This is a genomic window from Streptomyces sp. NPDC093252 (assembly GCF_040683675.1).
In the GTDB taxonomy this organism is placed as follows: Bacteria; Actinomycetota; Actinomycetes; order Streptomycetales; family Streptomycetaceae; genus Streptomyces.
Genome location: NZ_JBFBEM010000022.1, coordinates 1 through 112,522 on the forward strand (window position 1 = coordinate 1; position 112,522 = coordinate 112,522).

The 112,522-nt window shown below is 72.6% G+C and carries 100 protein-coding genes and 1 pseudogene (1 of these 101 cut by a window edge); 49 read left to right on the plus strand and 52 right to left on the minus strand.

The features are described from left to right. Positions 1 to 12: 12 nt before the first annotated feature. The 4 genes from AB0O01_RS34000 (at position 13) to AB0O01_RS34015 (ending at position 15,466) form a co-directional block, all read left to right on the plus strand. Positions 13 to 9,765 carry a toxin glutamine deamidase domain-containing protein gene (locus tag AB0O01_RS34000; RefSeq protein ID WP_365319607.1) on the plus strand — a complete coding sequence of 3,251 codons (9,753 nt, stop codon included), beginning with the start codon at positions 13 to 15 and terminating at the stop codon, positions 9,763 to 9,765. A 149-nt stretch (positions 9,766 to 9,914) separates the two neighbouring features. Continuing rightward, a complete protein-coding gene (locus AB0O01_RS34005) occupies positions 9,915 to 13,244 on the plus strand; it encodes a right-handed parallel beta-helix repeat-containing protein (protein WP_365319609.1) in 3,330 nt (1,109 codons plus the stop codon). 187 nt (positions 13,245 to 13,431) lie between these two features. Further along, positions 13,432 to 14,310 carry a hypothetical protein gene (locus AB0O01_RS34010; protein WP_365319610.1) on the plus strand — a complete coding sequence of 293 codons (879 nt, stop codon included), beginning with the start codon at positions 13,432 to 13,434 and terminating at the stop codon, positions 14,308 to 14,310. A gap of 115 nt (positions 14,311 to 14,425) precedes the next feature. Beyond that, on the plus strand, positions 14,426 to 15,466 hold the full coding sequence (locus tag AB0O01_RS34015; protein ID WP_365319612.1) for a hypothetical protein: 1,041 nt from the start codon (positions 14,426 to 14,428) through the stop codon (positions 15,464 to 15,466). A gap of 159 nt (positions 15,467 to 15,625) precedes the next feature. On the opposite strand, the gene AB0O01_RS34020 is transcribed toward AB0O01_RS34015, so the two are convergent. Further along, positions 15,626 to 16,924 carry an MFS transporter gene (locus tag AB0O01_RS34020; protein ID WP_365319614.1) on the minus strand — a complete coding sequence of 433 codons (1,299 nt, stop codon included), beginning with the start codon at positions 16,922 to 16,924 and terminating at the stop codon, positions 15,626 to 15,628. A 345-nt stretch (positions 16,925 to 17,269) separates the two neighbouring features. Between AB0O01_RS34020 and AB0O01_RS34025 the strand changes: the two genes are divergently transcribed. Together AB0O01_RS34025 and AB0O01_RS34030 are read left to right on the plus strand one after the other, a co-directional pair. Further along, on the plus strand, positions 17,270 to 18,049 hold the full coding sequence (locus AB0O01_RS34025) for a GntR family transcriptional regulator (RefSeq protein ID WP_365319616.1): 780 nt from the start codon (positions 17,270 to 17,272) through the stop codon (positions 18,047 to 18,049). A gap of 58 nt (positions 18,050 to 18,107) precedes the next feature. After that, positions 18,108 to 18,794: a TetR/AcrR family transcriptional regulator gene (locus tag AB0O01_RS34030; RefSeq protein WP_365319618.1), complete on the plus strand. Its 687-nt coding sequence runs from the start codon at positions 18,108 to 18,110 to the stop codon at positions 18,792 to 18,794. Between the two features lie 7 nt (positions 18,795 to 18,801). Here the strand turns inward: AB0O01_RS34030 and paaE are convergent, their stop codons facing one another. The 6 genes from paaE to AB0O01_RS34060 all read right to left on the minus strand — a co-directional run bounded on the left by paaE (position 18,802) and on the right by AB0O01_RS34060 (position 23,177). Continuing rightward, complete coding sequence (gene paaE, locus AB0O01_RS34035) at positions 18,802 to 19,935, minus strand: 1,2-phenylacetyl-CoA epoxidase subunit PaaE (RefSeq protein WP_365319619.1); 1,134 nt, start codon at positions 19,933 to 19,935, stop codon at positions 18,802 to 18,804. Beyond that, positions 19,935 to 20,453, minus strand: a complete 519-nt coding sequence (paaD, locus tag AB0O01_RS34040; protein WP_365319621.1) for a 1,2-phenylacetyl-CoA epoxidase subunit PaaD — start codon at positions 20,451 to 20,453, stop codon at positions 19,935 to 19,937. The genes paaE and paaD overlap by 1 nt, the downstream gene beginning before the upstream one ends. Next, positions 20,447 to 21,307: a 1,2-phenylacetyl-CoA epoxidase subunit PaaC gene (gene paaC / locus AB0O01_RS34045; protein ID WP_365319623.1), complete on the minus strand. Its 861-nt coding sequence runs from the start codon at positions 21,305 to 21,307 to the stop codon at positions 20,447 to 20,449. Before paaC ends, paaD begins: the two co-directional genes overlap by 7 nt. 47 nt (positions 21,308 to 21,354) lie before the next feature. After that, positions 21,355 to 21,666 carry a 1,2-phenylacetyl-CoA epoxidase subunit PaaB gene (gene paaB / locus AB0O01_RS34050; RefSeq protein WP_365319625.1) on the minus strand — a complete coding sequence of 104 codons (312 nt, stop codon included), beginning with the start codon at positions 21,664 to 21,666 and terminating at the stop codon, positions 21,355 to 21,357. Continuing rightward, positions 21,663 to 22,622: a 1,2-phenylacetyl-CoA epoxidase subunit PaaA gene (gene paaA / locus AB0O01_RS34055; protein ID WP_365319627.1), complete on the minus strand. Its 960-nt coding sequence runs from the start codon at positions 22,620 to 22,622 to the stop codon at positions 21,663 to 21,665. Before paaA ends, paaB begins: the two co-directional genes overlap by 4 nt. Before the next feature lie 237 nt (positions 22,623 to 22,859). Then, complete coding sequence (locus AB0O01_RS34060) at positions 22,860 to 23,177, minus strand: DUF6087 family protein (protein ID WP_365319629.1); 318 nt, start codon at positions 23,175 to 23,177, stop codon at positions 22,860 to 22,862. Positions 23,178 to 23,509: 332 nt separating this feature from the next. Here AB0O01_RS34060 and AB0O01_RS34065 point away from each other — a divergent pair, with 332 nt between their 5' ends. Then, entirely contained in the window at positions 23,510 to 24,094 is a 585-nt protein-coding gene (locus tag AB0O01_RS34065) for an HD domain-containing protein (RefSeq protein ID WP_365319631.1), read from the plus strand. Between the two features lie 64 nt (positions 24,095 to 24,158). Here AB0O01_RS34065 and AB0O01_RS34070 read toward each other — a convergent pair whose 3' ends face one another. Next, positions 24,159 to 24,629: a hypothetical protein gene (locus tag AB0O01_RS34070; protein ID WP_365319633.1), complete on the minus strand. Its 471-nt coding sequence runs from the start codon at positions 24,627 to 24,629 to the stop codon at positions 24,159 to 24,161. A gap of 107 nt (positions 24,630 to 24,736) precedes the next feature. On the opposite strand from AB0O01_RS34070, the gene AB0O01_RS34075 reads away from it, so the two are divergent. Next, complete coding sequence (locus AB0O01_RS34075) at positions 24,737 to 25,147, plus strand: hypothetical protein (RefSeq protein ID WP_365319634.1); 411 nt, start codon at positions 24,737 to 24,739, stop codon at positions 25,145 to 25,147. An 81-nt stretch (positions 25,148 to 25,228) separates the two neighbouring features. Here AB0O01_RS34075 and AB0O01_RS34080 read toward each other — a convergent pair whose 3' ends face one another. Then, the gene (locus tag AB0O01_RS34080; protein WP_365319635.1) at positions 25,229 to 25,453 is read right to left on the minus strand and encodes a DUF397 domain-containing protein; all 225 of its coding nucleotides are present in this window, start codon (positions 25,451 to 25,453) and stop codon (positions 25,229 to 25,231) included. Next, positions 25,450 to 26,352, minus strand: coding sequence for a helix-turn-helix transcriptional regulator (locus AB0O01_RS34085; RefSeq protein WP_365319637.1), 903 nt, complete (start codon positions 26,350 to 26,352; stop codon positions 25,450 to 25,452). The genes AB0O01_RS34080 and AB0O01_RS34085 overlap by 4 nt, the downstream gene beginning before the upstream one ends. A gap of 176 nt (positions 26,353 to 26,528) precedes the next feature. Here AB0O01_RS34085 and AB0O01_RS34090 point away from each other — a divergent pair, with 176 nt between their 5' ends. Continuing rightward, entirely contained in the window at positions 26,529 to 27,011 is a 483-nt protein-coding gene (locus tag AB0O01_RS34090) for an ATP-binding protein (RefSeq protein WP_365319639.1), read from the plus strand. A 61-nt stretch (positions 27,012 to 27,072) separates the two neighbouring features. Here AB0O01_RS34090 and AB0O01_RS34095 read toward each other — a convergent pair whose 3' ends face one another. From AB0O01_RS34095 to AB0O01_RS34105, 3 genes are read right to left on the minus strand one after another with little or no spacing between them, the layout of a single operon-like run. Beyond that, on the minus strand, positions 27,073 to 27,924 hold the full coding sequence (locus AB0O01_RS34095) for a 3-hydroxyacyl-CoA dehydrogenase family protein (protein ID WP_365319641.1): 852 nt from the start codon (positions 27,922 to 27,924) through the stop codon (positions 27,073 to 27,075). Further along, entirely contained in the window at positions 27,921 to 28,697 is a 777-nt protein-coding gene (locus tag AB0O01_RS34100) for an enoyl-CoA hydratase/isomerase family protein (RefSeq protein ID WP_365319643.1), read from the minus strand. Before AB0O01_RS34100 ends, AB0O01_RS34095 begins: the two co-directional genes overlap by 4 nt. Further along, positions 28,694 to 29,950 carry a thiolase family protein gene (locus AB0O01_RS34105; protein WP_365319762.1) on the minus strand — a complete coding sequence of 419 codons (1,257 nt, stop codon included), beginning with the start codon at positions 29,948 to 29,950 and terminating at the stop codon, positions 28,694 to 28,696. The genes AB0O01_RS34100 and AB0O01_RS34105 overlap by 4 nt, the downstream gene beginning before the upstream one ends. 301 nt (positions 29,951 to 30,251) lie before the next feature. On the opposite strand from AB0O01_RS34105, the gene paaI reads away from it, so the two are divergent. The 4 genes from paaI (at position 30,252) to AB0O01_RS34125 (ending at position 34,100) form a co-directional block, all read left to right on the plus strand. After that, positions 30,252 to 30,644: a hydroxyphenylacetyl-CoA thioesterase PaaI gene (paaI, locus tag AB0O01_RS34110; RefSeq protein ID WP_365319645.1), complete on the plus strand. Its 393-nt coding sequence runs from the start codon at positions 30,252 to 30,254 to the stop codon at positions 30,642 to 30,644. A gap of 122 nt (positions 30,645 to 30,766) precedes the next feature. Beyond that, positions 30,767 to 32,029 carry a phenylacetate--CoA ligase PaaK gene (paaK, locus tag AB0O01_RS34115; RefSeq protein WP_365319764.1) on the plus strand — a complete coding sequence of 421 codons (1,263 nt, stop codon included), beginning with the start codon at positions 30,767 to 30,769 and terminating at the stop codon, positions 32,027 to 32,029. A 167-nt stretch (positions 32,030 to 32,196) separates the two neighbouring features. Next, on the plus strand, positions 32,197 to 32,646 hold the full coding sequence (locus AB0O01_RS34120; RefSeq protein WP_365319647.1) for a hypothetical protein: 450 nt from the start codon (positions 32,197 to 32,199) through the stop codon (positions 32,644 to 32,646). A 104-nt stretch (positions 32,647 to 32,750) separates the two neighbouring features. Beyond that, on the plus strand, positions 32,751 to 34,100 hold the full coding sequence (locus AB0O01_RS34125) for an amidohydrolase (protein ID WP_365319648.1): 1,350 nt from the start codon (positions 32,751 to 32,753) through the stop codon (positions 34,098 to 34,100). Between the two features lie 103 nt (positions 34,101 to 34,203). Here the strand turns inward: AB0O01_RS34125 and AB0O01_RS34130 are convergent, their stop codons facing one another. From AB0O01_RS34130 to AB0O01_RS34145, 4 genes are all read right to left on the minus strand, one after another. Next, positions 34,204 to 34,896, minus strand: a complete 693-nt coding sequence (locus AB0O01_RS34130; RefSeq protein ID WP_365319649.1) for an alpha/beta hydrolase — start codon at positions 34,894 to 34,896, stop codon at positions 34,204 to 34,206. 165 nt (positions 34,897 to 35,061) lie between these two features. Continuing rightward, positions 35,062 to 35,889: a sigma-70 family RNA polymerase sigma factor gene (locus tag AB0O01_RS34135; protein WP_365319650.1), complete on the minus strand. Its 828-nt coding sequence runs from the start codon at positions 35,887 to 35,889 to the stop codon at positions 35,062 to 35,064. A 51-nt stretch (positions 35,890 to 35,940) separates the two neighbouring features. Then, the gene (locus AB0O01_RS34140; RefSeq protein WP_365319652.1) at positions 35,941 to 37,305 is read right to left on the minus strand and encodes a carotenoid oxygenase family protein; all 1,365 of its coding nucleotides are present in this window, start codon (positions 37,303 to 37,305) and stop codon (positions 35,941 to 35,943) included. A 25-nt stretch (positions 37,306 to 37,330) separates the two neighbouring features. Then, positions 37,331 to 37,903 (minus strand): hypothetical protein, encoded by a 573-nt coding sequence (locus tag AB0O01_RS34145; RefSeq protein WP_365319653.1) that lies wholly within the window; start codon positions 37,901 to 37,903, stop codon positions 37,331 to 37,333. A gap of 217 nt (positions 37,904 to 38,120) precedes the next feature. Between AB0O01_RS34145 and AB0O01_RS34150 the strand changes: the two genes are divergently transcribed. Beyond that, entirely contained in the window at positions 38,121 to 38,663 is a 543-nt protein-coding gene (locus tag AB0O01_RS34150; protein WP_365319654.1) for a PadR family transcriptional regulator, read from the plus strand. Between the two features lie 814 nt (positions 38,664 to 39,477). Here AB0O01_RS34150 and AB0O01_RS34155 read toward each other — a convergent pair. Then, complete coding sequence (locus AB0O01_RS34155; RefSeq protein WP_365319656.1) at positions 39,478 to 40,371, minus strand: alpha/beta hydrolase; 894 nt, start codon at positions 40,369 to 40,371, stop codon at positions 39,478 to 39,480. Positions 40,372 to 40,556: 185 nt separating this feature from the next. Here AB0O01_RS34155 and AB0O01_RS34160 point away from each other — a divergent pair, with 185 nt between their 5' ends. Both AB0O01_RS34160 and AB0O01_RS34165 read left to right on the plus strand, forming a co-directional pair. After that, positions 40,557 to 41,516, plus strand: a complete 960-nt coding sequence (locus AB0O01_RS34160) for a D-2-hydroxyacid dehydrogenase family protein (RefSeq protein ID WP_365319658.1) — start codon at positions 40,557 to 40,559, stop codon at positions 41,514 to 41,516. Between the two features lie 249 nt (positions 41,517 to 41,765). Next, positions 41,766 to 42,065 carry a chaplin gene (locus AB0O01_RS34165; RefSeq protein WP_365319659.1) on the plus strand — a complete coding sequence of 100 codons (300 nt, stop codon included), beginning with the start codon at positions 41,766 to 41,768 and terminating at the stop codon, positions 42,063 to 42,065. A 92-nt stretch (positions 42,066 to 42,157) separates the two neighbouring features. Here the strand turns inward: AB0O01_RS34165 and AB0O01_RS34170 are convergent, their stop codons facing one another. The 3 genes from AB0O01_RS34170 to AB0O01_RS34180 all read right to left on the minus strand — a co-directional run bounded on the left by AB0O01_RS34170 (position 42,158) and on the right by AB0O01_RS34180 (position 44,041). Next, positions 42,158 to 43,024 carry a tyrosinase family protein gene (locus tag AB0O01_RS34170; protein WP_365319661.1) on the minus strand — a complete coding sequence of 289 codons (867 nt, stop codon included), beginning with the start codon at positions 43,022 to 43,024 and terminating at the stop codon, positions 42,158 to 42,160. Then, a complete protein-coding gene (locus AB0O01_RS34175) occupies positions 43,008 to 43,478 on the minus strand; it encodes a tyrosinase cofactor (protein WP_365319662.1) in 471 nt (156 codons plus the stop codon). The genes AB0O01_RS34170 and AB0O01_RS34175 overlap by 17 nt, the downstream gene beginning before the upstream one ends. A gap of 119 nt (positions 43,479 to 43,597) precedes the next feature. Next, positions 43,598 to 44,041: an Lrp/AsnC family transcriptional regulator gene (locus AB0O01_RS34180; RefSeq protein WP_365319664.1), complete on the minus strand. Its 444-nt coding sequence runs from the start codon at positions 44,039 to 44,041 to the stop codon at positions 43,598 to 43,600. A gap of 167 nt (positions 44,042 to 44,208) precedes the next feature. Here AB0O01_RS34180 and AB0O01_RS34185 point away from each other — a divergent pair, with 167 nt between their 5' ends. The 3 genes from AB0O01_RS34185 to AB0O01_RS34195 all read left to right on the plus strand — a co-directional run bounded on the left by AB0O01_RS34185 (position 44,209) and on the right by AB0O01_RS34195 (position 47,646). Next, entirely contained in the window at positions 44,209 to 45,429 is a 1,221-nt protein-coding gene (locus tag AB0O01_RS34185; protein WP_365319665.1) for an aminotransferase class I/II-fold pyridoxal phosphate-dependent enzyme, read from the plus strand. A gap of 79 nt (positions 45,430 to 45,508) precedes the next feature. Next, positions 45,509 to 46,801: an amidohydrolase family protein gene (locus tag AB0O01_RS34190; RefSeq protein ID WP_365319666.1), complete on the plus strand. Its 1,293-nt coding sequence runs from the start codon at positions 45,509 to 45,511 to the stop codon at positions 46,799 to 46,801. Further along, positions 46,798 to 47,646 (plus strand): PhzF family phenazine biosynthesis protein, encoded by an 849-nt coding sequence (locus tag AB0O01_RS34195; protein ID WP_365319668.1) that lies wholly within the window; start codon positions 46,798 to 46,800, stop codon positions 47,644 to 47,646. Before AB0O01_RS34190 ends, AB0O01_RS34195 begins: the two co-directional genes overlap by 4 nt. A 109-nt stretch (positions 47,647 to 47,755) precedes the next feature. On the opposite strand, the gene AB0O01_RS34200 is transcribed toward AB0O01_RS34195, so the two are convergent. The 5 genes from AB0O01_RS34200 to chpG all read right to left on the minus strand — a co-directional run bounded on the left by AB0O01_RS34200 (position 47,756) and on the right by chpG (position 51,047). Further along, entirely contained in the window at positions 47,756 to 48,271 is a 516-nt protein-coding gene (locus tag AB0O01_RS34200) for a hypothetical protein (protein ID WP_365319670.1), read from the minus strand. A 209-nt stretch (positions 48,272 to 48,480) separates the two neighbouring features. Then, on the minus strand, positions 48,481 to 48,978 hold the full coding sequence (locus tag AB0O01_RS34205; protein WP_365319671.1) for a DUF5949 family protein: 498 nt from the start codon (positions 48,976 to 48,978) through the stop codon (positions 48,481 to 48,483). Between the two features lie 284 nt (positions 48,979 to 49,262). Continuing rightward, entirely contained in the window at positions 49,263 to 49,550 is a 288-nt protein-coding gene (locus AB0O01_RS34210; protein WP_365319672.1) for a hypothetical protein, read from the minus strand. Positions 49,551 to 49,723: 173 nt separating this feature from the next. Beyond that, positions 49,724 to 50,506 (minus strand): hypothetical protein, encoded by a 783-nt coding sequence (locus AB0O01_RS34215; protein ID WP_365319674.1) that lies wholly within the window; start codon positions 50,504 to 50,506, stop codon positions 49,724 to 49,726. Between the two features lie 301 nt (positions 50,507 to 50,807). Further along, a complete protein-coding gene (chpG, locus tag AB0O01_RS34220; RefSeq protein ID WP_365319675.1) occupies positions 50,808 to 51,047 on the minus strand; it encodes a chaplin ChpG in 240 nt (79 codons plus the stop codon). A 255-nt stretch (positions 51,048 to 51,302) separates the two neighbouring features. Here chpG and AB0O01_RS34225 point away from each other — a divergent pair, with 255 nt between their 5' ends. The 9 genes from AB0O01_RS34225 (at position 51,303) to AB0O01_RS34265 (ending at position 62,353) form a co-directional block, all read left to right on the plus strand. Beyond that, positions 51,303 to 52,391, plus strand: coding sequence for a DUF3344 domain-containing protein (locus tag AB0O01_RS34225; protein ID WP_365319677.1), 1,089 nt, complete (start codon positions 51,303 to 51,305; stop codon positions 52,389 to 52,391). Between the two features lie 51 nt (positions 52,392 to 52,442). Beyond that, positions 52,443 to 53,615 carry a glycosyltransferase gene (locus AB0O01_RS34230; RefSeq protein WP_365319679.1) on the plus strand — a complete coding sequence of 391 codons (1,173 nt, stop codon included), beginning with the start codon at positions 52,443 to 52,445 and terminating at the stop codon, positions 53,613 to 53,615. A gap of 275 nt (positions 53,616 to 53,890) precedes the next feature. Then, positions 53,891 to 55,210: an exopolysaccharide biosynthesis polyprenyl glycosylphosphotransferase gene (locus AB0O01_RS34235; protein WP_365319766.1), complete on the plus strand. Its 1,320-nt coding sequence runs from the start codon at positions 53,891 to 53,893 to the stop codon at positions 55,208 to 55,210. Positions 55,211 to 55,392: 182 nt separating this feature from the next. Next, positions 55,393 to 56,760, plus strand: coding sequence for an O-antigen ligase family protein (locus AB0O01_RS34240; protein WP_365319680.1), 1,368 nt, complete (start codon positions 55,393 to 55,395; stop codon positions 56,758 to 56,760). Beyond that, positions 56,747 to 58,405, plus strand: coding sequence for a lipid II flippase MurJ (locus AB0O01_RS34245; protein WP_365319682.1), 1,659 nt, complete (start codon positions 56,747 to 56,749; stop codon positions 58,403 to 58,405). The genes AB0O01_RS34240 and AB0O01_RS34245 overlap by 14 nt, the downstream gene beginning before the upstream one ends. 85 nt (positions 58,406 to 58,490) lie before the next feature. Further along, a complete protein-coding gene (locus AB0O01_RS34250) occupies positions 58,491 to 59,180 on the plus strand; it encodes a polysaccharide deacetylase family protein (protein ID WP_365319768.1) in 690 nt (229 codons plus the stop codon). Position 59,181: 1 nt separating this feature from the next. Next, complete coding sequence (locus tag AB0O01_RS34255) at positions 59,182 to 60,417, plus strand: glycosyltransferase (protein WP_365319684.1); 1,236 nt, start codon at positions 59,182 to 59,184, stop codon at positions 60,415 to 60,417. Positions 60,418 to 60,509: 92 nt separating this feature from the next. Continuing rightward, entirely contained in the window at positions 60,510 to 61,151 is a 642-nt protein-coding gene (locus AB0O01_RS34260) for a lipopolysaccharide biosynthesis protein (protein WP_365319770.1), read from the plus strand. A 71-nt stretch (positions 61,152 to 61,222) separates the two neighbouring features. After that, complete coding sequence (locus AB0O01_RS34265; RefSeq protein ID WP_365319772.1) at positions 61,223 to 62,353, plus strand: GNAT family N-acetyltransferase; 1,131 nt, start codon at positions 61,223 to 61,225, stop codon at positions 62,351 to 62,353. 34 nt (positions 62,354 to 62,387) lie between these two features. Here the strand turns inward: AB0O01_RS34265 and AB0O01_RS34270 are convergent, their stop codons facing one another. Continuing rightward, complete coding sequence (locus AB0O01_RS34270; protein WP_365319686.1) at positions 62,388 to 63,794, minus strand: glycosyl hydrolase; 1,407 nt, start codon at positions 63,792 to 63,794, stop codon at positions 62,388 to 62,390. A gap of 174 nt (positions 63,795 to 63,968) precedes the next feature. On the opposite strand from AB0O01_RS34270, the gene AB0O01_RS34275 reads away from it, so the two are divergent. Continuing rightward, a complete protein-coding gene (locus AB0O01_RS34275; RefSeq protein ID WP_365319687.1) occupies positions 63,969 to 65,228 on the plus strand; it encodes an ATP-grasp domain-containing protein in 1,260 nt (419 codons plus the stop codon). Positions 65,229 to 65,300: 72 nt separating this feature from the next. On the opposite strand, the gene AB0O01_RS34280 is transcribed toward AB0O01_RS34275, so the two are convergent. From AB0O01_RS34280 to AB0O01_RS34290, 3 genes are all read right to left on the minus strand, one after another. Next, the gene (locus tag AB0O01_RS34280; RefSeq protein ID WP_365319689.1) at positions 65,301 to 66,224 is read right to left on the minus strand and encodes a chaplin; all 924 of its coding nucleotides are present in this window, start codon (positions 66,222 to 66,224) and stop codon (positions 65,301 to 65,303) included. 79 nt (positions 66,225 to 66,303) lie between these two features. Continuing rightward, positions 66,304 to 66,531, minus strand: a complete 228-nt coding sequence (gene chpD, locus AB0O01_RS34285; RefSeq protein ID WP_355745411.1) for a chaplin ChpD — start codon at positions 66,529 to 66,531, stop codon at positions 66,304 to 66,306. A gap of 326 nt (positions 66,532 to 66,857) precedes the next feature. Further along, positions 66,858 to 67,271: a rodlin gene (locus AB0O01_RS34290; protein WP_355745409.1), complete on the minus strand. Its 414-nt coding sequence runs from the start codon at positions 67,269 to 67,271 to the stop codon at positions 66,858 to 66,860. A 290-nt stretch (positions 67,272 to 67,561) separates the two neighbouring features. Here AB0O01_RS34290 and AB0O01_RS34295 point away from each other — a divergent pair, with 290 nt between their 5' ends. Both AB0O01_RS34295 and AB0O01_RS34300 read left to right on the plus strand, forming a co-directional pair. Then, complete coding sequence (locus AB0O01_RS34295; protein ID WP_365319691.1) at positions 67,562 to 67,972, plus strand: rodlin; 411 nt, start codon at positions 67,562 to 67,564, stop codon at positions 67,970 to 67,972. A gap of 277 nt (positions 67,973 to 68,249) precedes the next feature. Then, complete coding sequence (locus AB0O01_RS34300; RefSeq protein ID WP_365319693.1) at positions 68,250 to 68,657, plus strand: rodlin; 408 nt, start codon at positions 68,250 to 68,252, stop codon at positions 68,655 to 68,657. 79 nt (positions 68,658 to 68,736) lie between these two features. On the opposite strand, the gene AB0O01_RS34305 is transcribed toward AB0O01_RS34300, so the two are convergent. Continuing rightward, on the minus strand, positions 68,737 to 70,293 hold the full coding sequence (locus AB0O01_RS34305; protein ID WP_365319696.1) for a von Willebrand factor type A domain-containing protein: 1,557 nt from the start codon (positions 70,291 to 70,293) through the stop codon (positions 68,737 to 68,739). Between the two features lie 142 nt (positions 70,294 to 70,435). Next, a complete protein-coding gene (locus tag AB0O01_RS34310; protein WP_365319698.1) occupies positions 70,436 to 70,843 on the minus strand; it encodes an ATP-binding protein in 408 nt (135 codons plus the stop codon). A 190-nt stretch (positions 70,844 to 71,033) separates the two neighbouring features. On the opposite strand from AB0O01_RS34310, the gene AB0O01_RS34315 reads away from it, so the two are divergent. Further along, on the plus strand, positions 71,034 to 72,263 hold the full coding sequence (locus AB0O01_RS34315) for an XRE family transcriptional regulator (RefSeq protein ID WP_365319700.1): 1,230 nt from the start codon (positions 71,034 to 71,036) through the stop codon (positions 72,261 to 72,263). Then, entirely contained in the window at positions 72,248 to 72,775 is a 528-nt protein-coding gene (locus AB0O01_RS34320) for a GNAT family N-acetyltransferase (RefSeq protein WP_365319702.1), read from the plus strand. Before AB0O01_RS34315 ends, AB0O01_RS34320 begins: the two co-directional genes overlap by 16 nt. A gap of 78 nt (positions 72,776 to 72,853) precedes the next feature. On the opposite strand, the gene AB0O01_RS34325 is transcribed toward AB0O01_RS34320, so the two are convergent. Both AB0O01_RS34325 and AB0O01_RS34330 read right to left on the minus strand, forming a co-directional pair. Then, positions 72,854 to 73,759, minus strand: coding sequence for an ABC transporter permease (locus tag AB0O01_RS34325; protein WP_365319704.1), 906 nt, complete (start codon positions 73,757 to 73,759; stop codon positions 72,854 to 72,856). Then, a complete protein-coding gene (locus tag AB0O01_RS34330) occupies positions 73,756 to 76,419 on the minus strand; it encodes an alpha/beta fold hydrolase (RefSeq protein ID WP_365319706.1) in 2,664 nt (887 codons plus the stop codon). Before AB0O01_RS34330 ends, AB0O01_RS34325 begins: the two co-directional genes overlap by 4 nt. A gap of 218 nt (positions 76,420 to 76,637) precedes the next feature. On the opposite strand from AB0O01_RS34330, the gene AB0O01_RS34335 reads away from it, so the two are divergent. Next, on the plus strand, positions 76,638 to 78,131 hold the full coding sequence (locus tag AB0O01_RS34335) for a condensation domain-containing protein (RefSeq protein ID WP_365319708.1): 1,494 nt from the start codon (positions 76,638 to 76,640) through the stop codon (positions 78,129 to 78,131). A 99-nt stretch (positions 78,132 to 78,230) separates the two neighbouring features. Here AB0O01_RS34335 and mmsA read toward each other — a convergent pair whose 3' ends face one another. From mmsA to iolC, 5 genes are all read right to left on the minus strand, one after another. Continuing rightward, positions 78,231 to 79,733, minus strand: a complete 1,503-nt coding sequence (gene mmsA, locus AB0O01_RS34340) for a CoA-acylating methylmalonate-semialdehyde dehydrogenase (RefSeq protein WP_365319710.1) — start codon at positions 79,731 to 79,733, stop codon at positions 78,231 to 78,233. Between the two features lie 14 nt (positions 79,734 to 79,747). Next, the gene (gene iolD / locus AB0O01_RS34345; RefSeq protein ID WP_365319712.1) at positions 79,748 to 81,652 is read right to left on the minus strand and encodes a 3D-(3,5/4)-trihydroxycyclohexane-1,2-dione acylhydrolase (decyclizing); all 1,905 of its coding nucleotides are present in this window, start codon (positions 81,650 to 81,652) and stop codon (positions 79,748 to 79,750) included. After that, positions 81,649 to 82,458 (minus strand): 5-deoxy-glucuronate isomerase, encoded by an 810-nt coding sequence (gene iolB, locus AB0O01_RS34350; protein WP_365319774.1) that lies wholly within the window; start codon positions 82,456 to 82,458, stop codon positions 81,649 to 81,651. The genes iolD and iolB overlap by 4 nt, the downstream gene beginning before the upstream one ends. A 122-nt stretch (positions 82,459 to 82,580) precedes the next feature. After that, on the minus strand, positions 82,581 to 83,465 hold the full coding sequence (locus tag AB0O01_RS34355; protein WP_365319776.1) for a deoxyribose-phosphate aldolase: 885 nt from the start codon (positions 83,463 to 83,465) through the stop codon (positions 82,581 to 82,583). Between the two features lie 122 nt (positions 83,466 to 83,587). Then, complete coding sequence (gene iolC / locus AB0O01_RS34360; protein WP_365319714.1) at positions 83,588 to 84,571, minus strand: 5-dehydro-2-deoxygluconokinase; 984 nt, start codon at positions 84,569 to 84,571, stop codon at positions 83,588 to 83,590. Between the two features lie 434 nt (positions 84,572 to 85,005). Between iolC and AB0O01_RS34365 the strand changes: the two genes are divergently transcribed. Both AB0O01_RS34365 and AB0O01_RS34370 read left to right on the plus strand, forming a co-directional pair. Continuing rightward, positions 85,006 to 85,203, plus strand: a complete 198-nt coding sequence (locus tag AB0O01_RS34365) for a MerR family transcriptional regulator (RefSeq protein WP_365319716.1) — start codon at positions 85,006 to 85,008, stop codon at positions 85,201 to 85,203. 72 nt (positions 85,204 to 85,275) lie between these two features. Continuing rightward, positions 85,276 to 85,977 (plus strand): GNAT family protein, encoded by a 702-nt coding sequence (locus tag AB0O01_RS34370; protein ID WP_365319718.1) that lies wholly within the window; start codon positions 85,276 to 85,278, stop codon positions 85,975 to 85,977. Positions 85,978 to 85,992: 15 nt separating this feature from the next. Here AB0O01_RS34370 and AB0O01_RS34375 read toward each other — a convergent pair whose 3' ends face one another. Next, positions 85,993 to 87,036, minus strand: a complete 1,044-nt coding sequence (locus AB0O01_RS34375; RefSeq protein WP_365319777.1) for a zinc-dependent alcohol dehydrogenase family protein — start codon at positions 87,034 to 87,036, stop codon at positions 85,993 to 85,995. Positions 87,037 to 87,759: 723 nt separating this feature from the next. Then, a complete protein-coding gene (locus AB0O01_RS34380) occupies positions 87,760 to 90,039 on the minus strand; it encodes an MMPL family transporter (RefSeq protein WP_365319720.1) in 2,280 nt (759 codons plus the stop codon). Positions 90,040 to 90,312: 273 nt separating this feature from the next. On the opposite strand from AB0O01_RS34380, the gene AB0O01_RS34385 reads away from it, so the two are divergent. From AB0O01_RS34385 to AB0O01_RS34395, 3 genes are all read left to right on the plus strand, one after another. Beyond that, positions 90,313 to 91,101, plus strand: a complete 789-nt coding sequence (locus tag AB0O01_RS34385; RefSeq protein ID WP_365319723.1) for a TetR family transcriptional regulator — start codon at positions 90,313 to 90,315, stop codon at positions 91,099 to 91,101. A 130-nt stretch (positions 91,102 to 91,231) separates the two neighbouring features. Further along, positions 91,232 to 92,185: a PrsW family intramembrane metalloprotease gene (locus tag AB0O01_RS34390; RefSeq protein ID WP_365319724.1), complete on the plus strand. Its 954-nt coding sequence runs from the start codon at positions 91,232 to 91,234 to the stop codon at positions 92,183 to 92,185. Positions 92,186 to 92,284: 99 nt separating this feature from the next. After that, complete coding sequence (locus AB0O01_RS34395) at positions 92,285 to 92,524, plus strand: heavy-metal-associated domain-containing protein (protein WP_365319725.1); 240 nt, start codon at positions 92,285 to 92,287, stop codon at positions 92,522 to 92,524. Positions 92,525 to 93,693: 1,169 nt separating this feature from the next. Here AB0O01_RS34395 and AB0O01_RS34400 read toward each other — a convergent pair. Then, positions 93,694 to 94,983: a citrate synthase gene (locus tag AB0O01_RS34400; RefSeq protein WP_365319727.1), complete on the minus strand. Its 1,290-nt coding sequence runs from the start codon at positions 94,981 to 94,983 to the stop codon at positions 93,694 to 93,696. Positions 94,984 to 95,303: 320 nt separating this feature from the next. Next, positions 95,304 to 97,556: an ATP-dependent RecD-like DNA helicase gene (locus AB0O01_RS34405; RefSeq protein ID WP_365319729.1), complete on the minus strand. Its 2,253-nt coding sequence runs from the start codon at positions 97,554 to 97,556 to the stop codon at positions 95,304 to 95,306. Between the two features lie 155 nt (positions 97,557 to 97,711). Between AB0O01_RS34405 and AB0O01_RS34410 the strand changes: the two genes are divergently transcribed. Beyond that, positions 97,712 to 98,605 (plus strand): metalloregulator ArsR/SmtB family transcription factor, encoded by an 894-nt coding sequence (locus AB0O01_RS34410; RefSeq protein WP_365319731.1) that lies wholly within the window; start codon positions 97,712 to 97,714, stop codon positions 98,603 to 98,605. Further along, entirely contained in the window at positions 98,602 to 99,207 is a 606-nt protein-coding gene (locus tag AB0O01_RS34415; RefSeq protein WP_365319734.1) for a dihydrofolate reductase family protein, read from the plus strand. Before AB0O01_RS34410 ends, AB0O01_RS34415 begins: the two co-directional genes overlap by 4 nt. Before the next feature lie 25 nt (positions 99,208 to 99,232). Here the strand turns inward: AB0O01_RS34415 and AB0O01_RS34420 are convergent. From AB0O01_RS34420 to AB0O01_RS34430, 3 genes and pseudogenes are all read right to left on the minus strand, one after another. Continuing rightward, positions 99,233 to 99,412: pseudogene (locus AB0O01_RS34420) on the minus strand (DUF397 domain-containing protein); the annotation flags it as partial. Between the two features lie 28 nt (positions 99,413 to 99,440). Then, positions 99,441 to 99,644 (minus strand): DUF397 domain-containing protein, encoded by a 204-nt coding sequence (locus tag AB0O01_RS34425; protein ID WP_365319736.1) that lies wholly within the window; start codon positions 99,642 to 99,644, stop codon positions 99,441 to 99,443. An 8-nt stretch (positions 99,645 to 99,652) separates the two neighbouring features. Beyond that, positions 99,653 to 100,489 carry a helix-turn-helix transcriptional regulator gene (locus tag AB0O01_RS34430; RefSeq protein ID WP_365319738.1) on the minus strand — a complete coding sequence of 279 codons (837 nt, stop codon included), beginning with the start codon at positions 100,487 to 100,489 and terminating at the stop codon, positions 99,653 to 99,655. A 179-nt stretch (positions 100,490 to 100,668) separates the two neighbouring features. Here AB0O01_RS34430 and AB0O01_RS34435 point away from each other — a divergent pair, with 179 nt between their 5' ends. The 4 genes from AB0O01_RS34435 (at position 100,669) to AB0O01_RS34450 (ending at position 102,630) form a co-directional block, all read left to right on the plus strand. Continuing rightward, positions 100,669 to 101,076 carry an ATP-binding protein gene (locus AB0O01_RS34435; protein ID WP_365319740.1) on the plus strand — a complete coding sequence of 136 codons (408 nt, stop codon included), beginning with the start codon at positions 100,669 to 100,671 and terminating at the stop codon, positions 101,074 to 101,076. Positions 101,077 to 101,234: 158 nt separating this feature from the next. Next, positions 101,235 to 101,720 carry a DUF4260 family protein gene (locus tag AB0O01_RS34440; RefSeq protein WP_365319742.1) on the plus strand — a complete coding sequence of 162 codons (486 nt, stop codon included), beginning with the start codon at positions 101,235 to 101,237 and terminating at the stop codon, positions 101,718 to 101,720. Between the two features lie 97 nt (positions 101,721 to 101,817). Next, positions 101,818 to 102,324, plus strand: coding sequence for a TetR/AcrR family transcriptional regulator (locus AB0O01_RS34445; RefSeq protein WP_365319778.1), 507 nt, complete (start codon positions 101,818 to 101,820; stop codon positions 102,322 to 102,324). A 33-nt stretch (positions 102,325 to 102,357) separates the two neighbouring features. Beyond that, positions 102,358 to 102,630, plus strand: coding sequence for a hypothetical protein (locus AB0O01_RS34450; RefSeq protein WP_365319743.1), 273 nt, complete (start codon positions 102,358 to 102,360; stop codon positions 102,628 to 102,630). Positions 102,631 to 102,650: 20 nt separating this feature from the next. On the opposite strand, the gene AB0O01_RS34455 is transcribed toward AB0O01_RS34450, so the two are convergent. Both AB0O01_RS34455 and AB0O01_RS34460 read right to left on the minus strand, forming a co-directional pair. After that, positions 102,651 to 103,430, minus strand: a complete 780-nt coding sequence (locus AB0O01_RS34455) for a hypothetical protein (protein WP_365319745.1) — start codon at positions 103,428 to 103,430, stop codon at positions 102,651 to 102,653. Next, positions 103,427 to 104,239 carry a hypothetical protein gene (locus AB0O01_RS34460; protein WP_365319747.1) on the minus strand — a complete coding sequence of 271 codons (813 nt, stop codon included), beginning with the start codon at positions 104,237 to 104,239 and terminating at the stop codon, positions 103,427 to 103,429. Before AB0O01_RS34460 ends, AB0O01_RS34455 begins: the two co-directional genes overlap by 4 nt. Before the next feature lie 304 nt (positions 104,240 to 104,543). On the opposite strand from AB0O01_RS34460, the gene AB0O01_RS34465 reads away from it, so the two are divergent. Then, on the plus strand, positions 104,544 to 105,530 hold the full coding sequence (locus tag AB0O01_RS34465) for a hypothetical protein (protein WP_365319749.1): 987 nt from the start codon (positions 104,544 to 104,546) through the stop codon (positions 105,528 to 105,530). A gap of 45 nt (positions 105,531 to 105,575) precedes the next feature. Here AB0O01_RS34465 and AB0O01_RS34470 read toward each other — a convergent pair whose 3' ends face one another. Next, positions 105,576 to 106,172, minus strand: coding sequence for a GNAT family N-acetyltransferase (locus tag AB0O01_RS34470; protein WP_365319752.1), 597 nt, complete (start codon positions 106,170 to 106,172; stop codon positions 105,576 to 105,578). Positions 106,173 to 106,556: 384 nt separating this feature from the next. On the opposite strand from AB0O01_RS34470, the gene AB0O01_RS34475 reads away from it, so the two are divergent. Together AB0O01_RS34475 and AB0O01_RS34480 are read left to right on the plus strand one after the other, a co-directional pair. Next, positions 106,557 to 107,582 (plus strand): LacI family DNA-binding transcriptional regulator, encoded by a 1,026-nt coding sequence (locus AB0O01_RS34475; RefSeq protein WP_365319754.1) that lies wholly within the window; start codon positions 106,557 to 106,559, stop codon positions 107,580 to 107,582. Positions 107,583 to 107,666: 84 nt separating this feature from the next. Then, a complete protein-coding gene (locus AB0O01_RS34480; protein ID WP_365319755.1) occupies positions 107,667 to 108,569 on the plus strand; it encodes a ribokinase in 903 nt (300 codons plus the stop codon). A gap of 292 nt (positions 108,570 to 108,861) precedes the next feature. Here AB0O01_RS34480 and AB0O01_RS34485 read toward each other — a convergent pair whose 3' ends face one another. From AB0O01_RS34485 to AB0O01_RS34495, 3 genes are all read right to left on the minus strand, one after another. Then, complete coding sequence (locus AB0O01_RS34485) at positions 108,862 to 109,698, minus strand: sugar phosphate isomerase/epimerase family protein (protein WP_365319780.1); 837 nt, start codon at positions 109,696 to 109,698, stop codon at positions 108,862 to 108,864. Between the two features lie 107 nt (positions 109,699 to 109,805). Then, the gene (locus AB0O01_RS34490) at positions 109,806 to 110,993 is read right to left on the minus strand and encodes a dihydrodipicolinate synthase family protein (RefSeq protein ID WP_365319757.1); all 1,188 of its coding nucleotides are present in this window, start codon (positions 110,991 to 110,993) and stop codon (positions 109,806 to 109,808) included. After that, positions 110,990 to 112,141 carry a Gfo/Idh/MocA family oxidoreductase gene (locus AB0O01_RS34495; protein ID WP_365319759.1) on the minus strand — a complete coding sequence of 384 codons (1,152 nt, stop codon included), beginning with the start codon at positions 112,139 to 112,141 and terminating at the stop codon, positions 110,990 to 110,992. The genes AB0O01_RS34490 and AB0O01_RS34495 overlap by 4 nt, the downstream gene beginning before the upstream one ends. A 178-nt stretch (positions 112,142 to 112,319) precedes the next feature. Between AB0O01_RS34495 and AB0O01_RS34500 the strand changes: the two genes are divergently transcribed. Further along, on the plus strand, positions 112,320 to 112,522 hold the beginning of the coding sequence (locus tag AB0O01_RS34500; protein ID WP_365319761.1) for a LacI family DNA-binding transcriptional regulator. 901 nt of this gene lie beyond the right edge of the window; only the first 203 of its 1,104 coding nucleotides appear in the window; it begins with the start codon at positions 112,320 to 112,322; its stop codon lies beyond the right edge, outside the window.

The following is a 112,522-nucleotide window of genomic DNA, read 5'->3' on the forward strand; positions in this document are numbered from 1 at the left end:
ATGTCGATCCTGGTGCAGCAGGTCATCAACATCGGTCTCGCGGTGGCGATGGACCGCCTGGCGCAGTGGATGCTGGCGAAGCAGGGCAAGACCACGCCGAACGGAATGAACTATCTGATCCAGGCGGTGGGTTTCGGTGCGGTGCAGGGCGGTCTGGCGGTGCCGATGCAGTTCGCCACGGCCTGGCTCGCGAAGAAACTGACCAATCTGGTCGGATCGGGTGCGAACAACAAGCTCTTCAACGACCTCGACCGCGCCCTGCGCGAACGCCCGACGCCACCCCCTCGCAACCTCACCAAGCAGGACGAGGGCGGCGGCGGCACCCCGTCACCGGTACCGCGACCACTCCCGCGGGGCGACGCGGGGCCGCCGCTCACCCGTGCTCTCCCCACCTTCACCGGCGGCGCGGACCGGGCCTTCGCCCAGGACTTCACCACCTCGCTGACCTCGGTCGCGAACGGCCTCGGGCGGGGCGGCGACGTTCCGGCCCGATTCATGACGGACATGGGCGACCTCTTCGCCCGGCGGTTCGGCGACGACCTGGGCGAGGAGGGCGCCCAGTACCTCGGCCAGGTGTTCGCGCGCACCTATGTCGACCAACTGACTCGTGACACTCTCGGCGACTCCCTCCAGCGGGTGCTGCGCGGCAGCCGCCTGCCCGACACCTACGGCGACGAGGTGATCCGGGTGATGTCGACCGGGGTGGGCGGGCTCTTCGACCAGAAGGGGCTGGGCTCCAAGTTCCTGCAATTCGCGGTGGAGGGGATCGGGGAGGGCGTTCTCGGGTTCGGCGCCGAGATGGTCTACAACGGCCTCGCGTTCAGGGAGTTCACGGCGAGCGCCTCGGGCTTCTACTCGGCGATGTTCAGCGAACGCCTCACCGCCGCCCTGGACATCAACGCCACGCATCTGGGCTCCGGCCTCAAGGACCTCCTCAACGATCTCACCGCCAAGCTCGGCATCGGCCCGCTCCTCCACGTCGCCACCCCCACGCCCCCCGCCCAGGGAGCGACAACCACCACGACAGCCACCACGACGACCACCACAGCAACGGCGACCCCGCAGACACGTGGCACCGGCGGCACCCCACGCCCCCTCACCACAACCGGCACCGTCCCACCCGCCCCACTGACCACCCTGCCGGAGCCCATCGCCACGCCCATCTGGACCGCCCCACCGCAGTCCATCGCCACCACCTGGGACACCACCCCGGAATCCCGCCCCTCCCCCCTCCCCGACGTCAGGAACCTCCCCGAAGCCACCGACCGCCCCGAAGCCAGCCGCCTCCCCGACCCGACCGCCTCCACCACCCCCACCGCCCCCACCAACCCGACCGCCTCCACCACATCCACCACCCCCACCGACCTCACCCCCACACCCCCGCCCTCCCTCCCCACCCCCACACCCACCTCCACCCTCACCCCCGACCTCGAACTTGCCCAACAGACCCAGCGCCTCCACACCGCAGTCGAGGACGCCGCCGCAGGCGCCCGTGCGGAGTACCTCGCCGCACACCGGCTCCCGCCCGGCACCCCCATACCCCTCACCTGGATCAACTGCGTCATCCTGATCCACCAGTTCACCCAGCGCCTCTACGCCGAGTCCGGCCTCCTCCCCCCGGACCTCCTCCCCCAGGCCCTGTTCCCCCCGACCCTCTTCCCCGACCTCCTGCCCGGCGGCAGCGGGGTGCGCCCGGCCGTCACCCAGGACGACACCCACGTCGGCACCGGGCGGGCCGCGCAGCGGCTCGCCCCCGGGCCCGGCTGGGCCACCATCACCTCCTGGGACACCGTCGAGAACGCCCTCACCCGGACCGGCCCCGGCTCCACCGCGCTGATCCTCAGCGAGAGCCGGAACCCGGACCAGGAGGGCCACGCCCAGGCGGCCCACCGCGTCGGCACCGTCACCCAGTGGGTCGAGATGCAGGGCGACGGCGAACCCGTGGTCGGCCCCGAGCGGCCCGGCCGTGAACCCACCGACACCCGGGCCGTCATCGTCGGCCCCGACGGCCAGGTCCGGCCCCATGCCCTCACCGAGTCCGCGCCCGGCGCCCCCGACCCCGTCGTCACCGACGCGCTGACCGACCCGACCCCCGCCACCGGTCACGGCGCGCTCGGCTTCGAGGCCGAGCTGATGTACGAACTCGTCTCGGCCCAGCCGCTGCCCCTCAAGCAGGTGCTGGCCGAGCACCTCACCGCGCGCTCACTGATCGTCGTGGAGAGGGCGCCGTTCTACCGGGGCGGCGACAACCGGCTGTACGCGTCGTACCAGGCGGCGGCAGCGGCGCTGCCCCACCGCGCGCCCGAGACCCTGGAGTTCATCGTCCCCGAGCTGGTCAGCGCGCCGCTGGCGGTGCTGCCGGACGAGGGGGGCCGGTCCCTGGAGGACGGGCTCCGCACCCATCTGCGCACCCGGCGGCTGCTGGAGGGCGCCGACCTGGCGGGCACCGACGTCCCGCTGGCCAGGCTCCTGTCCGGCGACCCGGACTGGCAGGTGCGGCCCGAGGCGGCGTCCGTACTGCTGCGGCCCTCGCCGGTCGGCGCCCACCACGCCACGTCCGACCAGTTCACCGTCGGGGTCCCGCCCGCCGGACTGACCTCCGTCCTGGATGTCGTACGGGACCGGGTGGACGATCCCCGGCTGCGGGTGCTGCTCGCGGAGGGGCGGGCGTTCGCCGACGTGGTCACCGCGCGGTTCGCCCGGGAGGTGCTCCGGCAGGACCTGACCTGGCCCTACTATCCCTTCCTGCCGTATCTGCCGGGGCTGGCCGAGGTGCACGGGCACGCCTGGCTGCTGTTCAACCATGTCGCCGCGCCGCCGCTGGCCGAGCGGTTCTTCCCCCGGCGGCTGCGCAAGAATCTGCTCCCGGCCGCGTCCCGGAACTCCTTCGCCGATCTGCACGCCGCCCTGAGTCCCGAGGTGCGGGACTTCCTGCGGGCCAACCAGACCTCCATCACCGGCCAGTTCGAGGGCCGGCTGCGCACCCTCATCCGTGACCTCAGCGGCCGTGCGGACGCCCGTGACCTCGATCTGTACGGACTGCTGGACGAACGGCTCGGCAGCGACGAGAGGCGCCCCGCCAGCACCCGGGAGTATCTGATGACGGCCCTGCTGGGCGCCCCGCAGCACGGTGCCCCGGTCAGCCAGTGGGAGATGGTCGGCATGGACGACCAGCCCATGGACACCGTCAACCGGCACTTCCCCTACCCGCTCGCCCTGCTCGAACTGCGCCACTACTGGGCCCGCGCCGATCTCCGCGACCCGCTCGCCCCCGACCTCCACTCGGACGGGGCGCTGGAGACCTCCCTCCGGGAGATCGGCGACGCCGCCCGCCAGGCCCATCAGCAGGCCGGACGGCATGCCCGGATGCCGCTGCCCGCGCGGCCCGGGACCTGGACCCGGCAGTTGTCCGACCCCGTCGTGACCCGGCTCGCCCGGCTCTTCGAGGCCGCCGAGGGCCTGGCCGAACCGATGGGCGGGGGGCGGGCGCGGGCCGTCCTCTCCCTGGGCGACCGCACCGCGCTGGCCTCCGCCGTGTCCACCGCACGGGAGAGGGGTGCCCCGCTGTCGCCCGAGGCGGGCAACCGGCTGCTCGCCATCACCGGTGACCTCCAGCGGGCCGCCTCCGCCGGCGTGCCCGGCGCCGAGGGGGCTCTGAGGGAGGCCCACAGGGTGCTGGAGTCCCTCGGGTGGGGCGGGCCCCCGACGAAGGCCGCCGGTCCGTCCCGGGCGACCCGGCTGCGCGGCGGCTCGGACCTGCACGCCGACGACAGCGACAGCGACAGCGACAGCAGCACCGGCAACGACAACGGCAGCGACACGGACAGGGACCGCGACAGCGACAGCGACAGCGACAGCGACTCGGCCATGGACGTGGACACCGACGGCCCGCAGGACCTCACCGATGCCCCGGACCGCGGCACCCCCGCCTACGACGACCACCGGCTGCGCGCCGTCGTGCGGGACGCCTCCGCCGCCGCCGAGCGGGAGTTCCCCCCGGACACCAGAACCAGGTCCGACGGCACGCTCTCCCCCGTCAACTGCGTGATCCTGCTCCGGCAGTTCACCCGCCACCTCTACCCCGGCGACACCTCCGGCCACCTCCCCGGCCGCTCCCCCGGGCACCTCCCCGGCCGCTCCCCCGGCCACCTCCCCGACCTGTTCCGGCCCACCCGCGCCCGTGACGACCTCGCCCTCGGCACCTCCCGCGCCGACTGGCTGCTCGCCCCGGACGCCCACTGGCGGCCCGTCGGCTCCTGGCAGGACCTGATCGGTGCCGTGCGCGACGCGCCCCCCGGCACCACCGCCCTGATCCTGACCCGGCGCACCTCGCGGATCGGCCACGCCTACGCCGTCACCCGGACCGCCGAGGGACTGCGCTGGATCGAGATGCAGGCCGGCGGCGGCAGCCGGATCACCGACCGGCCCCCCGCCGGACTCCCCCATCTGCTCGACCCGGACGTCTTCGGCGCCGACCCCCTCGACACCCGCCCCCTGAACACCCGGGCCGTCGTCCTCGGCCCCGGCGGCGGGATCGTCCCCGACGCGCTGCCCGCCCTGCCCGCCCACCGTCTGGTGGACGCCCTCACCGATCCGCCCGCCCGGCGCGACTACGGCGGTACGGGCGTGGAGGCCGAGTTCCCGCTCCCGCTCGGCAACCTCCCCAAGAACGCCGACTTCGGGACCGTCCTCGCCGGTCACACCTCCGGCGCCACCGTCGTCGTCGACCAGGACAAGTACTACCGGGCCGGGGGAAAGCTCTACCAGGACCGCAGGCGGGCGCGCGAGGCCGGGCGCGGACGCTTCGAGGAGGTGCTGCGGCCCATCCCGGAACTGGTCACCCCGGCCCTCGCGGTGCTGGACCGGGAACGCGCGGCGGGCCGGATGTCCGCCGACGACGGCATCGCCCTCTACACCCGTACCCGCGCGGCCCTGCGGCAGGTCACCGCGGCCCGGGGACCGGTCCCGCTGACCCGCCTGCTGACCACGGACGACGGCTGGACGGTGGAGCCCGCGGCCCGCGCGGTGGTGGTGAACCCGCCCCCGGCCGACCTCACCGACCTCGACTACATCCAGTTCACCGCCGGGGTCCCCGCCGAGGCCCTGACCCCGCTGCTCGATCTGGCGCTCGCCCACACCGGCACCGACCGCCACCACCGGATGCTGGAGGCGGGACGGGACTTCGCGGACGATCTCGCCGTCCGCTACGCGAGCGCGTTCACCGGGCTCGACGTGCGGACCGCGCAACTGCCCTTCCTGTCCGGCGTCCCCGGGCTGGCCATGCTGCACGGCTACGCCTGGCTGGGCTTCCTCCAGGTGGCCGTCCTGCCCGTGCAGCACCGGCTCCACCCCGGGACCCTCCTCAAGGGCCATCTGCCCGCCGCGTCCCGCACCTCCTTCGCGGACCTGCTCGCCGCCCTGGACCCCCTCGTCCGTACGTTCCTCGGCGGCGACCGGGACTTCATCACCGCCCGGTTCGAGACCCGGGTGTCCCAACTGCTGCTGGACCTGCGGGACCCGGCGTCCGGCCGGTCCGACGACCGCTTCGCCGACCATCCCCTCCGGGACCGCAACGAGGACGGCGTCTCGACGAGGGCCTATCTCGACACCATGCTGCTCGGCAGCGCCCGGCCGGGCGGTCCGGTCGGCCAGGACGCCGCCCTCGGCCTCAAGGACATGCCCCTCGACACCTTCGGCCGGACCTTCGCCCCGGGGCTGCCCCTGGTCGAACTGCGGTACTTCGCCCCCGATCCGGCGCTGCGCGCCCATCAGCGCCCCTGGCGGATGACGGAGGACGCGTTCGCCGTCTCGTTCGGGCAGGTCCGGCAGGCCGCGGCCGAGGCCCACGCGCTCGCCCGGCGGATCGGGGACCCGGCCTCCTCACTCACCCCGGACGCCGTCCGGGACCTGCTGGCGAGGCATCCCCTGATACGGCGGCTGGAGCGGGTCTTCCACCGGCTGGACGGGCTCCAGGCGCCGGAGGACGGCGGGGCCGTGCCGCTGCTGTCCGTGCGGGACCGGGACCTGCTCGCCCGGAACGCGGTGGACCACGCCCTGGGCGCCCCGCTCGCCCCGGGCACCCGCACCGCCCTGACGCGCCTCCACTCCGCGACCGCCAGGGCCCTGACCCTGATCCCGCCCGGCAACTCCCCGTCGCTCAACTCCGCGCGCACGGCGTACCGCAGGGCGACGGAGTCCCTCCGCGTGGCCACCGAGACGGCCGACACCCTCCTCAGCCCTCCCGAGCCCACCCCCACCACCACCCGCCGCGTCCGCTTCGCCCCCACCCCCACCCTCATCCCCGAGCCCGCCCCCACACCCACACCCACGCCCGAAACCGCCCCCACACCCACACCCACGCCGGAATCCGCCCCCACGCCCGAATCCGCCCCCGAACCCACTCCCACGCCCGCCCCCGAACCCACCCCCCAACCCGACCCCCACCCCACCCCCTACCCCCCCGTGAACACCGCCCTCCTCCCCCGCTGGCAGTCCCGGCTCCAGGCGGCCCGCGACTGGCTCGGGCAGCTCCTGCCCGACACCGGACAGAACTGGACCGCGCGGGCCATGCACGTGATGGCCGGCACCCACCGGCCGCCCCCGCCCGACCGCACCGGCGGCCCGGCCCCCGGCGAAGAGGCGTACCGGAGCCTCTACGACGGTTTCGCCGCCCTCGTCGCCCATGAGCTGTACCAGTCCCCCTACGACCCCCGTCCGCCCCTGCTGCGCGCCCAGGAGCTGTCCCTGCGGCTGCGCGAGGAGTTCGGGACCGGCACCCCCGCGTACCTCGACGAGAGCGACACCTCGGGCACCCCGGCGCGAACCCCCGCACAAACCCCCACGCAAACCCCCACACCAACCCCCGGACAACCCTCCGTCCAAACCCCCGCACCATCCCTCCTACTGACCCCCGATCCAACGCCGTTCAGCCCGGAGGCGCTCGCGCGGTCGGTGGCGCGGGCCGCGGCGACCGCCGTACGGGAGGCGGGCGGCGAGGTCCGTACCACGGGCGAGGTGAACTGCGTCGTGCTGGTGCGGCATCTGCTGTATCAGCTCTACCCCGCCCCGCCCGGCTCCCCGCTGCCCGGCGGGGCCCGCGCCGGAGTCACCCGCGACGATCTCTCCGTCGGCACCGCCAACCCGGAACAGGAGCTGGCCCCCGGCCCCGGCTGGGCGGCGGTGACCTCCTGGCGGGCGCTGACCGAGCGGCTGGAGCGGGCCGCGCCCGGCACCACCGCGGTGGTGCTCACCCGCCGCACCACCGAGGTCGGCCACGCCTACGCCGCCCAGTGGACCACCGGAGGGCTGCGCTGGGTCGAGATGCAGGCCGGTGCGGACAGCCGGGTCACCGAGGGGCCGCCGGTCTCCCGGCCGCACCGCCCCGACCCGGCGCTCATCGGCGTCGGCCCGCTCGATGTCCGCCCCCTCGCCACCCGGGCCGTCCTCATCGACCCGCAGGGCAGGGTGATCCTCCCGGAGGGCCACGGCCGGGAGAGCGCCGTCGGGTACGCCGAGGCCCTGGTGGACCCGCCCGCCCGGCACGACTACGGGGCGACCTCCTGGGAGGCCGAACTGCGCTTCCCGCTGCACCGGATCCCGGAGGACGCGGGCTACGGCAGGACCGTCGCCACACACGACAGCGGGGCGAAGATCACCCTCGACAAGGAGGGCTTCTACCGGGCCGGCGGCAGACACTACGAGAGCGAGGCGCTGGCCCGGCGGGCGGCGGGCGACCGGAGCGTCCATCGGGAGCCCGTCTGGATCCCCGAACTGGTGATGCCGCCGCTGGCCACCCTGCCCGGGGACCGGGGCCGGCTGGACCCGGAGCGGGGCCTGGAGATCTACCGGCACGCCCGGCAGCGGCTGTCGCTGGTGAGCGAGCACCGCGATCCGGTGCTCCTGAGCACCCTCCTGGTCCCGCGCGACGGCTGGACGGTGACGGAGGCGTTCCGGGACACCACGGTGGGCAAACCTCCCGTGGACAACACCGACGCCGCCTATGTCCAGTTCACGGTCGGGGTGCCCACCGCCGCGCTCACCTCCCTGCTCGATCTGACCCTCGTCCACCACAGCTCCGACTACGACCCCGAACTGTTCGCCGCCGGGCGCGCCTTCGCCGACCGGATCACGGCCGGGTACGCCGCCACCCTGGTGGGCCGCGAGGTGGTGCCCGCCTTCCTGCCCTATCTGCGGACCCTGCCCGGGGTGGCCGCCCTGCACGGCTATCTGTGGCTGGCCCACTCGCATCTGATCGCGTACCCCATGAACAACGCGTTCTTCGACCAGCTCACCAAGAACCGGCTGCCCGCCGCGTCCCGGGTGTCGTTCGCCGACCTCCTCGACACGCTCCCCCTGGCGGCCCAGCACTTCCTGGACGACAACCGGCACGACATCGCCGAGCAGTTCACCGGCAACCTGAAGCGCATCGCCAGGGACTACGCGCACAAGACGGGCCAGCACCGGGTGCGCACCCGCAAGCTGCTGCGGGCCACCACCGCCGGCGGGGTCACCCCGGACATGTATCTCAGGACCGTGCTGCTGGGGAGCCTGCGCAGGGGCGGCCCGGTCACCCAGGACAACGCGGTCGGCATGCGCGAGTACCCCCTCGACACCCACGGGGGACGCTACGACCCCGGCCTCGCCCTGCTCGAACTGCGCTACTACGACGTGGATCCGGAGCTGCGCCATCCCGGCGGCGACGCGATGATGACGGACCGGGCGCTGGAGACCTCGTTCCGCCAGATCAGCGCGGTCGCGAGCAGCGGGTACGACTGGGCCGCGCACCTCGCCGACCCGGCGACGGTCCTCCCGGTCCCGGCGGCCCGCATGATCCTCGCCAACCCGTTCGCGGACCTGGTCGCGTCGGTCCTGGACCGCACCGACACCCTGACCGCCGAGCGGCCGGACGGCGCCCGGCTGGTCATCCTGGCCGAGGACGCCCGGGAGGCGCTGGTGCGGCAGGTGGCCGCGCACGCCACCGGGGGCGCCCTGGATCCGGCGGTGCGGGTGGCGCTGGAGGCGCTGCGGGACCGGCTGGCGGACGCCGACCGGTCGCGGGCGAGGGGAATCCGGCGCGGGCTGCCCACCGACCGGAAGGTCTTCCGCCGGGCGGCCGAGGCCGTGTCCGGCGCCCTGGCGTCCGCCGAGGAGCTGACCCGCCCCCCGGTACCCGCCCCGGCCCCCGGGACCGTCCGGCGGACCACCGAGGCCCTCGCCCGGCTCACTCTCGACCCCCGGTCCCACCCGGGGCCGTCCCGGCAGCCGGCCCCCACCGCCCGGGACCGCGCGATCGAGGGGCGCGGTCCCGACTTCGCGCGGGCCCGGGAGTTCCTGGACAAGCTGCCCGCGGACGATGTCGCGGCCTGGCGGAGGCTCGCCCTCGGAGCGATGGGCGACACCCACCCGGCGTCCGCCCCCGGCCCGGCCGACCCGCGCACGGCGGAGGGCCGGTACCAGCGGCTCCACACCGACGTGGTGAACCTGGTCGCCCACCGCCTCGCCGTCACCTACCGGAGCTATCTGGACACGGCCGGGCAGCGCGGCGAGGACCCCGGGCGGCGCGCGACGCCGAAACTCGCCAAGGAGTGGGCCATGCAGCAGGGGCGTGACCTGTCCCTGCGGCTGGCCGCCGAACTGCGCCCGCCCGGCGCCGATCCCGGCGTCCAGTCCGATGTGTCCCGGCGGGTACAGGCCATGCTCACCGCCGGAGAGCCGCCCCCCACCGCGCTGTTGTTCGCACAAGACCCCACATCGAGGACCGACTGACCCGTCCAGGCCGTATCCTGCACAACAACCCACCAACACCTGACCGATCCCGACCACCGGCCGACTACCAGCCGACCACCGGCCGACCATCGGCCGACCACCCCCGACAACCCATCGGCGCAGCACCCAGAATTGAGGAGGACGGGCCCGTGGCACGCCAGCTTCTGACCGTAGGCCAGGACGGCGCGGGCGAGTTCCGGACGATCGGAGACGCACTGAACCGGGCCCAGTCCGGTGCGGTGATCAGCATCCAGCCCGGGAGTTACGCCGAGGCGCTGACCGTTCGTACCAGGGTGACCCTCGTCGCCGAGGGGCCGCGCGGCTCGGTGCGGGTGGAACCCGTGCGGGGCAGTGCCGTCACCCTCGCCGCGGACGCCGTGATGCTGACCGATCTGGTGCTGCGGGCGGGTGAGAGCGATCTGCCGGTGGTGGACGCGGTCCGCGGCCAGGTCGCGCTCGACGGCTGCGAGGTGATCGGCGGCGGCTGGGCGGCGGTCCTGAGCCGGGGCACCGGCTCGCTCGCCATGCGCAACTGCCGGGTGACCAACCCGATCGGCGCGGGCATCGTGGAGACCGGCCCGACCGGCTCGATCATCGAGGACTGCCTGGTGGAGCATCTGGGCACCTCGGCCGTCGTGATCGGCGAGCAGGGCCGGGCCACCGTGCGCGGCTGCACCCTGCGCGACGCGCGCGGCAACGGGCTGCTGGCCAACGGCAACTCCCGGGGCTCGGTGGAGGACTGCGAGATCTCCGCGACGGACAAGCCGGCCATCGCCCTGGAGGGCGCCACCTCGGTGTCGGTGACCCGCACCGAGGTGCACGGCGGGGCGGTGGGCGCGTATCTCGCCTCGTCCAGCCGGGTCGCGCTCCAGGACGTGCGGATCACCAAGACGACCGGGCACGGCTTCGTGGTGGCGGGCGGCTCCGATCCGCAGTTGCGGACCTGCGGCACGGCCCGCACGGGCGGCAGCGGTCTGATCGTCACCGAGCGCTCCCGGGGCACCTACGCCGACTGCGAGTTCACCGGGGCCGCCCAGCCCGCCGTCCATGTCGACGAGAACAGCGCGCCGACCCTGACCGGGGCGCGGGTCGCCGACTGCGAGGGCATCGGCATCCAGCTCGTCAATGAGTCGGCGGCGGAGTTCGACCGGCTGACGGTCGCCGACACCGGGGGCATCGGGGTGTCCATCCGGTCCGGGGCCAACCCCCTGCTGCGGCGGGCCCTGATCACCGGGGCCAAGGGTCCCGGCATCCAGGTCGCCGAGGACGGCCGGGGCCGGATCGAGGACTGCACGATCGAGTCGGCCTCCGGCCACGGGCTGCGCACCGAGGGCCACGGCAACCCGCAGATCGGCAACTCGGTGATCCGGGGCGCCGGCAAGGCGGGCGTGTCGGTGGGTCCGCGCGGACTGGGCCAGCTCCGCGACACCGAGGTGACCGGCGCCGGTGAGACCGGGGTGATCGTGGAGGACGGCGGCGAGGTGACCCTGCTGCGGCTGCGGATCTCGGGATCGGGCAAGCACGGGGTGCTGATCGCGGGCGGCGGCCGGGCCACCCTCAGCGGCTGCGAGAGCGCCGAGAACGGCGGCGACGGCATCCGGATCGACAGCGCCGAGCAGGTGTCGGTGACCGGCTGCGCGACCCGGGGCAACAAGGGCGCGGGGCTGCGCGCGGGCAAGCCGGGCCCCAAGCTGACGGTGTCCGATCTGACCAGCGCCGACAATCACGCCCCGGACGCCTGGCCCGGCGCCGACCCGGCCGCGCAGACCACGGCCCCCGGGGTGACCGGTGAGGACGGCAGCCCGGCGGAGCCGCAGGGCCCGTTCGCCGATCTGGAGGCGCTGGTCGGTCTGGCCGGGGTCAAGCACCAGGTGAGCACGCTGGTCAATCTGGCCCGGCTCTCCCAGCGCCGCGCCCAGTTGGGCATCCCGGCCCCGCCGATGAGCCGCCATCTGGTCTTCGCGGGCCCGCCCGGCACCGGCAAGACCACGGTGGCCCGGCTCTACGGCAGCATCCTCGCCGACCTCGGCATGCTGTCCTCCGGCCACATCGTGGAGGTGTCCCGCTCCGACCTCGTCGCGCAGGTCATCGGCGGTACGGCGATCAAGACCACCGAGGTCTTCGAACGGGCGCTGGGCGGGGTGCTGTTCGTGGACGAGGCGTACACGCTGCTGTCGGACAGCAAGGGCTCCGGCGCGGACTTCGGGCGGGAGGCCATCGACACCCTGGTGAAGCTGGTCGAGGACTACCGCGACGAGGTCGTGGTGATCGTGGCGGGCTACTCCAAGGAGATGCAGGACTTCCTGGCCGCCAACCCCGGTCTGGCGTCCCGGTTCACCCGGACCATCGAGTTCACCAACTACTCGGTGGAAGAGCTGGTCACCATCACCGAGAACATGTGCGCCGCGCACAGCTATGTCCTGGACCCGCTCGCCGTGCAGGCGCTGCATGTGCACTTCGCGGCGATGCCCCGGGACGCCACCTTCGGCAACGGCCGGGCGGCCCGCCGGGTGTTCGAGGAGATGGTGGACCGCCAGTCGTTCCGGCTGGCGTCGGTGCCCGACCCGGACGAGTCCGATCTGCTGCTGATCCTGCCGGAGGACGTGGGTGAGGCGGAGGCGGCCGAGGTGCGCGGCGAGGGCTCGTCCGTGCCGGGTGACTCGGACGTCCTGGCGCGGCTCAACAACATGATCGGGCTGGGCGCGGTCAAGCGCGAGGTGCGGGGCATCCTGGATCTGCTGACCACCACCCAGCAGCGGCAGGCAGTGGGTCTGCCCACCCCGAAGGTCAGTCACCATCTGGTCTTCTCCGGCCCGCCCGGTACCGGCAAGACCACGGTGGCCCGGCTCTACGCCGATCTGCTGCGCTCGTTCGGCATCCTCCAGCGCGGCCAGCTCATCGAGGTGGCCCGCGCGGACCTGGTGGGCCGGTACATCGGGCACACCGCGCAGCTCACCACGGAGGCGTTCGAGCGGGCCAAGGGCGGGGTGCTGTTCATCGACGAGGCGTACACCCTCACCCCGGAGAACTCCCCGCAGGACTTCGGCCGGGAGGCCGTCGACACCCTGCTGAAGCTAATGGAGGACCACCGCGACGAGACCATCGTCATCGTCGCCGGGTACACCGCCGAGATGGGCCGCTTCCTGGAGTCCAACCCGGGTCTGGCGTCCCGCTTCACCCGGCATGTGGGCTTCGAGGACTACAGCACGGACGAGCTGGTCGCCATCGTGGAGGAGATGACGTCCACCGCGGGCTACAAGTGCGCCCCGGAGACCCTGGAGACCCTGCGCGCCCATCTCGCTTCCCTGCCGCGCACCCGCTCCTTCGGCAACGCGCGGCTGGCCCGGCAGTTGGTGGAGACGATGATGACCCGTCAGGCGGGCCGTCTCGGCCAGGTCGCCAGCCCCGATCTGGAGGCCCTGACCCTGCTCCTCCCGGAGGACCTCCCGCACACGGAGGCCGCCCGGCAGGTGTCGTAGGCGGCTCATCGCAGTCGGGTGCCGGGGCTGCCGGTCCGTGTCGTGGCACGGACGGGCAGCCCCGGTTCCCTTTCGCGCCGACCGCCCGCCGAATCGTCGTCGCCGGGTCGCGCTGCTGTCATGGTCTGAGGAATCTGCCGGCTGAGTCCGCAGCCCCGTGCTGTGCCGCCACCTACCGGGAGCAGCCATGAAGGTGACCCAGACACCCCACGCACCGGACGCCGGGCTGCCCGCGCCGCCCCCGCCGCACCCCGCCCGCCAGGCCGCCGCGCCCCGGGTGCAGCCGGTCCCGGCGGCGGTGGCCGGTACGGCGACCCGGGGTGCGGGCGGACTGGCCCGGGACCGGATGCGGCTGTGGAGTCAGTACGGTGCCCGCTACCGCGCCGCGATGGCCGAGGCCGCCGCCGTCCTCGCGGGCGCCGGGCGGGACGGGGAGGGCCCGGCGGGGCTCGATGAGCGGGTGGGTGCGCGCGCCGACCTGGCCGCGCTGCGGCTGTATCTGGCCGAGGAGTGGGCCTGGGCCGAACCGGCGCTGCTGGACGGCGGCCTGGGCGCCCATCTCCCGCTCACCCGCTGTGCCGCCGCCGGGGTGCGCAGGCTGCCGGCCCACCGGGGGGCGGCGATCGTCCGCACCGATGTGCCGGAGAGCACGGCGGGGTGGTTCATGGACCGGGCGGTCGTGGTGGACCACGGTCTGTGGAGCGCCTCGGTGTCGACGGCCGCGCTGGGCGCGGGCGGGCCGGGGTACGCGGTGTGGTCGCTGACCGGGCGGGTCATGGGTGACATCGATCCGTACACACCCGATCGGCTGGTCTTCCGGCCGGGCACCCGGTTCAAGGTGCTCGATGTGCGGGCCGGGCGGCAGCCGTTGGTGCTGCTGCGGGAGATGTCCCCGCACGAGCCGGAGCAGCCGGGCAGCGGGGGTGACACCCGGGGTGAGTGGCTGGACACGACCACCGTGGCGGAGCTGCGTACGGCACTGGAACAGTCGTCCGCACTGACTCCGACCGCCTTCCAGGGCCCAAGGGCCCGCCCACCGGGGCTCATTGAGGGACTGAGTCAGTAACTGACCCTTAGCACAGCGCCTTCTTGGGTGACCTGTGAACAGGACCCTGATGTCAGTCGGGGCATGGGTTCCGTACTATCGGGTCAATCAGCGTGTCAGGAAGGTTGTGAACACTATGTCCGAACCCACCACGTCCGTGCCCGGGGTGACATCGCAGTACGCAGCGAAGGTCGCCGAGGATCTGGAACACAACCTCAAGGAGCAGGAGCAGGTCAGTTCCGACATCGCCGCACTTCGGGAGCGGTTGACCGGGCTCCAGGGCGACCATGTGGTGCTGACCAGCCTCCAGGAGGCACTGGGTGTTCCGGCGGAGCAGGGTGAGTCCGCCGCCCCGGCGGGTGAGTCGGTCGCCTCCGCCGGGCCGGTGACCGAGCCCGCACCGGCCGAACCGGCCGCCGAAGCCGCCCCGGCCGAGGCCGCCGCGGTGGTGCCCGCACCGCGCAAGAAGCCGGCCAAGGCACCGGCCAAGGCGGCAGCGGCGAAGACCGCCGAGAAGGCACCCGCGGCCAAGCAGGCCGCCACCAAGGCGGCAACGGCCAAGTCGGCCCCCGCCAAGAAGGCCACCCCCGCCGCCAAGCAGGCCGCCGCCAAGACGGCCGAGAAGGCGACGGAGAAGGGGGCGGAGAAGGTGGCTGACAAGGCCACCGACAAGGCCACGGAGAAGTCGGCCGACAAGGCGACCGACAAGGCCGCCGACAAGGCCGGTGCCGCCAAGTCGGCGCCCGCCAAGAAGCCGGCCGCCACCGCCAAGAAGGCCGCGCCCGCCGCGAAGGCCACCCCGGCCAAGAAGGCGGCACCGGCCAAGTCCGCCCCGGCGGCGAAGACCACGAAGGCCACGAAGGCGGCAGCGGTGGCCAAGAACGGCGCCGAGTCACCCGCCGCGGCGCCGAAGGACGCCGCCACCGACCCGGCGACGGGTCAGCCCACCCTGGTGCAGCTCATCCGGGAGCACCTGTCGGGTCAGCAGGAGCCGCGCTCGGCGGCCGAGATCACGGGCGCGCTCAGTGAGCAGCACCCGGACCGCACGGTGAAGATCACCGTCGTGCGGACCACCCTGGAAGGGCTGGTGGCCCGCAGTCAGGCGCAGCGCTCCAAGCAGGGTTCGTCGGTGTTCTACACCGGCCCGGTCGAGGACGGGGCGCAGGCTTCCGCCTGAGCATCGCCCACCACTCCGTCGGCCCGCCCCGGGAACGCATTCATGTGGAGAAGATCTCTCCAGTTCTTGGTCAGGGAGATCCCCGGGACATGAAGAACACGGGCGGGTCGACGAAAAGGCGAGCAGGCCGGCGGGTCAGCGGGTCAGCGGGTCAGCGGGTCAGCGCAGTCGGCGGGTGACCAGCAGGACACTGACCAGGCTGACCAGGGTGACTCCGACAAGATAGAGCGTGATCGGGGTCGAGGACGACCACTGGGTGTAGAGCCCGGTGGCGACGGTCGGGGCGATACCGCCGCCCAGGATCGACCCGAGCTGATAGCCCAGCGAGGCCCCGCTGTAGCGGACCTCGGCCTTGAAGAGCCCCGAGAACAGCTCCGCGATGGGCCCGTAGACGACACCCATGAACAGCGCCGTCACCAGCAGGGCCGCCAGCACCAGCACCGGCTCCGCGGTGTCGACCACCGGGAACAGCAGCGCCGCGCAGCCCACCAGCCCGATCGACCCGGTCAGCAGCACCGGGCGCCTGCCGTGCCGGTCGGTGAGGGCGGCGGCCCAGGGAATGACCGCGAGCCACACCACCGAGGCGACCAGGGTGAAGGTGAGGATCAGATCGCGGCTCAGCTCCAGCACCGAGGTGCTGTACGCCAGCAGATAGGCCATGAAGACATAGCCGAGGGCGTTGATGCCGATGAACGCCCCGGCGGACAGGCCGACTTCGCGCCAGTGCTCGCGCAGCACGGTCACGAACGGCATCCGCAGCTCCGCCTTCTCCCGCTTCACCCGCTCGAAGTCCGGGCTCTCGCTCACCGTCAGCCGGATCACCAGCCCCGCGATCACCATCACGGCGCTCGCCAGGAACGGCACCCGCCAGCCCCAGGACAGGAACGCCTCGTCGCTGAGTGAGGCGGTGAGGGCGAGGAACACCAGGTTGGCCAGGATGAGTCCGCCCGGCACCCCCATCTGCGGGAAGGAGCCGTAGAACGCCTTGCGCCGCTCCGGGGCGTGCTCGACGGCCATCAGCACCGCACCGCCCCACTCCCCGCCGACCCCTATCCCCTGCACGAAACGCAGGACGACCAGCAGCACCGGGGCCCACACCCCGATGGTGGCGTAGGTGGGCAGCAGTCCGATGCCGACGGTGGCCAGGCCCATGGTGAGCAGGGAGATCACCAGCATGGACTTGCGGCCGACCCGGTCGCCGAAGTGGCCCATCACGATGCCGCCGACCGGCCGGGCGAGGAAGCCGACGGAGTAGGTGGCGAAGGAGGCGAGGGTGCCGGCCGCCGGGGAGACCGACGGGAAGAACAGCGGGCCGAAGACGATCGCCGCGGCCAGTCCGTAGATGAAGTAGTCGTACCACTCGATGGCGGTGCCGATGAAGCTGGCGGTGGCCACCCGCAGCGGGCGGACCCGTGCGGGGGCGACGGCCCGGGACTCGGTGGTGCGGTCGACGGTCATGGGGGTGTGCCTCCTGACAGAGGGAGGAGCCGGCCCGCCGAGATGGTCGGCGCGGAGCACGGCGGGGAGCGGGCACGCCGGGGACGCGGCCGGACGGGCACGGTGGTGCGCGTACGGGCCGGGCGCGCGGTCGCGTGGAGGGAGCCGTGCACGGTGGTGCCCGGCCTGCCCTCCGGCGACGGGGAAGATCGGGGGGGACGGTCCCGGCCGGGTGGGCCGGGGGGTGGGGGACGATCTACCGACCGAACGATTGGTCGTCTGATGGTCCGGTAAGTAAAGGCAGGGTCACGACCGGTGTCAAGACATCCGGCAGGCCCGCTCCGGGGCCTCCCTAGAATTGCCCTTATGGACGAAGTCGCTGCCCCGACGGACGACGGTGCGGCCGAACCCTGGCTGCGTCTCCCCCCGGTCACTCTCCACCAGAAACTCCCGCTCTGGTACCAGGCGTCCCAGCATCTGCGGGCCTGTATCGCCGCCCGCCGCCCCGGCGACCCCCGGCGGCTGCCCGCCGAGGAGAAGCTCGCCGAGCACTACGGGATCAGTGTGATGACGATGCGGCAGGCGCTGAAGGAGCTGGAGTCCGAGGGCCTGATCACCCGTCACCGCCGCCGGGGCACCTACGCCGAGGAGCCGGTGCGGCGGCCCCCGCTGAAGCTGCTCGGCTCGGTGGACGCGGTGGTCTCGCAGCAGGCGGGCGACGATGTGGAGGTGCTGGCGCCGGAGCCGGGCCCGCCGCCGCCCGAGTTCGCCGCCCTCTTCCCGGACACCCCCGAGGTCGTACGGCTGCGGCGGCTGCGCCGGGAGGGCGGGGAGGTGACCAGCTTCGCGGAGAACTTCGTGCTGCCGTCCGTCGCCGCCCGGATCGACCTCGCCGATCTGGCGCGGATGCCGATGACCGCCGTCCTGCGGGACCGGCTCGGGATCCGGATCGGGCTGATCGAGGACAGCGCGGCGGCCCGGCTGCCCTCCCCCGAGACCGCCGCCCGCCTGGACATCGCGCTGACCGCCCCGGTCCTGTACTGCGTGGGCATCACCCGGGACCTGGCGGACCGGGTGGTGGATGTGGCGTCGATCCACTACCGGGGCGACCGCTTCACTTTCGCGGTCACCTTCGACACCAGGTGAACGACGGTGTGTTCCGGGGCCGGGCGAGGGCTTGGGACCTGCGCGTTAGCATGAGGGCATGACGGAGATGTCCCGAGACGCCGGATCCAGTGACGGCGGTCGTCCCCTGCGCCGGGACGCCGCGCTCAACCGGGAGAAGATCCTCCAGGCCGCCCGGGAGATCTTCGGCGAGCGCGGACTGAAGGTCACCCTGGACGACGTGGCCCGGCACGCGGGGGTCGGGGTCGGGACCGTCTACCGCCGCTTCCCCACCAAGGAAGCCCTGGTACGGGCCCTGTTCGAGCACGATCTCCGGCTCCGCCAGGAGAGCGCCGAGAAGGCCCTCGCCCATCCCGACCCCTGGCAGGGCCTGGTCGACTTCCTGGTGCTGATGGCGGGCGACCTCTCGGAGAACCGCGGGCTGCACGAGGTCATCATGATGGGCAGCCACAGCTCCGCGCCCATCGAGCGGGCACGCGGCGGACTGCGGCCCTATCTCGCGGATCTGATCCGGCGCGCGCAGGAGAGCGGGGATCTGCGGCCGGAGGTGACCCCGTCCGACTTCCCGGTGATCGTGCACATGCTGGCCGGGACCACCCGCTTCACCCAGGGCATGCGCCCCGACATCTGGCGCCGCTATCTGGAGATCCTGCTGAACGGCCTGCGCCGGCGCCCCGACGACCCACCACTGACCACCCCGAGCCTGAGCGACGACATCGTGGAACAGGTGATGGGCTTCCGCAGGCCCGGCGAACGAGCCCAGTGACCCCGGATCAACTGTCGAAGTCGACCGTCAGCGCCTCCGACACCGGGTACGACTGGCAGGTGAGGACGTACCCGGCGTCCACCTCGGCCGGTTCCAGCGCGTAGTTGCGCCGCATGTCCACCTCGCCGTCGGTGATCCTGGCCCGGCAGGTTCCGCACACCCCGCCCTTGCAGGCGAACGGCACATCGGAGCGGACCCGGGCGGCGGAGTCCAGCAGCGTGCGGTCCCGGGGCAGCGCGGCGGTGGTGGAGCGCCCGTCGAGGGTGAGGGTCACCTCGCTCACCGGACCGTCGGCTCTGGGCTCGGCGCGGCGCGGCGGGGCGGGCGGTTCGGCGTCGTCGGCGAAGAACAGCTCCTGGTGCACCCGCTCGCGCGGCACCCCCAGCCCGGCCAGCACCTCCCGGGCGTCCTTGACCATGCCGAGCGGCCCGCACAGCCACCAGTGGTCGGCGCCGGGGACGTCGATGAGCGCCCCGACGAGCGCGGCGAGCCGTTCGCCGTCCAGCCGCCCGGACAGCAGCTCCGCCTCCCTCGGCTCGCGCGAGAGCACATGGGCGAGCTGGAAGCGCGTACGGTACGCGTCCTTCAGGTCGGCCAGTTCGTCGGCGAACATCACGGTGTCGGTGCGGCGGTTGCCGTAGAGGAGGGTGACGCGGGAGCGGTCGTCGGCGGCGAGGACCGACGCGGCGATGGAGAGCATCGGGGTGATGCCGGACCCGGCGGCGATCAGCACATGGTGCCCGGGGACGCCGGGGTCCGGGGTGAACAGCCCGGCCGGCACCATCACCTCGACCGCGTCGCCGGGCCGGGCCTCGCGCACCAGCCAGGACGAGAAGAGCCCGCCGGGCACCTCGCGCACCCCGATCCGGGGCGCGGCCCCGACCGGCGAGCAGATCGAGTACGACCGCCGCTCGTCGCGTCCGCCGACCCGGCGCCGCAGGGTGAGCGACTGCCCGGCGAGGAAGGCGTACTGGCCGCTCAGCTCCCCGGGCACGGCGAAGGTGACGGCCACCGCGTCCTCGCAGAGCCGCTCGACGGAGGCGATCCGCAGGGTGTGGAAGACCGGGCGGGCGCGCCGCGGTGGAGCGGCGGTGCCGGTCGGGCCCGGGGCACGGGGGGCGGGTGCCGTCAGCTCGGCCATCAGATCTCCTTGACGTACTCGAACGGCTCGTGACAGGCCCGGCAGCGCCACAGGGCCTTGCAGGAGGTGGCGGCGAAGCGGGAGGTCTCCTCGGTGTCGGCGGAGCCGCAGCGCGGGCAGGGGACGCTGTGCCGCCGGGTCGGGGAGAGCACCAGCGGGACGGGGCCCGCCGGATGGCGGGGGGCGGGGCCGGGCGGGGCGATGCCGTGCTCGGTGAGCTTGCGGCGCCCGGTCTCGGTGATCCAGTCACTGCTCCAGGGCGGATCGAGCACGGTACGGATCTCGACCCGCTCGAACCCGGCCGCGTGCAGTCGGGCGGCGACATCGGCGCGCATCTCGGCCATCGCCGGGCAGCCCGAGTAGGTGGGGGTGAGGGAGGCGACCACCGTGCCGTCCTCACCGACCCCGACGTCCCGCAGGACGCCCAGGTCGGCGAGGGTGAGCATGGGCAGTTCGGGGTCCGGCACCCGCTCGGCGACATGCCGGGCGCGGCGGGCGGCGGTCAGCTCGGTCACCATGTCGCCTCCGGGTGGGCGCGGGCGAGCCCCTGCAACTCGCCGAGCAGCGGGGCGAGGTACTCGGTGTGCCCACCGAGCCGCCCGTCACCGGGCAGGGGGTTGGGCTCGGGGTTGGAGTCGGGGTCGGGCTCGGGCAGCTCCAGCCCCGCCGCGGTGAGCACCTGACCCAGATCACCGAGGACGGCGTCCCGGGCGTCATGGGCCCGGAACAGCTCGGCGAGGCAGGGGGTGAGGGCGACGAGGGCCGCGGTCATCCGGGCGCGGGACTCGTCGGTGCCGTCACCGAGCCGGACGGCCCACTCGGCGGCGTACTGCCGGTGGTAGGTCAGCTCCTTGACCCCCTTGGCGGCGATGGCGGCGAGCACCGGATCGGCGGACCCGGCCAGTTCACCGAACTGAGCGAGCCGCCAACTGGCGAAGACGAGCAGCCGCCCGATGGAGAAGGCGAAGTCCCCGTTGGGCACCTCCACCAGCCGCACATTGCGGAACTCGTCCGGACCGCGGAAGTAGGCATAGGCGTCCTCCCCGCGTCCGGTGCCGTCGACCTGGCCGGCGCGGGAGTAGAGCAGCCGGGTCTGGCCGAGCAGATCGAGGCCGATGTTGGCGAGGGCGACCTCCTCCTCCAGCTCGGGTGCCCGGGTGACCCACTCGGCGAGCCGCTGGGCCAGCACCAGGGCGTCATCACCGAGCGCGATACAGCTCGCGGCGAGCACGGCACCGTCGACCCCCTCGGGCACAGCGGTCTCCACCCCGTGCAGCGGATCCTCGAAGCCGGTCCCGAAGGCCCAGCGGGCATCGCTGTCGTCATGCCCCTCGGCGAGACTGAGATAGACGTGGTCGTCGTCGCCGCTCATCGCCGGGGGCCCTCTCGTCGTGTGGTCCGGTCGGTCATCCGGCCCTCCTAGATGTGCGGGACGTCCTCGGGGATGTCGTAGAACGTCGGATGGCGGTAGACCTTGTCGGCGCTGGGCGAGAAGAACGGGTCCTTCTCGTCGCGGGTGGTGGCGGCGATGTGCTCGGAGCGCACGACCCAGATGCTGACGCCCTCGTTGCGGCGGGTGTAGAGGTCGCGGGCGTGGGTGAGGGCCATCTCGTCATCGGCGGCGTGCAGGGAACCCACATGCACATGGTTGAGCCCGCGCTTCCCGCGCACGAAGACCTCGTACAACGGCCACCCGTCCCGCACCGTCTCCTCCCTGCTCTCCCTGCTCATGCCACGGCCTCCGTGCGGGCTCGGGCCGCCTGCTTGGCGGCGTGGGCGGTGGCGGCCTCGCGGACCCAGGCGCCGTCCTCGTGGGCCTGGGCCCGGCGCCGCATCCGTTCCTCATTGCAGGGCCCGTCACCGCTGATGACCCGCTTCAGCTCGCTGTAGTCCGGGGTGCCGAAGTCATGGTGACCGCGCTCGTCGTTCCAGCGCAGCGCGGGATCGGGCAGGGTGACGCCGAGCTTCTCGGCCTGCGGCACGGTCATGTCCACGAACTTCTGCCTGAGTTCGTCATTGCTGTGCCGCTTGATCTTCCAGGCCATGGACTGCGCGGAGTTGGGCGAGTCGTCGTCGGGCGGGCCGAACATCATCAGCGACGGCCACCACCAGCGGTCCACCGCGTCCTGCACCATGGCCCGCTGGGCTTCGGTCCCCCGCATCATGGTCATCAGCAGCTCGTACCCCTGCCGCTGGTGAAAGGACTCCTCCTTGCACACCCGGACCATGGCCCGCGCGTAGGGCCCGTAGGAGCTGCGGCACAGCGGCACCTGGTTGCAGATGGCGGCCCCGTCCACGAACCACCCGATGACCCCGACATCGGCGAAGGTGGGGGTCGGGTAATTGAAAATGGACGAGTACTTCTGACGCCCCTCGATGAGCCGCTGGGTGAGGTCGGCGCGGTCGGCGCCGAGGGTCTCGGCGGCGGAGTACAGATACAGCCCGTGCCCGGCCTCGTCCTGGACCTTGGCGAAGAGGATCGCCTTGCGGCGCAGCGAGGGGGCCCGCGTGATCCACTCGCCCTCGGGCTGCATGCCGATGATCTCCGAGTGCGCGTGCTGGGCGATCTGGCGCACGAGCGTCTTCCGGTAGCCGTCGGGCATCCAGTCGCGGGGCTCGATGCGCTGGTCGCGCGCGATGGTGGCCTCGAAGTAGGACGCGAGGCCCTCCGGGTCCGTCGTGGTCATCCCCTCCGCCTTCCTGAGCTTCCTGGGTCTCCGCGGGCTTCCGTGAACTTCCGCGAGCCCCGGCCCCAGCTTCCCAACCGACCATTCGTTCGGTCTACTATAACGGGCTTCCCGTGGGGGTACGCAAGGGGTGGGGCGGGGCCACGGCCTCCGGCCCGGGACACACCCCGCCCGGAGGGTCACCCGCACCGCACCTCCCGCCACCGAGAGTCACCGGGGCGGGACAGCCGTGGACGGCTACGCGCCGTCAGGGCGCGGCTTGCGATGCCTGCCCCGGCCGTCCCGCATCGGCGGGGGCGGGGCCTGCGGCTGCGGCTGCGCGGGGGCCGGTGGCCGCGCCTCCGGCGGATGGAGGAGCTTCCGCGCCTCGGCGAGATCGGCGGCGAAGGCGTGGGGTTCCCAGGAGTGGCCGTTCCATCGCTGGATGAGGCGGGGGGCGCCGGGGTGGAGATGCGCGCCCTGGGGGCCGTCGCCGGGGACGAGGGGGGTGGCGCGCAGCCGCCCGACCCGCGCGTCCCGGCGCCGCGCCCACTCCGACAGGGGTTCGTCGTCCATGGCTTCCCGATCGTTCTGTGGGGGGTCCTGTGCGGGAGCGTAGCGGCCCGGCCGCTGCCGCTGGTCGTATCCGGCTCTGCGGCACCCGGAGACCGTGTGACGGGCCTGGTTCCGGGCCATCCAGCGCCGTGGCCCTCCGAACGCCCTGATCCCCGCTCACCGCACACACGTACCCGCCGCTCGCGGAACCGCGTCGACAGCCACCCTGTGCATCCACACCACCCCGCTGCTCGGCCCAAGCGGATTTCCTCGCGATCACGGCGGGAACTCACCCCGGTGCACGACGTTTCGCGCGTGCACCGCACCTGACGCCCCGGAAGGGATCACCACACATGGCGGACACAGAGCAGCCGGAGCACGCCAAGGGCACGACCGGCTTCCTGCTGGAGATGGGGATGCTCAAGCGTGCCAAGCGCACCGGATGGTGGATCGCCGGGGTGAAGGACCCCGAGACCATCGCCGAGCACAGCTTCAGAGTCGCCCTCATCGGCTCCGTCCTCGCCATGATGGAAGGCGCGGACCCCGCCAGGACGGCGCTCCTCGGGCTCTGGCACGACACCCAGGAGACGCGCGTCGGCGACATCCCCCACATCGGCCGCCGCTACCTCACCGCCACCCCCAACGAGGATGTCACCGCCGACCAGGTCTCCGCCGCGCACCCCGCCGTGCGCGCCGGGGCGCAGGAGATCGTCCGTGAGTACGAGTACGGCGACTCACTCGAAGTGGTCTGCGCCCACGACGCCGACAAACTCGAATGCCTCCTCCAGGCCGTCGAGTACCGGGAACAGGGCTGCGCGAATGTCCAGCCGTGGATCGACAGCAGCGTCGCCAAGCTGAAGACAGCCGCGGCCCAGTCCCTGGCAGAGGCCGCGCTCAGCATGACGTCCATCGAATGGCAGAAGACCTATCTGCGGTGAGTGTGTGGCTCTGTGAGCCTGGGGACAACGGGCGCGGGTCCGCTTTCTGATCTGGTCCACCGTGTCAGTGATGCCCGTCCCGTCGACGTGCGTCGACCGCGACAGGTCGGATCAGCATGACAGGCTCGTCGTCCGGTTCCTCCCCCGATGCGTGCAGCCTCGTGAAGGCCGTACTGGCCAGGTGCCATCGGCCGCCGACCAGTGCCAGCGCGTAGTACGGATCATCGGGGTCGACACCCGTAAGGGCGGGTTCGGCTCCGCACAGGACGTCCGCGCGGAACCGCGCCGCGATGTGCTCTGCGAGGCGCAGGTCCGGGTGTGGCCCGAGATCGAACTCGTGCACATGGACCGCGAGGCTCAGGGGCCACGCCGGATCCCGGGTGGGCTCCAGAGTCACCCACACGCCCCGTACGTCGTCCGGGACCTCGCCTCCGGGAGGCTGCACCAGCAGCGGCAGGCCGGGCGGGGCCAGTGCCGCGAACAGGGCGACCACGTCGGCAACGCTGAGGGGCCGGGACACGGTGAGGCTGAACATGGGGGTCACATAACCATGCCTGAGGTGATGCTTGTCAGCGGAGGTTGATCACCTCTAGGTTCGGGCTGGCGGGGGTTGAGTGACCAGAGGAGCGGGGGGGCGGAACGGTGGATGAAGATGAGTGGCTGCTGCGTCACGGGCTGCGTCCTGATGAGCGCGGCCTTGACGAGGTCCGCACGCTCCTGAGGGAACACATCGGCCTCGAACGCCGGAGTCAGGGCGACGGCGACACGATCCTGATGAAGCTGTGCTGCGTCCAGTTGTTCCAGGCCGCGCGCCTCGATGACGTGCTGCTGATCTGGAGCGCGAAGATGGCCAGTTGGGACGCCGGCTGCTCCATCGACATCCAGCTTCTGTGCGGTGCGGGGCTGGAGCGGACCAAGGCGTATCTTGCCGGGCAGTCGTCACCGGAGAGCGAGGCGGCGCTGAAGCGCCTGGTGTACTGCGAGGACGCGGGGGACTTCGAGGGGTTCACCCCGGAGGAGCGGTTCGCCTACTACACCGCGTACTACGAGTGAAGCGGTAAGTCCCTTGCCGCAGGGAGGCCCGCTGTCCCTCGCGGGAAGCGGGCCCGTGTGCGCGTTGGGTGGGACGGGGACTCAGGCGCCGGTCCGTGAGGCGTGCTTGAGGAAGGTGGCGAAGTGGGTGAGGGTGAAGGTCAGAGGGGTGGCTTCGGGGGTCTTTGAGTCCCGGATGTGGATGTGGGCCGGGGTTTCGGCGACCTCCACGCACTGCCCTTCGCTGCTGCCGCTGTAGGACGACTTCCTCCAGACAACACCGTCGGCCTCGGAAGCCATGAGGGAGAACCCCTTGTCCGTGATCACTTATGCCTTCCTTCCAAGTACTCGGCGAGAAGCTCCCGGGACTGGTCCACGGGTAGCGCGATGGAGCAGATCGCGTCGAACTCGGCCTCCAGAACCTGGAACTTGTCCGCGTCCTCCGTATGACTTCCGCCCATCGGGTTGTCCACACTGGCAACGGGCGACCAGGGATGGCGAAACGTGAGCAGGGTCATCGGCCCCTTGGACACATAAGCCGGGTGAGCACTGAGCGGCACAATCTGCAACCTCACGTTGGGCATGTCCGCTACATCAATGAGCTTGCGAAGTTGATCGGGCATGATGCCGGGACCCGCTGCGAAGCTGGCGTGCAGAGCGAGTTCCGGAACCAGCGCATGCAACTGAACCGGCTTCTCACGAGCAAGGATCTCCTGCCGTGCCACGCGGATGGACACCAGCACCTCACCCTTCCCCGGGTCCCGGATGGCCGCTCGGGTGAGGATTTCGCGTGCATAGCCGACGCTCTGAAACGGCCCGGGAATGACAACCGGGTGATGGATTCGGATCGTCTCGGCTTGGGACTCCAGCTCGATGAAGTCCAAGTAGTTCTGACCGATGCTGCCGGAGTACGACGCCCACCAGCCCGTGCCCGTTGGTTCCGCCGCAGCACGGGCAACCTCTTCCACCCCCGCCGGATCGTCAACACCGATCTTCGCGCAGATGTCGTGCACTTCATCGCGGGTGATCCGGTAGTAGCCGCGCTCGATACGGGAGAACCGAGCCTGGCTCCAGCCCATGGCCCGAGCGACATCGCCGGATGGCATCTCTACCGACTCTCGCCAGCGGCGCAGTTGACCACCCACCCGGCGCCTCTTGATTGACGGCGTCGCTCTCTTCTGCGTCATGGCGCCGCAGTCTGCCACGCCTGCCTCGCGATTGGCCACGCGCACAAGCGTTCGCGCAATTTTCGCATTCAGAGTGAACGCCTTGCACTCAAGAGCTAAAAAGGCGCAAGCTATCTGCTGACAGTAAGTCACCGCCTACAAACCCATGGTGACGAACCCCGCCCTGCCCAGCTCACCCCTGCGGCAGCAGCCCCCACCAAAGAGCCGAGGCCACCATGAGCCAAAGCACCACCATCGCCGTCGCCCCCGAAGCACCCAACGCGACCCAACACCCCCTCACCCCCCACCACATCCACGACGACCTCACCCTCCTCCTCCACCGCACCACCCCGGACCTCGGTCCGTCCGAAGGACGCTGGGTCGGTCATGTCCGCCGCGTCTGCGCCGCACGGCTCCACCACCGGGGCCTGCCGCAGCCGCTCATCGACGACGTGAAACTCGTCGTCAGCGAACTCACCACCAACGCGCTACAGCACACCCACAGCAACACCGTCGCCGTCCAACTCCTCATCTCCCCGCACCTCGTGGTGATCGAGGTCCTCGACGGCTCCCCCGGCCACCCCGCCACCATCACGGCGGCAGGGCCGGAGGACGAGAATGGCCGGGGGATGGCGATCGTGGCCGCCCACACCGACGCCTGGGGCGTCAGCCCCGACGGTACGAGGACGTGGTGCGCCCTCTTCCGGGCGGGCCGATAGCCCCCGTTCCGGAAGCCCCGGAACGGGACCTGGCCCACGCCGACTCAGTCGGCCGATCCCTTCACCAGGAGTAAAAGCCCCGCCCCGACTTCTGCCCCAGCTCCCCCCGCCCCACCATCTCCCGCAACAACCCCGGCGGAGCGAACCGCTCACCCAGTGTCCCCTGCAAGTACTCCGCGATCGCCAGCCGCACATCCAGCCCCACCAGGTCGGTCAGCCGCAGCGGCCCCATCGGGTGGCGGTAGCCCAGCCGCATCGCGTCGTCGATCGCCTCCGGTGAGGCCACCCCCTCCTCGACCATCCGGATCGCCTCCAGGCCCAGCGCCAGCCCCAGCCGGCTGCTGGCGAAGCCGGGGGAGTCCTTGACCACGACCTCCTGCTTGCCGAGCGCCCGGGTCCAGTCCAGTGCCGACCGTACGACCCCTTCCGCGCTCTCCGGCGCCACCACGATCTCGATCAGCGCCGACGCCGGTACGGGGTTGAAGAAGTGCATCCCGAGGAACCGCTCGGGTCGGCGCAGTACCGCCGCGAGGTCCGTCACCGACAGCGAGCTGGTGTTGGTGGCGAGCACGGTCGCGTCCCCCACCACCGCCTCCACCCGCGTCAGCAGCCCCGCCTTCAGCCCGGCGTCCTCGAACACCGCCTCCACGACGAGTTCGGTGTCCGGGTCGAGCGCCTCGGGGCCGTCGACCGCGCGCACCCGGGCCAGCACCGCGTCCGCGGACTCGGACAGGTGCCCCCGCCCCTCCGCCCGCCGCAGACTCGCGCCGATCCGCTCCAGCGCCGCCGCCGCGGCCTCCGTACCGTTCTCGACCACCGTCACCGTCGATCCGGCGGTGGCGAAGGACTGGGCGATGCCCGCGCCCATCCGGCCGCCCCCGACGACCCCGACCGTCCTGGGTGTCGTACTCATACCCCACTCCTCCGCTCGCCCTGCTTCTCCAGGAAGCGGGTCATCCGGTCCCGCTTGTCCTGTCCCTCGAACAGCACGGCCTGGGCCAGGTCGTCGGCCACCGGGTGGGCCCCCGGCGCGTCCACGACCAGCTTGGTCAGCCGCAGGGCGAGGGCCGAGGACCGGGCCATCCGGTCCAGCACCGCGTGCGCCCGCTCCAGCAGCTCCGCCGCCGGTACGACGTCCATCACCAGGCCCACGGCCAGCGCCCGCGCCGCGTCCAGGTTCCGCCCGGCGAGCAGGATCTGCTTGGCGACCGACTCACCGACCAGCTCCGGCAGCCGCCAGCACGCGCCCGCCGCCGCGATGATGCCGAGCCCCGGCTCCGGGTTGCCGAACACCGCGTCCGGCCCGGCGATCCGCAGATCGCAGGCGTACGCCAGCTCCGCGCCGCCGCCCAGCGCCCAGCCGTCGACCGCGGCGAGCGTCGGCATCGGCAGCCGCCGTACCCGGTCGAAGAGGCGGCTGTTGATGCCCTGGAGGGCCTGGTCCCGGCCGCGCTCGCGCAGCTCGGCGATGTCGGCGCCGCCCGCGAAGACTCCACCGTGCCCGGTCAGGAGCAGCATCCGGGGGTCTCGCTCCAGCAGCTCGCACACGGTGTGGAGTTCGGTGATCATCCGGCCGCTGATGGCGTTGCGGGCCTCGGGGCGGTGGAGGGTGACGATCACCCGGTCGTCCCGTTCCTCCACCCGCAGGGTCTCGTAGCGAGCACCCTCCCCGTGCTCGCCGCTCATACCCGCTCCACCAGCAGTGCCATGCCCTGGCCGACGCCGACGCAGAGGGTGGCGAGGCCGCGGCTGCCGTTCTCCCGCTCCAGGCGGCCCAGCAGGGTCAGCAGGATGCGGGCGCCGGAGCAGCCGAGGGGGTGGCCCAGCGCGATGGCCCCGCCGTCAGCGTTGACCTTCGCCTCGTCCAGCTTGAGGCGGCGGATCACGGCGAGGGCCTGCGCGGCGAACGCCTCGTTCAGTTCGACGGCGTCCAGGTCCCCGGTCCCCCAGCCCGCCCGGGCGAGGGCCTTCTCGGTGGCGGGGACGGGGCCGAGGCCCATGATGTGGGGCTGGACCCCGGCGGACGCCGAGGCCACGACCCGGGCGCGCGGCGTGAGCCCGTACCGCTCCACCGCCGCCGCGCTCGCCACCAGCAGCGCCGCGGCCCCGTCGGAGAGGGGGGAGGCGGACCCGGCGGTCACGATGCCGTTCTCGCGGAACACCGTCCGCAGGGTGCCCAGCTTCTCCAGGGTCGTGCCGGGGCGCGGGCCCTCGTCCCGGGTCACCTCGCCGTCCCCGACCGGCACCGGCACGATCTCCCGGTCGAAGCGGCCCGCCTCCCGCGCGGCCACCGCCCGCTGGTGGCTGCGCAGGGCGAAGGCGTCGGACTCGGCGCGGGTGATGCCGTCGAGGGCAGCCACCTCCTCGGCGGTCTCGCCCATGGAGAGGGTGTACTTGAGGGTCTCCGGACCGGCGAGGGTCTCCCGTCCGGCGAGGGTCTCCCGTCCGGCGTCGGACGGGACCTCGCGGTCCGCGGCGGTGAAGCGCGGGTTGGTGAAACGCCAGCCGAGGGCCGTGTCGTAGGTCCGGCCCGGCTTGGCCCAGGGCGTGCCGGGCTTCTCCATCACCCAGGGCGCCCGGGTCATCGACTCCACTCCCCCGGCGACCACCACGTCCGCCTCACCCGCGCGGATCGTCTGGGCGGCCGAGGCCACCGCCGTGAGACCGGAGGCGCACAGCCGGTTCACGGTGTAGCCGGGCACGGTGTGCGGCAGCCCGGCGAGCAGGACGGCCATCCGCGCCACGTCCCGGTTGTCCTCCCCGGCCTGGTTGGCGGCGCCGAGGATCACCTCGTCCACGGCCTTCCCGGGCACCCCGGCCCGGCGGACCGCCTCCCCGACCACCAGGGCGGCGAGATCGTCGGGGCGCACGGCGGCCAGGGCACCGCCGTAGCGGCCCTGCGGGGTGCGGGCCCCGTCGATCAGATAGACCTCGGACATCGCGGACATCGGCAGGCTCCTCCGCTGCGACGCGCGCCTTGACAGTCAGGCGGCTTGCTGGATTACTTGACCACGCCGCACGCTAACCGAATGTTCGGTCGGTTCACAAGACAGTCGTTCGTTCCACAAGGTGGTGGAGATGACGTCCCAGACACCCGCGACAGCCGCTGGGTCCGCGACACCCGCCGGGTCCGCGCTACCCGCTGAGTCCGCGACACCCGCGACATCCGAGGTCCCCGGGGCACCCGCATCCGGTACGGCCCGGCGGCCCGCGCGGCCCCCGCAGGGCCCCGTCGAGACGATGTTCGCCGCCGACCGGGCGTCCCGCCTCCTGGGCATCGAGCTGCTGGAGCACGGGGACGGCACGGCCACGGCCCGGATGACGGTGACCGCCGCGCAGGTGAACGGGCACCGGATCGCGCACGGCGGCCATGTCTTCCTGCTCGCCGACACCGCGTTCGCCTGCGCCTGCAACAGCGACGGCCCCGTGACGGTCGCCGCCGGCGCCGACATCGACTTCGTCGCCCCCGCCTTCGAGGGCGACATCCTGGTGGCCACCGCCCGCGAACGCACCCGCTTCGGACGGAGCGGTATCTACGACGTGACCGTGGTGCGGGGGGACGAGGTGATCGCGGAGTTCCGGGGCCGCAGCCGGACTCTGCGCGGAACACAGCAGCAGGAGGAGCCGCGATGAACAGCGCGAGGAACAGCGCCAGGAGCAACGAAGTGACCGCACCCGGAGCGCGGGCACCGGGAATCCGGCGCGGGCGCCTGGGCGACCCCGTCCCCCCGGAATTGCTGGACGACACCGAGCGGATGTCCCGCGACGAGATCCGGGCCCTCCAGCTCACCCGGCTGCGCGCCACCCTGCGGCACGCCTATGACAACGTCGAGCTGTACCGGAAGAAGTTCGACGCGGCCGGAGTCACCCCCGACGACTGCCGCACCCTGGCGGACCTGGCCCGCTTCCCCTTCACCACCAAGGCCGATCTGCGCGACACCTACCCCTTCGGCATGTTCGCCGTCCCCATGGACCGCATACGCCGGGTGCACGCCTCCAGCGGCACCACCGGCCGCCCGACCGTCGTCGGCTACACCGAGGGCGATGTGTCGATGTGGGCGGACGTCGTGGCCCGCTCGATCCGCGCGGCCGGGGGCCGTCCGGGTCACAAGGTCCATGTGTCGTACGGCTACGGCCTGTTCACCGGCGGCCTCGGCGCCCACTACGGGGCCGAACGGGCGGGCTGTACGGTCATCCCGGCATCCGGCGGCATGACCGCGCGCCAGGTGCAGATCATCCAGGACTTCCGGCCCGAGATCATCATGGTCACCCCGTCCTACATGCTCACCCTGCTCGACGAGTTCGAGCGCCAGGGCATCGATCCGCGCACCTCCTCCCTCAAGGTCGGCATCTTCGGCGCCGAGCCGTGGACCGAGGAGATGCGCCGGGAGATGGAGGAGCGGCTCGACATCCACGCGGTGGACATCTACGGGCTGTCGGAGGTGATCGGCCCGGGGGTGGCGCAGGAGTGCGTGGACACCAAGGACGGGCTGCATGTGTGGGAGGACCACTTCTACCCGGAGGTGGTGGACCCCTTCACCGACGAGGTGATGGCCGACGGGGAGAGCGGTGAGCTGGTGTTCACCTCGCTCACCAAGGAGGCGCTGCCCATCGTCCGTTACCGCACCCGGGATCTGACCCGGCTGCTGCCGGGCACCGCCCGGCCGGGCTTCCGCCGGATCGAGAAGATCACCGGCCGCTGCGACGACATGATCATTCTGCGCGGGGTGAATGTGTTCCCCAGCCAGATCGAGGAGATCGTGCTGCGCGCGCCCGCCGTGGCGCCGCACTTCCAGATCCGGCTGAGCCGCAAGGGGCGGATGGACCATATGACCGTCCGGGTCGAGTCCCGCCCCACCAGCGACCCCGCCCAGCGGGAGGCCGCCGCCCGGGACATCGCCCGCGGGGTGAAGGACGCGGTCGGGGTGAGCGTGGACGTGGAGATCGTCGACCCGGAGACACTGGAACGGTCACTGGGCAAGCTGCAACGGGTCAAGGACCTGCGCGACAAGGACTGAGAGACGAGGGCTGAGGGTCGAGGGCGGCGGGCGGCGAGCCGACGGCGGGTCCGGCGCATCGGACACCCGCCGCTTCTGTGAGGGAGGTCACGCCGCCGGGGTCGAACTCGGCGGCGTCCGTCCCGTCTTGTGGGCGTCCAGCGTCCCCCAGCCGGAGATCCGACCTCATGCGCACGCCCCTCCTCATCACCCTGGCCGCCACGGGCGCCCTCGTCCTCACCGGATGCGGCGGCGACGGCTCCACCGACGCGGCCCCGGCCCCCGCACCCTCCCCCACCGCGTCGGGCACCCCGGCCACCGGAGCGCCCGCCCTCGCGCTGGACGGCGGCTGGCTCGGTGAGTCGGATGTCGACCAGGTGGCCATGGTCGTGGAGGGCGGGACCGTACGGCTGGCGTCCCAGGGCCCCGACGGCGGGCAACGGCAGGCGTGCGAGGGGCTGTTGAAGGAGGGGTCGCTGCTGCTCCAGTGCACCGACCGGAAGAACACCACCCGCACCCGGGGCACGGTGGAGATCAGCGACGGGGAGAAGATCGCGGTGGCCTGGGAGTCCGGCCGCAAGGATCTGCTCACCAGGAGCGCGGATGGCCGGATCGACCTCTCCCAGTGGGGCCTGTAGCGACGGACACGGTTGACTGACCCCGTAGCACCTCGCCCACGCCACCCACTCACCCCCTCACCCCTCGCTCCCCCACTCCCTCACCCCCTGGAACGACACCGCACATGCCCACCACCGCACCCCACCGCTATCTGGCCCCCGTCGTCCTGCCCGCCGACCCGTCCGACGTGTCCGACGTGTCCGGCCCGTCCCGCTCCGTCCTGCGGGACGCGGCGGTCGATGTCGGCGCGGACGGCCGCATCACCTACTGCGGCCCCGCCGCAACTGCCCCCGGCCTCCCCCGGGACACCCCCCGCACCCGGCTGACCGGCATCCTCGTCCCCGGCCTGGTCAACGCCCACGCCCACTCCCCGATGACCCTGCTGCGCGGACTCGGCGGCGATCTGCCGCTGCTGCGCTGGCTCCAGGAGGCGATCTGGCCCGCCGAGGCCCGGATGACCCCGGCCGACGCGGGCACCGGCATGCTGCTGGGCTGTGTCGAGATGCTCCGCTACGGGGTCACCACCAGCGCCGAGATGTACGCGCACGCCGAGCAGGTGGCCGGTGCGGCGCTGCGGGCGGGCAGCCGGGTACTGCTGGCGCCGGCCTACTTCGACCGGCCCGGCGGCGACTGGCGCGGGGACATCGACGCGGTGAGCCGCTGGATCGACGCCGACGGGCTGCGCTTCGGCCCCGGCGACCGGATCGAGCTGTGCTACGGCCCGCACTCCACCTACACCCTGCCGCCCGACGCCCTGCGGGTCACCGCGGAGGAGGCCGCGCGGCGCGGGGCGCTGGTGCACATCCATGTCGCCGAGACCCTCGCCGAGGACACCGCCACCCGGGAGCGGTACGGCTCGGTCCCGCAACTCCTCAAGCAGACGGGACTGCTGGACGGGCGGCTGCTGGCGGCGCACGCGGTGCACCTGTCCGACGACGACATCGCGACGCTGGCGGCGGCCGGTACGGGGGTGGCGCACTGCCCCGGCTCCAACGCCAAGCTGGCCTCGGGCACGGCCAGGCTGAGCGCGCTGCGGGCGGCCGGGGTGCCGGTGGGGCTGGGCACGGACGGCCCGGCGAGCAACGACGACCTGGATCTGTGGGAGGAGGCGCGGCTGGCGATGATGTTCGCCCGGCTGGCGGCGGCCGACCCGATGGCCCTGCGCGCCGAGGAGGCGTTCCTGCTGGCCACGTCGGCGGGCGCGGCGGCCCTGGGCCGCACCGACATCGGCACCCTGCGCGAGGGTGCCTGGGCGGACCTCGTCCATGTCTCGGTGGACGGGCCGCACTTCACGGCGGGCCTGGACGTCCCGGACTCCCACCTGTTCGCCAACCTCATGTGGGCGGCGGGCTCGGGCGCGGTCACGGACGTATGGGTGGCGGGCGAGCGGGTGGTGGCGGACGGCGAACCGACGAAGGTGGACCGCGAGGAGGCCCAGAGGGCGGCCTCGGAGGCAACGGCAAGAATCATCTAGGGGGCGGGGCAGCGGTTTTCAGGGGCGCTGGGGGTACCCCCTCCGGGGGAGGAACTGCGCGATCGGCCCCCACCCACCCGCACCCGACAACGCAACGTACCCCTCAAGCCCCCGCAGAAGCCGCCGCCTGCTTCACCAGATCCACCACGGCATCCGGCTGGGAGACATAGATCGCATGGCTCCCCGGCGCCTCCGCCACCGTGGCCCCCGCCCGCTCGGCCATCGCCCGCTGGGCGAGCGGCGGGATCATCCGGTCGTCCGCGGCGACGAGGTACCAGGTCGGCTTCCGCAGCCACGCCGGTTCCCCCACCCGCCCGTTGAGCGCCTCCAGCCCCCACGGCACCTGGGAGTCTGCCATGAACCGGGCCTGTGCCGGGGGCAGATCGTCGGCGAAGGACTCCCGGAACCGCTCCCGGTCGAGAAAGAGGAACCCGTTCTGCGGCGGCAGGAGCGGCGCGGCGGGCGCGCCGGGCGGCGGGTCGGCGATCAGGGCGTTGACGGACTCGCCCTCCTTGGGGGCGAACGCGGCGATGTAGACGAGGGCGGCGACCTTCGGATGGCGTCCGGCCTCGGTGACGACGACCCCGCCGTAGGAGTGCCCGACGAGGACCACCGGACCGTCCTGCTGGGCGATCACCCGTAATGTCGCGGCGACATCGTCGGTCAGCGACTGGGTGGGGTTCTGCACGATGCTCACGTGGTACCCGTCGTTCACCAGCCGCTCGTGCACCCCCCACCATCCCGACCCGTCCACGAACCCTCCGTGCACGAGGACGATGTTCTTCACGGTGCTCATGTGCCGGCTCCCCCTGTCGTCGGTGAGTCCTGCCAGCCGCAGTACACACTAGATCTCGCCGACCGCCGCGGCTTCGCCCAAATGACCTAAGCGGACAAGCGAAGAGGTAGGCGCATAACGACGGTTAACAGCACCTAGTGAACGCCAGGTGAATTCAGGCCGACATCAGGACGCCCGAGCCAGCTCATGCCGCTCCCGGCGCTCCCGGCGCCCGGCCAGCTCGCGCCGCCCCGGGCGTTCCCGGGCCGCCGCCAGCAGCCGCCGGGCCTCGTCGCGGCTGGCCAGCACGCGCTGGGCGGCGTCCCCGTGCGGGGCGTCGGCGGTCGCGACGAGCGCGTCGGCGAGCTTGGCGCGGCCCTGGTTGAGCCTGCTGCGCACGGTCCCGATGGGCACCCCGCAGGCGTGGGCGATCTGTTCGTAGGAGGTGACCGTGGTGGTGAAGTGCCGCAGGACCAGCGGCATCCGCAGCACCGGCGAGAGTTCCTCCAGCGCCTCCCACACCCAGTCCCGCAGGGCGCTGCGTTCCAGCCACTGCTCGGGGCCGATGTCGGTGGACGGCAACTGCGCGTCGTCCGCCGGCAGCGGGCGCAGCACCACCGACTCGCGCAGCACGGACCGGGCGGCGTTGCGCACGATCATCCGCAGCCAGGCGCCGACGGCCGCCGGTTCACGGACGTCGCCTATCCGGCGCAGCGCGGTGAGGGCCGCGTCCTGCATCACGTCGTCGACATCGGCGCCGGGGCCCAGGATGCTCAGCGCGACCGCCCGCATCCCCGCCCGGTGCCGCTCCAGCAGCAGCCCGAGCGCGGCGACCTCACCGGCCTGGGCGGTCCGGGTGAGGGCCGCGTCATCGAGCGGGGCGGCCCCGGCGACCCCGGGAACCCCGGTCGCCCCGGCGACCCCGATGGCCCCGGTCGCCCCGGCGGATTCGGCGGAGTCGGCAACCGCGGCCGTCCCGTCGGACTCGGGCGTATCACGCATCGTCGTCGTCATCTCTGTTCCTTCCAGCACCTGGCTGTCCTGGACTCGGGAGCCGTCGGCCGGTCAGTGGTCCGGCAGCCAACTGCCGTGGAACCCGGCCGGGACCCGACGGGGCAGGTGCACGGTGGCCACCGGGTCGGCGGAGAGCCGGTCGGCGTCGAGGATCACCAGGTCGCTGCGGTCGGTGGCGGCGTCGTAGACGAAGGTCATCAGCCAGCCGGGGCCGCCGGGGCGGTCGTCGGCGGGGACGAAGACGGCCTCGCCCGCCTCGCGGCCCGGGGCGAACCAGTGACTGCTCGCCTCGTTCTTGCGCAGGTCGTAGCGGTGGATCGCGGAGCGGGCCGCGGCGGGGTCGGAGTGGACCAGACCCGGCAGCGGGGTGGCGGTGACATGGCCGAAGTCGGCGTCGAGACCGGCGAGCCGGTCGTCGACGCGGGGGAACTCCCCGGGGCGGTCGTCGAGCTGCTCCTCGCGGACCGTGCCGGTGGTGAGATCGACGGTCCAGCGCCACAGATGGGCCGGGAGGGAGACGGCGGCGCCGTCCTCCAGCTTCGGGTAGCGCATCCCGAACAGCACCAGCCGCCGGCCCTCGTCCTCCTCATGGGCGTTGAGGGAGTGGAAGACGTAGCAGGGTGCGATGTCGAACCAGCGGATCGCGCCGTGCGGGTCGTCGCGGCGCAGGACGCCGAGGCGGGCGCCGTAGGTGTCGGACCAGACGAAGGGCATGCCCCCCTTCGGGTCGACGGCCCGCTCCATGCTGAACACCACCGGGAGGTCCATGAAGATCACATGGTTCCGGGTGAGATGGAAGTCGTGCATCATCGTGTGCCCGGGGACGTCGACCGGCCGGGACACGGTCAGTTCACCGGTGGCGTCGGCGCGGTGGTAGGTCAGATAGGGCGCCGAGAGCCCGCCGTAGCCGAAGAAGTGCAGTTCGCCGGTGACCGGGCAGGTCTTGGGGTGGGCGGTCATCGGGGTGTGCAGCGTCCCGCCGAAGTCGTAGACCGCGATGGTGTCGAGTTCGCTGCCGGTCTCGTGGCTCAGCTCGTAGGGGAGGCAGGTCTCCATCAGGGCGAGGGTGCGGCCCGCGTGCCGGATCACATGGGTGTTGGCCCGGCCGTTGGCGAGATTGACGGAGCCGTCGGCGCCGTAGATGGTGGCGCCGGTCTCGAACGGCGGGGTGCGCACCCAGCGGTTGCGGTACGAGACGGCCCGGCCGCCGTCGAGGCGGATGCCGTGCACCATGCCGTCGCCGGTGAACCAGTGCGCGGAGTCGGCCTGCTGGGGGTTGGGCCCGTTGCGCAGGTACCAGCCGGTCAGCTCGGGCGGCACGGCCCCGGTGACCTGGAGTTCGGTGACGGTGGCCTCGTCCGGGACGGGTGCGAAGTTCCCGGCGAGATGCGAGGGTGCGGTCTGCTCGGTGGTCATGGTGTGCTCCCTGGTGGGCCGGGGGTCAGGCGTCCGACGCCTGGGTCTGGAGGGCCGCCATCCGGGCCTGGACGCGGGCCGGGTAGATCCTGGTGAACACCGCGGGGGCGACCAGACCCGAGATCCGGGCCGTCCAGGCGATCCACTCGGGGGCACCGGCCAGTTCGCACAGGGCCAGCGCGACGAGGATGAAGGTGAAGCCGGCCGCCCAGACCGCGGTGATGACGTTGTTGACGGCGACGAAGCCGGGGTGGTTCCAGTACTCCTCGGGCGTCTGGCGGCGGGCGATGCCGAGGGTGAAGGGCTTGCGGACGGCGAGGCTGCCCCAGGCGGTGCCGGCCAGCCAGACGAAGGAGAGCACTCCGTTCCAGCGCTCGGCCGGGGAGTCGGGGTCGGCGAAGGCGTAGGCGCCGATGACGACGAAGAACACGATGCTGCTGGCCTCCAGGACCAGCGCGTCGGCCGCCACCCCGCGCCGCCGGTCCTGAAGGAACAGGAACAGCCCGGTGACGAACCCGGCCACCGCGCCCCAGCGCCAGTCCCAGGCGGAGACGCCACCGGAGACCACCCAGGGGATGAACCCGCGTATGTAACCCACGATGCTTGTCCTCAGCTCTCAACTCCCCGGGCACCGCTCACCCTTGGCCCCGAGGTTCCAACTTTGACAGGTGGAAGTTAGAAGCTCCTGAAGCAACATGTCAAGATAGGAAGGTCACGCACCGGACCTCCACAACGGAGCCACACGGAACCCACGCTTCCACGATCTGTCATTCTCGACCTGTCAACATTGGAGTAACCCGCGTTATGGTGAGAACATGAGCCTTCGCCACGCCCTCCTCGGGCTCCTCGTCTACCGCCCCGGCAGCGGCTACGACCTGCTGAAGATCTTCGACACCTCCCTGGGCAACGTCTGGCCCGCCAAGCAGAGCCAGATCTACGGCGAGCTGACCAAGCTGGACGCGGCCGGCCTGATCAAGGTCACCGACGAGGGCCCGCGCGGTCGCAAACAGTACGAACTCACCCCCGAGGGCCACGCGGAGGTGCGCCGCTGGGTCGCCGAGACCGAGACCCCGCGCGCCCAGCGCAACCCGATGCTGCTCCAGACCTTCTTCCTGGGCCTGCTGCCCCGGGAGGAGGCCGCCGAGCGACTGCTCCATCACGCCGACACCATGGCCAAGGAGTACGAGACCCTGCTCGCCCTGCGGGACCGGGTGGACTGGGACCGGGACGAGCTGAGCCTGTTCGGGGGGTTCGTCATCGAGCACGGTCTGCGCCAGCGCCAACTGGAGCAGGAGTGGGCCCGCTGGGCCGCCGACCGCTTGCTGAACAGCCCCGAGCCGTCGTCCGCGACCATCTGAACCCCCGATAACTGGAGATTTAATCTCCATTTCAAGCTACCACCGCATCCGCGCCCGGCACCCGCCGAAACCGGAGAGACCCATGGACACTTTTCCGCTTCTGCACAGCCCTCACAGCCCACCTGGGAAGGCGACAGCGGATCGACAGGACATCGACAGCGGCGACAGCAGACCGACAGCCCCGACTCCGGCTCGCGCCGGGGTTCGGGGGGGGGCGGCAGCCGCGCCGGGCTCCGCGGGGACCGGGTTGTGGCAGCCGCGCCGGGCTCCGCGGGGACCGGGTAGTGGCAGCCGCCGGGCTCCGCGGGGACCGGGTAGTGGCAGCCGCGCCGGGCTCCGCGGGGACCGGGAGTGGCAGCCGCCGGGCTCCGCAGGGGCTTGGCGGCGGGCTCAAAGGCCCCACGCGGGCCCGGCGACAGCAGACGCCAGGGCCCCGTAGAGCCGGACAGCAACAGACGCCAGGGCCCACCCGGGCCCGGCGACGGATCGGCGCCGAGCTCCGCGGGAAGCGGGCGGCGCCGGGCCCCGCGCGGGCCGGGCCACAGCGGGGCCGGGGTTCCGTAAGGGCCAGACAGCGGCAGGGGCCGGGCGACGGATCGGCGCCGGCCCCGCTCGGGCCGGTCGGCTGCCAACGCCGCGGGGCGAGGCAGGGGCCGCAGCACGGCCCGGTGCGGGCGGCAGCCGACACCACGGGCCGGGACGGAGCGGCGGTGGGCCACACGGCCCGGCCCCGGGGCGGGGCGGTTGCGCCGCCCCAGCCACCGTCCGCCTCACCCCTCCCCACCTCACCCGGAGGGTCACCCCACCCCGAGGGTCACCCCACTGCCGCCACGAACCCCGTCACCGCCCGCACGAACTCCTTCGGTTCCTCCAGGTGCCCGAAGTGCCCGCTGTGCTCCAGCACGGTCAGCTCCGCGCCCGGGATCAGCCGGTGCAACTCCTCGGCCCAGCGCACCCCGCAGATGAAGTCGTACCGCCCCACCACCACCAGCGCCGGAACCGTGAGCCCGCCCAGCGCGGCGGTGTCGTCGATGACCTCGGGCACGCCGTCCTCGTCCAGCGCTGTCACGAACCAGCCGTGCACGGCGTCCCGGAAGGCGGCGAACTCCGGCTCCCGCCCCCAGTAGTCGGCGAAGTACACCGGCACCAGGGTGCGCAGCACCTCGGTGAACGCCTTGTCGTCGGCGAGGTCCGGGACCGCCGCGAACCCGGCCATCACCTCCGCCAGTTCCGGGCGCCCGGCGTTGCGCGCGGCGAACTCCCCGGCCAGCCGGGCCGCCTCGGCACCGTGCTCGGGGCCGGTGCGCGGAGCGCTCTCGTAGAGGATCACCCCGGCGATCCGGCCGGGGTGGCGCAGGGCGTGGTACTGGGCGACGAACCCGCCCTGCGAGTGGCCCAGCAGGAAGACCCGCTCGACCCCGAGGTGCTCGATCAGCCCGGTGAGGAAGCGGCTGTAGCGGGCGCGGGTGTAGCCGTGCGGATGGGCGGGCAGCCGCCCGGAGTCGCCGGTGCCGATCGGCTCGGGGTAGACGACGGTGAGGTGCTCCTCCAGGGCGGGCATCCGCAGATACCCCCAGTGGATGCCGGGCCCGCCGGAGTGCGCGACGCACACCGGTCCGGTTCCGTGGACGTGGTAGCGCAGGGCGAGGCCGTCGATCTCGACGGTGTGGGTTCCGGGCGCCAGGGGCGCGGTGCGGTGGCCGGACATATCGGCTCAGCTCCAGACGGTTCGCGAGGTGGACAGCGGCAAGACCCGGGGCGGGGAGGGAAGTTCACCGGCCTCGGCGTGACCTGGGCCACACTCACCGAAGGGATCGTCCGCCTACAGTCGGTCCTCCCCCACCCCGTCCGTCCATCCCATCCACCCCATCCATCCATTCCAGGGAGACACCCGTGCGCCTGCGCTGCGCCCTGCTCGACGACTTCCAGGGCATCGCCACCGAGGTGGCCGACTGGTCGGCGCTGGCCGACCGGGTGGAGACCATCACCTTCCGCGAGCACTTCACCGACCGGGACGCCCTGGTCGCGGCGCTGGCGGACGCCGACATCGTGGTCACCCTGCGCGAACGCGTCGCCTTCCCCGCCGAGGTCCTCTCCCGGCTGCCCCGGCTGAAGCTGCTGATCGCCTCCGGCATGCGCAACTCGGTCATCGACTACGCCGCCGCCGAACGGCAGGGGGTGACGGTGTGCGGCACGGCGAGTTCCTCGACGCCCCCGGTCGAACTGACCTGGGCGCTGCTGCTGGGCCTGGCCCGCGGCCTCACCACCGAGTACGCGGCGCTGCGCGCGGGCGGTCCCTGGCAGTCCACGGTGGGCGCCGATCTGCACGGCCGGCGGCTGGGGCTGCTGGGCCTCGGCAAGATCGGCACCCGGGTCGCGCACATCGGCCGGGCCTTCGGCATGGAGGTGAGCGCCTGGAGCCAGCACCTCACCCGGGAGCGGACGGACGAGCACGGCGTGGACCTCGCCCCGTCCCTGGAGTCCCTGCTCGCACAGAGCGACTTCGTCTCGGTCCATCTGGCCCTCGGCGACCGCACCCGGGGTCTGCTGGGCCCGGCCGAACTCGCCCTGCTCAAGCCGACCGCCTATCTGGTGAACACCTCGCGCGCCGCGATCGTCGACCAGGACGCGCTGCTCGCCGCGCTCCACGAGGGCCGGTTCGCGGGCGCCGGCCTCGATGTCTTCGACCTCGAACCCCTCCCCGCCGACCACCCCGTACGCACCGCCCCCCGCCTGCTGGCCACCCCGCATCTGGGCTATGTCACCCGAGCGAACTACACCACCTACTACGGCCAGGCGGTGGAGAACATCACGGCCTACCTGAACGGCACGCCTCTACGCGTCCTGCCCTGAGGTGTCAGGGGCGCTGGGGGTACCCCCTCTGGGGGAGGAACCGCGCGCCCGGCCCCACTCGACCCGCGCCGAACCGACAACCCCACAACCCCCCACCCCCGTTCAAATCGGGTGATCCACCCCACCCCTCCCGTGACCCGCCCTCTCCCCCCGGCGTTGAAGGTGAGCACGGCGGCGCGTCCTGCTGCCGTGCGCAGCTCACCCAGTCAGTCCTCAGTCCAGTCAGGACAGTCAGTTAAGGAGAACGTGATGTCTCGCATCGCGAAGGTCGCCGGGGTCGCTCTCGGCGCGGGCGCCGTGGTTCTGAGCGGCACCAGCATGGCCATGGCGGACGCGGGCGCGGAGGGCGCGGCCGTCGGCTCGCCCGGCGTGCTGTCCGGCAACCTGATCCAGGTTCCGGTGAACGTGCCGATCAACCTGTGCGGCAACACCATCGACGTCATCGGCCTGCTGAACCCGGCCTTCGGCAACACCTGCGCCAACGTCAGCGACCACGGCGGGCACCACCGCAACGGCGGCGGCTACGGCGAGGGCGGCTACGGCCGCTGACCCCTGCCCCCGCACCCCGCGGACGGCCCCCGAGAGCCCCGGCACCTCCGAGCGCCGGGGCTCTCCCCTTGGAACCCCTTGGAAAGGGGCGGCTACCCGTAGCGGTAGATCCCGCCGGTGTCCTCCAACTGATCCGGGGTCAGATCCCACGGCGGCAGCTTCTCGTGGCGGGCGACGACCCGGCCGTGCTGGGCGGTGCCGGGCGCGGGCGGCTTGTCGGGCAGGTAGCGGTGCTCCTTGTGCCGCTGCTGCCAGCGCAGCCACAGCAGATCGACGAAGGCGTGGTGTAGCCAGAACACCGGGTCGTTGACGGACGCCCCGCCCAGCATGGCCCCGCCGACCCAGCGGTGCACCCGGTTGTGGTTGCGCCAGGACACCGAACCCCGCCCGCTCCCCCACCCCTCCAGCTTGTTGCGGAACCCGCCGCCGGAGGTGGAGTTCCAGGGCGAGACGTCATACGTCCCGTCCTTCATCGCCCACTCGACGTCGTCCTTGGTGGGCAGGCCGATCGGGTCCTTGGCGCGGCCGAGGTCACGGGTCAGGTACTCGGCGTCGGTGACCCCTTCGCGCAGGGTCCACTTCCCCTCCCGGTGGGCGAACGGCCCCTCGGTGACCTGCCGGTCGCCGGACCGCCCGTTGCCGCCGAGCAGGTCCTTGCTCCAGGGGAGGGACTTGGCGCTGCGCTCCCGGGTCCAGTCCCAGTAGGGCACGCTCACCGAGGGGTCGATCCGGCGCAGGGCGTCCTCCAGGTCCAGCAGGAACCGGCGGTGCCAGGGCAGGAACGAGGGGGCCATATGGGCGGTGCGCAGTCCGTCCTCGCCGTCGGAGACATAGAAGTCGATGTGCATCCGGACGAATTCGTCGTACTCGCCGCGCCGCTTCAGCTCCAGCAGCGCCGACACGAACCGGCGTTTCTCGGCGGCGGTGAGGGTGCTGACGTCCTTACGCGTGTACGCCATGGTGGCCGCCCCTTCCGTGGGTCATGGCCGTGTCGCGCAGCCGCTCGCCGGGGCCGAGTTCGTCCACGGCGGCGCGGGCCGCGTCCAGGGGGGTGGGGTAGGAGCGGTAGTGGTCGATGACGCTGATCCAGGTGCCGTCGGCGCGGCGCATCAGGTGCAGGGGGCGGCCGTCGACGGTGACGTGCCAGGCGCCCGCGGAGGCCGTGGTGCCCGCGGAGGCCGCCGTGGTACGGGCGCCGCGGATGCGGCGGCCCCGGTGGATCTCGTCGAAGGCCGCGTCCGGCGGGGGCGCGGCGGGGCGGGCGGGCCGGGAGGCGACGACCAGCGGGGCGACGGCCAGGGCGGCGGCCGAGGCGAGCAGCCCGCGCAGCACCTCCCGCCGTCCCCCGCGCGCCGCCCGTCCCGCTCTTGTCGCGGTGGCCCCGACCGGTGCCCCGCCGACGCTGACGACCATCTGTGCTCCTCACCCGTGGGTTCGCTGGGTCCGACAGCGGTGTGCGCGCTGTCGCCTGCGCTAACCGCACAAGGTGCCGGACGGTCACCGTCGGGCTGGGCGAGGTGAGTGACGGGGTGTCAGAGCGACTGGGCCGGGAGGGTCTTCATGGTGACGTAACTGGTCACCGCGGCCACGCCGGGCAGGTCGGCCAGGCGGTGGGCGTGGAAGTCCTCGTAGGCGGTCAGGTCGGCGACCTCGACCTGGAGGAGATAGTCGAAGTTGCCGGTGATGTGGTGGGTGTGGGTCACCTCGGGCAGTGCGGTCACCGCCTGCTCGAAGGCGGTCACCACGTCCCGGGTGTGGCGCAGCAGCCGCACCCCGGCGAACACCCGCAGGCCCCGGCCGACCGCGGCGGGGTCGACCAGCGCCCGGTAGCCGCGGATCACGCCGGTCTCCTCCAGCCGCCGCACCCGGCGCAGACAGGGCGACGGCGACAGTCCGACCCGGGCGGCGAGATCGGCGTTGCTGATCCGCCCGTCCTGCTCCAGCACGGCCAGGATCGACCGGTCCACTGCGTCCATGGGGGCAGATTATTGCGCGGGGGCGGCTTCTAGCACGGCACGGGTGCCGGGGGTGGGCGCAATCCGCTGCCAAATAGGCGCCGGGGCGGTCGGCGCGGGGCGGGGAGGGGTCAGGCTCGGAGGTGTCGCCGGCCCCCGTCCCCGGGGCCGCAGAGAGGCAGCCCACCATGTCCTCGTCGTCCTCGTTGTCCTCGTCACCCTCGTCGTCCGAGCCGGGCAGCAGCACCCGTGCCGTGCACGCCGACCGGGCGGTCCGGCCCGGCCGGGCACTGGCGCCGCCCATCTATCAGACGGCCGCCTTCGCCGCCCCGGACGCCGACACCTTCGCGCGGGCCGCGGTGGAGCCCCGGGGCCAGGACTTCTACACCCGGTTCGGCAATCCGAACCACGCCCAGGTCGCCGCCGTGGTGGCCGAACTGGAGGGCACCGAGGCGGCGCTGGTCACCGCCTCCGGGATGGCCGCGCTCACCACCACCGTGCTGGCGCTGGTGAGCGCGGGCGACCATGTGATCGGCCAGCGCTCGACGTACGGCGGTACGGCGTCGGTGCTGCTGAACCTGCTGCCCCGGCTGGGGGTGTCCACCACCCTGGTCGACCAGGAGGACCCCGGGGCCTTCGAGCGGGCGCTCACCCCGCGCACCCGGCTGATCCTGCTGGAGTCGCCGAGCAATCCGCTGCTGCGGATCACCGACCTGCGCGCGGTCGCCGCCCTGGCCCGCGCGCACGGGGCGCTGACCGTCGCCGACAACACCTTCGCCACGCCCCTCAACCAGCGCCCGGCGGAGTACGGCGTCGATCTGGTGTGGCACAGCGCGACCAAGTACCTCAACGGGCACAGCGATGTCTCCGCCGGGGTGCTGGCCGGGCCCGCCGCGCTGCTGGACCGGGTCTGGGACACCGCCCTGCTGACCGGCGCGGTGCTCGGCCCGCTGGACGCCTGGCTGCTGCTGCGCGGGCTGCGCACCCTGCCGCTGCGGGTCGCCCGGCACAACGCCAACGGCCTCGCCCTCGCCGAGGCCCTGACGGACCACCCGGCCGTGACCCGCGTCCACTACCCGGGCCTGCCGAGCCACCCCCAGCACGCCCTGGCCGCCGCCCAGATGACCGGTTTCGGCGGGGTGCTGGGCATCGAGTTCGCCGGTGGCTTCGAGGCGGCCGACGCGTTCCTCGGGCGGCTGCGCCACCCCCGCCGGTCGGCGAGCCTGGGCGGGGTGGAGTCGCTGGCGGTGCATCCGGCGTCCATGTGGCGCGGGATGCTCGGCGACGACCAGATCGCCGGGTCCGGGGTCCCGGCGGGCCTGGTCCGGCTGGCCGCCGGTACGGAGGACACCGCCGACCTGGTCGCCGACGCCCTGGCCGCGGCGGACCCGGACCCCCCACAGCGGTAGGACACCGGCCGCCCCCGGGCTCCCCCCTCCCCCCCCCACGACCGTCACGACGGTCACGACCGTAAGGAATCAAGCCTCCATGAAGACCCTGCTCAGCGGTGGAACCGTCGTCACCCTCGACCCGGCGGCCGGCGATCCCGACCGGGGGGACGTCCTGATCGAGGACGGGGTGATCACCGAGGTCGCCGCGCGGATCGACGCGCCGGACGCCGAGGTGATCGACGCCACCGACCGGATCGTGCTGCCCGGTCTGGTCGACACCCACCGCCACACCTGGCAGACCGCGTTCCGGGGGATCGGCGCGGACTGGACGTTCGCCGAGTATCTGACGGCCGTGCACGGCACCCTGAAGCCGCACTTCCGGCCCGAGGACGTGTATCTGGGCAATCTGCTGGGCCGGCTGGAGGCCCTGCACTGCGGGGTGACGACCATGCTCGACTGGTTCCACTGCGCCCAGAGCCCCGCACACGCCGACGCCGCCGTCGCCGCCCTGCGCGAGGCCCCGGGCCGCTCGGTGTTCTGCTACGGCGCGGGATGGGGCACCGGCGAACCGGTGGACGCCGAGGTCCGCCGGATGCGGGCCGCGCTGCCCGACGACGACGGACCGCTCGGCATGGCCCTGGGCCTGCGCGGCCACGACGAGACCGGTACCGCCCTGCTCGCCGACGAACTCGCCCTGGCGGCCGACCTGGCCATCCGGACCAGTCTGCACACCGCGTCCGACGGGGTCCGCCGCCCGGTCGCGGAACTGCGCGAGCACGGGCTGCTGCGGGACACCACCACCCATGTGCACGGCAACGGGCTGGCCGACGACGAACTGCGGATGCTGGCCGACGCGGGCTGCTCGGTGTCGATCAGCCCGGACGTCGAGATGAAGATGGGGTTCGGCCTGCCGGAGACCGGCCGGATGCTGGCCGCCGGACTGCGGCCCACCCTGTCGGTGGACGACGTCCCCTCGGTCGGCGGCGATCTGTTCACCACCATGCGCACCGCGTTCGCGGCGCAGCGCGCCCTGGACGGCGGGCTGCGCTCCCGGGACGTGCTGGAGTTCGCGACCGTCGACGGGGCCCGCGCCCTGGGCCTCGGCGACCGGATCGGCTCACTGACCCCGGGCCGGGCGGCGGACGTGATCCTGCTGCGCGCCGACGACCCCACGGTGTTCCCGGTCAACGACCCGGTCGGCACGGTCGTCGCCGCCGGTCACCCCGGGCTGGTGGACACCGTCCTGGTGGCGGGCCGGGTGGTCAAGCGGGACGGGGCCCTGGTGGGCGTGGATCTGCCGGCGCTGCGGTCGCGGGTGCTGGAGTCCCGCGACCGGATCGCCGCGGCGGCCGGGATCCCGCTCGGCGGCGGACGCCCGGAGCCGCGGTGAGCGCCGCGCGGGAACGGCCCTTCGTCCAGGTCGATGTGTTCGGCGACCGGCCCTGTCTGGGCAACCCGGTGGCGGTGGTCCTGGACGGCACCGGACTGAGCACCGGCCGGATGCAGTCGCTGGCGGCCTGGACGAACCTCTCGGAGACGACGTTCGTCCTGCCGCCGACCGTGCCGGGGGCGGACTATCGACTGCGGATCCTCACCCCGCGCGGTGAACTGCCGTTCGCCGGGCACCCCACCCTCGGTTCGGCGCGCGCCTGGCTGGACAGCGGGGCCACCGGGCACCGGCCGGACCGGGTGGTGCAGGAGTGCGCCGCGGGTCTGGTCACCGTGTGGCGGCTGGGCGGGGGGCGGCTGGCGTTCACCGCTCCGCCGCTGCTGCGGACCGGACGGCTGGAGGCGTCGGAGGTGGGGCGGCTGAGCGCCGCGCTCGGGGTGGGGGCGGGCCGGGTAGTGGATCATCAGTGGGTGGACAACGGGCCCGGCTGGGCCGTGCTCCGGCTGGCGACGGCCGCCGAGGTGCTCGCCCTGGAACCCGAACTGTCCCTGGCCCCGGACGCGATGGCCGGGGTGATCGGTGCCCATCCGCCGGGGTCGGCGCACGCCTTCGAGCTGCGGACGTTCGCACCCCGCTGCGGGGTGCCGGAGGACCCGGCGTGCGGGAGCATGAGCGCGGCGGTCGGCCAGTGGCTGGCGACGGGCGGCGCGCCCGCCGCCTACCGGGTCTCCCAGGGGGCCCGGCTGGGACGGGCGGCGACCATCGAGGTGACGACCGGGACGGACGGCACGGTCCGGGTGGGCGGCACCACGGAGATCCTGGTCCGGGGGACGGTCATCTTGTGAGTGGGGGGTGGGGGGAGAGTTGGGAGGCGGGGGCTGGTGGCCCGGGGGCAGGGGCCGAGGGCCGGTGGTCGCTGGTCGGAGGCCGGGCCCGTTAAGCGGAGGCCAGTGGTCAGAGGCCGGGGCCCATCGCGATGTCCGCGCCGGGCACGGTCTGGAGGACCGGGGTGAGGACACCGGCCTGCGGCAGCTTCAGCCCGGGCAGGCCGAAGTTGTCCGGGTCGGGCGGGGTCAGCGGGGCGTCCAGGGTCAGGCCGGGAGCGAGGGCGCGGACATCGGCGGCGGGGACCTCGACACCGAGGTGGTCGAACTGGTCGCCGAGGAGCCGGGGCAGCGGGGCGCGGAGCTGGGCGCCGGGCAGGCCGGTGCTGACGGGGACCTGCGGCAGGGCCCGGTCCGGCAGGAGCCGGCCCTCGACGTGCCGGGGGCCGTCGGGGGCGCCCGGCACCGGCAGCGGCAGCTCGGCGGAGAGGGTGGGCACCTCCATGTTCAGGGAGTGCTCGACCCCCTCCAGCGGCACGGGGACGGGGACGGTCCCGGACGCCGACGCGGGCGTGGCGGCGGCGCCGAGGGCGGCGGCCACCCCGGTGGCGAGGGCGGCGAGAGTTCCTCGGGTGCTCGGCTTCATGTCAGCTTCGGTCCTTCGAATCGGTTCCTGGGAGCGACGTCCGTACGCACAACGAGTCCGGGCACGCGACGAGCGCACAATTCCCCCGGGTGCCGCAGTTGTGGGACGGGGTGATCGTCGGTTCTTCGGCCGACGGCGGACGCGCCGCCGCCCCCGGGTCCGGGAACCCGGGGGCGGCGGCCTGGTGCTGCTCCGTGTGGCGCGGGCCGTCAGACGCGCAGACTGCGGGCCGGGAGGACGACATGGGCGGCGGCGTTCAGGGTCTCCTCGGCTCCGGCGAACGCGGCGAGCGCCTCGGGCTCGACGGGCAGTCCGGGCTTGGCCTCGGGCCAGGGGCGGGTGGTGAACACGAAGTAGGCGAAGCCGCGTTCGCCGACCGCGTCGAGCCACTCCGGCGGCGGGGTGACCGTGGCGTTGAGGTGGGGCATGGCGACGACCGCCGTACCGGACTCGACCAGCAGGCTGACCGGGAGGCTGGGCTTGACGTTGCCGTCGACGAGGTCACCGCCGACCGGCAGGTCGTTGTCGGTCAGCAGCCGCTCGACCGCGGCGGTGGTGGCCTCGGGGCCGTCGGCGGCGTCGCCGAGGGAGTAGGCGAGGAGGTAGGGCATGTCGCCGTCGGGCGCCTCGCCGCTCCAGGCCATCACGACGAGCGTGCCGAGGTCGGCGGGGTGGAAGGGGCGGGTTTCACCGGAGGTTGTGGTCACCCGCGCGACCCTAGCCCCGGGCCCGAACGCCGCCCGGCGCGATCTCACCCGGTCGGGGGATGGTGCGCCGCCGCTCCACACGAACGAGGGAAGTGGGGCGTTTCCGGTCCCGGGACGGGGGTCGGCGTGCCGTGCCCGGCCGGACGGGGAATGTGCCCGGCGAATGGGCCGGGGCAATTCCGGAATACCGAAAGGGCCGATTCCCGGGGAATGGAATCGGCCCTTTCGGTAATGCGCGGGGAGACCGCGGGAGACCGCGGGAGGTCGCGGGCAGCCGCCGGGGCTCAGCCCTGGAGGGGGAGCCCGCCGAGCAGTCCGGTCTTGTTGATCGCGCCGGTGGTGCCCTTGACGGTGTTCAGCACGGAGTCCTTGTTCTCGGTGTCGAGGGCATTGGACTGGTGCTGGAGCGGCATCGCGTCGGCGGTCGTCAGGCGGCCACTGGTGAGGGTGTTCACGGCGCCGTTGAGGCTGGAGGGCGTGAGGTCGGCGGCGTTGTGGGCGAACGCGGGCGCGGCGGCACCGGCGAGGGCCAGGGATCCGGCGACGACAGCGGCGGCCTTCAGGGACTTCATCGGGTTCCTTTCTTGGGCGACCGGTACTGGCGGCTGCCCGAGGAAATTCTGACGCCGTGCCTAACGACCCTTCACCGGCCGGGAAACTCCGTTCCGCGGAAATCACAGAAATCATAAGAACCCCGGGCACGGCTCTCGGCGGCGAGGGGCGTGCCCGGGATGGAGGGTGAGGGTTACGACACCGGGGGGTTGGGGGCGGCGGGGAGGCTGGCGGCGGCGGGGACGGCCGGTGCGGCGGGGACGGCCGGTGCGGCGGGCGCCGAGACGGGGAGGTTCGGGGCGGCCGGAAGGCTGGGAGCGGCCGGAAGGCTCGGGGCCGCGGGGAGACTCGGGGCGGCCGGAAGACTCGGGGTCGCCGGGAGGGCGGGGGCCGTTGCCGGGAGGCTCGGCAGGGACGGCAGTCCGGCCAGGTCCGGTGCGGGCAGCCCCCCGCCGAGCAGGACGGACGCCAGGACGTTGACGATGCCGGTGACCACCCCGGTCGCGGCCGGCACGATCTTCCCGGCGTCGCCGGAGATGGTCGCGGTGATCAGGGCGTCCACCGCCTGCCGCAGGGCGGCGAGGGCGTCGGCCTTGAGGTCGGCGGGCGCCTTGCGGGGCGCGGCGGCCGGGGCCGGGAGGGGTGCGGCCGGGGAGGTGGAACCGGCCTCGGCGATGGCACTTGACGCCGCTTCGGCGAGCCGGGTCGCCTGGTCGGGGGTGAGCTGGCCGTTGTCGGCGTTCAGCGCGGTGCTGAGCAGTTCGGTGACCGGGGTGAGCACCCCGCCGATCTCGCTCAGGCTCCGGGTCTGGGCGAGCAGCGCGTCGGCGCCGGGGACGGGCGCCGCCTCGGCGGCCGTACGGACGCGCTCCCCGGGCGAGGCGTGCCCGGCGGCGACCGCCGGGGCGGCGGCGCCGAGGACGAGGGCGGCGCTGAGAGCGGTGGACGCGATACGCCGCTTGGGCAGACCACGCATGGGACTTCCTTTCGAGTGATGCACACGTCCGGCCGCACTGGTGTGCGCGGCCGTGGCTCCACCGTGCGAACGACCGTCGCACTCCGCAACCGATCGGACACCCTAAGTCATCATCCGGCGCGCGGGCCACGCCCCGCCCGGGGACACCCGCCCCCGGGCGAGGCCCAGTTGGGACCGGTGCGGACGGCGCCGCCGCGCACCCCCATTCGGGGCACACCCCCGGACGCACCCTCGGACACGCGAACCGGCCGCCCTCCCCGCCGAGGGGGAGGACGGCCGGCCGCGCGGCGGCGCCGCGGCGTCAGTGGTTGATGCAGGTGTTGCCGAACGCCGGGTTCAGCAGCCCGACGACGTTGATCGTGTTGCCGCAGACGTTGACCGGAACGTGGACCGGGACCTGGATCACGTTGCCGGACACCACGCCCGGGGAGTGGGCCGCAGCGCCCTGGGCGCCGCTGTCGGCGGCGGCGACACCGGCGCCACCGGCGACGGCCGCGGCGGCAACGGAGGTCAGGACCAGACCCTTCGCGATACGCGACATGGAGAGGTGCTCCTTGGGGGTTGACACAAACATCCGGGCGGGATGCCCGGCGCTGTGTCAACGCACCACGCCCCCGCGGGTTGTGCCGCCAAAGGGGTGATGTCCCCCCAGGAGCGGACTTCACCATTCCGACACACTTGTCCGGTTTCAATGGACTAATACGGATAGCGACTAGAGTTGCGGACCGTTCGACGTACCCGTATGGCCCGTCCATCCCAGGAAATCCCAGGAACCACAGGAAAGGGCACGCCGGTCATGCCGCACTCCCCGGGATCGCTGCTGCGCCGTGCGACGGTCGGCGGCCTCGCCCTCGCCGCTCTCGTCGGGCTCCCCGCCCTCACCGCTCCGGACGGAGCCCGCGCCCGCGGCCTCGCCGCGCCCGCCGCCGAGGCCGAGCGCATCGCCTTCGCCGAACGCCACCGCGCGGTCCAGCACGGCGGTTTCGTCCGCGCCGCCAACACCTCCCTCACCTGCGCCGCCACCCCCGCCTGCGGGGCCACCCGGGACGGCGCCCCCGGCGGCGGCGACTTCGCCATGGAGTACGTCGACATCGACGGCGACCCCCGCACCGACAACTCCTCGCGCGCCGAGGTCCGGCTGCCCGACGGCGCCCAGGTCACCTACGCCCGCCTGTACTGGGGCGGCAATCTGCTGGCCGGGGAGCGCCGCCCCGCCCGCGACACCGCCCGGGTCCTGCTCGCCGCGCCCGGCGGCGGCTACGGCGAGGTCCTCGCCGACACCGCCGTCGGCCGCCGGACGGCCCGCGGCGCCGACGCCTACCAGGCGTCGGCGGACGTCACCCGGCAGGTGCGCGCGGGCGGCGCCGGGCTCTGGACCGTCGCCCAGGTCGGCGCCGCGCGCGGCCGGTCCGCGAGCGGGACGTGGGCCGGCTGGACCCTGGTGGTCGCCTACGAGCACCCGGCGGAGCCGCTGCGCCGACTCACGCTGTGGGACGGGTTCGAGGCGCTGGACCGGGCCGGGCACGAGATCCGGGTGACCGGGCTCGGCGCCCCCGCCGGGGCCACCGGACAGGTCGGCCTGGTCGCCTACAACGGCGCCCGCGCCACCGGCCCCGACACCCTCGCCGTCTCCGCCGACCGGCGCGCCCCGGCCCCCCTCGGCGACGCCTCCAACCCGTACGAGGACGTCCTGAACTCCACCGTCACCGGCACCCCGGGACGGCGTGAACCCGCGTTCGAGCAGACCCTCGGCTACGACTCCGACGTGTTCGAACTGGGGCGTGCGCTGGAGCGCGGTGGTGACCAGCTCGCGTTCCGGCTCGTTTCCCAGCCGGACGCGGCGTGGGCCGGGGTGCTCTTCGTCGCCGTGGAGGCCCGGAAGTAGGCGCGCTCCCGCCCGTCCGACAGCACCGCCCCCGAGCGAGGAAACCGCGCCATGCACCAGCCATCGCCCGCCCCCGCGCCGCGCGTCCTGCATCTGACGCAGCCGGTCGACGGCGGGGTCGCCCGTGTCGTCGCCGAGCTGACCCGCGCTCAGCTCGCCGCCGGCTGGGAGGTCGTGGTGGCCTGCCCCGAGGGGGCGCTGGCCCGGGAGGTGACGGCGCTCGGCGCCGGTTTACACCTCTGGCGCGCGACGCGTGCGCCGGGTCGTTCCCTCCCGGGGGAGGTCCGTGGGGCCGTACGGGTGATCGACACCGTTCGACCGGATGTGGTGCACGCGCACAGCGCCAAGGCGGGGCTCGCCGGGCGGCTGGCGGTGCGCGGGCGGATCCCGACCGTGTTCCAGCCGCACGCCTGGTCCTTCGAGGCGGTCGGCGGCGTCACCGCCGCGCTGGCCCTGCGCTGGGAGCGGTTCGGGGCGCGCTGGGCGGCGCGCACGCTCTGTGTGAGCGGGGCCGAGCGGGACACCGGGGCCGCCGCCGGGATCACCGCCCGCTGGAGCGTCGTCCCCAACGGCGTCGACACCGACCGCTTCTCCCCGGCTCCCGCCCCCGTCTCCCGTGCCGCGCTGCTGCCGGGCCTCGGCCCGGACACTCCGCTGGTGGTGTGCGTGGGGCGGCTGTGCCGGCAGAAGGGCCAGGACGATCTGCTGACGGCCTGGGAGACGGTACGGCGGCGGGTGCCCGGGGCGCGGCTGGCGCTGGTCGGCGACGGCCCCGACCGCGCCCGGCTCGCGGCGCGCGGCGGGCAGGTGCTGTTCACCGGCGCGGTCGCCGACCCGGTGCCCTGGTACCGGGCCGCCGATCTGGTGGTGCTGCCCTCGCGCTGGGAGGGCATGGCGCTGGCGCCGCTGGAGGCGATGGCGTGCGGGCGGCCCGTGGTGGTGACCGATGTCGACGGCGCCCGCGAGGCCCTGCCGCCCGCGCTCGCGGCGCACGCGCTGGTGCCGCCGGGCGACCCCGCCGCCCTGGCCCGCGCCCTCACCGCGCTGCTGGCCGACCGGCGGCTGCGCGACGACCTGGGCGCCCGGGGGCGCGCGCACATCCGGTCCGCGCACGACGTGCGGCACATGACCGAGGCGGTCGCCCAGGTCTACGGCGACCTCCTCGGCGCCGGTCAGGCGGAGCGCGTCGCGCCCCCCGAGTACAGGGAGTCGATCCACTCGTGACTGCGGAAAGCACTGCAGCCGGCCCCGTCCCCTCCCCGGGGTCCCCCGGGAGCCACGGGGCCCACGGGGTCCATGGATCCCACGGGGTCCACGGGATCCACGCGTCTCTCGGATCCCACGGAGCCCTTGGATCTCACGGGGCCCACGGATCCCCGGGATCCCTGGGGTCGAACCCCCTGGAGCACAGACCCGGGCCCAGACCCCCGGCCCCGGCTCCGGCCCCGGCCTCGGCCCTGTCCGTGCTGCCGCCGCGGCGCCGAGACGGCGGCTTCCGGATGCCGGTGCGGCGCAGGCCCCCGGCCCGCCCCCCGGTCCTGCTGCCACTGCTGCTCGCGGACGCCGCCGCCGCCCTGCTCGGCTCGCTGGCGCTGCTCGGCCACCGCCCGCTGCTGCTCGCCCTGCTGGTGGCCGTCTCGATACTGCTGCGCCCGCACCGCCCGCCCCGAAGGCTCCACGGCATGCTGGACGAACTGCCCGCCGTCTGCGGCCGGATCGCGCTCGGCTGGCTGGGCCTGGCCACCCTGGTCGCCGCGCTCGCCCCCGGCCAGGCGCTGACCCCGCACACCCTCGCGCTCGGCACCGCCACCCAGATGACCGCCGCCTGCGCCGGACGCGCCCTGGTCCACCGGCGCCGCCGCACCCTGCTGCTGCGCCGCCCGCGCGCCGCCCTGGTGATCGGCCCGGCGCCCGTCGCCCAGCGGGTGGCCGCCGCGATCCTGCGCCACCCGGGGTGCGGGACGCGCCCGGTCGGCGTGGTCGCCGCCGTGCCCGAAGGGCCGGACGGGCTGCCGGTGCTGACCACCGGCGAGGAGGTGCAGCGGGCCCTCATCCAGAACGGCGTCCGGGACGTCCTCGCCGTCCACCCCGGGGTGCGCGGCGAACACGGGCCGCTGCTGCGGGCGCTCGCCGAGTCCGGGTGTGCGCTGTGGGAGCTGGACGCCGACTCACCGGCCCACCCGGCGGGCGAGCACCTAGCCGGGTTCGCCTGCCGTCGCCTGGAACTGGGCCCGGGTCGGCGCACCAGCCCCGGCAAGCGGCTGCTGGACGTGACACTCGCCGGGCTGGCGCTGCTGGCGGTGAGCCCGCTGCTGCTGGTCTGCGCGCTGGCGCTGCGGCTGATCGAGGGGCCCGGGGTGGTGTTCCGGCAGGAGCGCATCGGCAAGGACGGCCGCCCCTTCACCCTGCTGAAGCTGCGCACCCACCGCCCGGTCGACGAGACCGAGTCGGCGACCCGCTGGAGCGTCGCGGGCGAGCACGGCATGAACGGGTTCTGCCGCTTCCTGCGCCGCCACTCACTGGACGAACTGCTCCAGCTCTGGAACGTGGTCCGCGGCGACATGAGCCTGGTCGGCCCCCGACCCGAACGCCCCTTCTTCGTCACCCAGTTCAGCCAGACCTACCCCGGCTACGCCGCCCGCCACCGCATGCCGACCGGCATCACCGGCCTCGCCCAGATCCACGGGCTGCGCGGCAACACCTCCATCGAGGACCGGGCCCGCTTCGACAACGCCTACATCGACAACTGGACGCTGTGGCAGGACATCTGCATCCTGCTGCGCACCGCGACGGCGCTGGTCCGCTCGGCGGGGAGCTGACCCATGACCGCGACCCACCCGCGCACAGGACGCCACGGCCCGGGGCAGGGAGCCGACCCCCTGCCCCCTCGCGCCCACCCGTCACAGGGCCCCCACCCCACAGCGACTCACCCCCACCCGACACCGGCAGCCACCCCCACCACGGCCCACCCCCCAGGACCACAGCACCCGGAGCCAGGCCCATGACCCTCGCGCCGCCCCTCCCCCCGCCTCTGGCCCTGCCGCCCCGCCGCACCCCGCCGCCCCCGCGCCGGGCCCTGTCACCCGTGTGGCCCGTGGTCGCGGTCGTCGCCCTGCTGGGGCTGCCCTCGGTCACCGGCGGCGCGGGCGGGGCGGGTCCGGCCGACGCGCTGTCCGCGCTGGTCGTCGGGTTCTGTGCCGTCCGGCTGCTGCGCCGGAGGCGCCGCCCGCTGTCCGCCACCGCCGTACTCGTCCTGGCGCTGCCGGTCGTGGGGCTCGCGGTGGCCGCCGTCGGGGCGTCCTCGGCGGGGGCCGGGCTGACCGGCCTCGGCCGCTACCTCCAGATCTTCGTGCTGGTCCCGGTGGCGGTCGCACTGTTGATCCGGGACCGCTCCGACGTCCGGCTGCTCGCCTGGGCGTTCGTGGCCCTCGCCGCCTGGGAGGGCGCGGTCGGCGTCCACCAGTACGCCACCGGGACCGGCGCCTCCTACCAGGGGCAGTTGATCCGGGCGGTCGGCACCTTCGGCGCCCAGGACATCATGGGGATGGCGACGGTGGTGTCGCTGGGCCTGGTCTGCGCGACCGGGCTGGCGCTCGGGGACGGACCGGCCCGGCAGCGGGCGCTGGCCACCGCCGCCGCCCTCGCGCTGACCGTCCCGCTCGCCCTCTCCTTCAGCCGGGGCGCCTGGATCGCGACCGCCCTGACCTGCGCGGCCCAGCTCCTGCTGGCCGGGGCGCGCCGGGCGCTCGCGGTGGGCGCGGGGCTGCTCGCGGCCGGGATCGTGCTGGTCGGTGGCCTCGGGGTGGGCTCGGGGATGCTCCAGGAACGGATCAGCAGCATCGGGCGGGTGGCCGCCGCGCCGGACCAGTCCGTCACCGACCGGTACGCGATGTGGGCGGCGGCGGGCGCGATGTGGCGCGAGCACCCGGTGACCGGCGTCGGCCTCAAGGGCTTCCCCGAGCACCGGGACGCCCATGCCCCGCTCGCCCTGTCCTCCGGCAGCGACACCGAGAGCGCGGGTGAGGCGTTCCGCCGCCAGCCGCTGCTGTCCCCGCACAACATGTATCTGCTGATCCTCGCCGAACAGGGCCTGCTCGGACTGCTCGCCCTCGCCGGGAGCTGGCTGGCCCTGCTGGTCCGCTCCCTCACCCGCCTGCGGCACACCCGCCGCACCGGCCCCGCCCGCCGCGCCCCCGACTGCGCCCTGCTGGCGACCGGCCTGCTGATCTGGCAGCTCATCGACTTCTGCTACGCCGACATCGGCGGCCCCGCGACCGTACTGAGCGGCGTCTGCCTGGGCCTGACGGCCTGGTGGGCGCTGTCGGCCGCCCGGCCCCCGGCGACCGGGGGACACGATGACCGTGCGTGACCCGTCCCGGCTCGGGACGGCACCGGACGCCACCCGCCTCCCCGCCCCCCGGACCGCCACCGACCCCGCGCCCGGACCGCCGCCCCGCGGCTTCCTCGCCCGTGCCGCGCTGCTCACCGGGGTCCTGTCGGTCGCCGGGGCGCTGCTCGGGCTGGTCCGGGACCAGGCGCTGGCCCGGCTGTTCGGGGCGGGCGCGGAGACCGACGCGTTCCTGGTGGCGTGGACCGTCCCGGAGTTCGCCTCGACGCTGCTGATCGAGGACGGGCTGGCGTTCGCGCTGATCCCGGCGTTCAGTCTGGCGCTGGCGCGGCGGGCGCGCGGGGCGGCCGGGGACCCGGTGCGGGCGCTGGTGGCACGTACGCTGCCCCGGCTGACGCTGGTCCTGGCCGCCGCCGCCATCGCCGTCGTCCTGCTCGCGCCCGCGCTGGTGGACGTCCTGGCCCCCGGGCTGGCCGATCCCGCGCTCGCCGTGGACTGCACCCGGCTTGCGGCGGTGTGCGTGGTCGGGTTCGGGCTCGCCGGGTACTTCAGCGCCGCGCTGCGCGCCCACCGCCGCTATCTCGCCCCGGCCGCGATCTACGTGGCCTACAACACCGGCATCATCACCGCGATGTTCGTGCTCGGCGGGCGCTGGGGGGTGCGTTCGGCGGCGACCGGGGTGGCCCTCGGCAGCCTGCTGATGGTGGCGGTCCAACTCCCTTCCTTCGTACGGCGCTTGCGGCGCAAGGCGGTCGCCGAGGTGCCGCCGTCGGGCACCGGGGGGCCGGAACCGGCCGTCGGGCTCGGTCTGATCGCGGCCATCCTGACCTTCGCGCTGTGCCGTCAGTCGCAGGTGCTGATCGAGCGGTTCCTCGCCTCGAACCTGCCCTCCGGGGCGATCTCGCATCTGAACTACGCGCAGAAGGTCGCCCAGATCCCCATGACGCTCTCCCTGATACTGGTCACCGTCACCTTCCCGGTGGTCGCGCGGGCGCTGGCCGACGGCGACACCGAGCGGGCCCGCGGCCGGATGGAGCGGGATCTCGCCCTGGCCACCTGCATGGTGCTGTTCGGCACCGCCGCGGTCGTCTCCTGCGCCCCGCAGATCGTCGAACTCCTCTTCCAGCGCGGCGCGTTCACCGCCGCCGACACCGCCGCGACCGCGTCCGTGATGCGGGTGTACGCGCTCGGCCTGCTCGCCCAGACCCTGGTCGGGGCGCTGATCCGGGCCTACTTCTGCGCCGGTCACCCCACCTGGTACCCGCTCGCCGCGATGACCGCCGGGGTGGTGGTGACCGCCTGGACCGGCGCCCTGACCGTCGGCACCTGGGGCGTCCTCGGCATCGCCGCCGCCAACGCCGCCGGGATCACCGTCACGGCCGTGCTGCTGCTGTCCGGCACCCGGGCCCGCGCGCTGCCGGTCCGGCGCGGGGCGGTGCTGGCCGAACTGAGCCGCCCGGTGCGCGCCGCCCTGCTGGCCACCGCCGCTGGGGCGATGGCGGCGGGTGTGCCCGGGTCACCGATGGGAGGGCTGGCGGCCGGGGGGGCCGCGGTGACCGTCGTCTTCGTGCTGACCGGCGCGGGCCTGGGCGCCCAGGGCTGCGCCCCCGTACTCCACTCCCTCCGCACCGCGACCCGAAGGCTCCGCCATGCCCGCACCCGCTGACCCGATCACCGCCCCCTCGGCCGCCACTCCCTCACCCCCGGCTCCCACGACCACCACTCCCTCAGTCACCACCCCGTGGATCGCCATGTACCACTCCGTCGGTGACTGCGCCGACGACCCCTACCGCATCACCGTCACCCCCGAGCGGCTCGCCCGGCAACTGCGCTGGCTGGAGCGGCGCGGGCAGCGCGGGGTGGGGGTGGCCGAACTGCTGGCGGCCCGCGCGCGCGGCGCCGGGCACGACCTGGTGGGGCTCACCTTCGACGACGGGTACGCCGACTTCACCGAGCACGCGCTGCCCCTGCTGCACCGGTTCGGCTTCGGCGCCACCCTCTACGTACTGCCCGGCCGCCTCGGCGGCGACAACGCCTGGGACCCGCTGGGCCCGCGCAAACCCCTGCTGACCGCCGACGGCATCCGCCGGGCCGCCGACGGGGGCGTCGAGATCGGCTCCCACGGACTCACCCACCTCGACCTCACCCGCGCCGACGACCGCACCCTCAAGGCGGAGACCGCCGAGAGCGCCGCCCTCCTCACCGACCTCACCGGAACCCCGGTCACCGGCTTCTGCTACCCCTACGGCACCATCGACCCCCGCGCGATCGGGGCCGTGCGCGAGGCCGGGTACGACTACGCCGTCGCCATCGACCCCGGCCCGCTCACCTCCCGGCACGCCCTGCCGCGCGTCCACGTCGGGCAGCGGGACACCGCCGTACGGCTGCACCTCAAGCAGCGGCTGCACCGGGTGCGGCGCCGGGCCGTCGCGGGGGTGTGAGATGAGGGTCCTGCACATCATCACCGGCCTCGGGGTCGGCGGCGCCGAGCAGCAACTGCGGCTGCTGCTGCGGCATCTGCCGGTCGAGGCGGAGGTCGTCACCCTCACCAACCCGGGCGCGGTCGCCACCGGACTCATCGCCGACGGGGTGCCGGTCACCCACCTCGGCATGGCCGGCAACCGCGACCTGGGCGCGCTGCCCAAGCTGGTCCGGCTGATCCGCGCCGGCGGCTACGACCTCGTCCACACCCATCTCTACCGCGCCTGCCTCTACGGCCGCCTCGCCGCCCGGCTGGCCGGGGTGCGGGCGGTCGTCGCCACCGAACACTCCCTCGGCGACTCCCAGATGGAGGGCCGCCCCCTCACCCGGGGCGTGCGCGGGCTCTACCTGGCCGGTGAGCGGCTGGGCCGGACGACCGTGGCGGTCTCCCCCACGGTCGCGGACCGGCTGCTGCGCTGGGGGGTGCCCGCGCCCCGGATCGAGGTGGTGCCCAACGGCATCGACCTGGACCGGTTCCGGTTCGACCCGGTGGCCCGCCACCGCACCCGGCGCCGCCTCGGCCTGCCCGAGGAGGCGTTCGTGGTCGGCGCGGTCGGCCGGCTCGCCGCCGGGAAGCGGTTCGACGTGGCGGTCCGCGCCCTCGCCGCGCTGCCCCCCGACTGCTGGCTGCTGCTGGTCGGCGGCGGCCCCGAGGAGAACCTGCTGCGGCGCACCGCCGACGAGGCCGGGGTCGCCGACCGGGTCCTGTTCACCGGGGAACGGCCCTGCATCCCCGACGGCACCCCCGGGCCCGACCTCCCGGCCCTGCTCTCCGCCATGGACGTACTGGCCTCCCCGTCCCCCGAGGAGGCGTTCGGCCTGGCGATCGTGGAGGCGCTGGCCTGCGGCCTGCCGGTGCGGTACGCGTCCTGCCCGGCCCTCGCCGATCTGCCGCCGGGCGCCGACACCGACGCGGTCCGGGTGGCGTGCGACCCCGCCGCCCTCGCCCCCGCCCTCGCGGAGGTCCGGGCCCGCGCCCCCCGCCCCCGCACCACCCCGGAGGCCGCCCGCCACTACGGCATCACCCGCAGCGCGGCCCGCCTGATGGAGGTCTACGCCCAGGCGACCGGCGGCGCCCCCGCCCCCACCCCCACGGCTCCCCCGGCCCCCCGCCCCGAGCCCCCGACCCCCTCCCCGTCGTCCCCCTCGTCCCCCTCGTTCCCCTCTTCCCCCTCGTCCCTTGGAGTCAGCCCGTGAAGTCCGACCGCTCCGCCCGGCCGTCGTCTCCCCGGCCGTCGTCCCCCCGGCCGCAGCGCCCGGCCCGCCGCGTCCTCGCCCGTGCCAAGGGGCTGCCGCCCTGGTCGCTGCTCGCGGCCGGGGTCGTGGCCGGCGGACTGCTCGGCGGCGGCTACGGCGCCCTCGCCACCCCCGCCTACAGCGCCACCAGCTATGTCGTCGCCGTCCCCACCGAACGCTCCGACTCCGCCGCCGCGCTGGGCTTCGCGCAGGCGTACGGCCGGGTCGCCACCCAGCTCGCGGTGCTGGGCGACGCCCAGGTGTGGGCGGGCGTCCCGGTGCGCACCCTCCAGCAGAACGTGACGACGGCGACCTCGCCCGACGCGCCGATGGTCGCCATCACCGCCACCGCGAACCGCCCCGACACGGCCGCCGACATGGCCAACGCGGTGGCCAGAGCCCTGACCGGGCACGCGAGCGACAGCCAGGACGCCACCCAGGTCGAACTCCAGCAGTTCGCGCGGGCCGTGAAGCCGACCGCCCCCTCGTCGCCGGGACCGGCGCTGACCGGGCTGGTGGGGGCGAGCGCGGGCGGGCTGCTGGGCGGCCTGGCGCTGCTGGCCCGGCCGCGCCGGGCGACCGGCGGCGACGGCTTCGGGGACGGCCGGGGCGGGGGCGGCGAGGACGGCGGGGGCCAGGCGGCGACGGCGGTGCCGGGCCCGGCGGTCGCGGCGGACGCGAGCGGACGGCTGTGACGCCGGACGCCGGGGTGCGGGGCACCGCGGCCGTGCACCGCGGTCACCCCCGGGGACACCCCGTGGCCTGCGTGCACCCCGCCCCGCCCCGCACCCCGTACACCACCCACCTCGTCACCGACGCCGGCACCTTCGCCGCCCTCGCCCCCGACTGGCACCGCCTCTACACCCGCTGCGCGACCGCGACCCCCTTCCAGAGCCACCCCTGGCTGCACTCCTGGTGGCTGTCCTACGGCGGCTCCGGGCGGCTGCGGCTCGTCCTGGTCCGCGACGGCACCGGCCGGCTGATCGCGGCGGCGCCGCTGATGCGCGTCCGGCGTCCGCTGCCCGCGCTGGTGCCGCTCGGCGGGGCCATCTCCGACTACGCCGATGTCCTGCTGGACGACGAGCACGGCCCGGCCGCCGCCGACGCCCTGACCGCCGCCCTGGCCGCCGCCGCGCGCACCGCGCTGCTCGATCTGCGCGAGGTCCGTCCCGGCGCCGCCCTCGAACAGGTCTACGACCGCTGGCGCGGCCCGCGCCGCCGGACCGACGACTCGGTCTGTCTGGAGCTGCCCGCCGTCCCCCTGGACGAACTGATCACCCGGCTGCCCTCGGCCAAGGCCCAGCAGCGGGTCCGCGCCAAGCTCCGCAAACTGGACGCGCTCGGCGTCACCCGCCGCGTCGCCGGACCGGACGAGGTGGACGGGGCGCTGCACCGGCTCGTCGAACTGCACCGGCTCCAGTGGCGGGGCCGCAGGGTGACCACCGAGCACCTCCAGCCCCGCTTCCGCGACCACCTGGTGCGCTCGGCCGCCCCGATGGTCCGCTCCGGCACCGCGGCCGTCACCGAGTTCCGCCTGGACGGTGAGGTCGTCGCCGTCGACCTCACCCTGATGTCCCCGCGCCTGGCGGGTGGTTACCTCTACGGCGCCCATCCCCGGCTGCGGGAGCTGAAGGCGGACGTGGCGGTGATGCTGCTGGACGCCTGCACCGGGCACACCGCCGCCGCCGGGGGCATCGGCACCCTGAGCCTGCTGCGCGGCGACGAACCGTACAAGCACCACTGGCGCCCGGACCGGGTCGTCAACCAGCGGCTGCTGCTGGCCCGCGCGTCCACCGCCCCACTGCTGGCGGCGGCCCTCGCCGACGCGCGGGCACGGGCGCGCGGCAAGGACCTGCTGGTGCGGTGGAAGGAGCGCGACGGTGGCGGCGACACCTGAGCGGCGCCGCCGCCACCGCGCACCCGGCCCGCGCTCACCGGTTGCGCGACCACCAGTCGAGCCGGACGCAGAGCTTGCCGCCGAGCCAGTGCTCCACCCAGTCGCCCAGGTCCAGCGGCGAGCAGTTGGGCGGGGTGACCGGGGTGGTCGGGTTGACCGGGACGGTCGGGGTCGGGGTGGGAGTGGGAGTGGGGGTCGGCGTGGGGGTGGGACCGGTGACGACCGGGGCGCCGCGCCCGGAGAGCACACTGCGGTAGATCTCCGAGGAGAGCGGGTTGCTGCCGCACTGCCACACCCCGTGCGGGCAGTAGTCGGTGAGGGTGTTGTAGAGCGGCTTGTGCTCGTCCATCCAGGCCAGCATCCGCCGCATGTAGTCGGGGTTGTCCCCGTTGCGGAACAGCCCCCACTCCGGGTACGAGATCGCCTTGCCGTGCTCCTTGGCGAACTCCACATGGTCCCGCAGCCCGAACGGCTCACTGACCTGCTGGTCGAAGGAGAGCCCGGACGGCTGGTCGTAGGAGTCCATGCCGATGATGTCGACGGTGTCGTCCCCCGGGTAGCACCGCGTCCAGGCGATGGCGTCCCGCCCCCGGCTAGGGGTCCAGTCGAACTTGAACTGCTGCCCCGGCACCGACCGCATCGCGGTGACGATCCGCTTCCAGTACGTCTTCCACGCCTGCGGATCGGGCCCGCAGCGATGGGTGTAGGTGATGCCGTTCATCTCCCAGCCGAGCACCACCACCGTGTCCGGCACCTTGAGGTCCACCAGCCGCTGGGCGAGGGCGCGGTAGTGCTGGTCGAACCGTCCGGCGGCGCCCTGCCGCAGCAGCCGGCGCACCTCGGCGTCCGGGACGCCCTCCTCGTTGCGCTCCAGCATGGGGACGTTGAGCACGAACATCCGGTCCGGGTCGGCCCGCCGCCAGTCGGCCCACGCCTCCAGGAAGTCCGGCTTCCCCTCGATGTTGGACCACAGATCGCCGGGCAGGTAGGTGTGCCCGACCCGCAGATCGGCCCCGCCCAGCCACCGGCTCATCTCGGCGATCCGGGACACCCCGCGGGGCCCGTAGTCGAGATAGGCCCCGAAGGCGGGGTACTCCTCGGCGGTCACGCCCTTCGCCGGTACGTCCTTGGCGGGAGCCCCCTTGGCGGGTGCGGGCGCGGATGCGGGCGCGGATGCGGATGCGGCAGTGGATCCCGGCGCGGCGGGGGTCGCCGATGCCGCGGGGGTCGCCGCCGGTGCCGCGGGGGCGTCAGGGCTCTGGGATGGTGGTGGTGGTGCCGTCGTCGCGGCCGGGGCCGGAGCGGGCGGGTCGGCGACGACCACCACCCCGAGCCCCGCGGCGAACACCGGTCCGGACGCCAGGGCCGCCGACGCGGCGACCGTCGCCGCGATCAGGGCCAGCCGCTTGGACCGGGACCGTCGTTGCTGCTGTGGGGCCATGCCTGCTCCTCTCTCCACAACCGCGCTGTCTGACGTGCACTCTCATGCCGTTCGCATGACAGTTACTGACACTCAGTCATATGAAAGACCCTCACGCCACCGCCGTTGCGGCGTACGAGTGCCCCGCTCGCCCGCACGGGTGACACCGACCGAAGGAACCGAGGAGAAGTGCCCGTGTCGCCGTTCGACACCCGGGTCCCCGCCGTGCTGCTGCGGATCGACCGGAACCCCTTTCACCACGGAACGCTGGGCGCCGTCCGCTCGCTCGGCCGCGCGGGCATCGAGGCGCATGTCGTGGCGGCGGACGGCCCGGCGAGTCCGGTGGCCGCGTCCCGGTTCACCGCCGCCGTCCATCAACCGCCCGCCCCGGGCGCCTCGGACGCGGACATCGCCCGGGTGCTGGCGGAGGTGGCCGCCCGGGTCGCCCGGCCCGCCGTCCTGGTCCCGCTGGACGACGCCAGCGCGCTCGCCACGGCCCGGCTGCGGGAGTCCCTCGCCCCGGCCTTCCGGCTCCCGGCGCTCCCCGGCCCGCTCGCCGAACGCGTCGCCGACAAGGCCGAACTGGCCGCCCTGTGCACCGCCCTGGACATCCCCCACCCGGTCACCCTGATCCCCGGCAGCGGCGCCGAGGCGGGCCGCGCCGCCTGGCGCCTGGGCCTGCCGGTGATCGCCAAGTGGAGCCGCCCCTGGCTCCTCCCTGCGGGCAGCGGACTGCGCAGCACCACGGTGGTCCGGTCCGCGCAGCAGGCCCGCGAGCTGTACGGGCGGCGCACCGAGGCGGGCAGCACGCTCCTCCTCCAGGAGTTCCTGCCACCGGGCCCGGGGCTCGACTGGTTCTGCCACGGCCACACCGACCGCACCGGTACCCGCCACGGCGGCGGCACCGGCCGCAAACTGCTCTCCTGGCCGCGCGCCGCGGGCCTGACGGCGGTCGGCGCCTGGACCCCCAACCCCGAGCTGGACGAACTCACCGGCCGCCTGGTCACCGCCCTCGGCTACCGGGGCGTCCTGGACCTGGACTTCCGCCGCCACGACCGCACCGGGGCGTACCACCTGCTCGACTTCAACCCCCGCCCCGGCGCCCAGTTCCGGCTGTTCGCCGACGCCGGCGGCCTGGATGTCGTACGGGCCCTGCACCTCGACCTGACCGGCCGCCCGCTCCCGGCCCCCCGGCCCCGCCCCGGCCGCCGCTTCCTGGTCGAGAACTACGCCCCGCTCACCGCCCTGCGCCCGTCCCGGTCCGGCCGTGAACTGGCCTGGTACGCCGCCGACGACCGGGCTCCCGCGCGTGCCCTGTGGCGGCGCTGGCCCCGCCATCTCACCCGCCGGCTGCGCCCCGCCCCGCCCGCCCCGCAGGACCCGGCCCCGGCCCGCCCCCGCATCATCCGCCAGCCGTCCCCACCCACCCGCGACCACCACGCGGACCACCACTGACAGCCAGGGCCGGATACACGACGGCCCCGGACGACGGTCGGCCGTCGCCCGGGGCCCACAGGTCCCCGCCCGTCACGGACGCGAGGCGGCCCTGCCTCGCCGATACAGCACAGCCCCACCCGCGACCAGCGCGGCCCCGGCCAACGAGCCCCCGATCAGCACGTCGTTCCCGGTCTCCGCGAGGGAGGGGGGCTTACCGGGCCCATGGGGAGGCTGATGCGATCCCCCACCGGGGGGCGTCTCCCCTCCACCGGGAGGCTGTTCCCCTCCACCGGGGGGTGACTCACCTCCGCCGGGAGGCTGCTCACCTCCGCCTGGGGGTTGCTCACCCCCACCGGGAGGCTGCTCGCCACCACCCGGCGGCTGCTCACCCCCACCTGGGGGCTGCTCGCCACCACCCGGCGGCTGCTCACCCCCACCTGGAGGCTGCTCCCCATACCCGCCGGGCGAGTCATCGCCCCCGTACCCGGAGTCCCCATACCCGGAGTCATCCCCGTGGCCGGAGTCCCCGTACCCGGAATCCCCAGAGCCGGAGTCCCTGTTCCCGGAGTCACCCCCGTAGCCGGAGTCCCCGTACCCGGAATCCCCAGAGTCGGAATCCCCGTACCCGGAGTCACCCTCATACGCGGGCTCATACGAGGGCTCATACGCGGGCTCCCCGTACCCGGGGTCCTCGTCCCCGTAAGACGGCGACCCCCGGTCCGTGTCCCCGGCTTGGTCCGTGGACGCGCAGCCGTTGCCGAAGGCCGGGTTGAGGAGACCGATGGGGTTGACCGTGTTGCCGCAGAGGTTGGCCGGGACCGTGACCGGGACCTGAAGGCTGTTGCCCGAGACGACACCGGGCGAGCCCTGCGCCCCGCCGCTCGCCGAGGTGTCGGCGAGTACGGGGGTGGCGCAGAGGGAGAGGATGCCGGTCGCGGCGGCAGCCGCGACCATCGACTTGCTCAAAGCCTGTCGCAATCTTGATCTTTCCTGTCCTGCTCGATCAATGAGCATGCAGAGTCGGGAAAGGCCGGCCCTGGACCGGATACGAATCGGTCCAGGACCGGCCGTGGCGCAGCCGGAAAGAGGCTGGTCAGCCGTTGACGCAGACGTTGCCGAACGCCGGGTTCAGCAGTCCGATCACATTGATGCTGTTGCCGCAGACGTTCACGGGGATGTGCACCGGCACCTGGATGACGTTGCCGGAGAGGACACCCGGGGAACCGATCGCGGCACCCTCGGCGCCGGAGTCGGCGAACGCCGGGGCGGCCCCGCCCAGGGCGAGGATCGCGCCCGCGAACACGGCAGCGGTCTTCTTCATGGACTTTCCCTTCTCTGCGGTCATGCCCCTATGACGGCCGAAACCGAGCGAGCACAACGGACGGCTCGCACCATGACCGGCAGGCTGTAGAACGAGGGATAGACGGCAGAAGAAACTCCGGAACGTGTGTCGCCCGGTAATTCACTCGAACGCCAAAACTCTGCGGAAACGCTTCGCCTAAGTGGCCGCAGGAAATGATCGAGAGGTAAGGAAAGAGATTTCACCGATTTCTGTGCCGAGCCGTCGCAAAAATGCACGAAATCCGCCGCGGACGGCCCTGCCGGGGGAGGTGGCGGGCCGTCCGGGCGGATACCGGAGGTGTTCGCTCAGTTGTTGGCGACGCCGTTGCCCGCGAGCACCGAGATGTCGTCCAGGATGTGCGACAGCGGCTCGTCACCCTTGGCCTGGGTGGAGTTGTCGGCGCACTGCTGGTTCTGCGGCGCGGACAGGACCGACACGTCCTGGACCGCGACCGGCACCAGCACACCGAGCAGCGGGCCGACGTTGGCCTTGACCGGCACACCGAGGCACAGCTTGTTCAGCGAACCCTGGACCAGGGTGGCCTGCGGGCTCATGTGGCCGAAGGTGGCCGCGTTGCCGAACGCGGACGTCGCGCCGTTGCCGCTCGCGGAAGTGGTGCCCTGGTCGTTGCCGATGGCGAGCGCCTGGGGCGCCGCCACCGCCGACGCGCCGACCACGGAGGCGGCGAGCGCCGCGGCGGCCATTGCCTTCTTCAGCATTTCCGTATTCCTTTCCGAAGAGGACCCCCGCCTCCGGTCCGGGGGTTTTCCGGTCCGGCCGTCTCGGGTGTTCCTGCCCTCGCATCAACCGGACGCACGGCGAATGGTTGCGGCCTTTCACTCGTACGGTGCTCGTGACCTCGGTGAATTAATGCGGAGCGCACTCCGGGGGCGCTCGCCGGGCGGGCGCGCGCTGTGGGCCATCGGAGTGAATGGGGACAACCATGCGCGCGCTCGGGAGTTGTCCAGAACGCTCCGGTGGACGGGGTTTCTCCAGAAGGGACTAGCAAGTGATCAAGAAGGTTCTGGCTTCCGCCGCGGTCGCCGCTTCCGTCGTCGGCGCCTCCGCTGCCGCCGCTCCGTCGGCGCTCGCCATCGGCAACGACGACGGCACCACCTCCGCCAGCGGCAACGGCTCCTCGCAGATCTACGGCAACTCGGCCACGTACGGCAACATGAGCCCGCAGATGGCGCTGATCCAGGGTTCGTTCAACAAGCCCTGCATCGGTCTGCCCGCCAAGGCGAACATCGGCTCGCTGATCGGTCTGATCCCGATCGCCGTGCAGGACATCCCGATCCTGTCGGCCCCGCAGAACCAGCAGTGTGTCGAGAACTCCACGCAGGCCAAGGGCGACGAGCCGCTGTCGCACATCCTCCAGGACATCTCGGTGCTCGCGGGCAACGGCGCCGCCAACCACTGAGCCGGTCGCGTTCCGGGGCGCCCCACCGCCCCTTCGCCCCCACCGAGCGGGCCGCCGGTCTTCCGGCGGCCCGCTCTTCCGTCCCGCTCCCCCGGCCCGTTCCCCCGGCCGGCGTCCGGTCGGCGGAACGGGGGCGGTCGTGAACCTGGCGCCTGATATTCATCCTTATCGGGAACAAACTGCGCCAATCAGGTCAAAACCCGCAACCCGCACCGCTCCGGAACCGTTGATGATCACGCAACTCCCCACCGGAGTCCGCTTTTCGAAGGGAAAGAACATGAAGAAGCTGTGGGCCACCGCGGCTATCGCCGCCTCCGTCGCCGGTCTGTCGGCCACGGCCGCCCCCTCGGCGCTGGCCATCGGTGACGACAACGGCACCACCTCCGCCAGCGGCAACGGCGCTTCGCAGGTGTTCGGCAACTCGGCCACGTTCGGTGACATGAGCCCGCAGCTCTCGCTGGTCCAGGGTTCGCTGAACAAGCCGTGTGTCGGTCTGCCGCTGAAGGCCAATGTCGGCTCGCTGATCGGTCTGGTCCCGATCGCCGTGCAGGACATCCCGATCCTGTCGGCCCCGCAGAACCAGCAGTGCGTGGAGAACTCCACCCAGGCCAAGGGCGACGAGCCGCTGTCGCACATCCTGGACGACATCTCCGCCCTGTCGGGCAACGGCGCCGGCAACGGCTGATCCGTACCCCGCTCCCGCGACGGCGGGTCACCGGTTCCCTCCGGTGGCCCGCCGTCGTCGTTCGTGCGACTGACGGGGGTCAGAGCAGCCCGGCCGCGTCGTCGATGGTGTCCGCCAGGTCCTCCACCGCCTCGTCCCCGGTGTCGTCGGCGAGGTCGTGGGCGATACCGGCGAGGTCGTCCAGGGCGGGCGCGTCCGGGAGGCGGGTGCCGTCGGAGTCCTCGCGGCGCAGGGCGTCGGCGAAGTAGGCGGCGACGGCGGTGACCTGGAAGCGGTCGGAGGCGCCGCCCACCCCGTCGGCGAGATCGGCGGCCTCCAGATCGCCCGACTCCTCGTGCGGGGCGCGGCTGTCGGGGTCCTGCCAGCGGACGGTGGCCGTGGCGAGATGCCCGGCCGCGTCCGGCGCGGTGCGCACCGCGTACAGCGCGGTCACGGTGTGGCCGGGGCCGATCTCGCCGCCGTCGACGCCGTCGTCGCGGAAGTCGTCGTCGGCGACCTCGCGGTTGTCGTAGCCGATGAGACGGAACTCCTCGACGTTCTCCGGGTCGAAGGCGACCTGGGCCTTGGCGTCGCGGGCGGTGAGGTCGATGGAGCGCGGGAGCTGCTCGGTGAAGACCTCGCGGGCCTCCTCGGTGGTGGAGACATAGGTGGTGTGGCCGTCGCCCCGGTCGGCGAGCCGTTCCATCAGATCGTCGCCGTAGTCGCTGCCGACGCCGACACCGAAGAGGGTGATGCCGTGTTCGGTGCGGGCGTCGGCGATGTTCTCCAGGATGGTGTCCGGGTCGGTGTCGCCGGTGTTGGCGAGGGCGTCGGAGATCAGCACGACCCGGTTGGTGGCGCCCTCGCGCAGGCCCTCGACGGCGGTGTCGTAGCCGGTGTCCATGCCCGCGCCGAGGTTGGTGGACTGCCGGGTCTCCAGGGAGTCGACGGCGTCGTGGATCTCGTCGCGGTTGCCGTCGAGCCGGGTCATCGGCAGGACCTCCTCCGCCTCGTCGGAGAAGGTGACCAGGGCGACGGAGTCGTCGTCGCGGAGTTGGTCGGTCATCATCCCCAGGGATTTCCTGGCGAGGTCGAGACGGCCGGGCTCGGCCATGGAGCCGGAGATGTCGATGACGAAGGTCAGCGCGGCCGGCGGGCGGTCCTCCTCGTCCCCGGCGGGGCGGGTGGCGAGTCCGACGCGGACCAGCGACCAGTCGTCGTCGCCGGTGCGGGCGCCGTCGACGGTGACCGTGAAGCCGTCGCCGCCGGGGCGGTCGTAGTCCTGGCGGAAGCTGTTGACGAACTCCTCCGGGCGGACCGTCGACGGGTCGGGGAGGGTGCCGTCGGCCAGGGAGCGGCGGGCGTAGCCGTAGGACGCGGTGTCGACGTCCAGGGCGAAGGTGGAGAGGTGGTCGGGCTCGGGCGCGAAGCGGCGTTCGTCGCTCCCGGTGTCCTCGGCGGTATCGCCCTCCGCCCGGTCCCCGCCGCCCTCGGGTGCGTCGGGCGCGGGCCAGCCGCCGTCGTTCTCCTGTGCGTCCGCGCCGCGGTCGGCGGTGCTGTCCTCCGCGCCCCCGCCGCAGCCCGCGAGCAGTGCGCAGGCCGCGGTGAGGGCGAGCATCCCGCCGCCGAGCCGTCGTCCGTTCCGGTGTCGCTTCATCGCCGTGGCCCCCGGTGTCCGTCGCTGCCGATGTCTGTGACTGTGACGGCACGTGGGGCCGGAACGTGCGGGCCGGGGTGTTGCGGATGGGTCTCGAAGTGGGCACGGTGGCCGCACTCCGAGACCGGTGGGTGATCCTCCGCTATGTCTCACCCATTGTCAGCTCGCCCCATACATGTTTGCCCCACGTGCGCAGGTCGGTACCCCACCGGTCCGTCAGCGCTTCGATCAGCAGCAGCCCGCGTCCGCTGGTGGGCAGATTGTCGCCGTTGGAGTCGTGGAGCCGAGGCATGGCTGTGGATGTGTCCGACACACCGATCCGCACCCTCCTGTCGCACGGTCGGGATACGACAACTCGAATCAGGTGGCTGCTTGTGTGCTTGACCGCATTGGCGACCAGCTCGGACACGAGGACCAGCCCGTCGTCGTTGAGCTCGTCCAACTGCCACGCCGAGAGGGCCGTACGGACGAGCCTGCGAGCGCCCACCGCGCTCTGCTCCAGGCCGGGCAACATTTCGGAGTACCCCGGATATCCGGTGGCACGGGACATGGCGGACACAGTCATCACACAACCTCGACGGGGGATGCGGGTTCTCGCCTCGCGGTGCGGCGGCATTGCTCAGTGAACGACCGTGGTGTCCGGCGCCGGAGGAAACACATGTGAGTCGCTGCTCGTCAACGACCGGAAATCCTTTCCTGCTCACCGCTGTCGCCCGTCAGGCGTCGCTACCGTGGAAGGCGTGGAGGAAAACACCAGCCTCATCGGCGCCATGGAAGAAGCGGGCCTGAGCCAAGGCGAGTTGGCAGAGGCCGTGAACTCCCGGCTGCGTGCGAATGGACATGAGGGAACGATCACCGACCGTACCGTCCGCTATTGGCTCACCGGGAAAACCCGGTGGCCCCATCGGAGGCAACGCGAGGCGTTGGAGGGAGTGTTCGGGGTATGCGCTGAGACACTCGGCTTCCGCCCGCCACGGGGGAATCGCACGAAACCGGAGTCCCCTGTGGATCGCAGACGCTTCCTCACGTCGTCCGCTGCCGCAGTTGTCCGGCCCAGTCGAGTCGGCACTTCCGACGTGATCCGCCTCCGATCCGGCCTCGACACCCTGATGGCCCTGGACGACACCAGGGGCGGGCATGACGGACTGGAACAGGACGCGCTCGCCGGGGCGAGCGAGGCTCTCGGCAAGCTTCCCCACGCTGCCTCTCAGCGCATCCGGCAGCGTCTCTTCTCGATCGCTGCCGACTACACCGCTACCGCCGCCTGGTCCACGCTCGACGCACGCAACCTGACCCGCACCGACCAGCACCTCAACCGAGCTCTTTACCTGGCCGGGATGGCCCAGGACTCCGTCGCCGAACTCCGTGTATGGAACAGCTTCGCCATGCTTGCCCATCAGCGTCGCCAACACAGTGAAGCCGTCGACGCCGGATACGCCGCCCAAACCACCGGCATCACTCGCAGAGACTCTCTCTTCGCATCCCTTGCCCACGCCCGCACCGCCATCGGCCACTCAGACCGTCAAGACCGACAAGCCGCCATCCGTTCCCTGGGCCACGCGCACGAAGCCCTTGCCAAGGCCGTCGACCGGCCACGTCCATCGTGGATCGCGTTCTACGGGCCTGCGGAACTCGCAGCAATCACTGCGATCGTCCGAGACCGAATCGGCGACGCTGTACAGGCCGAGGCGGCTTCCCATCAAGCTCTGGCAGGTATTCCGATGCGCTTCCGACGAAATCGGGCATTCGCTACGACCCGGCTGGCGCTCGCCCAGCTACACCAGCGGGACATCGAAACGGCTTGCTTCACGGCATCGACGGCGCTCGAGCTGATGCAGGACGACCCCCTGCCCGGTCGGATGCGAACACTTCTGGGTGACTTCTACCGAGACTTGATCTCGCTTGCACCAGGCGCCGAGACCGCACGAGAGTGGGGCGACCGATACCGATCCGAATGGAGACGGCTCTGATGGTCGACGTCCGACGCTTCACGCACGCTGATCTTCCGGCGATCCGCCAGGCACTGATCGACGTGCACGCGGACGCCTACACCGATGCGATGGACCACGAGTTCAATCAACGGTTTCCCTGGTTCGTCGATCACTGGGGCGGGAACCCGGAATTCGATTGCGTGATCGCTTTCGACGGCGACAGCCCTGTGGGATTCGCGTATGGAGCTCCGGCTTCGGCACACCGGGAATGGTGGCGGGAGCACATGGAGGCACCGCCCCGCTCGCGGACGTTCGCCTACTCCGAACTCGCCGTCCGGACCGGATATCGCAAGACCGGCCTGGCACAGCACCTGACCCGCGAGCTGCTGGATGCCCGCGCCGAGGATCTCGCGGTGCTCCTGGTGGATACGGAACACCCTCGGGTGCAGGCCCTGTACGAGTCGTGGGGGTTCAGCAAAGTGGGCGAACGGCAGCCGTTTCCCGACTCTCCCCTGTTCGCGGTGATGCTGGCCGAACTCCCCCTGCTGTGAGGGGGAGAACATCAACGCCCGAGGCGGCGCAGGTGCACCGGGTGAGGACCCCGGGCAGGGGCCCTCACACATGGATGCCTACGACACCACGTCCTTGCGGGCGAACCCCCGGAAGGCCAGCGCGAACAGGACGACGGCGTAGGTGACCGAGATGGCTGCGCCCTGGATCATCGAGTCGTACTCGGGGCGGGGCTGGATGGCGTCCGCCCAGGCGTAGTTCCAGTGCGCGGGGAGGAAGTCGCGCCAGTCGCCGAGGGCGGTGACCTGGTCGAGGACATTGCCGACGATGGTCAGGCCGACCGCGCCGCCGACCGCGCCCAGCGGGGCGTCCGTCTTGGTGGAGAGCCAGAACGCGAGCCCGGCGGTGACCAGTTGGGAGACGAAGATGTAGGCGACGACGACCAGGAGGTGGCGGGCGGCCGTGCCCGGGGGGATCTCTCCGCCGGTCGGGATGGCCAGCGGGCCCCAGCCGTAGGCCACCGAGCCGACGGCGAGGGCGACCAGGGGCAGCAGCAGCATCGCGGCCAGGCTCATGCCGAGCCCCACCACGAGTTTGGAGAGGAGCAGGCGGGTGCGGGGGACGGGGGCCGCGAGGAGGTAGCGCAGGGAGGACCAGCTCGCCTCGGAGGCCACGGTGTCGCCGCAGAACAGCGCCACCGGGATCACCAGCAGGAAGCCCGCCGACACGAACAGGGAGACCGCCGCGAAGTTGGCGCCGGACGCGGTGGCCGTGTCCATCAGGTTGATGCGGTTGCCGCCGCCGTCGCCGTCGCCGCCCTCGTCGCCGCCGACGGCGAAGGCGATCACCAGCACGAACGGCAGCACGGCGAGGATCCCGCCCATGACCAGGGTGCGGCGGCGCTTGAGCTGACGGATCAGCTCGACGCGGAGGGGGAGGGTGCGGCCGGGGCGGTAGCCGGGGGCCGCCTCGGGCGAGGAGGGTTCGGCGGTCCCGGCGGGCCGGGTTTCGGTGGCCGTGCTCACGCGGAGCCTCCGATCAGGGTCAGGAAGGCGTCCTCCAGGCGGCGGTGCGGGCCGACCGACTCCACGGGCACCTCCAGGCGGACGAGTTCGGGGACCAGCCCGGACGGGGTGGCGCCCGGGTCGAGGCGGACCAGCAGCCCGTCCTCGGTGCGCTCGGCGGAGGCGACACCCGCCAGCGCGGCGACCTTCTCCACCACCGGGTCCTCCAGCGGCACACCCGTGCCGACGAGGAGGGTGTCGCCGGAGCCGACGATGTCGGCGACCGGGCCCGCCTGCACCAGACGGCCGCGGTCCATGACCACCAGATGGGTGCAGGACTGCTCGACCTCGGAGAGGAGATGGCTGGAGACGATCACGGTCCGGCCGGCCGCCGCGTAGCGGATCATCACCTCGCGCATCTCGCGGATCTGGGGCGGGTCGAGTCCGTTGGTCGGCTCGTCCAGGATCAGCAGGTCCGGCAGGCCCAGCATGGCCTGGGCGATGGCGAGGCGCTGGCGCATGCCCTGCGAGTAGGTGCGCACCGCGCGGGCCAGGGCGTCGCCGAGACCGGCGATCTCCAGGGCCTCCTCGATGTGCGCGTCCTCGGCGGGGCGGCCGGTGGCGGCCCAGTACAGCTCCAGGTTCTCCCGGCCGGAGAGGTGGGGCAGGAAGCCGGCGCCCTCGACGAAGGAGCCGACCCGGGACAGTACCGGGGCGCCGGGGCGGATCGCGTGCCCGAACACCCGGATCTCCCCGGCGTCCGGGGTGATCAGGCCCATCAGCATCCGCAGGGTAGTGGTCTTGCCCGCCCCGTTGGGGCCGAGCAGTCCGAGGACCTGGCCCTTCTCCACGCGGAAGGAGAGGTCCTTGACCGCGTAGCGGTCGCTGGCCGCCGAGTAGCGCTTGCCGAGGCCGGTGATCTGGAGGGGGACGGCGGTGAGCGCCGGGTCGGGCGGCGGGGCGGTGGTGCGGCGGCGGGCGGTGAGCAGCAGCAGCGCCGCGATCACCGCGCCGGTCAGCGGCAGCCACCACACCCAGGACGGCAGCCCGGTCGAGCCGGTCGTCACGGCGGGCGCGGTCGGCACGCTCAGGTCGCCCTGGAGGGAGACGGTGTAGGTGGCCGCGGCCAGCGGGGAGGCGTAGGCGAGGTCGGTGGAGGCCAGCACCAGCCGCAGCCGGTGGCCCGCCTGGACGTCGTAGTCGATGGCGGGGAGGGTGAGGGTGATCTCCTGGCCCTCGCGGGCGTCGGTGACGCGGACCGGGGTGACCAGTTGGGAGGGCAGCACCTGCTGGCGGCCGTCAGGGCCGACGTCGTACACCTTGGCGAACAGGACCGCTTCGTCGGTGGTGGAGCGGACCTGGACGGTGGCGGTGGGGGAGCCGGTGATGCGCAGGTCGTCGGCGAGGGGGGCCGACTCGAAGGACGCGAACTGGCCGGGGAAGTCGAGGGAGACGCCGACACCCAGCGAGGAGAGCGAGGAGAGGCCGCCGCCCGCGCCGAGGCCGGGCAGGGCGGAGACGGCGGGCGGGCTGGCGCCGGCCGGGTTGCGGATCTCCTGCTCGTCGCCGGTCAGGGCGATGTCCCGGGGGTCGCCGCGGAGTCCGGGGTAGGTGTCGGCGGTCGCGCCGCGCAGGCGGGTCTCGCCGCTGTCGGAGTCGACGCCGCCCGCGCGGGTGACCCGGAAGGCGGGGCCGGTGGCGGCGGCCGTGTCCTCCTTCAGGTACCGGTCGAACCAGTCGCCCACCCGCTGTTCGACGCGGGCCGTCTCCAGGTCCCCGCCGTCGTGCCCGCCGGAGATCCAGTCGACCTCGACGGGGGCGCCGTTGGCGCGGATCGCCTGGGCGGCGGCATCGGCCTGCCCGAGCGGGAACAGGGAGTCGCTCTGGCCCTGGAACAGCAGGGTCGGGACGTCGATCCGGTCGCCGACCGCCGACGGCGAACGGGCCGCCAGCAGCTCACGGGCCGCCGCGTCCGGGGTGCCGGACTCGGCGACCCGGTCGTACATCGCGCACAGCTCGGCCGTGAAGTCGTCGCAGCCGCCGCCGGTGCTGAAGAAGATGCCGGACCACAGCTTCTTGAAGACGCCGTCCGGGAACAGGGCGTCCGACAGGTTCCAGTACGTGATCGCCGGGGCGATGGCGTCCACCCGGTCGTCGTATCCGGCGGCCAGCAGCGCTATCGCGCCGCCGTAGGAGCCGCCCGCGATGCCGACCCGGGGGTCGCCGCCTGCGTCGAGCTGCACCTGGGGCTGGCCGGCCAGCCAGTCCAGCAGCCGGGAGACATCGGCCACCTCGGCGTCCGGGTCGTTCAGCCCGATCTCGCCGGTCGACTCGCCGAAGCCGCGCGCCGACCAGGTCAGTACCGCGTAGCCGTCGCGGGCCAGGCTCTTGGCCTGCGTGCGCAGGTCGTCCTTGCTGCCGCCGAAGCCGTGCCCCAGCAGTACCGCGGGGCGGCGGGTGTCGGTGGCACCGGAGGTGAAGTACGAGGTGTCGACGCGCACTCCGCCGCCCATGTCCATCATCCGGTCGTTGCGCCGCACGGGGGCCGCGTCCTCCGACGCGACGGCCGTCCAGGTCCCGGCACCGGCGAGTACGACGACAGCGGCGGCAGCGGCGGCGAGCAGCCTCCGCGACCGCCGGGAGCGCCGTATGCCGCGCAGTCCGGGGAGTCGAAGATCCATGGCGCCCAATGTACGGGGCGTGTCTGTCAGCGCCGCGTGAGCTTGGGGGCCCATGGGCCCCCACCGGGGCGCCGGTTGGCCGGGATTGTATTCAGTCCGTCGTTCGAGGGGGCCACTCGATGCGCTGAAGAAACCCGCATTCCCCGGCATCGGGCGGGTCCACGGCATTGCCTTGGCGGGATCGGCCCCTTTGTGAACATGCGAAACGGAGACGCCCTGTGCGCATCACCGACATCCAGCGCTGCGAGGTGCGCCCGGGACGGCTCGTCGAGTGGACGCTCAGTCCGGCGACCGTGGCGACCGCGGCGGGTCTGCCGGACGACACCCGGCCCCCGGCGTACATCCAGGAGTCGCACATCCGGACCGCGCGCGTCGTGCGCGAGGACGGCCTGTACGTGCCGACCTGGCTCGGTGCCGCCTTCGATCTGGCGGGCCCGGTCGACCTGGACGCCCTCCAGGAGGCGCTGCGGGGGTGGACGCTGCGGCACGAGACGCTGCGCAGCGGGTTCCGCTCCGCGGGGGGTGGCGGGGATTCGGGGGGCGCCGGGTCCTCCGGGGACCCGGGGGCGTCGGGGTCCGCCGGGGACTCGGGGGTCGCAGGGTCCTCGGGAGCGTCCGGGGGCTCGGAGGGTGAGCTGCGTCGGTTCACGCTGGACGCCGCGTCCGTCACCCTGCATCGCGAGGTGGTCGGGGACTTCACCGACCCGGACGTCCTGGTCCGGCACCTCCAGGACCGCTTCGATGTCGCGGCGGACGCGCTGTGCTGGCCGAATCTGATCTACACCGCGGTCGTCCGGGACACCGGCGCCAGCGTGTACATGGCCTTCGACCACAGCAATGTCGACGCCTACTCGCTGCACCGCATCCCCGCCGAGATCCATGAGCTGTACGCGGCGGCCGTCGCGGGCCGGACGCTGCCCGAGGCGCGGGTGGGCAGCTATGTCGACTTCTGCGAGAGCGAGCGGGCGGACGCCGACCGGATCGGCGCGGACCACGAGATCGTCGGCCGCTGGCGGGAGTTCATCCGGCGCTGCGACGGACGGCTGCCGTCCTTCCCCGTCGATCTGGGGCTCACCCCGGGCCGGGTGCTGCCGCCGCAGAAGCTGATGCGGGAGCCGTTGGTGGACGCGGACACCGCCGCCGCGTTCGAGGCGCGCTGCCGCAGGTACGGGGGCAGCGGGATCGGGGTGCTCGCGGCGACCGCGCTGGTGCTGCGGGAGATCGGCGAGACGGAGGTGTACCGGACGGTGCTGCCGTTCCACACCCGGGCCAAGTCCCGCTGGTCGGAGTCGGTGGGGTGGTATGTGGGCGGGGCGCCGATCGAGGTGGCGCTGGAACCCGGGCTGGACTTCACGGGGGCGCTCGCGGCGGTCCGGGCCGAGGTGCACGCGAACCGGGCGCTGGCGCGGATGCCGATGGCCCGGGTGCTGCGGCTGCTCGGCGCGGACTTCCGGCCGACCTCGCCCGATCTGTACTCGATCGTGTCGTACGTCGACGCGCGGGGGTTGCCGGGGGCGGAGCGGTGGGCGGAGCAGTCGGCGTACGCGCTGATCCGGGTGTCGTACGGGGATCAGGTGTGCGTGTGGGTCAATCGGCTGCACGAGGGGTTGTGGCTGGCCAGCCGGTATCCGGATACGGATGTGGCGCAGAAGAACATGCGGTTGTACGTGGAGCGGTTGCGGGATGTGATCACGGAGGTGTCGGGGGGCTGAGACCGGTGCGTTGCCATGGGTGAGTCGAGGCCGGTGGGCGGGGCGCGGGTCGTGCGTGGTTGTTCGCGCAGTTCCCCGCGCCCCTAGAAGCAAAAAGCCTCAGTGGTTGCGCGGGAAGCCCAGGTCGACGCCCGTGGGGGCCTCGGAGGGGTCCGGCCAGCGGGTGGTGACGACCTTGCCGCGGGTGTAGAAGTGCGTGCCGTCGTTGCCGTAGATGTGGTGGTCGCCGAAGAGGGAGTCCTTCCAGCCGCCGAAGCTGTGGTAGCCGACGGGGACCGGGATCGGGACGTTGACGCCGACCATGCCCGCCTCGATCTCCAGTTGGAAGCGGCGCGCGGCGCCGCCGTCCCGGGTGAAGATCGCGGTGCCGTTGCCGAACGGCGAGGCGTTCATGAGGGCGACGCCCTCCTCGTAGGTGTCGACGCGCAGCACGCACAGGACCGGGCCGAAGATCTCGTCCTGGTACGCCTTGGCCGACGTCGGCACCTTGTCGAGCAGGGAGATGCCGATCCAGTGGCCGTCCTCGTAGCCCTCGACCGTGTAGCCGGTGCCGTCCAGGACGACCTCGGCGCCCTCGGCGGCGGCGCCGGTGACGTAGGAGGCGACCTTGTCGCGGTGGGCGGCGGTGATCAGCGGGCCCATCTCGGAGGCGGGGTCGTTGCCGGGGCCGATCTTGATCTTCTCGGCGCGCTCGCGGATCTTCTCGACGAGTTCGTCGCCGATGGCGCCGACGGCGACGACGGCGGAGATCGCCATGCAGCGCTCGCCGGCCGAGCCGTAGGCCGCGGAGACGGCGGCGTCGGCGGCGGCGTCGAGGTCGGCGTCGGGGAGGACCAGCATGTGGTTCTTGGCGCCGCCGAGGGCCTGGACGCGCTTGCCGTTCGCCGAGGCGGTGGTGTGGATGTAGCGGGCGATGGGGGTCGAGCCGACGAAGGAGACGGCCTTGACGTCCGGGTGCTCCAGGAGGCGGTCGACGGCCACCTTGTCGCCGTGGACGATGTTGAAGACACCGTCGGGCAGGCCCGCCTCGGCGAGGAGTTCGGCGATCTTCAGGGAGGCCGAGGGGTCCTTCTCGGACGGCTTCAGGACGAAGGTGTTGCCGGTGGCGATGGCCAGCGGGAACATCCACATCGGGACCATCGCCGGGAAGTTGAACGGCGTGATGCCCGCGACGACGCCCAGCGGCTGGCGGATCGAGGCGACATCGACGCGGCTCGCGACCTGCGTCGACAGCTCGCCCTTGAGCTGGACGTTGATCCCGCAGGCCAGGTCCACGATCTCCAGACCGCGGGCGACCTCACCGAGCGCGTCCGAGTGCACCTTGCCGTGCTCGGCGGTGATCAGTTCGGCGATGGCGTCCCGGTTGGCATCCAGCAGCGCGCGGAACCTGAACAGGATCGAGGTGCGCTGGGCCAGCGAGGACTGGCCCCAGGTGGCGAACGCGTCCTGGGCGGCGGCCACCGCCGCGTCGACCTCGTCCACGGTCGCGAACGGGACCTTGGTGGTGACCGCGCCGGTCGCCGGGTCCGTGACCGGCCCGAACGTGCCCGACGCGCCCTCGACGGTCTTCCCGCCGATCCAGTGGTTGACGATCTTCGTCATGACCGAGTACTCCTTCACAGATGGCGGCGTCGGGAAGAGACGTGCCGTTCATACAGCTCACGGGCCTTGATCGCGGACGGTCTGGTCGCGGTCTCGGCCACAGGGACATCCCACCAGGCCTGCGCGGGAGGCGCTCCCGACACTGTGTCGGCCGTTTGGGTCTCCACGTAGACACATGTGGGACTGTCCGCCTGCCGGGCCTCGGCGAGCGCCGCCCGCAGTTCGCGGACGGTACGGGCGCGCAGCACCCGCATGCCGAGGCTCTCGGCGTTGGCGGCCAGGTCGAGGGGGAGGGGGGCACCGGTGTAGGTGCCGTCGGGGGCGCGGTAGCGGTAGGCGGTGCCGTAGCGCTCGCCGCCGGTCTCCTCGGAGAGGCCCCCGATGGAGGCGTAGCCGTGGTTCTGGATCAGGAGGAGCTTGATGGCGATGCCCTCCTGGACGGCGGTGACGATCTCGGTCGGCAGCATCAGATAGGTGCCGTCGCCGACCAGCGCCCACACCGGGCGGTCCGGCGCGGCCAGCTTGACGCCGATCGCGGCGGGGATCTCGTAGCCCATGCAGGAGTAGCCGTACTCCACGTGGTACTGGTCGAAGGACCGGGCCCGCCAGAGTTTGTGCAGGTCGCCGGGCATCGAACCGGCCGCGTTGATCAGTACGTCGGAGGCGTCCGCGAGGGCGTCGAGGGCGCCGAGGACCTGGGGCTGGGTGGGGGGCGCGTCCGGGTCGGCGGCGGTGTAGGCGGCGGTGACGCGCTCCTCCCAGCGGGCCTTGTCGTCCGTGTAGGCGGCGACGTACGGCTCCGGCACACGGTGGCCGTGGACGAGGAGGGCCTCGGTGAGTTCGGCGAGGCCGCTGCGGGCGTCGGCGACCAGGGGGAGGCCGGAGAGCTTGTGGCCGTCGTAGGGGGCGATGTTGAGGTTGAGGAAGCGGACGCCCTCGCCGGTGAAGAGGGTGCCGGAGGCGGTGGTGAAGTCGGTGTAGCGGGTGCCGACGCCGATCACCAGGTCGGCGGCGCGGGCGAGGGTGTCGGCGGTGGCGGTGCCGGTGTGGCCGATGCCGCCGACATCCTGGGGATGGTCGTGGGGCAGGGAGCCCTTGCCTGCCTGGGTGCTCGCCACCGGGATGCCGGTGGCCTCGGCGAACTCGGCGAGCGCGGCCTCGGCGCGGCTGTGGTGCACCCCGCCGCCCGCGATGATCAGGGGGCGCCGGGCGGCCCGGACCGCGGTGACCGCCTCGGCGAGTTCGGTAGGGTCGGCGCCGGGTCGGCGGACGGTCCAGACCCGGTCGGCGAAGAACTCCTCCGGCCAGTCGTACGCCTCCGCCTGGACGTCCTGCGGGAGGGCGAGGGTGACGGCGCCGGTCTCCACCGGGTCGGTGAGCACCCGCATCGCCTGGAGGGCGGCCGGGATCAGCGCCTCGGGGCGGGTGATCCGGTCGAAGTAGCGGGAGACGGGGCGGAGGGTGTCATTGACGGACAGGTCCCCGGCGTGGGGGAGTTCGAGCTGCTGGAGGACCGGGTCGGCGGGGCGGGTGGCGAAGGTGTCGCCGGGCAGGAGCAGGACGGGGAGGTGGTTGACGGTGGCGAGGGCGGCGCCGGTGACGAGGTTGGTGGCGCCGGGGCCGATGGAGGTCGTCACGGCGTGGGTGGAGAGGCGGTTGGACTGGCGGGCGTAGCCGACGGCCGCGTGCACCATGGACTGTTCGTTGCGGCCCTGGAGGAACGGCATCGCGTCCGCGTACTCCACCAGCGCCTGGCCGAGTCCGGCGACATTGCCGTGGCCGAAGATGCCCCAGGTGGCGCCGATCAGCCGCTGCCGGACGCCGTCGCGCTCGGTGTACTGGGCGGCGAGGAAGCGGACGAGGGCCTGCGCGGTGGTGAGGCGGGTCGTGGTCGCCGGGGTGGGGGCGGGGGCCGTCATCGGTATCCCTCCGTGTGGTCGGGGTGGAAGCGGATGCGCCATTCCCGGGTGTCGCCGGGGCCCGCCATGACGTTCAGGTAGTACATGTCGTGGCCCGGCTGGGCGATGGACGGGCCGTGCCAGCCGTCCGGGACGAGGACGGCGTCACCGGAGCGGACCTCGGCGAGCACATCGGCGCCGCCCTCGCGCGAGGGGGACACCCGCTGGTAGCCGAAGCCGTGCGGGCCGTCGATCTCGAAGTAGTAGATCTCCTCCAGCACCGCTTCCTCGCCCGGCAGGTGCTCGTCGTGCTTGTGCGGCGGGTACGAGGACCAGTTGCCGCCGGGGGTGATCACCTCGACGGCGATCAGCCGGTCGCAGGCGAAGGCGTCGGCGGAGGCGAAGTTGCGCACCAGGCGGGCGCTGGTGCCGCTGCCGCGCTGTTCGACCGGGACCTCCGACGCGGGGCCGTAGCGGGCGGGGAGTCGTCGCTCGCACTTCGCTCCTGCCAGGGCGAAGCGGCCTCCCGCGTCGGAGGAGATCTGTGCCCGGGCGTCGCGGGGCACGTACACGAAGTCGGTGGCCGAGCCGAACACGCTGTCCCGGCCCAGGAGTCGGAAGGTTTCGTCCCCAACTCGTACGGTACATCCGCCTTCGAGGGGGAGCACGATCCATTCGCTCTCACCGGCCGCGAGGGTATGGCCGCCGCCGGGCTCCAGGGCGACGATCCGGAGGCCGCTGTACGACCAGCCGGCCAACTCCGGGTCGATGGTGAGGGTGTGGCGGGGCTCGGCCGGGTCGGCGGTGGTGCCGGCGGGGAGGTGCAGGCGGTGGGGGTGAGGTGGGTGTGTGGAGTGGGATGGGTTTTGCGAGTGGGATGGGTTTTGCGGGTGAGGTGAGTTATGCGGGTGAGGTGGGTGGTGCGGGCGCATGGTGTCGTCGGTGTCCCTCACAGCAGTCCTACGGCGGTGTCCACGGCGGCGGCCACATCGCCGTCCGCCGGATACAGCAGCGAACGGCCCACCACCAGGCCGCGCACGGTGGGCAGCCGGAGCGCGCCCCGCCACTTCTCGTACGCCCCGTCCTGGTCGGCGCCGACCTCGCCGCCGAGGAGGACGGCGGGGAGCGTGGAGGTCTCCATGACCCGGGCCATGTCGTCGGGGTTGTCGGTGACCGGGACCTTCAGCCAGGTGTAGGCGGAGGTGCCGCCTAGGCCGGAGGCGATGGCGACGGAACGGGTGACGGCGTCGGCCGAGAGATCGTTGCGCAGCTTTCCGTCGGCGTCGCGGCGGCTGAGGAAGGGTTCCACGAAGACCGGCAGTCGGTGCTCCGCCATCGCGTCTATCGCGCGGGCGGTCGACTCCAGGGTGGTGAGCGAGCCGGGGTCGGAGTAGTCGATCCGCAGCAGGAGCTTGCCCGCGTCGAAGCCGAGGCGCCGGAGGTCGGCGGGGCGGTGGCCGGTGAAGCGGTCGTCGAGTTCGAAGGCGGCGCCCTGGAGTCCGCCGCGGTTCATCGAGCCCATGACGACCTTGCCGTCGAGGGCGCCGAGGAGGAGCAGGTCGTCGAGGATGTCGGCGGTGGCGAGGACGCCGTCGACGCCGGGGCGGGCGAGCGCGAGGCAGAGGCGGCCGAGCAGGTCGGCGCGGTTGGCCATGGCGAACGGCTGGTTCCCGACGCCGAGCGCGCCGCGCGCGGGGTGGTCGGCGGCGACGATCATCAGCCGCCCGGAGGGCCCGAGCAGCGGCCTGCGGGTCCGGCGGGCGGCGGCCTCGGCGATGGCCTCGGGGTGGTGGGTGCGGAGGCGGACGAGTTCGGGGATGTTGATGGGGGGGATGTCGGGGGTGAGGGTGCTGGTGGGGGTGGGGGTGGTGCGGGTGCCGGGGGTGGGGGTGCTGGTGGCGGGCGTGCCGGGGGCCGGGGTGCCGGGGGTGTGGTCGGGGGTGCGGTCGGGGGTGGTCACTTCGCGGCTCCCGGGGTGGTGTCGTGGCCCGAGGGGACCGCGCCCGCGGTGAGGGCGGTCTCGACCTCGGCCGGGGTGGGCATCGCGGAGGAGCACTCCAGCCGGGAGGCGACGATGGCCCCGGCGGCGTTGGCATGCCGCATGATCCGCTCCAGGTCCCAGCCGGCCAGCAGTCCGTGGCAGAGGGAGCCGCCGAAGGCGTCCCCGGCACCGAGGCCGTTGAGGACGGTCACCGGGAGCGGGGGGACCTCGGCGGTGGTGCCGTCGCGGTGCACGGCGAGGACGCCCTTGGGTCCCTGCTTGACGACGGCGAGTTCGACGCCGGCGGCCAGCAGGGCGCGGGCGGCGGCGTGCGGTTCGCGGACGCCGGTGGCGATCTCGACCTCGTCCAGATTGCCGACCGCGACGGTGGTGTGGCGCAGGGCCTCGGTGTAGTGGGCGCGGGCCTCGGCCGGGTCGGACCAGAACATGGGGCGCCAGTCGAGGTCGAAGACGGTGATGCCGGTCCTGGCCCGGTGGGCGAGCGCGGTGAGGGTGGCCGTACGGCTCGGCTCCTCGCTCAGGCCGGTGCCGGTGACCCAGAAGATCCGGGCGGCGGCGATCGCGTCGAGGTCCAGCTCGCCGGGGTGGATCTCCAGGTCCGGGGCCTTGGGCTGCCGGTAGAAGTACAGCGGGAAGTCGTCCGGCGGGAAGATCTCGCAGAAGGTGACCGGGGTCGGCAGTCCGGGTACCGGGGTGACCCAGCGGTCGTCCACGCCGAAGCCGCGCAGCTCCTCGTGGAGGTAGGTGCCGAAGGGGTCGTCGCCGGTGCGGGTGATCACGGCGGTGCTCCGGCCGAGGCGCGCCGCGGCGACCGCGACATTGGTCGCCGAACCGCCGAGGAACTTGCCGAAGGACGTCACCCGCGGCAGCGGGACCCCGGTCTGCCGGGGGTACAGATCCACTCCGATCCGCCCCATGGTGATCAGGTCGTACGCCATCGAGTTCCCTTCACGCGCGTCACGCTCCGAGCCTCTTCTCATGACCCATGGCTGATGACCCACGACTCATGGCTCATGGCTCATGGCTCTTCGAGACTCTTCGAGTTGCTTCAGGCCGCTGTCACTGCGACCTCTAGTCCCGTTTTCTAGTCCGGCGCCGGTGATCCTGTCAATGCTTTGTCCAGACATTCTGACCTCACGTCTTAATTCCCTTCCGTCCAGCCCTTTGCATCGCTTCCGTCACAAACAACACCCTCGTGTCACATCTGTCCCATATACGCGAATTCTCCGTCACGCCCGGTCCACAGACCCGTCCCGCCGCTCACTGTCCGTCGCCGACCGGGCACAGGGTGGGTGATCGTCAGCGCAGCGCCCGGATCCCTCGTCGGCCGCCCCAGGGCCACCGCCGTGGCGCGCGCGGGGAGGTGCGGCTCATGACCGACCGACGGCTCTGGTCCTATCGGGAGATCGCCGCGCACATCCGGGTCCAGCCGGACACCGTGCGCTCCTACCGCAAACACGGGTTGCTGCCGCCGCCGGACCAGGTCGAGGGCGGCCGGCCGTACTGGTACGCCGACACCGTCCGCGCCTGGGTGGCGGCACGACCGGGGAACAGGGAGCGACGGGACTGACCGGGGGGGAGGGCGGGGTGGGGCGGGGCGGGGCGCTCGGTGCGCGCGGGATATTGGATTGCCCGGTCGGTGGTGTCCCGCGCAGGATCCTGGGATGAGCTTTCGGATGAACTTTCTGGAGAACCCCTGCTCACCGGGGACCGTGCGGTGCTGCGGCCGTTCACCGGGGACGACGCCGACACCATGTGGGCGATCCTCCAGGACCCGGAGGTCCTGCGGTTCACCTTCGAACCGTCCTCGTCGGACATGTCCTACGAGCGGGTCCGCTCCTGGTACGCCACCCGCACCGACCAGCCCGACCGTCTCGACCTCGCCGTCACCGACCGCGCCACCGGCGAACTGGTCGGCGAGGTCGTCCTCAACGAGTGGGACCCCCACACCCGGAGCTGCAACTTCCGCACCCTCATCGGCCCCCGTGGCCGCAACCGCGGCCTCGGCACCGAGGCCACCGGCCTGATCGTCGCCCATGGCTTCGAGCGGCTCGGCCTCCACCGGATCTCCCTGGAGGTCTACGCCGACAACCCGCGCGCCCGCCGCGCCTACGAGAAGGTCGGCTTCCGCCACGAGGGCACCCGCCGGGAGTCCGCCCTGCGTGAGGGCCGATGGGTCGACGAGATCCTGATGGGGATCCTGGAGAACGAGTGGGCGGGGGCGGTCGGCGGAGACGGGGTTGGGGTTGGGGTTGAGAACGGGGTTGGGGTTAGGAACGGGAACGGGATTGGGCTCGGGAACGGGGATGGGGGTGGGGCTGCGGGGGCCGGGCAGCGGGGGTGAATCGGTGAATCCCGTTCAGCGCCAGGGGTTGATCACCGTCAAGCCCGCCCCGGGCGCCGACCCCATCGCTGCCAGCGCCCCCGGTGCCGCGTCCAGCCCGATCTCCGTCGTCACCAGCAGATCCGGCCGCAGCACCCCCGCGCCCACCAGCTCCAGCATCGCCGGATAGTCGTGCGCGGCCATGCCGTGGCTGCCGAGGATCTCCAGTTCCAGGGCGATGGCACGGGCCATGGGGACGGGGGTCGTCCCGGTGTCCGAGGGGAGCAGGCCGACCTGGATGTGCCGGCCCCGGCGCCGCAGCCCGTTCACCGACGCGGCGCAGGTGACCGGCGACCCGAGGGCGTCCAGCGACAGATGCGCCCCGCCGCCGGTCACCTCCCGTACGGCCGCCGCCGTGTCGCCCACCTCCGAGGCGTCCACGCACCGCACCGCACCGCATCCGCGCGCCAGCTCCAGCGCCCCCGGCGACACATCCACCGCCACCACCCGCGCCCCGGCCGCCGCCGCGATCATCACCGCCGACAGCCCGACCCCACCGCACCCGTGCACCGCGACCCACTCCCCCGCTACCACCCTCCCCTGCCGCACCACCGCCCGGAACGCCGTCGCGAACCGGCACCCCAGCGCCGCCGCCGTCCCGAACGCCATCCCCTCCGGCACCGCCACCAGGTTCACATCCGCCCGGTCCAGCGCCACATACTGGGCGAACGAACCCCAGTGGGTGAACCCGGGCTGGGTCTGCCGCTCGCACACCTGCTGATCCCCGGCCGCACAGGCGGCGCAGCTCCCGCAGGCGCAGACGAACGGCACCGTCACCCGGTCACCGGTCCGCCAGCGGGACACCCGGTCGCCGACCGCCGCCACGACCCCGGCGAGTTCGTGCCCCGGCACATGCGGGAGCGTGATGTCCGGGTCGTGGCCCTGCCAGCCGTGCCAGTCGCTCCGGCACAGCCCGGTCGCCTCGACCCGCACCACCACCCCGTGCCCGGCGGGCTCCGGCGCCGCCACCTCCCGTACCTCGGCCGGAACCCCGAACCGCTCGACCACCACCGCGCGCATCCCCACCACCCCATCTGTCGCCATCCATAACCATCCGCGCCCTGCGCCTGCCCTGCGTCTGCCCTGCCGGGCCGGGTTGGGTCGGGTCGGGCCCACATGTCCACGCGTCTGCGCAGACTGCCCGGCACACACAGGGCCTCGGCCAACTCCCGGCCGTCCGGCGAACGGTAACGCGCGATGGGGCACGCGGCCGGGTGGGGTCGCGCTCCGCGCGGGGTGAGACACCAGGTGAGGTGACGCCCGGGACCCGGCCCCGCGCCGGGTGAGGCCCCAACGGGGCTGAGACGCGAGGCCCGGCCCCGCTGGGGTCTAGCTCCGCGCGGGGTGAGGCCCCACCCGGGGTGAGGCACACGACCCGGCTCCACATGGAGTCCCGCTCCGTGCCAGGTGAGACACCAGGCCGGGTCAGACACGAGACTCGGCCCCGCCCCGAGTAAGGCCCCAACCGGGGTGAGGCGCAGGACCCGGCCCCGCCTGGGGCCCGCCTCCTCGCGGGGTGAGGCACACGACCCGACCCCACGTGGAATCCCGCTCCGCGCCAGGTGAGACACCAGGCCGGGTCAGACACGAGACCCAACCCCGCGCCGGGTGAGGCCCCACCCGGGGTGAGGCGCGGGGCGCGGTCCCGCTGGGGGGCGGCTCCGCTTGAGGCCCGGTCCGGCGCGGGGCCCCGCCCCGCGCCGGACAACCCGCGAAACCCCGCCACCCCAGCGGAGCGCCCCGCTATCTCCGGCCCGCCGCCTCCTCCCGTCGTTCGTCCGACGGCCCCTGCTCCCGGGCCTCCGTGGCGGCCACCGCCTCCTTCTCCAGCCCCGGCTTCTCGCCGTCGCGCGGTGCGGTGCTCTCGCCCTCGCTGATGCCGATCCGCTCGTGCAGTCGGCGCAGGGGACCGGGTGCCCACCAGGTCGCCCGGCCGGTGAGGCGCATCACCGAGGGGACCAGGAGGCTGCGCACGACCATCGCGTCCATCAGGACCGCCAGCGCGATACCGAGGCCGAGCATCTTGGTGTTGGTGACCCGGGAGGTGCCGATCGCGACCAGGACCACCGCCAGGATGACCGCCGCCGCCGTGATCAGACCGCCCGTGCGCTGGAGTCCGTGCCGCACCGCGCCCTCGTGGTCGCCCGTTCTGTCGTACTCCTCCTTGATGCGGGAGAGCAGGAACACCCCGTAGTCCATGGAGAGACCGAACGCGACGCAGAACATCAGGACCGGGACCGTCGTCTCGATGGATCCCGGGCTGGTGAAGCCCAGGAGGCCGGAGAGATGGCCGTCCTGGAAGACCCACACCACCGCGCCGAACATCGCCGTCAGACTGAGCGCGTTCAGCAGCACCGCCTGGATCGGGATGAGCACACTGCCGGTGAGCAGGAACACCAGGATCAGGGTGACCACGGCGATGAAGGCCACGCCCCAGGGCAGCTTGTCGGCGATGGCGTCCTTGGAGTCGACCAGGGCCGCCGCCGCGCCCGTCACACTGGTGTCGAACGGGGCGTCGACCGCGCGCAGTTCGCCCACCAGCCGCTGGGCGGGTTCGTCGACGGCCTCGCCGCTCGGCAGCACCGTGAAGTACGCCGCGTCCCCGTTGACCACCGGCCCGTCCACCCGCACCACCTCGGGCAGGGCCGAGATCCGCTCCCGGTAGTCGGCGTACTGGGCCTCGGTCGCCCCGCCCTCGGCCAGTACCTCCAGGCCCCCGCCGGGACTGCCGGGGAAGCCCTCGCGGATGTGCTGCTGGACGACATGGGACTCGGCGTCGGCCGGGAGCTGGCGGTCGTCGGCCGTACCGAACTTCACGCCCAGGAACGGCAGCCCCAGCAGGACCAGTACGGCGGTGGTGCCGAGGGCGAAGAACGGGGCCCGGCGCATCACCAGCGTCGCCGTCCGCCCCCAGGCCCGGCCCTCTTCGGCGGCCGGCCGGGGCGGGCGGCCCCGGCGCAGCATCCGGCGCAGATCCAGGGCGTTGACCCGGTGCCCGAGCAGCACCAGGGCCGCCGGGAGCAGGATCAGGGCGGCGGCTGCGGCCAGCAGGACCACCGCGATCCCGGCATAGGCGAAGGAGCGCAGGAAGTACATCGGGAACAGCAGCATCGCAGCGAGCGAGACCGCCACGGTGAGGGCGGAGAACAGCACCGTCCGCCCCGCCGTGCGCAGGGTGGTGGCGACGGAGGTCAGCGGGTCGTGCCCCGCGGTCAGCTCCTCGCGGAAGCGGCGGACGATGAAGAGGGCGTAGTCGACGGCCAGACCGAGGCCGAGGGCCGTGGTGAGGTTGATGGCGAAGACGGAGACATCGGTGACCTCGGAGAGGCCGCGCAGCACGGCGTTGGTGCCGAGGATCGCGACGATGCCGATGCCGAGCGGCAGCAGGGCGGCGATCGCGCTGCCGAAGACCATCACCAGCAGCACCAGGGTCACCGGCAGGGCGATGATCTCGGCCCGCAGCAGGTCCTCCTGGATGATCGTCTGCATCTCGTGCTGTACGGCGACCATGCCGCCGAGGCGCACCTCCACCGGGCCGTGCGTCCCGCGCAGTTCGGGGGCGATGCGCTCCAGGGTCGCGTTGGCCTCGCTCTCCTCGCCGGTGATCCGGGCCGCGATCAGCGCCTCGCGCCCGTCCTCCGCGCGCAGGGCGGGGGAGCCGCTCTGCCAGTAGGAGCCGACGCCGGTCACCCCTTCCTCGGCGCTGAGCAGTTGGGCGAGCCGGTCGGCCTCGGCGGCCACCGCCGGGTCGTCCACCGATGCCTCACCCGCGTCGATCAGCAGCAGGAAGTTGGGCTGGGAGTCCGGGAACTCGCGCTCCAGGGCGCGGGTGGCGTAGGTCGACTCCGCGTTCGGGTCCTCCCAGCCGCCGCTGCCGAGGCGGTCGGCGACCCCGCTGCCGGCCATCACCGCGAGCGCGGTGAGGACCAGCGCCACCAGCAGGGACAGCCGCGGTCGTGCGGTGACGAACCGGGTCCAGCCGCCGGGCCCCGGCGGGCCCGGGGGCGTGTTGACTTCGGTCATCGTGCGGTGTCCCCTTCACCATGACCCGTGCTGGTGGATGCGCGTGCGTGCGCAGGCAGGCGGCATGGGTCTGCCATTGCCATAGAATTGGCAAACACGAGAGATCGCTCGCGTTTCACCAGAATGCGAGTGACCGCTCGCGTTTGTCAATCGCGTTCGGAGAGCTGGGGATAACTCGTGCCCGACACACCCGCACCCACAAAGGCGGATGAGCGCGCGACACCGGGAGAGCACACGACACCGGGAGGGTCCGCCGCGCCGGACAAGTCCGCCATGCCGGAAACATCCCGTAAGGCCCGACCGGAGACGGCCCGCACCCCGGGCACCCCCGGTTCCCCGGACACCCCCGGCACCCCACACGCCCCCGAAGCCCCGGACGCCCCACAGAAGGCCGCAGACCCCGCCACCCCCTCCCCCACCCCCGACGACCGCCCCAAGCGCCGTCAGGCCCGCGGGGAGCGGCGTATCGCGCAGCTCCTGGAGGCCGCCGCCACCGTCTTCACCACGACCGGCTACACCGCCGCCAGCACCAACGCCATCGCCCGGGAGGCCGGTGTCTCGCCGGGCACGCTCTACCAGTTCTTCCCGAACAAGGAAGCGATCGCGATCGAGCTGGGCGAGCGGCTGGTGCGGGAGATGCGGGAGGCGTACGGCACGGCGCTGCGGCCGGTCGCTCCGGAGACCCCGTTGGAGGAGGTGGTCGGCGCGGCCGTGGACCGGTTCATCGCCTTCAACTGCGACCGTCCGGTGTTCTTCACGCTGATGCACGGCCCCGACGTTCCCGGCCGCATCGCCGAGGAGCACGACGCCCTGCACATGACGCTGCTCAACCGGGTCCAGGAGCTGCTGTTCACCGTCCTGCCCGAGACGCCCGCCCCCGACATCGAGCGGATCGCCAACGTCTGCCTGAGCGTCTACAAGGCGGGCGTGGAACTGATCCTGGCCACCGAGGGTTCCGAGCGGGAGGCGTACGTCCACGAGCTGAAGACCGTCCTGATCCGCTACCTCCAGCCCTTCAGCGCCGCCTGCCGGAACCACCCGGGCCCGCCCACGCTCGGCTGAGCCCCGCCCCCTCCGCCCGCACGGCTCCCCGTCGACCTGCGCCGCGCCCGCACCGCCCTTAGGGTCGGACAAATCGGCCAGAAATGGCCGAATCGCAGCGCCGCAGCCACGAGTGATGAGGGACCCGCCCGTGACCCACACCCCGCCGCCGTCCGGCACGCCCCGAGCCCGTATCCCCGGCCCGCAGCAGCCCCCGCCGGCCCCGCCGCAGATCCGGCCGGGACTGTGGAAGCACTGCCTGTGGGGCGGGCTGGCCCTGTGGGTGCTGACCGCGCTGGTCACGTACGCCACGAAGAACTCCACCCTGCTGCCGACGCTGATCCTGCTCGGCAGCTTTCTGGTGCCGGTGACCTTTGCGCTGTGGGCGTACGAGCGGCACGGGCGGGATCTCGGGGCCGGGGTGATCCTCGGCTGCTTCCTCACCGGTGGCACGCTCGGCGTGCTGGGCGCCTCGGTGATGGAGTACTACCTGCTGCACCCGTCCGTGTGGATGTTCGTCGGCGTCGGGCTGATCGAGGAGGCGGTGAAGCTCGGCGCGCTGATGTTCGTCCTGCGCCACCGGACCGCGATCCGGGGCACGCGCGCGGGGCTGGTGCTCGGCGCGACGGTCGGTTTCGGTTTCGCCGCCCTGGAGAGCGCGGGCTACGCCTTCAACGCGGCCGTCTCGACCCGGGGCATCGATCTGCGGGCGCTGCTGGAGACCGAGATCCTGCGCGGCGTACTGGCCCCGTTCGGGCACGGCCTGTGGACGGCCGTCGCCGGTGCCGTGCTGCTGTCGTATCGCCGTCCGGACGGCCGGTTCCGGATCAACGGGGCGGTGGTGGGGACGTATCTCGGGGTGTCGCTGCTGCACGCGGTGTGGGACTCGACGCACGGCATCGCGGTCTGGCTGGTCACCCTGCTGACCGAGACCGGGCTCCAGCGCGCACTGTTCGCCGAGGGCTACATCCCGCGCCCGACGGCGGAGCAGCAGCATCTGTTCACGGTGTTCTCGGTCGGTGGGATGGTCGTGGTGGCGCTGCTGGGACTGGTCTGGGCCCGGTCGCTCGCCCGTCGGGACCCCTCTTGGAGAAATACCCCCTAGGGGTATACAGTGGGAGTCGTGAGCCCCTGGGGGCCACAGCCGTCACATCCATCCCGGATGTCACACCCATCTCCACCCTGCCTCCACGAGGAGAACGACATGACCGCCCAGACCGACACCTCCGGTTCCGTCACCACCGTCTACCAGGTGACCGGGATGACCTGCGGACACTGCGAAGGGGCCGTGACCGAGGAGATCTCGCGGCTCACGGGCGTCAGCGCGGTGCAGGCCGTCGCGTCGTCCGGCGTGGTCACCGTCGTCTCCGCCGCGCCGCTGGACGAGGACGCCGTCCGCGCGGCCGTGGACGAGGCCGGCTACGAACTGACCGGCCGCGCCTGAGCCGACGACCGTCCCCGAGGACAGCCGGAAACCACCGGAACGATTCAACGGGGCCGGGCCGCATCCGAGGGCGACACGACTCCCGCCCGGGTGCGGCCCGGCCCCGCCACCGTCTCCACGGGCATCTCCGATGCCCGGGAAAACCGCATACAACGGCCGCCACCGCCGCACCGGACGCAGCGGCTCCGCACGGTGACGGGACGGCCGTGATCGCGCACGTTCCGTTGACCGGCGGGGCGTCCGGCGGCGAAGTTACCGGCGGTTCGCCGAAGTCGTGACCTGGGCCCCTCTGGAGTCCGGCGCGCCCCTCACATAAGCTCTTCACAAGGCTCGCGCATCTTCATTACGCTTGGGCCCCGTTCACCGCATCGGGCCCCTTGCGTAGCAAACAGGACATATGCAAGAGACGCAGATCACAGTGATGCGAACGTAACCATCGAAGGGGTTCGAAGGTCTAAGTTGACGATGTCAGACGGCGTCTTGGGGGGCGTCGGATGGCGTCTGGGGATGTCTTGGGGGACTTCCTCAGAACCGCGTTGCCGGGACACGTACAACCGGGGAGCTTTGAGCGGCCCTCCCAGCGTGCGCTGTCCCGGCAGATGCACCGGACGCCCCGGCGTCCGGACCGGTACACCGCATCACCGCACAGCACCACCCGGCATCACCGAGCACCACCGCAGGACACAATCGCAGGGCACAACCGCATAGCCGCCTCCTAGGCGGCACCCGGGTACGGCGAGTTCTGCTCGTTGTGCCCACGAACAGCGAATTCAGGCGCTGGTCCTCATAGACGCCCGGCCGGATCCCGTGGGGGGAATCCGCACCGGGACATGGGAAGGCGCCCTGGTCGTCGGCCCGTGGGGGGACTGGCGTGCCAGGGCGCCTTCTGCCGTCCCGGGACACTCTCGCCGCCCTCACCCTCACTCTCACCCCACCCCTTCCGCCGCCGCCCCGGCCGCCTCCGGATCTCACCGGGCCCGCTCACCCACCCGCCGCGCCCGCCGCCGCCTCCGTACCGGTGCCGGTGCTGGTACGGGTGTCGATGCCGATGCCGATGCCACGCAACAGGCCCCGTGCTCCGTACTCCTTCACCGTGGAATACGGGGCCCGGGGCCGTTCTGCTCAACGCCGTGCGCTCAAGGGCGCGTGAGGCGGGTCACGCGGATCGTTCAGCGCGCCTCGACCGGGACGAAGTCGCGCTCGACGACGCCCGTGTAGATCTGGCGCGGGCGGCCGATACGCGAGCCCGGCTCCTTGATCATCTCGTGCCACTGGGCGATCCAGCCCGGCAGCCGGCCGAGGGCGAACAGCACCGTGAACATCTCGGTGGGGAAGCCCATGGCCCGGTAGATCAGACCGGTGTAGAAGTCGACGTTCGGGTAGAGCTTGCGCTCGGTGAAGTAGTCGTCGGAGAGCGCGTGCTCCTCCAGCTTCAGCGCGATGTCCAGCAGCTCGTCGGACTTGCCGAGCGCGGAGAGGACATCGTGCGCGGCGGCCTTGATGATCTTGGCGCGCGGGTCGAAGTTCTTGTAGACCCGGTGGCCGAAGCCCATCAGGCGGACGCCGTCCTCCTTGTTCTTCACCTTGCGGATGAAGGTGTCGACATCGCCGCCGGAGTCGCGGATGCCCTCCAGCATCTCCAGCACCGACTGGTTGGCGCCGCCGTGCAGCGGGCCCCACAGGGCGCTGATGCCGGCCGAGATGGAGGCGAACATATTGGCCTGCGAGGAGCCGACCAGCCGGACCGTGGAGGTCGAACAGTTCTGCTCGTGGTCCGCGTGCAGGATGAGCAGCTTGTCGAGGGCGGCGACCACGGTCGGGTCCAGCTCGAACTCCTGCGCGGGGACCGAGAAGGTCATCCGCAGGAAGTTCTCGACATAGCCCAGGTCGTTGCGCGGGTACACGAACGGGTGACCGATCGACTTCTTGTACGCGTACGCGGCGATCGTCGGGAGCTTGGCGAGCAGCCGGGTGGTGGAGAGGTTGCGCTGCTTCTCGTCGAACGGGTTGTGGCTGTCCTGGTAGAACGTCGACAGCGCCGAGACCACCGACGACAGCATGGCCATCGGGTGGGCGTCGCGGGGGAACCCCTTGTAGAAGTTCTTGACGTCCTCGTGCAGCAGGGTGTGCTGCGTGATGTCGTTCTTGAACACGCTGAGCTCGTCGACGGTCGGAAGCTCGCCGTTGATCAGCAGATAGGCGACCTCCAGGAAGGTGGAGCGCTCGGCCAACTGCTCGATCGGGTAGCCGCGGTACCGGAGAATGCCCTGCTCGCCATCGAGATAGGTGATGGCGGATTTATAGGCGGCGGTGTTGCCGTAGCCGCTGTCCAGGGTCACGAGACCGGTCTGGGAGCGCAGCTTCCCGATGTCGACGCCCTTGTCCCCGACGGTGCTGTCGATCACCGGGTAGGTGTACTCGCTGCCGTCGTACCGCAGTACTACAGAGTTGTCGCTCACGTCTTCCCTCACCGACGTAGTGCCTCATCTTCGAGGTGCCCTGACTGTCTCTACCATCCCCCATTTGGCGCAGGAGAGTGCACTCGGGGTCGACCATTGGGCTATGTGGCGGCACTGAGTGCCGCCAACTTGCCATCCTGCCCCCTCGGTCCGGCATCCGGAAGTGCTCTGTGACCTTTGTGACTCATTTGATCGATCATCTTTCAGCGGGCCACCCGAGGGGAAGGGGAGCCCTCCGGTGGGTCCGCCGGGAGTGTGCGGGGGGGCTGCGGGGGGGGTGTGCTGGGGATCTGCGGGGGGGGTGCCGGGGGTGTGCGAGGTCAGGATCCGGTGAGCCGGAAGTCGAGCGCCGTGCATCTGCGGCCCGCCGAAACGGTCCGCACCGCCTGTCCGATCGCCTTGCGCGAACCGACCAGGACGACCAGCTTCTTCGCCCGGGTGACCGCCGTGTACAGCAGATTCCGCTGAAGCATCATCCAGGCCCCGGTGGTGACCGGGATCACCACGACCGGATATTCACTGCCCTGCGAGCGGTGAATGGTCACCGCGTACGCGTGCGCCAGCTCATCCAGTTCATCGAAGTCGTACGGAATCTCCTCATCCTCGTCCGTCAGTACCGTGAGCCGCTGGTCGACCGGGTCGAGCGAGGTGACCACACCCACCGTGCCGTTGAAGACACCGTTCTCCCCTTTGTCGTAATTGTTGCGGATCTGGGTGACCTTGTCGCCGACCCGGAAGACGCGTCCGCCGAAGCGCTTCTCGGCGAGGTCGGGGCGGGCCGGGGTGATGGCCTGCTGCAACAGCCCGTTGAGCGTGCCCGCCCCGGCGGGTCCCCGGTGCATCGGCGCGAGCACCTGGACGTCCCGCCGAGGATCGAACCCGAACTTGGCCGGAATACGACGGGCGGCGACATCCACGGTGAGCCGCCCGGCCTCCTCCGTGTCGTCCTCCACGAAGAGGAAGAAGTCCTTCATGCCGTCGGTCACCGGGTGCTGCCCGGCGTTGATCCGGTGCGCGTTGGTCACCACCCCGGACTGCTGGGCCTGCCGGAACACCCGGGTGAGCCGCACCGCCGGCACGGGTGAGCCATCCGCCAGCAGATCCCGCAGCACCTCCCCCGCACCGACGCTCGGCAACTGGTCCACATCCCCCACGAAGAGCAGATGCGCCCCCGGCGGTACGGCCTTGACCAGCTTGTTCGCCAGCAGCAGATCCAGCATCGACGCCTCGTCCACCACCACCAGGTCCGCGTCCAGCGGCCGGTCCCGGTCGTACGCCGCGTCCCCGCCCGGCTTCAGCTCCAGCAGCCGGTGCACGGTGGACGCCTCGGCGCCGGTCAGCTCCGCGAGCCGCTTGGCGGCCCGGCCGGTCGGCGCGGCCAGCACCACTTTCGCCTTCCGGGCCCGCGCCAGCTCCACGATCGAGCGGACCGTGAACGACTTGCCGCACCCCGGACCCCCGGTGAGAACGGCGACCTTCTCGGTCAACGCCAGCTTGACGGCCGCCTCCTGCTCCGGGGCCAGCTCCGCTCCCGTCCGCCCCTTCAGCCACCCCAGGGCCCTGCCCCAGTCCACGTCCCGGAAGCCCGGCATCCGGTCCTCCCCGGTCCGCAGCAGCCGCAGCACCTGCGCCGACAGGGACAGCTCCGCGCGGTGGAAGGGGACCAGATAGACGGCGGTGACCCGCTCCCCGCCGTCCGGTCCCGGCACGGACTCCCGTACGACCCCGGGGTCCTCACCCTCCTCCGGCGGATCCGCCAGCTCCGCGAGGCACTCGATCACCAGTCCCGTATCGACCTGGAGCAGCTTCACCGCGTCCGCGATCAGCCGCTCCTCGGGCAGGAAGCAGTGCCCCTGGTCGGTGGACTGGGACAGCGCGTACTGGAGGCCCGCCTTGACGCGCTCCGGGCTGTCGTGCGGTATCCCCACCGACTGGGCGATCCTGTCGGCGGTGAGGAAGCCGATGCCCCAGACATCGGCCGCGAGCCGGTACGGCTGGTTCTTCACGACCGAGATCGACGCGTCCCCGTACTTCTTGTAGATCCGCACGGCGATGGAGGTGGAGACCTCCACGGTCTGGAGGAAGAGCATGACCTCCTTGATCGCCTTCTGCTCCTCCCAGGCGTCGGCGATCTTCTTGGTGCGCTTGGGACCGAGGCCGGGCACCTCGATGAGCCGCTTGGGCTCCTCCTCGATGATCTTCAGGGTGTCGATGCCGAAATGCTGGGTGATCCGGTCGGCGAAGACCGGCCCGATCCCCTTGACCAGCCCCGACCCCAGATAGCGCCGGATGCCCTGGACGGTGGCGGGCAGCACGGTCGTGTAGTTCTCCACGGTGAACTGCTTGCCGTACTGCGGGTGGGAGCCCCAACGGCCCTCCATCCGCAGCGACTCCCCCACCTGCGCGCCGAGCAGCGCGCCGACGACCGTCAGCAGATCGCCGGCCCCTCTGCCCGTGTCGACCCGCGCGACCGTGTACCCGTTGTCCTCATTGGCGTATGTGATCCGCTCCAACACGCCTTCGAGCACAGCGAACCGCTGCTCGGTCGCGGGGCTGCCCGCCTGGTGAGCCATGCGAGCGACAGTACCGGGGGGTTCTGACAGGGGGTGGGGGGCTGTGGATAACCGGGGGCTTGTGGATAACGGGGTAATGGGGCGATGGGGATCGCCCGAGACCCCTTTCAGTTATTCCTTGACGTGAATATTCGTTCTGGAGAATACTCACCCTCATGGATGACCTCCTCACCGCGCTCGCCGACCCGGCGCGCTGGCGGCTGGTGACACTGCTGGCCGAGCGGCCCCGCCCGGTCGGTGTGCTCGCACAGCTCGCCGGGGCCCGGCAACCCCAGACGACCAAGCACCTCCAGACGCTGGAGCGGGCCGGGATCGTCACCTCGCAGCGCAATGGGCAGCGCCGTATCTATGCCCTGCGGTCCGCTCCCCTGCGGGAGTTGGCGGACGCCCTCGGCCGGCTCGCCGACACGGCGGACACGGCCGGTGGCCCCCAGGAGACGTACGAGCGCTATGGACTCAGCGTCGACGCGGAGCGGTTGGCCGCGCGGGGGGTGGGGTGGGCGGACGATCGGTCGTTCCTGTTCGAACGATCACTGAGTGCGCCTCCGGCGCTGGTCTGGCGGCATCTGACCGAGACGGCGCTGCTCGCGCGCTGGTGGGCGCCGGACGATCTGCGCATCGCCGAGTTGGTCTTCGAGGCGTGGCCGGGCGGGCGGATCGTGCAGGAGTACCGGGACGTGGACGACAGGGACGGTTCGGACACGGTGGCGGGGCGGGCGGAAGGGGTTGTGGAGGTCGTCCGTCGTGATGAGCGGCTGACGTATCGGCACTCGCCGCTGCTGCCGGACGGGAGGGTCGCGTTCACGGCCCATGTGGACATGGTGCTGCGGCCCTCGGACGCCGGTACGGATCTCGCCGTGCGGTGGCGGATCGCCGACAGCGCGGTCGAGTCCGCCGACTTCATCGCGGGCATCGAGATCGGTTTCGGGCAGAGCCTCGACAAGTTGGCCGCGGGGGTTGCCTCCGGCGGGGGCGGCGGTCGGGTGGTTGAGGTGGTTGAGCAAGGCAAGCAGGACGAGCAGGACATCGACTCAAGGAGTGGGACATGAGCAGCAGCACGGGTGCTGGACGTCTGGTGACCGCGAATCTGGCGCTGAGCCTGGACGGGCGCTATCACGGACCGGGAGGGGCGCATGACTTCGCCGCGTTCGCTCCGTACGTGACCTCCGAGGTCGCCCGGGACCAGATGACGCGGATGTGGCAGAACGCGACGACGGCGGTGCTGGGCCGGGTGAACGCCGAGGGATTTCTCGGGTACTGGCCGTCCGTCGCCGGGGACGAGAGCGCGGACGCGCGGGACCGGGGGTATGCGAAGTGGCTGGTGGACACCGAGAAGGTGGTGTTCTCCAGGAGCCTTGTGGAGGCGCCGTGGGAGCGGACCCGGTTGGTGAACGCCCCCGCGGCGGAGGTTGTCGCCGACCTCAAGGGGGAGGGTGAGGGGGACATCCTGGTCAACAGCAGCGCCAGTGTCATCAAGGCGCTGCTGTCGGCGGACCTGGTCGACCGGCTGTACCTGATGGTCTTTCCCGAGATCACCGGGGGTGGGGGGAGGTTGTTCGAGGACGGTCTGCCGGGGACGAGCTGGCGGCTCGCGGCTCAGGAGCGAGGGGAGTTGGGTGAGCTGGCGGTGGTGTATGAGCGGGTGCGGTGAGGTCCGTCAGCGGGGGTGGGGGGGTGGACTTGAGGGAGTCCAGGAAGGTGGTGAAGGTGGGGGTGGGAAAGGTCAGGGTAGCTCGGGTGGGGGCTTTTGAGTCGCGGACAGCCATGTGAATGAGAGCGGTCGCGATCTCCACGCACTCATTCCCGTCATCCGGGCCTGAGTAGGACGACTTGCGCCAGGTGCTGATGGTCTCCATGCCATGCCTCACAGGCTCGTTTGACCGCTCACGGTGCTACGGGCCCCATCTCATCGCGGCCGACCTTCAGTGCGTCCAGGAAAGCAGCGAAGGCAGCAGTGGGAAAGGTCAAGGTAGCTCGGGTGGGGGCCTTTGAGTCACGTAGGGCGGTGTGGGTCGGGGCGGTGGCTATCTCGACGCAGTCGTTGCCGTCGCCGGGGCCTGAGTAGGAAGACTTTCGCCAGTTGTCCATCGACTTCCTCACAGCTCCTTCGCCAAACTACGGATGAGATCGCGTGATTGCTCGGGTTCGAGTGACGCAGCCTCCATCCTACGAAAGCTTGTGCGGTACGTGTTGAGCTGGGCTTCGGAATCAAGGAAGGCCGACCCGTGCAAAGCGTCCCGCAGCACCGTGTCCAACTTCGGCACAGGGCCCTTCGCCCACGTCATCGTGCTGGACGCCCTCGCGAATCCGTCGAGGTCGAACGGGATGACCCTCAGAGTGATGTGGTCCGCTTCGGAGAGTTCAAGGAGCCGGGTCAACTGAACCCTTGATGTCGCTCGGTCACTGACCCTGATCCGAAGGGTCGCCTCATGGATGACCGCCGCAAAGGGGACAGTGGACTTCTGGCGTGCCTTGCGGTGCTGGATACGCACCTCGATCTCCTCCGTGGTCAACTCGGGGAGTCTGGAGGAGAAGACAGCTCGCGAGTAGTCCTCGGTCTGCAACAGACCAGGTACGTACAGGACCGAGACGTTGCGCAGGAAGCGCGCATGATGTTCCAGCTCGGACAGGTCCAGGAACGACGTCGGCAATAGACCCCGGTATTCCTCCCACCAACCCCGGGTGCGGTCCGTAGCCATGTCAACCAGTGCTTCGATGAACTCCTCGTCCGCGCACGCATAGTGGGACGCGAAGCGCCGCAACCGTTCCTCGCTCACGCCGATAAGTCCCAGCTCGATGTGGGTGATCTGGGCCCGCTTGATGCCGAGCAGGGCCGCCGACTGGACGGTGTTCAGGCCCGCCGCCTCCCGGAGTCGTCGTAGCTCCGTACCCAGGCGCATCTGGCGTGCTGTCGGCTCGCGCCTCTGGACCATGTGCTGATTCTCCTCTTTCGGGGCGTGGATTCGGCGAGCGGCTTGCTTCGGCTATCAAGATACCCCTACCGTCGGTGATGCATCGACCACGTTGCGGAAGGGCATCGCCCGTCCCCCACGACGGCCGCGACATGCCACCGTGCGTCAAATCCCCCACACCTCACCGGAGTTGATGACCCATGTCCGAAACCTGGGAGTACACCCTCTCCATCCCCAACGACCTCAGAGCCGTCACGGTGTGCCGTCGTACGCTGCGGCTGATCCTCACCCTTCACGGGCTGATCCGGCTTGCCGATGCCGCCGAACTCGTCGCCGCCGAGCTGGTGTCCAACGCCGTGCGGCACACCGACGGGCCCGCCGCCCTGCGCGTGCGCCGCAACGCGCAGGGCGTCGTATGGATCGCCGCCTGGGACACGAATCCGGAACCCCCGGGGCCGCCGAAGACCTGGGAGCAACTCGGTGATGACGAGGAGGACGGGCGCGGGCTCGGTCTGATCGACTCCTGCGCGGACTACTGGGGCTGGCAGCCGTCCGGGCGGTTCGGCGATCAGGGCAAGTATGTGTGGTGTGAGCTGGGCGTCGCCTAGCGCGGGGCACCTGCCCGGCGCCACGGGGGCGTGATTTGCGCGCCGCGTGCCGCATGAAGGGATCGCGCCCCCCATTGACGGCTAATGTCGTTAGCCTTAGAGTTCAGCTAACGGCGTTAGCCAATGGTGCTGTCGCATACCGGAAGGAAGGCACCTCCATGGAGCCGCACACGCTCACCACCCTCGAAAAGAACCCGATCCAGATCTCCGTCCCGCCCCCTGGTGCCCTCAAGGACGTGGACACACCCTCCGCCCCCTTCCCCTTGAGCGCCGCGCGCCGGGCGCTGTGGTTCGCCGCCGCGTTGTTCTGGACCGCCTTCGCGATGCTGGAGGGCGTCAATCACGGTGCGGCGGCGATCGTCATGGCCCTGCTCTTCATGCTCGCGCCGGATCTGACGCTGCTGATCTCGGCGCGCGAGAGCGGCCGGCTCGCCAAGGGGCAGCTCGCGCCGCGCGCGGTGCCGTACTACAACCTCGCCCACCGCGCGATCGTCCCGTTCAGCCTCGCCGTGCTCTACTCCTTCACCGCGCCCAAGGAGTGGGCCCCGCTCTTCGCCGCCCTGTGCGGCTGGCTCGCCCATATCTCGTACGATCGCGCCTTCGGGTACGGACTGCGGACGAAGGACGGTTTCCAGCGTGGCTGAGCGGCAGCGGCGGCGGAGTACGACGACCCATGCGCCTGAGGGCGACACCACCGGGCCCGGCGACCCCTCGGCGCGGCTCACGCCCCGGGCCCGGGAGATCGTCGAGGCGGCGCGGGCGCTGGTGGAGGAGTCGGGGATCGCCGCGCTCACCATGCGCGCGCTGGCCGAGCATCTGGGCATCAAGGCCCCCTCCCTCTACAAGCACTTCCCCGACAAGGCGGCCGTGGAGGTGGAACTGATCGCCCTGAGCCTCGCCGAGACGGCCCGGGCCATGGAGGAGGCCGAGGAACACTTCGAGCGGTCCGCCGACGCCCCCACCCTCCTCGCCGCCCTCGCCGCCGCCTATCGTGCCGACGCCCTCGCCCACCCCCATCTCTACTGCCTCGCCACCGAGGGCCCGCTCCCCCGCCACGCCCTCCCCGAGGGGCTGGAGGAACGCGCCGCGCTGCCCCTGCTCAGGGCATGTGATTTCGATGCGGACCAGGCCCGTGCCATCTGGGCGTTCGCCCATGGGATGGTGACCCTGGAGATCCACGGCCGGTTTCCGGACGGGGCCGATCTGACGGGGGCCTGGCGCGCGGGCGTCACAGCCCTGGAGCGATAGGCACGGAGTGCTGGGCGAGGGGAGAGGTGCAGCGTGAGTGGATCCGGTGATTCCGGGGCGGGGCTGGCGCAGTTGGTCGGTGCCGCGCGGGAGGAGGCCGAAGGGCGGGCCGGTGACTCCGCCTACCGGGAATCGGGCGGCTGGGAGTCCGTCGTCCACGATGCGGGCTTCTGGTGCGACTGGTACTGGGACGAGGTGAGCGAGGAGCTGGAGGAGCAAGCCGGGGAACTGGGCCTGTCCTGGGACTCCGTCGCCGCCGAGGTGCGGGCCGCCTTCGAGGAGACGTTCCGCACGTCCTTCGGCTGAGGACGGTCAGCGGGACCGCCTCATCGGTCCCTCCCTGTCACCCGGGTGAAGCGGATCCAGCGGCAGCTCCAGTCGTCGTCCTCGTACTGCTTCCGTACGGGGCCCTGTGCCTCCTCCGACGGCATGTACCGGCCCCTTGTCCCCTCGTGCCAGCCGTGGGTGACCCGGTACGTCCCCGGTGTCACCCGCAGGATCGTGCCCAGGCCCGCCTGGTCCTCCCGGTGCAGGGCGACCGGCGGGTTCAGGCGGGCCAGTGCCGCGATCGACTCGGCCCGCTCCCGGGCGTCGGCGTACGAGCCCGTCCCGTCGGCGTCGAGGCCGGCCCACGCCACCACGACCCGGCCGCCCGGCAGGTGCAGTTCGCCCGTCCCGCGTTCCTCCGCCGGGGACGCCCCGGCGGCTCGGTGGCGGGGCGCGGGGGTGCTGCCCCGGGGGATCCACGACCGTGTGATCAGGAAGCTGTCGGCGCCGGGCGCCTCCCTGCGGTGGGCCGTCCGGGTCGTCTGGGCTATCTCTGCTGTGCCCTCGCCTTCCATCTCCCAGATGACGCCCCGGTGTTGCCCGTGCTCGCCGAAGTCCACGATCGCGGCTTCGAGGTCGTCGTCGTCCGGGTGGACCGCCGACCAGGCGCGGGCGTAGTCGCCCCCCGGATCCAGGTCGTAGGCGGCGTCGTGGGCCGCCCCGGTCCAGGCTGCGAACGCGTCGGCCGCGCAGATCAGGAGCGGTCCGCCCGGGGAGGCGACCGTGGCGGGGGTCCATCCGAGGGCGGGACGGGGCCTGGGTGCCGCTTCGCTGTTCACGGGTGCCGTGCCCCCCGGGCCGGGCCCGCGACCGTCGGGCTGAGCTTGATCACCGCGAGATCGATCTGGCCGTGGCCGTCCTCCCAGCCGTGGACCGGCTCACACCCCTCGTCCTCCAGGGCGAACAGCATCACCTCCTGGCCGACCGGCATCATGCCCTCCTCGCCGTCCGTGCAGAAGTGGCCGAGGTGGCGGCGCAGGGTGGGGTGTTCGATGGCGGCGAGGTCCTCCTCCCAGTACTCGTCCGGCTCCGCGGCGACGGAGAGGGGGAGCAGGTCCTCGGGGGCGCGGCCGGTCTCCAGGGCCACCCGCAGGGCGTCGAAGAGGGTCCCGTCGGAGACCAGGAGGGGGAAGTAGACGTCCCAGGTGTCCTTCAGGGCGGGTGCGGTGAGGTCGACGCCGAACCGGTCCAGGAGGGGGGCTATGTCGGCGCCCCTGATCATGTACTCCCCGAAGGAGGCCGCCTTCAGCGCCGCCGCGAAGTCCTTCGGCAGGGGTGACTCCGGGCTGTCGCACCGCCAGAAGTTGAAGATCGAGGTGCTCGCGTCGAACTGCGGTCGCCGGTCGGAACCGCCGCTGATGCCGATGTCGCAGGGGATCGGCCGGGCGCCGGTCAGGGCCTGGGGGCGCACCCAGTCGGGCTCCTTGAGGAACCCGGTCTCGTTCAGGACATTGCCCCGGAGGGTGGCCGCGTAGACCGCGTCGGGATCGAACTCGTCCAGGGGGTCGCCGATCAGGACGCCGAAGGCGTGGGCCAGTTGGCGGTCCCAGTCGGAGGGGGAGGGGGGCGGGGAGGGTTCGGTTGCCATGGCGGCACCGTAGCGCCGCCCACCGACAATCAGTGGGTGCTTCTCCTCCTCAGACCGTCGAAGACTCCGTTGACCTGCGGGTTTCGTCTGACATGATCGAGGACGGAACGCGCATCGGGCGTCTGGACGCCGAGGTGGAGCGGGCCCAGGGCCCTGGCCCTGGCCCTGGAGCGGTGGAACGAGGGCCACTCCGGCCGGTTGAGTAGCGGGCCGGGTCGGGCTGAGTGCCAGTACTCAGGGCGGGGCGCCGAACTCCTCGTACCGTCGGGGGTGGTAGTCGAGCAGACCGGACGGCGGGGAGCCCATGAACGCACTCATGCAGCAGGCGAGCGGTGGCTCCTGCGCGTCGGAGGAGTGGCCGATGCTCTACCTGGGTGTGGTGGCCGTCCTCGCGGGGTGCGGGTTCCTGGTCAACCTGATCGCGCTCTGGGTGTGCGTCAACGTCGAACAGCCGGTCAGGACGTGGGCCGTGGCGATGGTCCTGCTGCCGTGGATCGGCCTGGTCGTGGCCTTGGTGGCGTCCGTGGGGCTCGGCCTCGACGCGGCGGACCGGGGCGGGTCACCCTGGTGGTTCCTGCTCGCGGGAGCCGGGGCGCACCTGGGGGCGCTGGCCGTGGTGGCCCTTCTGGCCCGGTCCGCCGCGCGCAGGGCCGACCGTGATGGCGTCCCAGCGCGTGACGGCGTCTCGGCGCGTGACGGCGTTCCGGCGCCGGACACGGGCGCGCCCGGCGCGCGGACCGGTGGGACACCTGCCCCTTCGGAACCCGCGCGGTCGCGGCCCTCCGCCGACCCCGTCGACCCCATCGACCCCGTCGACTCGCCCCGCTCGCACGAGGAGTGGCGGGCCCGGGTGATCCGCAGGCCGGGCGACGTGGGGTACGGGGTCCTGCTGCCGTGGCTGGCCGAGAAGTACTTCGCGCACCACCACCGGCTGGTGGACCGGCACCTGCCCTCCGGCTGCCACCCCGGAGAGACCGCCACCGCGGACGACGCGCTCGCGGTCCTCGCCCTGGGCGAGAGCATGCACCGCATGCTCTTCCGGGACCGCTCCTGGTTCGTGCACGACGCCATGGCGTGGGGTGCCACCTGGAACGAGGTGGCGGGCGCCCTGGACGTGACGACGGGCCGGGCCCGGTCCGTCCTCCGGTCCTACGCGGAGACGCAGCGGGAGCTGTACGAGGAGACCGAGAGGACGGGTGACCGGCCCTTGGGCTACTCCGCCGAGAAGTACCGCTCCGCGCTGGCGCTCATCAGGCTCGCCGACGACGCCCGGTCACCGTCCGCCACGTAGCGGGACGGACGGACCCGGTCCAGGTCGGGGATGCGTAGGTGCTGCTCAGGCGCGGGGCTCCCGCCACATCGCCCACAGGGTCGGGCCCCCGCCGGGCAGGGCCAGCTTCTCCCGGACGGCGAAGCCGAAGTGCTCGTAGAACGACAGGTTGGCCTCCTTCGAGGACTCCAGGTACGCCGGGAGGCCCGCCGCGTCCGCCTTCGCCAGTCCCGAGCGCAGCAGCGCCGCGCCCTCGCCCTTGCCCTGGGCGGCGGGGTCGGCGCCTATGAGGGCGAGATACCAGTGCGGTTCCCGCGGGGTGTGCTTCGCCGCCGTCTCCACGGCCTCGCGGAACAGTCCGGCGCGGTCGCCGAGGATGCGCACGAGTTCGCCGATGGTCTCCGCGTCCGGCACCGCCTTGGCCTGCGCCTGCGGCGGCACCCAGAACGACGCCGCCGAACCGGTGCGTTCGCACACCGCGTTGTGCACGTACTGGCGGGTGAAGATCGTCGCGAAGTACTCGCTCAGCGCCGCCTCGCGCGAGGCGTCCTCGGGGAAGAACCAGCGCATCATCGGGTCGTCGTCGAAGGCGCGGGCCAGGCAGACACTGATCGCCTGAGCGTCATCGATCACGGCCGTTCTCGGGGTGTTCGTTTCCAACATGGTTGCATTGTGAACTCAGCGGTTTTCGCTGGTGGGGGTGGGGGCGGGGGTGGCTTCGCGCTGGGCGCGGCGGAGGGGGAGATGGGGCACGGGTTCGGGCCCCGGTATGGGCACAGGTGCGGTTCCTGGTGCGGCACAGGTTCAGGCCCCGGTACGGGCAGGCGCCGTTGCGGGCACGAGTTCGGGTCCTGGTGCGGGCACAGGTTCGGGCGTCGGTGCGAGTGCCGATGCGGGTGCGGGTGCGGGTGCGGGGCGGAGCCCCTGTCCGGTCACGATTCGGTCTCGTGGGGCTCGGAGCCCTTGCCTCTGGTTCGTGTAATCGATTCCAATCCTTCACGCATGGCGATGTAATCGATTTCATTCGAGGTCGGAGGTGGGTCGGCCATGGCCGGCATCAAGGATGTCGCCGCCGCGGCGGGGGTGTCCGTCGCCACGGTGTCGCGGGTGCTGAACGCGCATCCGTCGGTCAGCGCGGACGCGCGTGCCCGGGTGCTGGCCGCCGTCGAGTCGCTCGGGTACCGGCCGAACGCTGTTGCCCGGTCGCTGCGTACCGATCAGACGCGCACCTTCGGTCTGGTGATCCCGGATGTGCTCAATCCGTACTTCACCGAACTCGCGCGATCGGTCGAGGAAGCGGCCCGTGCGCTCGGGTACAGCGTGATCATCGGGAACGCGGACGAACGGGCCGAGGTCCAGGACCATCACGTACGGACCCTTCTGGACCGGCGGATCGACGGGCTGCTCGTGGCGCCCACCGACGCCGGGTCGCCGCTGCTGGCGGACGCCGTGCGCGGGGGGACGCCGCTGGTGTTCGTGGACCGGTGGATCCCCGGGGTGGACGTGCCGGTCGTGCGGTCGGACGGGCGGGCGGCCGTCAGGGATCTGGTCGGGCATCTGTGGTCACTCGGTCACCGGCGGATCGCGATCATCGCCGGGCCGGACTCGACCACCACCGGAAGCGAACGGGTCGACGCGTTCCGGGAGGCGATGGCCGGGTACGGGCTGCCGGTGCCGGACGCCTACATCGGACAGGGCGACTTCCGGGCCGAGAGCGGGCGGCGGGCGACCGGGGGGTTCCTCGCGCTGCCGGAGCCGCCCGAGGTGGTGTTCGCCGCCGACAACCTGATGGCGCTGGGCGCGCTGGACGCCGTCCGCGCGCGGGGGCTGCGGGTGCCGGACGACATCGGGCTGGTCGCGTTCGACGACATCCGGTGGTTCGTGCACACCGATCCGCCGATCACCTCGATCGCGCAGCCGACGGGCGCACTGGGGCGGGCCGCTGTGCGGGCGCTGGTCGAGGTGATCGAGGGGCGGCGGCCCGCGTCGGTGACCCTGCCCGCGCGGCTGATCGTGCGCCGGTCCTGCGGCGCGCCGCCCGGCACGGACAATGTGGCTGATTTCGGTGGCTGATCGTTTGAGTGGAGACGGCTGAACGGTCACAGGGACACCGGCCGGTCGGCCGACAAGGCGGCTGATGAGCGAGGGAGAGAGCTGATGTACGACTACGACCTGCTGGTCGTGGGATCGGCCAACGCCGATCTGGTGGTCCGGGTGGAGCGGCGGCCGGGGGCCGGTGAGACGGTGCTCGGGTCGGATCTGGTGGTCCACCCGGGCGGCAAGGGTGCCAACCAGGCGGTGGCGGCGGCCCGACTCGGGGCCCGTACGGCGCTCCTCGCGCGCGTGGGGGACGACGGGCACGGGCGGCTGCTGCTGGAATCCCAGCGGGCGGCGGGCGTCGACACGGTGGGGGTGCTGGTGGGCGGCGCGCCGACCGGGGTGGCGCTGATCACCGTGGACCCGTCCGGCGACAACAGCATCGTCGTGTCGCCGGGGGCGAACGGGCGGCTGGGGCCGCAGGACGTACGGGCGGCGGGGAGTCTCTTCCATGTCTCGCGCGTGGTGTCGGCGCAGTTGGAGATCCCGCTGGAGACGGTGGTGGAGGTGGTGCGCGCGCTGGGGCCGGACAGCCGGTTCGTGCTCAATCCCTCGCCGCCGCGTCCACTGCCCGGTGAAGTGCTCGCCGCCTGTGACCCTTTGATCGTGAACGAACACGAAGCTCGGGTGATCCTGGGCGACGCCTGTGTGAGCGATTCCCCGGCGGACTGGGCGCGGCTGCTGCTCGCCAAGGGGCCGCGTTCGGTCGTGGTGACCCTGGGCGCCGAAGGGGCGCTGGTGGCGACGGGGGACGGGGTCGCGCGGGTGCCGTCGGTGAAGGTGGACGCCGTGGACACCACGGGCGCCGGGGACGCGTTCACGGCGGCGCTGGCGTGGCGGCTGGGCCAGGGCGAGTCCCTGGCCGGGGCGGCGGCGTACGCGGCGCGGGTCGGGGCGACGGCCGTGACGAAGGCGGGGGCGCAGGAGTCGTATCCGACGGCCGGGGAGGTCGCGGCGCTGTGACCGTGCCGCTCCCGTCCCTCCGGCGGGCGGGAGCCCCTGCGCGTGGGCGAGCGAAACGGCGGGGCCCGGTCCGTGGACCGGGCCCCCCTGCTTTCCCCTCCTGCATCAGAACCCCGTGATCCCCCCGGATCCCCCCTCCAGAGGTTCTGATGCCACGTACGACCCGCCGGGGCCGGAAACGGTTGCACGGGCGCACGGAATTTTTTCGTCCGGTCGGGGGCGGACTCCATTCGCCCTGTTCAGCGCATGGCCTGGATCAAAATCGGGATCGGGATCGGGACCAGGATCGGGATCAGCCCGTCGCGTACATCAGGAACCGTTCGGCCGTCTCGGTCAGGACCTCGCGGCCGTCCCGGGCCCACAGGCCCGCGTTGAAGAGTTCGACCTCGATGGGTCCGGTGTATCCGGCGGCCTCGGCGTAACCGCGCCACTCCCGCAGGTCGACCGAACCGTCCCCGAGCTGGCCGCGCCCCTCCAGGACGCCCTCGGGGAGCGGGGTGATCCAGTCGGCGAGCTGGAAGGCGTGCAGCCGGCCGGTGGCGCCCGCGCGGGCGATCTGCTCGGGGGCGCGGTCGTCCCACCAGAGGTGGTATGTGTCGACGGTGACGCCCACCTGTTCGGCGGGGAAGCGTTCGGCGAGGTCGAGGGCCTGGGCGAGGGTGGAGACGACACACCGGTCAGCGGCGTACATCGGGTGCAGCGGCTCGATGGCCAGCCGCACCCCGCGCGCCTGCGCGTAGGGCCCGAGTTCGGCCAGGGCGTCCGCGATCCGTTCCCGGGCGCCGCGCAGGTCCTTCGAGCCGGGCGGCAGTCCGCCGGAGACCAGGACGAGGGTGTCGGTGCCCAGGGTGGCGGCCTCCTCGACGGCTCTGCGGTTGTCGTCCAGGGCCGCCGCGCGCTCCCGGGGGTCGGCTGCGGTGAAGAAGCCGCCCCGGCACAGGGTCGTCACCCGCAGTCCCGCGTCCCGCATCAGCGTGGCGGCGGCCTCGACGCCGTACGCGTGCACCGGGGCCCGCCACAGGCCCACGCCCCGGACGCCCAGTTCGCCGCAGGTCTCGGCGAGTTCGGGGAGGGAGAGCTGTCTGACGGTCATCTGGTTGATGGAGAAGCGGGTGAGGTCACCTGACATCGCGCGCACCAGCCCCTTCATTGCTCCTGCTCCTGCTCCTGCTCCTGTCCCTGATCCTGTCCCTGATCCGGTCACTGATCCGGTCACTGATCCGGTCACTGATCCGGTCACTGGTTCACCCCGTGCACCGCGAGCAGGGCGCGCATCCGGGACTCGGCGAGTCTCGGGTCCGGGAACAGGCCCAGGGAGTCGGCGAGTTCGTAGGCGCGGGCCAGGTGCGGGAGGGAGCGGGCGGACTGCTGGCCGCCGACCATGGTGAAGTGGTCCTGGTGACCGGCGAGCCAGGCCAGCAGCACCACACCGGTCTTGTAGAAGCGCGTGGGGGACTCGAACAGATGCCGGGAGAGTTCGATCGTCGGATCGAGCAGTGAGCGAAAACCGATCACGTTCCCGGTGTCGAGCACACGAACAGCCTCCGCCGCGAGCGGTCCCAGGGGATCGAAGATGCCCAGCAGAGCATGGCTGAAGCCCTGCTCGTCACCGGCGATCAGCTCGGGGTAGTGGAAGTCGTCACCCGTGTAGCAGCGGACGCCGTCCGGGAGCAGGCGGCGCAGCTCGATCTCGCGCCGGGCGTCCAGGAGGGAGATCTTGACACCGTCCACCTTGTCCGGGTGCGCGGCGACGACATCGAGGAAGGTCCGGGTCGCCGCGTCGAGGTCCGGGGAACCCCAGTAACCCTCCAGGGCCGGATCGAACATCGGGCCGAGCCAGTGCAGGACGACCGGTTCGCGGGCCTGCCGCAGCAGGTGCCCGTAGATCTCCAGGTAGTCCTCCCGGTCGCGGGCCGCGGCGGTCAGGGCGCGGGACGCCATCAGCACGGCCTGCGCGCCCGCGTCCTCCACCACCGCCAACTGCTCCTCGTAGGCACCGCGGATCCGGTCCAGCGGGTGGGGCAGGCCGTCCCGGGCGGGGGGCAGTTGGTCCGTCCCGGCCCCGCAGGCGATCCGGCCGCCGACCGCGCGGGCCTCGGCGGCGCTGCGCCGGATCAGCTCGGCCGCGACCGCCCAGTCCAGGCCCGTTCCGCGCTGGGCGGTGTCCATGGCCTCGGCGACCCCGAGGCCGTGCGCCCACAGATGCCTGCGGAAGGCCAGGGTGGCGTCCCAGTCGAGGACGGCCGGTGCCCCGGGGGTGACATCGGCGAACGGATCGGCGACGACATGCGCCGCGGAGAAGACCGTACGGGAGTGGAAGGGGGCCCCTGGGGCGAGGGCGAGGGGGAGGGCCAGGGGGGTGGCGCGGGGGTGGTAGGCGCGCAGGGCGCCGCCCGGGGCGGGGAGCAGGATGGCGGCCGTCATCGGGTGATCTCCGGTACGTCGATGCGGCGGCCCTCGGCGGAGGACCTCAGGCCCAGTTCGGCGAGCTGTACCCCGCGGGCGCCGGCGAACAGGTCCCAGCGGTAGGGGGCGTCGGCGTACACATGGCGCAGGAACAGCTCCCACTGGGCCTTGAAGCCGTTGTCGTACGCGGCGTTGTCGGGGACCTCCTGCCACTGGTCGCGGAAGGCGTGACCGGCGGGGAGGTCCGGGTTCCAGACGGGCTTGGGGGTGGCGGCGCGGTGCTGGACCCGGCAGGTGCGCAGCCCGGCGACGGCGGAGCCCTCGGTGCCGTCCACCTGGAACTCCACGAGTTCGTCGCGGTGGACGCGGACCGCCCAGGAGGAGTTGATCTGGGCGACCGCGCCGCCCTCGATCTCGAAGATGCCGTAGGCGGCGTCGTCGGCGGTGGCGGGGTAGGGCCTGCCGCGCTCGTCCCAGCGCTCGGGGATGTGGGTGGTGGCGAGGGCCTGGACGGAGGTGACCCGGCCGAAGAGTTCGTGCAGGACGTACTCCCAGTGCGGGAACATGTCCACGACGATGCCGCCGCCGTCCTCCGCGCGGTAGTTCCAGGAGGGGCGCTGGGCGGGCTGCCAGTCGCCCTCGAAGACCCAGTAGCCGAACTCGCCGCGCACGGACAGGATCCGGCCGAAGAAGCCGCCGTCGATCAGCCGCTTCAGCTTCAGCAGACCCGGCAGGAAGATCTTGTCCTGGACGACGCCGTGCCGCACCCCCCGCTCCCGCGCGAGACGGGCGAGCGCGAGGGCGCCGTCCAGGCCGGTGGCGGTGGGCTTCTCGGTGTAGACGTGCTTTCCGGCCTCGATCGCCCTGCGCAGCGCCCCCTCACGGGCGGAGGTGACCTGGGAGTCGAAGTAGAGGTCGATGGAGCCGTCGGCGAGGACGGCGTCCAGGTCGGTGGAGAACTCGGCGAGGCCGTGCCGCTCGGCGAGCGCCTCCAGGGCGTGCGCGCGGCGGCCGACGAGGACCGGTTCGGGCCACAGCACGGTGCCGTCGCCCAGATCGAGCCCGCCCTGTTCGCGCAGGGCGAGGATCGAGCGGACGAGGTGCTGGCGCAGGCCCATACGGCCGGTGACGCCGTTCATGGCGATACGGACGGTCTTGCGTGTCACGTCGTCGTTCCCTTCATGGGCGTCGGTTCCTTCAGGGGACTTCCGGTCTTCCGGTCTTCCAGTACGGACACCAGATGATAGTAAGCGCTTTCTATCGAGGAAGAAGCTAGCCTCTGCGAGCGGGGTGGACAAGGACGGAGTCAGTGGTGGAGCCCGGGACGGAGCTGAGGACGGCGACATGACGGTGACCCTGGCGGACGTGGCGGCACGCGCGCGGGTGTCGCCCGCGACGGTGTCGCGCGTGCTGAACGGCAACTATCCGGTGGCCGCCTCGACCCGCGAGCGGGTGCTGAAGGCCGTCGCCGAGCTGGACTATGTCGTCAACGGCCCGGCGAGCGCGCTGGCGGCGGCCACGTCCGACCTGGTGGGCATCCTGGTGCA

What these genes read in the sequence shown, in the direction of transcription:
- AB0O01_RS34010 (WP_365319610.1), top strand. Translation starts at nt 13,432, where the DNA reads ATGAAGGTGACCCAGACACCCCACGCACCGGACGCCGGGCTGCCCGCG.
- AB0O01_RS34015 (WP_365319612.1), top strand. Translation starts at nt 14,426, where the DNA reads ATGTCCGAACCCACCACGTCCGTGCCCGGGGTGACATCGCAGTACGCA.
- AB0O01_RS34020 (WP_365319614.1), bottom strand. Translation starts at nt 16,924, where the DNA reads ATGACCGTCGACCGCACCACCGAGTCCCGGGCCGTCGCCCCCGCACGG.
- AB0O01_RS34025 (WP_365319616.1), top strand. Translation starts at nt 17,270, where the DNA reads ATGGACGAAGTCGCTGCCCCGACGGACGACGGTGCGGCCGAACCCTGG.
- AB0O01_RS34030 (WP_365319618.1), top strand. Translation starts at nt 18,108, where the DNA reads ATGACGGAGATGTCCCGAGACGCCGGATCCAGTGACGGCGGTCGTCCC.
- paaE (WP_365319619.1), bottom strand. Translation starts at nt 19,935, where the DNA reads ATGGCCGAGCTGACGGCACCCGCCCCCCGTGCCCCGGGCCCGACCGGC.
- paaD (WP_365319621.1), bottom strand. Translation starts at nt 20,453, where the DNA reads ATGGTGACCGAGCTGACCGCCGCCCGCCGCGCCCGGCATGTCGCCGAG.
- paaC (WP_365319623.1), bottom strand. Translation starts at nt 21,307, where the DNA reads ATGAGCGGCGACGACGACCACGTCTATCTCAGTCTCGCCGAGGGGCAT.
- paaB (WP_365319625.1), bottom strand. Translation starts at nt 21,666, where the DNA reads ATGAGCAGGGAGAGCAGGGAGGAGACGGTGCGGGACGGGTGGCCGTTG.
- paaA (WP_365319627.1), bottom strand. Translation starts at nt 22,622, where the DNA reads ATGACCACGACGGACCCGGAGGGCCTCGCGTCCTACTTCGAGGCCACC.
- AB0O01_RS34060 (WP_365319629.1), bottom strand. Translation starts at nt 23,177, where the DNA reads ATGGACGACGAACCCCTGTCGGAGTGGGCGCGGCGCCGGGACGCGCGG.
- AB0O01_RS34065 (WP_365319631.1), top strand. Translation starts at nt 23,510, where the DNA reads ATGGCGGACACAGAGCAGCCGGAGCACGCCAAGGGCACGACCGGCTTC.
- AB0O01_RS34070 (WP_365319633.1), bottom strand. Translation starts at nt 24,629, where the DNA reads ATGTTCAGCCTCACCGTGTCCCGGCCCCTCAGCGTTGCCGACGTGGTC.
- AB0O01_RS34090 (WP_365319639.1), top strand. Translation starts at nt 26,529, where the DNA reads ATGAGCCAAAGCACCACCATCGCCGTCGCCCCCGAAGCACCCAACGCG.
- AB0O01_RS34095 (WP_365319641.1), bottom strand. Translation starts at nt 27,924, where the DNA reads ATGAGTACGACACCCAGGACGGTCGGGGTCGTCGGGGGCGGCCGGATG.
- AB0O01_RS34100 (WP_365319643.1), bottom strand. Translation starts at nt 28,697, where the DNA reads ATGAGCGGCGAGCACGGGGAGGGTGCTCGCTACGAGACCCTGCGGGTG.
- AB0O01_RS34105 (WP_365319762.1), bottom strand. Translation starts at nt 29,950, where the DNA reads ATGTCCGAGGTCTATCTGATCGACGGGGCCCGCACCCCGCAGGGCCGC.
- paaI (WP_365319645.1), top strand. Translation starts at nt 30,252, where the DNA reads ATGTTCGCCGCCGACCGGGCGTCCCGCCTCCTGGGCATCGAGCTGCTG.
- paaK (WP_365319764.1), top strand. Translation starts at nt 30,767, where the DNA reads ATGTCCCGCGACGAGATCCGGGCCCTCCAGCTCACCCGGCTGCGCGCC.
- AB0O01_RS34120 (WP_365319647.1), top strand. Translation starts at nt 32,197, where the DNA reads ATGCGCACGCCCCTCCTCATCACCCTGGCCGCCACGGGCGCCCTCGTC.
- AB0O01_RS34125 (WP_365319648.1), top strand. Translation starts at nt 32,751, where the DNA reads ATGCCCACCACCGCACCCCACCGCTATCTGGCCCCCGTCGTCCTGCCC.
- AB0O01_RS34130 (WP_365319649.1), bottom strand. Translation starts at nt 34,896, where the DNA reads ATGAGCACCGTGAAGAACATCGTCCTCGTGCACGGAGGGTTCGTGGAC.
- AB0O01_RS34135 (WP_365319650.1), bottom strand. Translation starts at nt 35,889, where the DNA reads ATGACGACGACGATGCGTGATACGCCCGAGTCCGACGGGACGGCCGCG.
- AB0O01_RS34140 (WP_365319652.1), bottom strand. Translation starts at nt 37,305, where the DNA reads ATGACCACCGAGCAGACCGCACCCTCGCATCTCGCCGGGAACTTCGCA.
- AB0O01_RS34150 (WP_365319654.1), top strand. Translation starts at nt 38,121, where the DNA reads ATGAGCCTTCGCCACGCCCTCCTCGGGCTCCTCGTCTACCGCCCCGGC.
- AB0O01_RS34155 (WP_365319656.1), bottom strand. Translation starts at nt 40,371, where the DNA reads ATGTCCGGCCACCGCACCGCGCCCCTGGCGCCCGGAACCCACACCGTC.
- AB0O01_RS34165 (WP_365319659.1), top strand. Translation starts at nt 41,766, where the DNA reads ATGTCTCGCATCGCGAAGGTCGCCGGGGTCGCTCTCGGCGCGGGCGCC.
- AB0O01_RS34170 (WP_365319661.1), bottom strand. Translation starts at nt 43,024, where the DNA reads ATGGCGTACACGCGTAAGGACGTCAGCACCCTCACCGCCGCCGAGAAA.
- AB0O01_RS34175 (WP_365319662.1), bottom strand. Translation starts at nt 43,478, where the DNA reads ATGGTCGTCAGCGTCGGCGGGGCACCGGTCGGGGCCACCGCGACAAGA.
- AB0O01_RS34180 (WP_365319664.1), bottom strand. Translation starts at nt 44,041, where the DNA reads ATGGACGCAGTGGACCGGTCGATCCTGGCCGTGCTGGAGCAGGACGGG.
- AB0O01_RS34185 (WP_365319665.1), top strand. Translation starts at nt 44,209, where the DNA reads ATGTCCTCGTCGTCCTCGTTGTCCTCGTCACCCTCGTCGTCCGAGCCG.
- AB0O01_RS34190 (WP_365319666.1), top strand. Translation starts at nt 45,509, where the DNA reads ATGAAGACCCTGCTCAGCGGTGGAACCGTCGTCACCCTCGACCCGGCG.
- AB0O01_RS34200 (WP_365319670.1), bottom strand. Translation starts at nt 48,271, where the DNA reads ATGAAGCCGAGCACCCGAGGAACTCTCGCCGCCCTCGCCACCGGGGTG.
- AB0O01_RS34210 (WP_365319672.1), bottom strand. Translation starts at nt 49,550, where the DNA reads ATGAAGTCCCTGAAGGCCGCCGCTGTCGTCGCCGGATCCCTGGCCCTC.
- AB0O01_RS34215 (WP_365319674.1), bottom strand. Translation starts at nt 50,506, where the DNA reads ATGCGTGGTCTGCCCAAGCGGCGTATCGCGTCCACCGCTCTCAGCGCC.
- chpG (WP_365319675.1), bottom strand. Translation starts at nt 51,047, where the DNA reads ATGTCGCGTATCGCGAAGGGTCTGGTCCTGACCTCCGTTGCCGCCGCG.
- AB0O01_RS34225 (WP_365319677.1), top strand. Translation starts at nt 51,303, where the DNA reads ATGCCGCACTCCCCGGGATCGCTGCTGCGCCGTGCGACGGTCGGCGGC.
- AB0O01_RS34230 (WP_365319679.1), top strand. Translation starts at nt 52,443, where the DNA reads ATGCACCAGCCATCGCCCGCCCCCGCGCCGCGCGTCCTGCATCTGACG.
- AB0O01_RS34235 (WP_365319766.1), top strand. Translation starts at nt 53,891, where the DNA reads ATGCCGGTGCGGCGCAGGCCCCCGGCCCGCCCCCCGGTCCTGCTGCCA.
- AB0O01_RS34240 (WP_365319680.1), top strand. Translation starts at nt 55,393, where the DNA reads ATGACCCTCGCGCCGCCCCTCCCCCCGCCTCTGGCCCTGCCGCCCCGC.
- AB0O01_RS34245 (WP_365319682.1), top strand. Translation starts at nt 56,747, where the DNA reads ATGACCGTGCGTGACCCGTCCCGGCTCGGGACGGCACCGGACGCCACC.
- AB0O01_RS34250 (WP_365319768.1), top strand. Translation starts at nt 58,491, where the DNA reads ATGTACCACTCCGTCGGTGACTGCGCCGACGACCCCTACCGCATCACC.
- AB0O01_RS34255 (WP_365319684.1), top strand. Translation starts at nt 59,182, where the DNA reads ATGAGGGTCCTGCACATCATCACCGGCCTCGGGGTCGGCGGCGCCGAG.
- AB0O01_RS34270 (WP_365319686.1), bottom strand. Translation starts at nt 63,794, where the DNA reads ATGGCCCCACAGCAGCAACGACGGTCCCGGTCCAAGCGGCTGGCCCTG.
- AB0O01_RS34280 (WP_365319689.1), bottom strand. Translation starts at nt 66,224, where the DNA reads ATGCTCATTGATCGAGCAGGACAGGAAAGATCAAGATTGCGACAGGCT.
- chpD (WP_355745411.1), bottom strand. Translation starts at nt 66,531, where the DNA reads ATGAAGAAGACCGCTGCCGTGTTCGCGGGCGCGATCCTCGCCCTGGGC.
- AB0O01_RS34290 (WP_355745409.1), bottom strand. Translation starts at nt 67,271, where the DNA reads ATGCTGAAGAAGGCAATGGCCGCCGCGGCGCTCGCCGCCTCCGTGGTC.
- AB0O01_RS34300 (WP_365319693.1), top strand. Translation starts at nt 68,250, where the DNA reads ATGAAGAAGCTGTGGGCCACCGCGGCTATCGCCGCCTCCGTCGCCGGT.
- AB0O01_RS34305 (WP_365319696.1), bottom strand. Translation starts at nt 70,293, where the DNA reads ATGAAGCGACACCGGAACGGACGACGGCTCGGCGGCGGGATGCTCGCC.
- AB0O01_RS34310 (WP_365319698.1), bottom strand. Translation starts at nt 70,843, where the DNA reads ATGTCCCGTGCCACCGGATATCCGGGGTACTCCGAAATGTTGCCCGGC.
- AB0O01_RS34320 (WP_365319702.1), top strand. Translation starts at nt 72,248, where the DNA reads ATGGAGACGGCTCTGATGGTCGACGTCCGACGCTTCACGCACGCTGAT.
- AB0O01_RS34330 (WP_365319706.1), bottom strand. Translation starts at nt 76,419, where the DNA reads ATGGATCTTCGACTCCCCGGACTGCGCGGCATACGGCGCTCCCGGCGG.
- mmsA (WP_365319710.1), bottom strand. Translation starts at nt 79,733, where the DNA reads ATGACGAAGATCGTCAACCACTGGATCGGCGGGAAGACCGTCGAGGGC.
- iolD (WP_365319712.1), bottom strand. Translation starts at nt 81,652, where the DNA reads ATGACGGCCCCCGCCCCCACCCCGGCGACCACGACCCGCCTCACCACC.
- iolC (WP_365319714.1), bottom strand. Translation starts at nt 84,571, where the DNA reads ATGGCGTACGACCTGATCACCATGGGGCGGATCGGAGTGGATCTGTAC.
- AB0O01_RS34365 (WP_365319716.1), top strand. Translation starts at nt 85,006, where the DNA reads ATGACCGACCGACGGCTCTGGTCCTATCGGGAGATCGCCGCGCACATC.
- AB0O01_RS34375 (WP_365319777.1), bottom strand. Translation starts at nt 87,036, where the DNA reads ATGCGCGCGGTGGTGGTCGAGCGGTTCGGGGTTCCGGCCGAGGTACGG.
- AB0O01_RS34380 (WP_365319720.1), bottom strand. Translation starts at nt 90,039, where the DNA reads ATGACCGAAGTCAACACGCCCCCGGGCCCGCCGGGGCCCGGCGGCTGG.
- AB0O01_RS34385 (WP_365319723.1), top strand. Translation starts at nt 90,313, where the DNA reads ATGCCGGAAACATCCCGTAAGGCCCGACCGGAGACGGCCCGCACCCCG.
- AB0O01_RS34395 (WP_365319725.1), top strand. Translation starts at nt 92,285, where the DNA reads ATGACCGCCCAGACCGACACCTCCGGTTCCGTCACCACCGTCTACCAG.
- AB0O01_RS34405 (WP_365319729.1), bottom strand. Translation starts at nt 97,556, where the DNA reads ATGGCTCACCAGGCGGGCAGCCCCGCGACCGAGCAGCGGTTCGCTGTG.
- AB0O01_RS34410 (WP_365319731.1), top strand. Translation starts at nt 97,712, where the DNA reads ATGGATGACCTCCTCACCGCGCTCGCCGACCCGGCGCGCTGGCGGCTG.
- AB0O01_RS34415 (WP_365319734.1), top strand. Translation starts at nt 98,602, where the DNA reads ATGAGCAGCAGCACGGGTGCTGGACGTCTGGTGACCGCGAATCTGGCG.
- AB0O01_RS34425 (WP_365319736.1), bottom strand. Translation starts at nt 99,644, where the DNA reads ATGGACAACTGGCGAAAGTCTTCCTACTCAGGCCCCGGCGACGGCAAC.
- AB0O01_RS34430 (WP_365319738.1), bottom strand. Translation starts at nt 100,489, where the DNA reads ATGGTCCAGAGGCGCGAGCCGACAGCACGCCAGATGCGCCTGGGTACG.
- AB0O01_RS34435 (WP_365319740.1), top strand. Translation starts at nt 100,669, where the DNA reads ATGTCCGAAACCTGGGAGTACACCCTCTCCATCCCCAACGACCTCAGA.
- AB0O01_RS34440 (WP_365319742.1), top strand. Translation starts at nt 101,235, where the DNA reads ATGGAGCCGCACACGCTCACCACCCTCGAAAAGAACCCGATCCAGATC.
- AB0O01_RS34460 (WP_365319747.1), bottom strand. Translation starts at nt 104,239, where the DNA reads ATGGCAACCGAACCCTCCCCGCCCCCCTCCCCCTCCGACTGGGACCGC.
- AB0O01_RS34465 (WP_365319749.1), top strand. Translation starts at nt 104,544, where the DNA reads ATGAACGCACTCATGCAGCAGGCGAGCGGTGGCTCCTGCGCGTCGGAG.
- AB0O01_RS34470 (WP_365319752.1), bottom strand. Translation starts at nt 106,172, where the DNA reads ATGTTGGAAACGAACACCCCGAGAACGGCCGTGATCGATGACGCTCAG.
- AB0O01_RS34475 (WP_365319754.1), top strand. Translation starts at nt 106,557, where the DNA reads ATGGCCGGCATCAAGGATGTCGCCGCCGCGGCGGGGGTGTCCGTCGCC.
- AB0O01_RS34480 (WP_365319755.1), top strand. Translation starts at nt 107,667, where the DNA reads ATGTACGACTACGACCTGCTGGTCGTGGGATCGGCCAACGCCGATCTG.
- AB0O01_RS34485 (WP_365319780.1), bottom strand. Translation starts at nt 109,698, where the DNA reads ATGTCAGGTGACCTCACCCGCTTCTCCATCAACCAGATGACCGTCAGA.
- AB0O01_RS34490 (WP_365319757.1), bottom strand. Translation starts at nt 110,993, where the DNA reads ATGACGGCCGCCATCCTGCTCCCCGCCCCGGGCGGCGCCCTGCGCGCC.